We start from the raw sequence: 112,533 nt of genomic DNA on the forward strand, positions 1-112,533 counted from the left end.
GGCTTGCCGGCGAAGGCGTCCTTRMGAGCGCCTTCGCCGGCAAGCCTGGCTCCTACGAAAAGCTTGCATTGGGCGGCGAGGGGCACCCGCCGCCTCGACAACTATTGCTTGCCCACTGCGGCAGCGAGCAGCGGCGCCACCTGTTCATCGGTCAATGCGGCGTGGACTTCCATGTTCATGAGGTCGCTCCATTCCAGCACCCACTTCTGAATCGCCACTGGATCACTGGCCTCGGCAATGCCCACGCCGCTGGAGCCGCCGACGGCATGCCAGCGCCCCAGCATTTTGACGCCTGCGGGTGGGGCGCCACCGGTCTTGAGAAAACGTTCGATCGCGCTGTTACGTTGCTGCGGACTGATGGACCAACGGACCATGAATAACATCTGCCACCTCCTGCTACGGACTGGCACCTTTGATCTTCGCGTTCCTGGCTGGCGCCGGGGCCACGGTCACGCCTGAGTTTCCAGCGACGTCCTGGCTGGCCTGAAACCTGTTCTCCCATGAGAAGGCATAGCAGCGGACCGTGTCGCGTGTACGACCGCTGATCCTGTTTCAGGGCATTCGAACGAACGTATCGGGATAACGGTGCAAGTCATCAGGCATCACGCAACAAGTCGTTGGCATTGAGCAGCTCGTAGGCAACTTCCGGGTGCTTCTCCAGCCCTCGGCGAATGGCCGCCGGGATCGACTGACGGGTTTTGCGGCACAGGCCCGGCAGTTCGCCCAAGGTGATATTGATACCGCGCATGGTGCGCACTTCATTGAAGCCCGGAGCGATCTCCACGCGCAGACCCAACTGCTCATACATTCGCCGTTGCAGACGCTCCAGGTCGCTCAGGCTCTGGAGGTTTTCCAGGCGTTCGATCAGGCGTTTCTCTTCCGACTGGGTCAGGCTCAGGATGCGCAGGTCCGTGCCGGGAGTTTCCAACAGCTGCTCACGTTCGCAGATGCAAGCACCGGGAGGGCAGGGTTGGCGGATCGGAAGAGAGGTCGTCATGGGGTTCAATCATAGAGCGCTATGATCGGGTTTGCCCATGGGGTTGTTGTGGCGTTGAGAGTGGTGTTTTCCGTCGATGCAACACGCCGCCTGTTTACACAGTGTCTAGTGTGTTGCATCGACCGGTTGAATCTATTTTATCTGCACAATCACCGGACCTTCCGTCACGATCGGCGGTTTCACTTGAATATGCGAAGCATTTTTCTGAATCCAGTCGCGCGCCACTTTCAAGCTTGCATCGGTGCCGGTCTTGTCTTTGCAAACCGTCACTGCCGTGCCGCCATCACCCGTGTTGAGCAGTGTGTAGCTTTCGATGCCAGGCACTGTCCGCAGGGCCGCTTCGACATCGGCATTGCGCTTTTCCAGAAACTCGAAAAGCTCCTTTGCGCCAGCACCCAGGTAGGTTCTTATAACTGCATACATAGTCGTCTCCTTCGGGAGTACCGTCTTGATGCCAATCCAGACCCGCTGATGGCCGCCATCACTCCGATATCAGTTCACCCCCGATTTATTCAGCTTAGCCAAACGCCGGTGACAAGCGAAATGTAACGACCATCGGCGACATTTGACCGGATGGGCGACCGTCGTTAGGCGGATTTACCTCTCTGTCGGTTCTTAGGGGCTTAACTTCTAGTCAGGCCCTGTATGTACAGAGAGGAGAGCACAATGAGCAACGAACAGGCGGCACCCGAAACGCAAGGTGTTACGGTGAAGTTACTGGCAACGGTTGACCTTGGCCCCGAGATCGAAGGCATGGCAGGGCGCCAACTTAGAATGCGCATGGTGACCATCGAGCCTGGAGGCGTCTTCGGGCCGGTTCACAACCATAAAGACAGACCCGGTACCGTCTACATACTGCAAGGAACCATCACCGACCATCGAAATGGCGTCGCCACGGACTATGGGCCGGGCGTGGGTTGGCCCGAGGACAGGAACACCACGCACTGGCTTGAGAACCGGGGCACGATCGCTGCGGTGGAGATCTCGGTCGATATTGTCAGGCAGGAGTAAGTTCAGGTCCGACATCCAGCACGGTCGGAACTAGAGTCGATTCAATCCGCTAACGGGGCTCCATAATCCGTAGTACCGGGTGCCCGTCGATATCCTTGAGCGGAAAATACGAGCGGTGTGTCGCGGCATCCACGGCAACGACATGCGCACGCGGGCCTACGCTGCCATTGCCGATTTTCGTGACCACTGCCCCCTTGACGTGGAACATCGACACAATGCCAGCCTCTCCAGCGACATAAAGTGTGTTCAGCACTGGATCGAACGCAAGCACATCGGGGGCTCCCCCGGTATCGAACGCCTGGATAACCCGCATGGTGTGCATGTCCAGTACGAGGAGCTTGTCATTACCTTCGCACGCGATAAAGGCAAGCCGGTCACGTGGATTGATCAACAGGCCATGGTTGCCACGTGCCCCCGGCAGATCAATGCGCGCCACGATGTGGTCGGTCACGGGATCGATTTCGATAAGTTGCCGACGAGTCTGGATATTGACGAAGACGTGTCGTGATATGGGGTCATATTGTGTATTGCCGACTTCACCTCCCAGTGGAATTGTCGCAACACGAGTGTTCGTGTCCACGTCGATCACCGTTTCGGTCTCGCCGTTTTCGTTCGATACGTAAAGCTTGTGAAGGTCAGGCACATAAGCCATGCCGTCTGGATAGATGCCGCCCGGTATGCGACTGACAATTGCCAGGGTCGCTTCGTCTATCGCAACGATTTCGTTCGTACCCGTCGCCGAAGCGTAGACGCGTGACAACTCAGGAATAACGAGCACGCCGTGTACCGACGAGACGTTCGCAATGCGCCCGACAACGCGGGACTCGCGCATGTCAAAGGCGATAACTTCACCGTCACCAAGATGAGCGATGAACATCAGGTTGCGCTCTGGATCGTAGCTCTCGTAGTCGAGTCGAGTGGCGCCACCGGGCAATGGAATGTCGGCGACGTGCTTCAGAGGCAGGTCGTTAGCCGGCAACTCGTCGGCGGCCTGACAGTAGCGAAGGCTTGCGAAGTCCATGACGGCTAGCGCAGTCAGCAGGATCGCGAAGACTGGCAGAGTGAAACGTCGATTGTCTCGTATGTTCATGAGGTCTTCTTCTGCTCGGACAAGGCGGGTTCAACCGCCTCGCCCAAGTCTCAGCAATGCGCAGATCAGAATATGCAGTGTTTCACTGATCATGAGCCCAGTTCCGGGCTGGACCGCCGTGTGGACGCCTCTCACATCTGAGGAGGCCAATTATGCGACTCGCCCTGACATTCCTTGCACCAGGCATACAGGGCGTCATACAGGATCAAACCATGTGCCAGCATTTCGTGGTCATCGGCATAACTATGCGATAGTCCCAGCGAAATCGCATAGAGCCCGGCCGATTGCGGTGTCAGATCCAGGCGGGAGGTATCTGCTCCGCGCACGATTTTGGCCAACTGCTGCAAGGCAGGATCACTGAGGTGGTACTTGTTCAGGAACGCATCAAAGCTGCACAGCTCACCTACGTGGGTAAGCTCAACACCCGGAATGTCATAAGGCGTTGCGTCTTTCTCTGCGGCCACCGGCAAAACCTCTTTGCTGGGCACGTACAAGAACTCGGCCTCAGGGTCGATAAAACGGGTGATCAGCCAGGGACAGGCAATGCGATCAATTTTGGGTCGTTCACGGGTAATCCACCTCATGGAACACCTCCTGCCTAACTCAGTAGGCTGGGTAATCTGGCAGGCCCGGTGCCCGCCAGAAAATAGTTGATCATTGCGCGCTCTAGCGCAGTAAGTGCACAGTCAAACCAACGAGTGCGCAGGCCATCAATACTTGAATCACGCCGCGCTTGAAGCGGAACAAGGCAATCGCCGCCGCAATCGCGATCAGCGCGGAAGGCCAGTCCAGGTTGCCGCTGAACCCTTTGGGCCAAAGAACGTGATAGCCGAAGAAACACGCCAGATTGAGAATCACCCCAACCACTGCGGCAGTGATCCCGGTAAGCGGTGCGGTGAACTTGAGTTCATTGTGAGTCGACTCCACCAGCGGGCCACCTGCGAGGATGAACAGGAACGAAGGCAGGAAGGTGAACCAGGTCACCAGCGTGGCCGCGACGGCTCCGGCCAGAAACACCTGATCGGCGCCGAACACCTGCGAGACATAGGCGCCGACAAAGCCGACGAAAGCCACCACCATGATCAGCGGCCCCGGTGTGGTTTCCCCCAGCGCCAATCCGTCGATCATTTGTGTCGGTGTCAGCCAGCCATAATGACCGACTGCGCCTTGGTAGACGTAGGGAAGCACCGCATAGGCGCCGCCAAAGGTCAGCAATGCGGCCTTGGTAAAGAACCAGCCCATCTGAGTCAAGGTGCCTTCCCAGCCAAAGAGCACGGTCAAGACCCCCATCGGCAACGCCCACAACGCTGCGCCGATGAGTGCCAGCAGCGCCAGTTTCAACCAGCTGAACCGGGCATGCTCAGGGGACGGGGTGTCGTCATCGATCAATGCTGGGCCGAAGGACTTTTTGGCGGCGCTATGGCCCCCGGTCCTGAATTTCTCGGGCGCCAGGCGGCCTCCTGCATAACCGATTAACGCGGCTCCCAGCACGATCAGCGGGAACGGCACATTGAACGCGAAGATCGCGGTAAATGACGCCGCCGCCATAGCCCACAGCCAGTTGTTTTTCAGCGCGCGCGAGCCGATTCGATGGGCCGCCTGCACGACGATGGCCGTCACGGCGGGCTTGATGCCATAGAAAAGCCCGGCCACCACCGGGACTTCGCCGAAGGCGATATACATCCAGGACAGCGCGATCAGGATAAACAGTGAGGGCAGCACAAACAGCCCCCCGGCGATCACCCCACCCCAGGTTCGATGCATCAACCAACCGATATAGGTTGCTAGCTGCTGAGCCTCCGGCCCTGGCAACAGCATGCAATAGTTGAGGGCATGCAGAAACCGCCGCTCGGAAATCCAACGCCGCCGCTCTACCAACTCCTGGTGCATGATCGAGATCTGTCCTGCGGGCCCGCCAAAGCTAATGAATCCCAACTTCAGCCAGAACCAGAACGCCTCACGCAAACTGATCGGTTCAGGCCTCGACAGATCCTCTTCAACAGCTGATGGGGAAGCCTTAATCATTGGGATGTTCCTCTTTCACGAACTCGGCGAGCAGGCCGTCAAAGATGGCGCTGGCAGCAGCCAACAAGTGGTCGTCATGGGCAATGGTTTCGCGTAGCCCTGCCAGCACCCGTTCGATGCCGGCAGCCTCCACCGGCTGAATGCCACCGATATCGAGGTAATGCACCAGTGCAGCGATGCGGTTCAGGCCCGGCTCTTGAAGTTCAAAGCTGGCTTGCAGGGTTTCAAAGGTCACGCGATTGCCGACATGACTGAAAGTTGCGTCATCGAAGTCGAAACCCAATGCATCGGCAGGGCACTCCTGTGGAGTGTTCAGCCAAAGGATCTGAGCCTGCGGATCAATGAAGCGTCGAATCAACCAGGCGCAAGCCAGGCGGTCGATCCATGGGCGTTTACGCGTTGCCCAGACACGACATTGATAATCGCCAAGGCTCAGTGCCGTGATTGGCTGGTCGCGGCTATGCGGCTCATCCGCAGACAGCGCTCTGCTGACCGCTGTCTCAAGCTCCTGCAACGCCAAGTCGACCTGCTGCTTCGGCTTGCCTGAAAAGTAATCGATGCTGGTCAGCTGATCGTAGGCTTTACGCAGTTTGCGAATTTGCTTGGTGGTGACCAGCGCATTCTCGGCATTGAGCTGTGCCCGGCATGCTTCGATCTCGGCGCCTAGCTTGCCGTAATCATCGCTACGGTCGAACAGCTCAATAAAGCGTTCACCGTCAGGATCAACGACAGGCAGGACGTAGGCGGTGCCATTGATGGCCAGGATGTCGCGCTCGACAGACGTTAGCGCTTCTCGACAGGCAGCGGTATCCGGTAAGAGGTAGGCGCCATCGCGTAAGACCGCCGCTCCAGAGGCTTTTAGTGCGCGCCAGGCACGCATGCGTTCGGTGGCATTGGCAGTCGGCAGACCTAATATCAAAGCTAGCCAATTTTTCATGTAGCGTTTTCTACTATTTATGTAGGTCTTGCTACTTTATTCCTGATTCAGGCCATGGGGAAGCGCTCCTTCAGAAATAGGGCGGCAAACGACCCTGAACGGTCATTCATTTTTGTTTTTCACCGTGCGAGCTAACAGGACCTGCCCATCCCAATACGCATCCGCCATTCCTTCGGTCCGGGAAACGAGCCGCCCATCGTCCAGAACGGCCGCTAGCATTCTGCGCGGTGTATTCGCATCGGGTTGTGTTGACGTTAGCGTGACGAGGGCCAGGGGATGATAGAAACGCTCCTCGACAACCGAGCCAATCCACAGCGGCATAGTTCGCCCGTTTGTGAGCTCGATATCGACGATCCACAATCGAAGCACCAGGCGCGAACCGGCAGATCCATCATCGTTATACGTTCGAATGAGCGTCAGACTGGGAAGGCGACCACTGGCGAAAAGAGGGATGACCGGAAGATCGGCAGGGTCAGCCTGGACGGTAAACCAGTTCAGGGAATTCAACAGTGTCCATGCCGCTGAGGTGCGCCATCCGTTGCGCTGCAGGACATCTTGCAACTCCGGCAGACCACCGGCCCACTGAAACGTCAGTGGCTCATTCGTCTCGCCAGTGAGGTCGATACGCCGCACCGGCAGTTGCTGCCAATCCGACGTCCACCAATCGGTGGCAGCTAAGGTCAACGTTCCCACCTTGACGGCATAACGACTGCTGTCCGTCGTATGGTTACGATAGATATTGAAGCCGCCGGCGAGCAGAAGTGTCACACATCCGAGGGCGAGCAGCCCCGCTGAGCCAATGTGCTCGGCCTGCCGCCGCAGGTAGAAGAGGCTGAGTAGCGCCAGCCAAGCGGATCCGAATGCCAGCCCCCCGAGCACGTCGGAAAGCCAATGTGCCCCGAGGTAGAGGTGCGAGAATGCAATCAGAAATATCAGGGTGGCTGCGCCAGGAGCGACCACGAGGCGCCGTGCCGGGCGGGTATCACGCGCGATAAGGAAGGCGAGAAAACCGTATAGCACGACATTGATCGTGCTGTGGCCGCTGGGGAAGGAAAAGGCACTCCACCCGGAATAGAGAGGTTCCGCAGGGAGAGCTCGATACAGCGCTACCTTGATGACTATGGTGAGCCCCGAAGCGCCGGCGATTGCAATCAGCCAATAGGCAGCCGTACGCCAGGCGCGTTTCCACATGAGCCACAGCAAGACAACAATCGTGACCGCCAGCACGACCTTGGTGTCGCCGAGTTCCGTGATGGCGATCATCACCGCATCGCCCGGTGCAGTGCGAAGATCCTGGAGCGCGCGGTATATCGCGCTATCTGCAAGCAGCAACGGGTCACCGTTGATGATGTCCTCAAGGACACCGAAGAAAAGCCACGCGGCACCGACGAGCAGGACCGTCGACAGTGCGAGAGCCCGTGCTTCGGGCCGTGAAGGATCGAGAAAGTGAGTGAGACTGCGGCTCAGCCAGGTGTTGTGGGCGCCGGTCCAGCCCCGCAACCGCTGCACTGCGACGATGAAGTAGGGGATGCCGCGATGCAGTGCCCAGCGCACGATATGCAGGACCGCCCAGCCCACCGCGACTAGAACGGTCAGCAGGATCGCGAGCGGCTTTGCAGCTGCACCGAGAATGCTGAACGTCGCGCCGACGAGCACACCGGGCAGGATATGCGACGGAGCCCAGGCGAGCGCCGACACGACATTGACGGCATAGAACCGACTGACCGCCATTCCCAGCGTGCCGGCGAGGAGCGGAACGAAGGCGCGGACGCCCGGTGTGAAGCGCGCGAAAAAGATACTTTTATCGCGATGACGGTTGAAAAAGGCTTCGCTGCGCTGAATCAGTTCAGGATGCCGGTTCAGTGGCCAGAGGCCAAGAATCTCGCGGCGGTATCGGTGCCCGAGCCAGAACGAAAGACCATCCCCCGCAATGGCGCCTGACGTGGCGGCGATCAGCAACGGCCAGAGCAATAACACGCCGCTCGGCACCAGGGTGCTGAGCGCAAGAATCACGGCGGTGCCGGGAACGACGACACCGATGATCGGGATTGACTCGGAAAGTGCCAGGAGAAACACGGCCAGATACACGATATGCGGGTGCGCCGTGAGTAACTCGATGATCGATGAGACCAAGGACGTCATGTTTCGCGGCTGCCTATGGAGGACCAGTGGGGCGGCGATCGACACGGGTGTCTGCAATTCCCGTCTGCACAATCAGTTTGCACAACAGACTAAGCATAGCTACTCATTAACTATCGCTTCGCCCACCGGCTGTTTTTGGTCCAGCGTCGAGACTCTCGGGGTCTGTGATGGAGAGCAGCAGACGGCAGGATTGCCTGGCCCTTTGAACTCAAGGATGTCGAGGAGGTTCTGACTGGGCCACGCTGGCCCTTAGCGCTCTGGCTACCTTGGCTTGAATCTCGTAAGCAGGCGCCTCGACGGCTGTGTAATCACGGGTATAGCGAGTGGAAAACTCCCGAACTCCCCATTGCTGGTACTGCTGCACGTGCTTCAATTCATGGGCCCACAGCGCGACATTGTTAAGAGCATCATCGGCACTGCGAAAGACGATGATGTCTATCAGGGTGACCGCAGTGACATCGGGGTTCTGCAGCATGGTGTTTGCGGCGTTCAGCTCCTCATCATCGCCTACCTTGTAGCGGGCCGAATCAAGTACTTGAATGTCATAGTAGGGTTCGAGTTGGGCCCGGATATTCAGCGGGATTGTCCGAATATCGCCAGTTGCCGCGGTGTCGCGCGATTGCACGATCCAACTTTGTAATCCAGAGGACGCCATTTGGCTCATGCTTTCAAAGATCGGTCCCATTTCCTCTTTGGAGCCTGGAGCACAAAAACAAGTGACCACGCAGACTTCGTACTGCCCTGCTGGGCAGGCGTAAGCAGAAAACGAAGTGCCAACGGAAAAGAACAGTACCGATAACCGGAAAACTTGACGCAAAAAGACAGCTGACAATTGGCTCTCCCAGAGGTAGTGGCAGTCGGCAGGTGATGCTTCTGGTCGCTCGCACCTGGTGTTCAACCGCGCGTTGGACCGTTGCGGCCACCGTTTGTTGCCTTCACAGCCCACAGCTTTTTCAGGCCAGCACCGACCAAGTGCTGGCTGCAAGTACCGCACGCGCCACATCGCTTGGATCGGCCACTTGACGATATCCTGCTACGGGCGGCGTTACCCGACTCTGAGCCGGCGGATTCAAACGCCAGTTCGGCACGTCACCCGGCACTTGGCGCAGACAATCAGCATGAGAAGATCCGGAGCCGATGGAGACTCACTCAGCCGCATTCGGCATGCCATGATCTATACTCGCTCGTCAGTTGTATTCCTCATGCCTAGAAGTTTGCCGTTGGGCGGATTGATCTCTTCCTTCAGGAGAGTTTCGTATGCCAGATGACGCCAATTTTGAAGCGCCCGTCGCGCCCGATGTAAGCGGTGTAACGGACTTGCCCCCGGAAATGATTCAACAGTTGAAGGTGCGATTGACAGACGCGGCCAAGTTGCATGATGTCTTGGCCGATCCGATCATGTTTAACGGCGGCACTATCCTGGTGTTGCTGTTGACGACGCTGGCGACGCTGTTACCTGCTACAAACTTTACTTGGGTGGCACCTTTGTGTTCTGCGCTCGCCGGGTTGTTCGTCGCAATGGAGCGAGCCCTCGGATTCGGTGCCCGTTGGCGTTATCACCGTGAAATGCGTTTTGCCTATGAATCAATTATCGACATGCTGGATTTTCTTCCGGTAATTCCCGCCTCCGAGCGCCCGAAATATATCCGCGATATCTTTTCGGCATTGTATGCGGTTCGATCTCGGGAGTCGGCGATCCCGAATGCAGGGACTAATTCGGCACCTACTTGATTACGATTCCAAACTACCTGCTTCGCTGCGGCTCAACCGGGGGAGCTTCAGTCGGCTTCATATCTTTTAGGCGTCGGTTAGCCACGACGTTATAAATGGCTGCTTTGCGATTCACCGCACCAGTTGCTCCAGCAACTCAGGCGTCACGTAGTGCGGTCCGTCGAACAGGTAGAGCGGATAACCGTCATAGGCCGCGAGTTGCGGTTTGAGTTCGGCCGCGGTCGCGGAGCGGAATCCGCCGCCGAAGTTGGGGCGAAAGGCTTCGACGATGATTCGCACACGGTCCTTGCCCAGGCGCTGGCGCATGGCGTCGGCGTAGGTTCGGGCCACCGGTGCGGTGCGGGCGTAGACGCCGACGCCATCCTGGAAGAACACGCCGATGTCATCCGGCAGCCATTGCTTGAGCCAATCGGCGGTGGCGGCGGGGCCGATGTTGGCGCCGTCGTAAACACTGATCCATAACGGTCGCGGCAGCTTGGCCAGCAGGGCGGGCAGTTCTTTGGCGCGGGTCCAGCTGGGGTCGACTTCGGCCGGGAAATACCAGCCGGTGACGTGTAGCGGCGTAGGCAATTTGGCGATGCGTTCCGAGACAGCGGCCAGTTGCTCGATGTTGTCCCGTGAGCGGTTCTCGCTGAAGTAACCGGCCAGCCCGAGAATGACATCCTGCGCCCAGGGCGCCTTGGCGATACGGGTCCAGTCGGGCAACACCGGCACGGTGGGCAGGCCGGTACCGGGAGCGAATGCCTGATCGTCGACGACGGTCCATTGCACCAGCAGCTCATGGGCGCCGAGTTTTTCCCAGTGGCCGTTGATGCCGACGGTCTTGTTGTCCGGCTGCCAGACGATGCCGACAATCCCCGGGTCAAGAGCCTTGGTGTGTGTCACGTAGAGCATGCCGGAACCTGCGCCGAGGGTAGCGATAAGCAACAGGGCGACAACGGTCGCGCGACTGGCGGTATAGCCAAAGATTTTCACAGGGCTGCCTTTTTCAGGGGCGGGGGATATGCCCACGTCGAGGGCAGGTTAAACCCCAGGCACAAATAAACTCGAACGTTCATACCAGTCCTCAATAGGAATACGTCAGGCGAGCGAACACGCCTTGAGCGCGGTCATCGCCCAGCACCTTCACGCGGTACTGCAGAGAAAAATCCACATAGGAGCGTGGGGCGTTGTAGGCATCTTCGCGGAACCAGTAACGGACGTTGTTGCCGACGCCGATGCCTGCGGCCTTGCCGGATGATGAGCTCGTGCTGCCGTCGGTATCGGTCTCGCTGCTCATCTTTGAGTCATAGTCGAATGCGGCCACGACATGGGGGAAGCTCACCCAGTGTGAACCTGCGCCGCCGATGGCGTAACTGCGGCCGACCTGCCATTCGCTGTTGAAATAGTCACGCGAGTCATTGATGTAATGACCGCCTTCAGCAAACAGCTGCGAGGTCCACCAGCTGGAGGTATCGACCCGCAAATCGGTCCCGATACTTGAGCTATAGCCCAGGCGCACCAGCCAGTCACCGTTGACGTCTGACGACCCCAAGGGGAACGTGCGCTCAACGGCGGCCATCACGTTCAGCGCCGTGAACGGCTTGACCCGCACACCAACAGCGCCTTGCAGGGCATCGATACCGCTAGCCGAATCGCTGTTCTTGCTCCATAGCGTGTCGGTGACGCGGCCGTAGAGTTCGACAAAACGTGCATTGCGATAGCCCAACGGGCGCCAGGACAGTTCGGTGCTGTTTTGCAGGCTGTCGTTGCTGTTACTGCCGCTGCTGGGCGCTGAACTCAAACCGCTGCTGGAACTGTTGCCGCGATAACTGGTAGTGCTGATCAAGCCCCAGGTACGCGACACATCGGCCACCGCGCGACGGGTGTCGAAGAGCTGCTGCGGAGACATGTCGAGTTCACCGGCATTTTTTGCATCGATGACTCGCTTGAAATAGGTGACGGCTTGCTCATCGTCATTGACCCGCATGGCGTTGTAGGCGGCATCCTGCGTTGCCGTCGGTGAGAGCTGGCTGCCCGCATCGGCCTTGCGAAACGATTCACGGGCGCGGTCATCGTCGCCGGTCTGGACCGACAAGTAGGCGATCTGCAGGTCGCTCATCGCTTCCAGTTCGCCGGTGTCCCGCGCCTGTTGCAGCCGTTCGCGCGCAGTTCTTCTCTGGCCGATGGCGGCATACAGACTGGCCTCTTCGTAAGCCGGCAAGCTGCCCAGGGCCAAGGCCTGGGTAAAATCCTGGCGTGCCCCGGTATCGTCCCCCGATTGTTGACGCAAGAAGCCGCGCTGGCTCAGCAGCCGGGCGTCATCGCCATTGGCCTTGAGACCATCGCTGGCCGCCGCGATGGCTTCGGGCACATGCTTCTGGTCGGTCAGGGCTCCGACCAATAGGCGTCGATACGCCGGGTTGTGCGGCGCGCGGCCGACGGCTTGGTTCGCCTGGGCAACCGCCGTTTCGAAGTCCTTGCGGGCCAGGGCCGCATAGGCCTGGGCGGCGAGGTCGGTTCCGTCGTCGCGTTGGTTGCCAGGCCAGATATCACACACCAGGCCGAAGGCCGTTTCCTGACAGTTCAGGGCTGGAGCAGGGACGTGAGCGGCAGTGTTCAGATCCCCATTGTTTTTCTGCCGCAGCGCCACTCGTGCGGCGCTACGTCGGCGGGCTATTTCGCCACCTTCATCGTCGACCAGTGGCTGCAAATCATCGAGCGCCTGCTGAGGCTCGCCATGGGCCAGTGCGGCGTCGGCGGCGAAGAAGCGAATGTTGCGGACTTGCGCTTGCGGCAGGCCATCGATGGCGAGGGCCTGCTTCAGGTCAGTTTGAGCGGCTTGAGTCTTACCCTGCCGATCAAGGGCGTAGCTGCGCAGAATCCACGGTGCGATTTCCCCGTCATCCTGTGCCAATGCAGCGGACGCGGCTTGCTCGGCCCCAGGGTAATCGTTGGCGGCGAGCAGGGCGCTGATGAGCAGTTGCTGGTTGGCGCCGATTTCCGGGGCCCAGGCGACGGCTTTTCTGGCCTGGTCCACAGCCAGCGGCACATGGCCTTGCTGCAGGGCGCGATAGCCCTGAACCGCCAGCGGCACCGCCAGTTGACGACGAATCGCTGTGCGCCGCATCAGCAACGCGTCGTCGTCCGGGAACATCGCAAGCGCCTGGGTGGTGGCTTGATCCGCTTCCTGCAGATGCGGTTGGCGCTGCAAGGACTCGATCAGCAGCAGTCGATAGTCCATGCGTTTAGGCGCCTGAGCGATGGCCTTGCGTGCGGCCTGGGCAGCAGCGCCGAAGTCATCGCGGTCATAGGCTGCGAAGGCCTGGGCAGCGGCGCCGAAGCCCGGAGCCTGACGTGATTGCGGGTAGCGCCTGGGATGATCACGCAGGTCCTTGTCGCGCTGAGCCAGCACAATCAGCGTGTTCAAACGCTGGATATCGGCGCGCTGACGTAGCGCTTCGCGAGCCTTGGCGATGGCCAGGTCATAGTCTTTGCGCTCGTAAGCGCTGTACGCCTCGTTGGCGGTTACATAGGCCGGACCGGTCAATGGCAATGGCAGCGTCTGGGCATGAGCAAACGCAGGTATCAGGCTCAGCCCCGTGGCCATGAGGGTCAGTAAGGGGCGATTCATGCAGGAAGCTCCGCAGGGTAGTGGCTGTGCTGACGTGCCACGGCTTTTTCGATGGTGGCGCGAGGCAGCACGCCGCTGTCGACCAGATAGTCGCCAATGCGGCCATGATGCTGCGGGCGGTACTGCAACATCGCGCGGCTGAACACATCGCGATCCAGCAGGCCCATTTCGATCAACAGGTCGCCCAGCAATGGCGCTCGGGCATCCGGCACGGATTGGCCTTCGCGCACGTTCAGTTGACGCAATTGCGCGACGATTTCGCTCTCCCGGGCAATCAGCTGCACCGGTTCGCTGCCCAGTTCGTCGCTGACCTGTTGCAGGCCTTCGGCCGGCAGTGGGCTGGCCACGGCGACTTGCGCACGGCCGTCGGCATTCAAGCCAAGCGGCACCACGCGCCAGCGCAGGGCGAATTCATCGTCCAGCGTCTGGTTCGAATCCCGCGCCTTGGCGGCCACATCGAACACCCGGGGCAAGTCGTTCTGAAAGGCGATGGCTTCCGCGAGCGTTTCGTCGTCCAGCCAGCCGTTGCTGAGCAAAATCCGCCCCAATGGCATGTGCCGGGTTTTCTGTTCGACGAGAGCATTTTGCAGGTCGGTTTCGTTGATCGCCTGCCAGGACAGCAACACGCTGCCCAGCTTGCGCGGTGCGGCAGCGACCAGGTCGGTGGACGGGAAGTCGTGCATGGTCTTGTCCCACACCAGTTTGCGGTTCAGCGCCTTGCCAACCAGGAACATGCGCCAGGCCCGTGACGCGGCCATGAAGTTGACGAAGTTGCCCACCACCATGCGCGGGATCGACAGCAAACCATGCTGCCAGCCGTATAGCACGGTGGTGAAATAGCAGCGATGCGCGATGCGCCAGGCCAGCGCGAGACCGTTGGCCAGCAGCAGGTACTGGATAAAACCGTTGGTTTCAAACGGCGTCGGGAAACTCACGTCCCACAGTCCGCTCTGGCGCAAAACAATCAGGCCCAGCAACTGCATCAGAATCACGTAGGCGATGATGCTGACGAACGCCGTCACTACGCCTTTGCGGTCGCGAAACAGTAGATAACGGTTGGCCAGCGAGCCGCTCCAGCCCATTTGTTCCCAGCCTTGCAGCCCGATGCCCAATGTCCAGCGGGCCTTCTGGCGGAACGCGGTGCGGAAGGTGTCGGGAAAGAATTCGCGCACGCACAACGGCATCTTCAGGGTCGATTCGTAAGGCTTGCGAAACCATGATTTGCGCAGCACGCGAAACTGCACCGGGAAGCGCACGAAGATCGCATTCATACCGACCTTGGCCAGGCGTGCGCCGACGTCGTAGTCCTCGGTGAGGCTGTCGGTGTTGAACGGCTGGTTCTGGGTTTCCCCGGCCAATACTCGCAAGGCGCGATGCGAAAAACAGGTGCCGACCCCGGCAGATGGCACGGTATCGGTCATGCTTTCTCGCACCACCAGATCCTTGCCATGCCATTCGGCGAATTCGTCCATGTAGGTGCCGGCCACCCATTCGTACCAGTTGCGCTCCAGCGAAACCACGGGCAACTGGATCATGTCCTTGCGCGGCAGCAAGTAGTTGAACAGGCGCAATTCCAGCGGGTGCAGCACGTCTTCGCTGTCGTGCAGCACGACGCCGGCGAAGGTCATGCCGTGGGTTTTCTCGTGCAGGAAAATCGCCTGGATCACCCAGTTCAGGCAGTCGGCCTTGCAGGTCGGTCCGGCATGCGGGACTTCCACGCGATGCAGCTGCTTGTAGCGCCGACGCATGCGCTCCACTTCATCGATGGTGCGTTGGTCGTTGATGTAGGTGCCGACAAAGACCACATAGTTCTGGTAGTCCAGGGTCGACACCATGTTCTCGATCATCGGCGCGATGACGTCGTATTCCAGCCAGGCCGGAACCATGATTGCCAGCGGTTGTTCATCCCGGGCCATCAGTTGCTCGGCGGTCAGCGGCCGGTACTTGCGACCCACGGTGAATTTGCGAAACAGGCGACGAGACCAGTACCACAGGTCAATGAACAGATCGTCCAGGCTGGAAATCAGAATCAGCACCGCGACCACGATGGTCGAGGTCTCCAGGAAACTGTAGTAGTGGGCCAGCCAATAGGGCCAATAAAGCGACGTCATCGAGGGTTACCGTTACTGGCGATTGCGACGGGCGTTACGGCCGGCCAGCAACAGGATGAGGACCAACAGGATGCCACCGGGAATCAGCCACAACAGCGACGGTGTGCGCCAGGCGTCCAGCCCCTTGGGTTCTTCGTGGTCGATCAATTGGCTGCCACTGGGGTCCTGGGTGTCGAAGGTGGTCAGCGTGCCGTTGTCACCGAGGATGGCGATGTCGCCGCGACTCAGCAGAATCTGCCTGGCGAAGCGAGGGGCGTCGGCGCCCAGTGTGCGATAGACCAGACCGTGTTGGCCGCCGCTCTCCACGGCTTGCAACGAAGCCAGGTGGTTGAGGGGATGCACGTCGAGCAACACCTGATCCTTGTGATTGATGCGCAGGCGGCCCTGCTCGTCGACCTGCACCGACTCTTTACTGTCCTTGATCGGCAACTCGAAGGCCAGGAAGGCTTTGTCTGGCGTGACTGAGACTTTCGGGTCGGCGCTGATATTCAATTGCGCACGCAGCGGCGAAACACCGGCGGCGTCAGCCACCGAAATCACCTGCGGCAAACTGCTTGCCGGGTGTTCGAGGTAGGCCTGCGGCACGAGGATCTGCGCGTTCACGGCAAAGCGTGCAGCCATGCCGGAGAAGTCATCATCCAGCGCAGTCTTTTCCAACACGATATGGCTGGTCGGCAGCACCGAGACCGGGAAGGCTTGTGGCGTTTCGAGGCAGCGATCACTGACCGGCTGGCGCTGGAACGACACACGCAGCACGTTGGTCGAGCCCACGGCGTAACGTGGGATCCGCGCTTCAATGCGTTGCTTTTCTCCGTTGGCCATGAGCTGTTGTGCGCCAATCAGATAATCGTTGAGAAACAGCGAGGCCACCGGCGCGGTGTCCGAGGCGCCGGGTGCGGCGGACACATCGATCACCGCCTTCACCGGCAGACGTCCGTCGTAGGCCACGCTGCCCAGAGGGAACGAGGTGCTCCAGTCGGATTTGGCCAGCACGTCGATCGCACCGGGTTTGCCGCCCAGGCGCGACAAAGCCACACGGCCGTCGGCGCTCAATGGCAACTGTGCTTCGCTGACGGTCAATTGGCGGCTGCGTGCCAGTGTGTTCCAGGCGGAGCTGAACAAGGCCAAGGCCTTGCCGGTCGCTTGCGGTGCGATCGTCAGCACCGGGCGTGTCCCCAGCAATGCCAGGCGCACATTGTCCGTGCCGGTGGCGGCCAGGCCTGCATTGATATGCCGCACACGCCATTGCGCGAAGGCGCTGGCTGCGGTGGCGTCGAGACCTTGAATCTGACTTTGCAGTGCATCCAGAGACTCATTGACGGCCTTGAGCAGTTGCGGGTCGTTGATGGCCAGATCCGCCTGGACGTTCGGGGTTTGCCCCAACATCAGCAGCGCGCCGATTTGCGCCGGGTTCTCCAGGACGTGCGGGCCTTTGCCGTTGAGGCTGGCGAACGCTGGAATAGTTTGCAGCTCGGCCGGGATACGCAGGCCGGTCAGGTCAACGCTGTCCTGTACGGCAGGATAGGGCAGGATGTGGCTGTGCTTGCCGATCCGTTCCAGTGCCACGCCCAGACGCCAGGCGGCGTCGTAGCTTTCGGCGGATAAGGTGCCCGGCGCGACCATGATTCCCGGTTTGCCGGGCAATGCCGTCCAGGCCGCACCAACGTCCTGTAACTGGCTGGCGTCGTAGCTGTAGTTGAGGCGGGTGTCCGGTTCGATGCGCAATACGTTGCCGATGGCGCGTTCGTCTTCGCACAACACGCGGGACACGATCGACGACCAGGCAATACCCAGGCGCACCGAACCGCTGTCACGCGCGGTCTTGTCCACGCCCAGCGTGGCGCTGGCGTCACCTTGAGCTTCGCTGAGCCCTTCGGCTCGCACCGGATAACCGTCCAGCGACAGCAGCAAGGTGTTGCGGCCGCCTTCGCCGTTGAGGTAGCTGGCGTCGAAATTCAGCGTGGCATCGGTCAGCGGTACACCCGCCGGCACGGGTAAATACAATTCGCGCCGGGCATCGGTGGAACCCAGGATGATGGGGGCGTCGATCCCCAGATCGCTCAAGCGGATCTCACGCTCTTGCCGAGTGTCGGCGTTGAGTCGGTTGATCGCCTGGGTGAGCGGGCTGTCCGCGGCCAAGGCGAAGGTCGGCATGAGCGCGAGCAGGCTCACGCCACAGGCAAGGGCGCTGAGCGCACCCGTATGGATGGCAACGGAAGACTTCATTCAGGTAGATCTCGAGCTGATAAGGGGAGGAGCGGTTCGGTTTAGAGAGAGGTGAAAGCCGGGTAATTTTCCTCGGGCACAGGCACCGTTGTCGGGTAATGCAGGAACTTGGGCAAGGACTGCCGAGCGACGACGAACTCATCGACCGGACGACCCATCAGCGCGTCGACGATGCGCGCACTGGCGCAGCCATCGCCGTATGGGTTGGCCGCCTGGGAGCATCGACGCCATAGCAACTCGTCATCGAACAACGCGTTGACACCCGCGATGATCGAGTCCGGCGAGGTCCCGACCAGGCGCACAGTGCCCGCCGCGACCGCTTCGGGGCGCTCGGTAACGTCACGCATGACCAGCACGGGTTTACCCAGTGAGGGGGCTTCTTCCTGCACGCCACCGGAGTCGGTGAGGATCACGTGTGCCCGTTGCATCAGTCGCACGAAAGCCAGGTAGTCCAGTGGCTTGATCAGGTGCACATTGGGCAGGTCGCCCAACTGCTCGGTGACCGGGCCCATGACATTGGGGTTCAAGTGCACCGGATAGACGATCTGGATGTCGGCACGCCGGGCCAAATGGCTCAGGGCCTTGCAGATGTCGAGGAAGCCTTCGCCGAAGTTTTCCCGACGATGCCCGGTGACCAGCAATACCTTGCGGCCGGGTTGCAGGAACGAGAATTGCTCATCCAGGCCTGCACGCAGGTCAGCGTCCTGTTCGATGCGCTGCGCGGTCATCTGCAAAGCGTCGATCACCGTGTTGCCGGTCACGAAAGAGCGCCCCTGCAAACGCTCGTCGAGCAGGTTTTTTTGCGACTCGTGGGTCGGCGCAAACAGCATGTCCGCACCCAGGTCGATGCAGCGACGATTCATTTCTTCCGGCCACGGGCTGTAGATGTCACCGGTGCGCAGGCCGGCTTCCACATGGCCGACCGGAATGCGTCGATGGAACGCAGCCATCGCGGCCACCATGGCCGAAGTGGTGTCGCCATGTACCAGCACCCGGTCCGGCTGGGCCACTTCCAGCACCGGATCAATCGCCTCATAAAGCGCCGCGGTCAGCGAATTAAGCGTCTGGTGCGGCGTCATCACATCGAGGGTGTAATCGGCCTTGAGGTTGAACAGATCCAGCACCTGTTTAAGCATGCTTTGATGTTGGCCGGTGATGCATATCTGCGAATGAATGCCAGGTTCCGCAGCGAGGGCTTTGACTAAAGGCGCCATCTTGATGGCTTCAGGACGGGTACCGAAGATCGAAAGGACTTTAAGTCTTGAATGATGGCGGACGATGATGCCTTCCTCGCGCAGTTCTAGTGCGCAACACAAAAGCTGCCCCAAGTTATATTGAAACTTGAGCCACGCTAGCGTTATTTGAGTTTAGTAAAGGCCGGGATAGTCAACGTGAGCGCTGATGTTCACTTCATGTGAGAGGAGACGTCGCCTGGAAACCCGGAAGCTGCCGGATTATTAGCATCAAAGGTGAATATTTTAAAGCGTTATGTGTGGGTTTTTATTTAATTATAAAGTTTGAAACTTTTATATTTGTGGTTGGTCACTTATGGTTTTTAAATAATTTTAAGAGGTTTTTATTTGAGTGTTTTATAAGTTTTAAGTTATTGATTTTTATGGTTGTTTTATATTTTTGCTCCGTTCGTCAGTGCGCATGAATTATTCATGGGTTGCAAGGGTCGCGTTGGTGCGGTTAAGGGCTGTCTTTCTGAATAATGGTGGTTGCGGCGGTCACTTAAATGACGCCTGAATATTGTCGCGATGCAGTAGGGTAATAAGTTTTTGTGAAAGGGTAAATGACGTATTAATAGGAGTTGATGTTTGAATAAAGTGTTCGCCAGTGTACTCGGCCGTGTTTCAACAGAATCAGCCGATAGCAGTTCCTTTGCCATCAGCGTTTTCTGCGAGTCGAGCGCAAGTCCGCTCCAGGCCTATCGCAGCCTGCATAGCTGACCAAAATAGACCTTGGCGGACAGTCAGGACGCTAGCGTCAGGTTTCGGATTGATGAGCCGCCCAGTGTTTCATCTCTTCGGCAATGAAGTGGTTCACCAGGTCGCTGTACATCTTCTCGATGGCATCCGGGCTCAGGCCCTCGGCTTCGGCCCATTCGCGTCGTGTTGCCAGCATGGCCTTGAAACGCTCCGGAGCGCGCACCGAAGTCACCGAGGTCTTGAACTTCGAGGCGGCCAGCACGTAGTGAAAACGCTTGCCCAACAGCTTGATAACGGCCTGGTCCAGGGCGTCGATTTCGCGTCGGATATCTTCCATGCCTGCACACTCTGCGGGCTGCAACTGATTGATGACTTCCATGTAGGTGACTCCGTTTGTTGAAAAAAATCGTGGGATTCAAGTGCCGATTTTACGACGGCTACGCAGCCTCGCGAGCGCTGATAAATTCGATGAGTGCTTTCAAGGCGGGTGGCACATGCCGCCGGCTTGAGTAGTAAAGAAAGAACCGGCTGGGCGGTGCTTTCCACTCCTGGAGTATTTCTCTGAGATGCCCGTTCCGGAGATCGTCGCGCACCAGCTCCTCGTAGACATAGGCAATACCAGCGCCATCTTTCGCTGCCTGGATCATCAGCGCATCGTCTTCCAGAGTCAGCGGGCCGGTGACGGACAACCGTATCGGTTGACCGTCGGCTTGATACTCCCAAGCGTAAAGTTTGCCACTGGGAAAACGCCTGGCAATGCACGCATGGTCGAGCAAGTCGCGGGGGACATGCGCGGTTCCCTTCGCGGCCAGATAAGCATCCGCGGCAACGGTCACGAACGATTGAGGTGCGCCGACAGGGACTGCGATCATGTCACCGGCCAGGCTTTCACCAAAGCGGACTCCAGCGTCAAATCCCTCATTGACGATATCGGTCAATCCATCATCGGTGATCAGGTCCAACTGAATACGTGGATACCTGGCCACGAAGGGCGCCAGCACTTTCGCAAACACGATGCGAGCCGCCGGACGCGCCACGTTGAGGCGAAGTTTGCCAGTGGGCACTTCCTGCATCGAGGTCAATTGCGCCAATGCATCGTTAACCTGGTGCAGGCTCGGGAGCAGCGTCGCCAATAGCTGCTGGCCGGCCTCGGTCGGGGTCACGCTACGAGTGGTTCGGTTCAGCAGTCTGATGCCCAAACGTGCTTCCAGCGCTCGCATTGCGTGACTCAACGCGGAAGCCGAAACGCCACGTTCGTCGGCGGCCTTGCGAAAGCTGCGATGGCGAGCGACGGCGGCAAAGGCGTCGAGTTCAGAGAGATCGGGGTGATGACTCATGAGTTTTGTTCAGTAGTTCAAATACGATTACCTATCTTATCGTCATGAGACCTCTGCCGGATACTTCCTCCATCATTCGTGGAGAGCTCGCTATGCAAAACAATCGTCTTGGATCATCGGATTTTCTGATTTCACCGATTGGCCTGGGAACCTGGGCAATCGCCGGCACCGGCTGGGAGTACAGTTGGGGAGCGCAGGATGACAAGGACAGCCTGGGCGCACTTGAATATGCCGTCGAACGCGGCGTGAACTGGATTGACACCGCTGCGGTTTATGGCTTGGGCCATGCAGAGCAATTGGTGGGGCAATTGCTGCGGCGGGTGCCGGCGTCACGGCGTCCTTTGGTGTTCACCAAAGGCAGTTTGGTCTGGGACCCGGTCACGAAGAAGATTTCGCATTCGCTGGCCCCTCAATCCTTGCTCGCCGAGATCGACGCAAGCTTGCGCCGGCTTCAAGTCGAGACGATCGATCTTTATCAGATCCACTGGCCTGCTTTTCCTGCCGACGCCAGCAGTGAAGGCATTGAAATGGCGCTTTCGGCTTTGGCCGCCGCGCGCGATCAAGGAAAGATTCGCGCGATCGGTGTATCGAATTTCGATGTCGCTCAACTCAAGCGGGCGCAGGCGGTGACGGAGATCGTTTCGCTCCAGCCGCCGTACTCGGCCTTGATGCGGGACATCGAGAAGGACGTTCTGCCATTCTGCGAGCAGGCCGGGATGGGGGTCCTTGCCTATTCCACGCTTCAATCAGGGCTACTGTCCGGCAGCATGACGCGCGAACGCATCTCGCAACTGCCCGAAGACGATTGGCGCAAGGCTCGAAGTGCTGATTTCCAGGAGCCCCGTTTGAGTGCGAACCTGGCATTGGTTGACGTCATGGCACGTATTGGAGAAAGGCACGGGGTGAGCGCTGCTGCGGTCGCCATCGCCTGGGTACTTCGCAAACCGGTCGTGACGGGCGCCATTGTCGGAGCCCGCCATCGTGCGCAAGTAGACGGGCTGATTGCAGCCTTGGAGTTGCGCCTCAGCGCTGCGGAAATCGATGAAATTCGACCGTTCCTGCCGGCGGGCATGGGAACGAATGTCCCTGGTGCCGCCTGACACTATTGAGAAGAGGATGAGTGTTCAGTTTTGCATACTGAACGCAGGCGTTCGATGGGTAGCAGAGCGGTCGATCAAGATCGCAATGCTACTCATCACACGGTGGGGGACACTCATCACTCAGAAGCGAGCGTGGCGTTCCCCCGTGCCTGTGGGGTATCAGCGGCCGTCTGGCGACCCACCTTGAACCATGCGGCGTACAACGCCGGGACGAAGAAGATCGTCAGTAGCGTCGCCACGGTAAGACCGCCCATGATCGCAATTGCCATCGGCCCCCAGAACACACTGCGCGTTAGCGGGATCATTGCAAGCACGGTGGCCAGCGCCGTCAGCATCACCGGACGAGCCCTGTGAATGGCGGCATCCAGCACGGCATTCCACGGGTCGCGTCCTTCGGCGATCTCGGTTTGCACCTGGTCGATCAGGATGACCGAGTTGCGCATGATCATGCCACCCAGTGCAATGATGCCCAGGATCGCGACGAAGCCCAGCGGCGACTGGAACACCAGCAGCGCCGGCACCACACCGATCAAGCCCAGCGGTGCGGTCAGCACCACCATCCACATGCGAGAGAAGTTCTGCAGTTGCAGCATAAGCAGCAGCAGGATGCTGATCATCATCAGCGGAGCCACCGCCAGCAGCGCCTTGTTGGCCTTGTCGCTTTCCTCCACCGCGCCGCCCACGTCGATGCGGTAGCCCGACGGCAGTTTCGCTTCGATCTCCTTGAGCAACGGCCGGATCTGCTGCGTCACCGATACACCTTGCTCGCCATCCTTCACGTCGGCACGCACCGTGATCGCCATGTCGCGGTTGCGGCGCCACAGCACCGGCTCTTCCAGTTCCGAGCGCACCTGTGCGACTTGCGACAGTGGCACCACCGTGCCCTGGCGCGTATAGAGGTTGATGTCTTTGAGTGTGTCGAGGCTCAAGCGCTCCTCAGGCACGGCACGGGCCACGATGTCGATCAGGTCCTCGCGTTCACGCAGTTGCGACAGGGTTGCGCCGTTCATCACGGTCTGGGTCGCCAGCGACACGTCGGCCGGCGTAAGACCCAGCGCACTTGCCTTGTCCTGATCCAGCTGCACTTTCAGCGTGCGCACCGGGTCATTCCAGTCAAGCTGGAGGTCGCGCACCTTCGGGTTGGACGCCACCACCTTCTCTACATCGCGAGCGATCCGGCGCACCACCTGGGTATCGGGGCCTACGACGCGGAACTGCACCGGGTAGCCGACAGGCGGCCCCAACTCGAGCCGGGTCACCCGCACCCACGCCTGCGGGAATTGTTGGTCGGCCGAGGTCATCAGCCGTGCACGGACTCGCTCGCGTGCATCCAGGTCCTTGGTCATCACAACGAACTGGGCAAATCCGGGATTCGGCAGCTCGGGGTTGAGCGAGAGATAGAAGCGCGGAGCGCCGGCGCCGGTGTAGGCGGTATAGAAACGCACGTCCTCATCCTTCGCCAGGATCTCTTCCATGTGCTTGACCTGCTCGGTCGTCGCGGCGAACGAGGAGCCTTCCTTGACGCGCAGGTCAATGACCAGTTCAGGACGCGAACTGTTGGGGAAGAATTGCTGCGGCACTAGCTTGATACAGGCCAGCGCCAGCACCAGGGCGCCAAACGTCGCACCGATGACCGCCCAGCGGTGCTCGATGGCGGCGTCGATCAGGCGGCGCAGGCTGCGGTAGAACTTCGTGTCATACAGATCACCGTGCTGGTGCTTGCCCAATTCGTTGGGCAGCATCTTCACTGCCAAGTACGGTGTGAAGATGCCGGAGCAGATCCACGAGAACAGCACCGCGGCGCCGACGATCCAGAAAATGCCACCTGCGTACTCGCCGGTAGTGGACTTCGAGAGGCCGATCGGCAGGAAGCCCACGACGGTGATGAGTGCGCCGGTCAGGCGCGGCATGGCGGTGGATTGATAGGAGAAGGCGGCCGCCTTTACGCGGTCCATGCCGGTTTCCATCTTCGCCACCATCATCTCGATAGCGATGATGGCGTCATCCACCAGCAGTCCCAACGCGATAATCAGCGAGCCGAGCGAGATGCGTTCGAGGTTCCAGCCCATCGCCAGCATCACCAGCGCCACGCCACCCAGCACCAGCGGCACCGTGGTCGCGACCACGAGGCCGGCGCGCCAGCCCAGGCTGGCCAGGCTCACCGCGATCACGATGATCAGCGCCTCGGCCAGCGCATGACCGAAGTCCAGGATGGCGTCCTTCACCGTGGTTGGCTGGTCGGCCACCAGCTCCAGCTCCACGCCGTGTGGAAGTTCGGACTGGATCTTGGCGACTGCCGTATTCATCGCCTTGCCAAGGTCCACGATGTTGCCGTCGCTGGTCATCGTGATGCCGAGCATCAGCACTGGCTGGCCGTTGTGGCGTACCGTGTAGGTGGGCGGATCTTCGAAGCCACGGGTAACGGTCGCAATGTCGCCGAGTTTGATCAGCCGGCCGCCTGCGCTGATGGGCACGTTGCGGATAGCCTCTTCGCTGGCGAATTGGCCGCTCACGCGCACCATCACGCGGTCGCCGCGGGTGTCGATCTGGCCTGCGGGCAACAGTGCGTTCTGGCTCTTGAGGCTTTCGGCGATGGCCAGCGGTGTAATGCCCAACGCTGCCAGGCGCTCGTGCGAGAACTCGACGTAGACACGTTTGGCCTGTTTGCCGATGAGGTCGATCTTCTTGACCATCGGCACCTTCAGCATCTGGCGCTTGATGTCTTCGGCCGCGTCCGACAGGTCGGCGTGACCGATGCCGTCGCCCTTGACGGCGTACATCAGGCCATACACGTCGCCGTACTCGTCGTTTACGATCGGCCCGATCACGCCGTCAGGCAGCTCGAGGCTCAGGTCGTTGAGCTTTTTACGCGCCTGGTACCAGGCCTCGCGCTGGTCAGCCTTGGAGGTGCCGCCGCGCACGGTGAGCGTCATGCCCGCGTAGCCTTGGCGCGCGTAGGTGACCACCTTTTCGAAGTTGTCGATCTGCTCGAATTTCTTCTCCATGCGGTTGAGGACCTGGTCCTGCATCTGCTGGGCGGTAGCGCCCGGCCAGATGACCATGGTGGTCATGGAGGGCACGGAAAAATTCGGGTCCTCGAGCTGACCGAGCCGGGTGAAGCTGAAGGCACCGGCCACCGCGACGAGGATGAGCATGAACAGGACGATGGCGCGGTGGCGCAGCGCCCAGTCGGTGAGGTTGAAGTTGTTCATCGGGCGGCCTGCTGCGGGGTGTTCGCGTCAACAATCGACGCGCCGGGAAGCGCGACTTTCAGCCCGGATGACATCTTCTGCACCCCGGCGGTGACGATCAATGCACCAGCCTGTGGCCCGGAGACAAGCACTTCGTCATTGCGATAGCCCCACACCGCCACCTGCACCAGTTCGACGATGCCCGCCAGACCCTCGCCCTCGGGCGTGACCACCCACAGCGCTGGCTGGCCTCCGATTTGTGTCAGTGCCGTGGCTGGCACCGCCGCCACGGAGACATTTGTCATCATCCGCTCGGCGGTTACCGTGGCAGTGGCGCCCAGTGGCAGCGCCTGCACCGGTTTGAGTCGCGCGCGATAGGTGCGTGTCTGCGTCGCAGCCTGCGGTGACAGTTCACGCAGCGTGACATCGAAGACGTCGTTCGGCGCACTGGCCAGCGAAGCCTTGAAACGTGCCTCCTTGAAGACCGACAGCTGATCCTCGGGCACATCGATGACGATCTCGGACTCATCCGGATTCGCAACCGAGACGACCGGTTGGCCCTCGGCCACGACCTGTCCGGCCTCAAAGCGTACAGCCGTGACAACACCGCTACGCGAGGCGCGCAGCACGGTGTATTTGAGCCGGTTGCGCGCGAGCTCGAGCTTACGTGCCTCGGCCTCGGCGGTCGCATGCGCGGTTTGGGCGTTGGTCTGCGCGCGCTCGTCATCGGCCGCACTGACCGAGCCGTCAGCCTTCAGCGCGGTCAGGCGCTGGCGGTCCGAATCGGCCTGGCGCGTCTGCTCGACGGCAACCGTCCATTGTTGTCGTGACGCGTCTTCAGCGAGGCGGTAGTCGCTGTCATCCAGCACAGCCAGGATGTCGCCTTCGTGCACATACTGGCCGACATCGACCTTGCGCTGGGCGACCTTGCCGCCCACGCGGAAGGCCTGATCGACTTCGTGCCGCGACTGGACGGTGCCGACGTAACGACTGATGTCGCGGGCATTGTCGTAGCTGATTGCCGCGGTGCGAACCGGTCGTGGTGCCTGCACGGTGGGTTGTTCCGGGCTACAGGCGCAAAGCATGACGGCTACGGCCAGGGCGCCGGCCGCAGTAAGGGAGGTTTTCAAGGCGGTTCCTCTTTGGAAAACGACAGATTCTTAGGAAAGTGGTGGCCGGTCGGCTTCGATGGTTGCGGTGGGAGTGGCGGGGTGTTCGAACACCTGCCAGCCTCCGCCCAATGCCTTGTAGAGCTGCACGCTGTCGAGCAGCAGGCGGGTGTTGCTTTCATTGGCGTTCAGGCGTGCCGCCAGACGCGCTCGCTGTGAGTCCAGCAGCGGCAGCAGGTCGATCTGCCCTCTATCGTAGAGCGACTGCGCGTGGCTCAGTGCAGCCTCCGCGGACTCGGTGGCCGACTGCAACGATTGGGCACGCTGACGCTCCTGGGTCTGGGTGACGAGGGCGTTCTCCACGTCCTCGAGCGCGCGCACAATGCCGTCCTCGGCGCGCAGTAGCGCCTCACGTTGGCCGCTCTCGGCGACCTCGTTGATCGCGCGCGTGCGCCCGGCGTTGAAGATCGGCATCGTGAGCAGGGCGGCCACGTTGGTGAAGCGGGCGGCGCCCAGGTCCAGACCGTTCATCTCAAGGCCCTGGCGACCATAGGATGCCCCGAGGAACAGCCGCGGAAACCACTCGGCTGCGGCTTGTTTACGGCGCGCATTGGCGGCATCGAGTTGCGCCATCAACGCCAATACATCAGGCCGGCGCTGTAGCAGGGTGGCGGGCTGCCCTTGTCGGGCCTCGGGCGCCATCACGTTGCCAGGGGAGGGCTGGATGCTCGCGGCATTAAAGGCCTGGTCACCGACCAATACCGCGATGCGGTGCCGCGCCACAGCCGCCTGGGTTTCCAGCGCAGGGATCTGCGCGCGCGCCGAAGCGGCATCGGTCTGTGCGCGCTCGACGTCGAAGGCGGTGGCCAGCCCGACACGGTGGCGGGCATTGACCAGGCGCAGTGTCTCGTCCTGCGCGGTCGAGATCGCGCGTAGCGTTTCGGCCTGGCGCAGCGCACCGACCAGTGTGAAGTAGTTACTGGCAACGTCGCTCATCACCAACAGACGCACGCCACGCACGCCGTCCTCCGCGGCCAGTGCCTCGGCCTCGGCTGCTGCCGCGCCAGCGCGCAGGCGTCCGCTGAGGTCGAGTTCCCAAGAGACGTCCAGGCCTGCGCCGACGGTCTTGGTGTCCGGGACTCCCTGCTTCTTGGCCGTGCTGTAGCCGCTGCTACTGTCGGAGCCGAAGGCGGACATTCCGACGCTCGGAAAGAGCCAGGAGCGACTGATCGTCTCGCCGGCGCGAGCGGTGCGCACGCGCTCGGCCGCAATCTTGATATCACGGTTCTCGTGCATTGCGCGGCGCACCAGATCGGTCAACACCGGGTCGTTGAACGTTTCCCACCACGCGGCTTCGGGTTCCATCTCGGAGGCTGTGCTTGCAGCGAACTTGGCCGCCAGGGGCACCGACGGTTTGGCGGTCTCCGTAGAGCAACCGGTTAAGACCAGGGCGATAGACGCGGCGAGCGCCGCACCCACGACGACGCCGAGCAGGCGTTCGGCATATTGCAGGGGCGTCAGCCCGGCGTAGCGGGTCAGCGGATGGGAGGTTGGAAGTCGCGGCATCGGATTGGACTCGTGTAGATTCGAGGTGGCATCAGCGTAGGGCCCGGTGTGTGCGAAGTCGTCAGCGAAGCGTCGCCGTTCGGTCGCCATATCGAGCGTTGATTCAGGTTGGAGGTGTCACTCGCTGTCGGCATCTGCCGCGTGCTCGCCGGTCGCTGACGCGAGGTCGGAGTCAATCGACTCCAGCAATGCTTCGGCGGACGAAAACTCGCGTTGACGCCCGGTAACCAGGTTTTCGAGGCGGCCCACGAGCGCCCCGGGCATGGCGTCGCTACGCAGCTTCACGACATACGAGCGGCGGTTCGGGTACTTGGATTCAGGGTTCAGGCTCATTGCAGACCAGGGGATCAGAAAGTTCGACGACAGCGTAGGCCGTCCCCCTGGTCAAGTCGTAAGCGAAAGGTCGTACTTCGGTCGGGAATACTGCAGCCCTTGTGGGAGCCTGCCTCGGTGGCGAGGGGGCTTGCCCCCGTTCGACTGCGAAGCAGTCGTAAAACCGGTCGCCGCTTTCTAACTCAAAATCGCGGTGACTGGATTCGGGTGCGCTCCGCGCCCCAACGGGGGCAAGCCCCCTCGCCACAGAGGCTCGCTCCCACAGGTTTCGCGTCTTTAATTCACGGGCTTTGCAGCCTGAAGCAGCGAGCGCGCACGTTTCACCAGCTCGGTTCCATCGGTTTCGGGCAATTGCTCAACCAGCGCCGCCAGGGCCTGGCGGTCCTCGGTAGCCGCGTCGTGGTGCTCGCACAACTCGACCAGCGCGAGCAGCTCCAGCCACGGTGCCGCCTGGGCGCGCGACTCCTCAATTGCCCGCCGCGCTGCGGTGTTGCCGGCATCGAGCCGGCCTTGCATCCGCGCAATCGCTGCCCCCAGCAGCAACAGTTGCGGCAGGTAGACGCGCTCACCCAGTTCTTCCCCCACCCGTAGTGCTTCCTCCAGCTCAACTTGCGCGGCGTCGCAATCACCGGCCAGCAACAACGCCTCGGCGGCGTAGCCGAGCACTTCGCTGGCACCGGAGCGCATGCCGAGCCCGGTGTGTTCGTCGTAGGCCTCGCGGATGCTGCGGTAGCCGTCACGCGGTGCGCCATTGCGCGCCTCGGCCCAGCCTCGCCACCAGCGGCAAGCCGTGCGCCCCAGTGCCAGCGAGTACTCGTCGACCAGCGTCTGCATGTCGTCAGCCAGTGCTGCCACACGCACGGGGTTGCCCATCCGCACCTCGATCAACACCTCTTGCCAGGTGGCGACCAGCCAAGTCATGGGCTGGCGAAGCGCCTGAGCGCGGGTCCGCGCCCGCTGCATGTGGTCCCGGCCTTGCACAACAAGACCTGAGCGCACGAGTTCTATGGCCAACATACCGTGCAGCATGACCTGAGGATCGGCCGCAAAGATTTCGTTTGCCCCGATGTCCAGCGGCTCGGCGATTGCAAGCGCGCGCTCTAGCCATTGGCGGGTCTCTTGTGTACGCCCCTGAAGATGATGCACCTCGCCCTGTACGATGCATGCCACCAGCATGAGCGCTGGATCATTCGCCTCGCACGAGAGGGTTTCGGCGCGTTCTGCTACCGCCAGCGCCTGCGCATAGTCGCCGCGCAGCCCGAGCAGATAGCCGAAGCCGTGCAGCAGGCGCCCGCGCATCGGATGCTCGGGTAGCTCCGCTAGCCGCGTGTACGCGCGTTCGAATGCGTTCCTGGCTTCGTTGCCGACACCGAGCGTATGGAACGCCGATACGCCCTGCAGCGTCGCCAAGGTAATTTCGAGCGTATCGCGCTCGATCCCTTCCGGTGCTTGCCGCAGCAGGACCAGCGCGCGCTCGGTGAGACCGATGCACAACGCCGGGCTGAAGTGCAGCAGCGCGGCTTCCGCGGCTTCGGCGTAATAACGCAGCGCGATCATCGGCTGCCGAGCCCGGTCGAAGTGTGTCGCCAGTTCCGAGGCAGCAACCGGCACGCCGGCCATGCGTTCGTGTTCGAGCGCAGCGCCAACCTGGTGATGAAGGTGGGTGCGCAACGAGCGCGGCGTGCGGTCGTACAGTACCTGGCGGAAGAGGGCGTGGCGGAAAGAGTAGGGTAGCTCCGCCATTTCATCAGGTTCGGCGCCCCGCGACCGCGTGAGCCACATCTGCTCGCGTACCAGTTCCTCGCAGGTGTCGGCCACGCAAGCGAGATCGCGCTCGAGGGCCAGCGAAACCGTCTCGACCCGAAATTCGACTCCGCAGACTGCTGCCGCCGAGAGCAGCGCACGCTGCTCGTGCCCGAGCCTGGTGATGTAGTGATCAATGATGGCCGCGAGGTTTTCGGGAACCGCCATTCCCGCCAGCCGGGCTTCGATGGTGGTGTCGTCGTCCGCCGGATCCATCACTTCACTGATGACTGACGACACGAACAGCGGCACACCGTCGGTGCGCTCGTGCAGGGCGCGCACGAAGGCTTCATCGCGCGCCAGCGATGTCGAACGTAGCGCGATGTAGTCAGCGACTTCGGTTTCCGAGAACGGATCGAGCACCACTTCCTCGCACAGACGTTGTTGGCGCAGTTCGTGGCGCAACGAATTGAGCGGATGTTCGAGCGCTACCACCTCGGCGACGCGGAAGCTCGACAGCCACATAAGTCGTGTGCGGCCGCGCCGACGCGCCACATAGTCGATGAGCTGGACCGTCGCCCGATCGCTCCAGTGCAGGTCTTCAGTCACCAGCAACAGCGGTCGCTGCTCTGTGTAGCGGTCCAATAGCTCGCCCATTTCTCGCAGCATGCGATCCGGACCGATGCCCGCAAGTTCTCGCCGCAGCGCGTCTCGCTCTTGCGCTGTGCTCAGCCACGGCAGTTGCAGCAGCCAGGTCGGCGCCACGGTGCGCAGCAGTGCCGGCAGGGCAGGGTCGCTGCGGCACAGATCGGCCAAAGCCTCCAACACCGGCAGGTACGGTTCGCCGGTGCCGTAGTGCTCCACGCAGTGGCCGCGGGCACAGGCGATGCCGCCTAGGCTCGCGAGGAAATGCTCGATCAACGTGGTCTTGCCAATTCCCGGTTCTCCGGCCAGCCAAACCACCGCACGCTGCCCGCCGCAAGCCCGCTCCCATGCCCGTTGCAGTCTTGAGAGTTTGTCGGTGCGACCAATGAATGGTGTCGATGGATACGCGCCGACCACTGGCACCGTCGTGGATGCAGACGGTATCGAAAGGGCAGGGGATGGCCCGGCGATGAACCGATAGCCGCGCCGCGACACCGTCTCGATGAAGCGGGGCTGCCTGGGGTCGTCGCCCAGCACCTTGCGCAGATCGCTGATGGCCGTCTTCAACACTGAATCGCTGACAAACCGATGTCCCCATACTTCATCCAGCAAAGCATCCTTGGTCACCAGCGATCCCGGCTGGCGTGCAAGTGCACAAAGCAGCATGAAGGGCGTTGGTGCCAACGCCACGGCTTCTCCATTACGTGACAAGCAGGCGTTGGTTTCGTCGAGTTCGAACTCGACGAAGCACAGCTGGACCGGGTTTGGATGGGACTGCGGACGTGCCACGTTGGATTCCTGAAAACTGAAACAGAGTTATGCGCCGTGAGGCATGGCACGTGGTCACTCCAATAACAACGCTGATCGGCTCGGAAGCCAAGCCTCGTCGGTCGGAAACTGGTGTCGGAAAATTAATGACAAGAGTTTCAATATTGAAAAATGTTTCAATTTTACATACCTTCACCTTGCCTGACGATGAGACCTGCGTGTCTCACGACTTCAATCACAACAAGGGCTCGAGATGAACAACAACAAGAAAGGTTCCGAATTGCCTTCCACCGCTGTCGATGTGCTGGTCGTCGGTAACGGTCCGGTAGGGGTGACAATCGCGGCGTTGCTCGGCCGCTATGGTGTAAAGACGCTGGTATTGGACAAGTCCCATGAGGTCCTGCTGATGCCCCGCGCCATTGCTCTGGACAACGAGGCGCTTCGCATCCTGCAACTCGCCGGATTGTCGGAGGATGCTTTCGAGAAGATCGTTATCCCTGAAGTGAAGATGCATTCCCCGGTCCTCGGGCAATTCAGTCGGGCCAATACCGCGGGGTGCATCGACGGTCATCCCAAACTGGTGACGTTCTATCAACCCGACCTTGAACATGCGATGCGCAACCAGGTCTCCCGGCTGAAGTCGGTGACCAGCCTGGGTGGATTCGAGCTTGAGAGTCTGGTCGAGGAGTCGGAGGGTGTCGTGGCCTCCGTACGGGATCAGGATGGCCATGTGCATTCCGTTCGCGCCCGTTACCTGATAGGTGCCGATGGTGCAAGTTCCAGGGTCAGGGCCTTGATTGGCCAGGAATTCGAAGGACAAACCTATGCAGAGGATTGGCTGATTGTCGATACCAGGAACCGGCATCAATCAGCGATCGATCACGTTGAATTTATCTGTGATCCACGGCGCCCGACACCGCACATGCCAGCTCCTGGCGGAAGGGAACGTTGGGAGTTCATGCTGCACCCCGGCGAATCCCGGGAAGAGCTGGAAAGCCCGGAAAGTATCGCCCGGCTGATCGCGCCATGGATCAATCCGCAGGAGCTGGAAATCGAGCGCAAGGCGGTGTATCGATTCCACGCGCGCTGCTGCAACCGATTCAGCAAGGGGCGAGTCTTCCTTGCAGGGGATGCGGCCCACATCACCCCGCCCTTTGTCGGGCAAGGTCTCGTCGCAGGACTTCGAGATGGCGCCAACCTAGCCTGGAAACTGGCCTGGGTCCTTCACGGCCAAGCCGCGCCTTCAATACTCGATACCTATGACGTGGAGCGTCGTCCCCATGCCCAGGCGATGATCAATCTGGCGAAACTCATGGGCCGTTTGGTGATGCCGAGAAACAAGGTCGCCGCTTTTTTCATCCACGGCATGATGCGCACGCTGGCGTTGACGCCCGCGTCCAGAAAGTACTTCGAACAGTTGGACATCAAACCGAAGAACATCTTCAAGCAGGGTCTGTTCATGCAGCATCGTCGTGGCGACAAACTGGTTCGTGGCAGTCTGTTTCCCCAGGCCTGGGTTCGCAACTCACAACAGCAGATCCAGCTGAGCGATGAGGCGCTCGGACACAACCTGACCCTGGTCGGGTTCGGTGTTGACCCGTTATCACTGCTGAGCACTGCTCAAGTCTTTTCCTGGATAAAGATGGGCGGTCACTTCTTGCAGATCGGGCCCTGCGGTCAGCGCTCCGACAGCGGTTGCGACTTCATCGAAGACCTGAACCATGAGATCCTGCCGCTGGCCGGCAAAGGCACGCTCGTTGCGATTCGCCCCGACCGTATCATCATGCACCACGCTCCCGGCACAGAGGCAGACAGTCTGGTTCGAGAGTGCCAGATCCTGATGGCCAGCGTCGATTCCACTGCCGATAGCGTTTCCATTACCATCAACGAGCCCCCTCGATTAAGAGCGTGAAGATGCCATCCCCCACTTTTCCTTCAGAAGAAACTGCGCAAGAACCTCTCACTCGAGGTCACAAGAAGCGTGAACGCACCCGTCGCGGCCTGGTGGACGCGGCATTGCGTCTTGTTGCGCGCAAGGAGGTGGGGGAGATTGCACTGCTCGAGGTCGCCGCGGAGGCTGCGGTATCCAACGGCACCATCTACAACTATTTTCGAACGCGCGACGAAGTGCTCGAGGCGGTTGGCATCGCCATGGCGTCCGAGTTCTCAGATGCCATTTCCGCCTTGAGCTCGGACGTGCATTGCGGCGCACAGCGGCTTTCGATCGGCGTGCGCATGTTCGTCCGTCGGGCTGCCTACGACCATCAATGGGCTAACGCACTGCTGCGCATCATCCATTCCGATCAGGCCATGCGTTCGCGCTTGGCTGACCATGTGCTGGGCGACCTGCGTGACGGTCTGCGCGCGGGCACTTTCGCTTATGAGGACGAAGGGGTCGCCCTGGACATGGTCGTATCGTGCACAACCGGAGCCATGCGCTCGGTTGTCGAGGGGCGTGCGGCGGCAGAGCACGATCTGCTGGTCGCCGAGATGATTCTCAAGGCGCTGGGCGTAACACCGGCCAGAGCCAAGAAAATCGCCGGTAAGCCGCTACCTTAGCCCCCGATGTCATTCTCGATTCGCCAGGCCTTCTGCTGAACATTCATGTTCATTTTTGTTGGTGAATAGAACTCCAAATCTTTTCGTTGACCTTGAAAAAACATTCGAGGAATCCGTTTTTATACGGCATAGAACGGTTTTCCTGGATGGTTTCGTTCTTGATTCAAAAAACTTTGTTGACTGCCGATGAACACGAGTGTTCAATTGGCTCATAAGGTAATTTTGGAGAGATAACGTGGAATCCCTGAATCCGACACAGCGCCGCATTCATCAAGCCGCCTTCCGCCTGTTCGCGGAAAGAGGTACCTCCCAGGTGAACATCCTTGACCTCGCACAAGAGGCAGGAGTAGCGCGCGGAACGATCTACAGCAACATCGACAGCATGGAAAACCTGTTCGAGGCAGTTGCCAGCCATCTCGCCAGGGAGATGCATGAGCGCGTCAACAAGAGCTTCGACGCTCTCACCGATCCGGCTCAGCGTCTTGCCAATGGCATTCGACTCTTCATTCGTCGCGCTCATGAGGACTCCCATTGGGGAGCGTTCATCCATAAGTTCGCCATGAGCAATGCTTCGTTGCGCGAAATGTTCAGCAGCCAGGCGACGACCGATCTTCTGAGTGGACTTGCCAGTGGGCGGTACACGTTTGCGCAGGAGCAATTGCTCTCAGTCTTGACGCTGATATCGAGCAGTGTGCTGGGCTCGATTTTCCTGGTGCTGGAAGGGCATAGAACGTGGCGCGAATCGGGCTCTGACACGGCCGAGCTGGTGCTGCGGGCATTGGGTGTGGCACCAGAGGAGGCCCGTGAGCTGGCGACTACAGAGCTGCCAACACTTCCTTCTCTCGACTAGTTCGTAAGCCGATTCAACTAAACGCCTCTGGATTTTCAGGGGCGCGGGGACGGCTTTACCCTAAAAAACCGGAAAACAAGAACAATGAACAACAAAAACCAATTGCATCGGTTGGCAACGCAACAACCCGCCCGGCATCCGCAGCCGACGGTGAAGGCCCAGGGGCTGACTCACCTGATCTTTCAACGGCCGGACTTGAATGAGGCGGCGCGGTTTCTGACCGATTTCGGCCTGACAGTCAGTCAGCAGGACGCCGATACGCTTTATCTGCGCGCTATTGATCCCACTGCCTACTGCTACCGCGTCCATCGTGCGAAACAGGCACGTTTTGTCGGGTTCGGGTTGGCTGTCCAGTCGCTTGAGGAACTGCAAAAACTGATGGGAATTCCGGGCGCGTCAGCGGTCGAGAAATCGGAACATCCGGGTGGCGGGCATTGCGTCAGACTGACTGATCCTTCCGGTTTCATTGTGGAAGCTGTTTGCGAGCAGACTCCGAGCATAACGCTGGGACACCGAACGCCCCTTCCCTGGAATCTGGCGCATGAGCAACTGCGGATCAACGCCACACAGCGTCCGCCGATCGCTCCCCCTGAAGTATTCAGGCTCGGTCACATCGTCATCGAAGTGGCCGACTACCAGGCGACCTGTGCCTGGTACACCAAGCATTTCGGGTTCATTCCCAGCGATGTGCAGGTGCTCCCCGATGGCACACCTATCGTCACTTTCATGCGCCTTGACCTCGGTGAAGTTCCCGCCGCTCACCATACGCTCGCGATAGCGCAAGGGTTCATGGCCACCTATAGCCATAGCGCTTATGAGGTTGTCGATGCCGATGCGGTGGGAATGGGGCAGCGCGTCCTGCGCGAGCGCGGTTGGGAGCACTCATGGGGCATTGGCCGGCACATTCTGGGCAGTCAGATCTTCGATTACTGGCAAGACCCTTGGGGCGATAAGCACGAGCATTACTGCGACGGGGATGTGTTCACGGCCGCACAGCCTACGGGTATTCATCCCGTAAGCCCCGAGGCAATGGCGCAGTGGGGGCAGCGCATGCCCAAGAGCTTTACAAAACCCAGGATGAGTTTGAGCAAGCTGCGTGCGCTGATCCGGAACCTGCGACGCAGCCCCGACCTGACCCTTCGCAAGCTGGTAACACTCATGCGGATGTTCGGGTAGGGCTGCCAGCCTTTCCACAGAACAACACCACAGATCTCGCGCCGCCGTGGGCGGGACAAACGCTGCTCCAGGAGTACCTTCAATGTCTGCTGTACACGTAGTCCGCTTTGAATTTCAGAACGGTATCCACTGGGGCGTGCTACGCCAGGGCCGTATCACGGTTGTCCCCGGTGTTTTTGAAACCACCGGTGATTTCATTCGCCAGAACAGCCTCGGCGACCTCGCTCAAATAACAGGTACGGAGCTTGCGGAGGGCGAAGTGAAACTGCTGTCGCCGATCACCCGTAACCAGCAGTTCGTCTGCCAGGGCGCCAATTACCGTCAGCACATGATCGAGTCGGGCATGGACCCGGATGCGAAGAAATTCAACATGATCTTCACCAAGGCGACCAGTTGCCTGGTGGCAGCGGACAGCGACCTGATCAAGCCGCGCACCGTGCGCTTCCTTGATTACGAGATCGAACTGGGGCTGGTGATGAAACGCGCGATCACCGGCGCTGTGGCTGTTACCGACGCCAATCTGCATGAGTTCATCGCAGGCGTCGTCATCGTCAATGACTACTCGGCTCGTGACATTCAGATCCCTCAGATGCAGTTCTACAAGGGCAAGAGCTTCCGCACATTTGGCCCGGTCGGCCCGTACCTCTGCCTTCTGGATGCCAAGAGCATGCCTTACCTCAAGGCATTGCAGTTGCGCCTGACGGTTAACGATCAGGTGCGCCAGAACGACAGCACGGCCAACCTGGTTTACGGCCCGGCCGAAACCCTTACCGAACTCTCCGCCGTGCAAGATCTTGCCGTTGGAGACCTGATCGCCACCGGTACACCCGCCGGCTGTGCGCTGACCGTTCCTTCGCCTGCCAAACAGCGCATTGCGGCCCTGATGCCAGAAGCTACCAAGTGGAAGCTGTTCCTCAAGGCGCAGGAAAGCCGGACGCAGTATCTCAAGCCAGGTGACGTGGTCGAGGCGCGCATTCGCAGCGCCGATGGTGTGATCGACCTCGGCGTGCAACGTAACCGTGTCGTGGAGGAAGCCTGATGACGGTGCAGACCCTGAGTGACATCGAAAGTCTCGAACGAGTCCCCTTGTCGGAGCGTGGCCTGGCATCCAGCACTTATGAAGCGCTGCGGCAGGCCGCCAAGTGCACCCCCCGGGCGCCGGCGCTGAGCTTCTTCGCCAATGCCGCCGATTTCAAGCGCACCTGCGAGTGGAACTACTCCCAGCTCTTCGCGGATATCACCCGCGCGGCGAATGCTTTCCATGACCTGGGCATCAAACCGGGCGAGGTGCTTGCCTTCATCCTGCCCAACCTGCCGGAAACCCATTTCACCATATGGGGCGGGGAGGCGGCTGGCATCGTCATGGCGATCAATCCTCTGCTCGAAGCCAAGCAGATGGCTGGCTTGCTGAATGCCGCGAAGGCCTCCGTGGTGGTAACGCTCGCACCGACCCCGGGTAGCGATCTGTGGCCCAAACTGGCTTCGCAGCTGGATCAGTTACCTGCGCTCAGGTCTGTCGTTTGGGTCAGCATGGAGCCCTATGTCGCCGAACCGGTGTGCGGGATCCTGCAAGCCATGGCACTGAAGGAGCGAGACTTACACAACGGTATCGCGATCCACGATTGGCTATCGCTGATGAATACTCAGCCGCACACACACCTGATCAGCGGTCGACAAATCCGCCAGGATGAGTGCTCTTCCTATATCTGTACGGGCGGCACCACCGGGCTCCCCAAGATCGCCGCGCGAACCCATGGCTCGGAAGTATTCAATGCATGGGCCATGGCCGCTCACATGCAGCCACGCACGAGTGGCCAGGTTATCTTTTGTGGCCTGCCGCTGTTTCATGTCAATGGACAAATGGTGACTGGCCTGATGCCTTGGACTCAAGGCGACCATGTGATCCTCGGGACGCCTCAAGGGTATCGTGGCGAGGGGGTGATCCCGCGATTCTGGGAGATGGTCGAGCACTTCGGTATCAACTTCTTTTCCGGCGTGCCAACGGTCTATGCCGCACTTCTGCAAAATGAATGGCAGGGTCGCGACCTGTCCAGTCTTCGCTACGCAATGTGTGGCGCGGCGCCCATGCCGGCTGAGCTTCTGCGAGAGTTCGAGCGCCGGACCGGGTTAAAGATCCTTGAGGGTTACGGTCTTACCGAGGGCGCCTGCGTTTCCTCAATCAATCCGCCCCATGGCGAGCGCCGCATCGGCTCCATCGGGATACGGATCGCCTACCAGAATATGCGCGCGGTCGTGCTCAATGACGCGGGTGAATACCTGCGCGACGCCAACGTGGATGAAATCGGGCTCATCACGATCAGTGGTCCGAACCTCTTCGATGGCTATCTGGAGGAGCGTCATAACCAGGGCCTCTGGATCGATATCGACGGTCAGCGCTGGCTGAACACGGGTGATTTGGGTCGCCAGGATGCGCAGGGTTACTTCTGGCTGACCGGGCGCAAGAAGGAGTTGATCATCCGCGGCGGCCACAACATCGATCCGAAGCAAATCGAAGAGGTTCTGCAGGCGCATTCCGCCGTCGCCCTGGCCGCTGCAATCGGCAGCCCCGACGTCTACTCGGGGGAGGTGCCGGTGGCCTACGTTCAGTTGCGCCCCGGGCAAGTTAGCAATGCCAAAGAGCTGGAGGCGTTCGCCCATCTCCACATCAGTGAGCGGGCCGCCGTTCCCAAGCGCATTGAAATCCTCGAAGCATTGCCACTGACGGCCGTGGGCAAGATATTCAAACCTGCTTTGCAGCAGCGGGAGATTGCCAGAGTCGTCCAGCAGGAAGCGGGGCGCCTGGGGCTTTCGGATATTGCTGTCGAGGTCGTGCAGGACACTCGTCGTGGGCCTGTCGCCTGCATCCGGGCCGGAGCCGGCCAGGAAATCCTGGCGCCGCTCCTGGGACACTATAGCTTCCAGATCGAGTGGCTTGCTTGAGTCTCTGATTCGCATCTGTCAGTCCAGCAGCCATGCCCTGGCGCTGTTCCGCCAGGGTCTTTTACACAACTTCGATTCAACTCCAACCGGTGCTGAAAAGTTCACAGGAAGGCGAAGCCTTGCCTGCGTGCAATCAACAAAAACAATAAACAGAGGTGGAAAATGAAACTGAATAGCCGTGTGATCCCGTGTCTTTCTGTTCAGCGAAAGTGTGCTGTCTGGATTAAGTTCACCAGTGCCATGGCACTGCTCAGCGCCTCGACCATTGCCGGCGCCAATGGCATTGGTCTCAACGAACAAAGTGCAAGCAGCGCCGGAACTGCTTATGCGGGACGGTCGTCATCGGCGCTGGACGCCAGCACCATTTATGGAAACCCTGCAGGCCTGACCAAGTTGCAGCGCAGTGAGATTTCCGGTGGGGCCGCAATCGTCTCGGTGAGCAATGACATCAGTGATGCGCAGAGCAGTGCTACAGGAACGAACAAGGGTGATTCGGTTCCTTTGGGGGTCGTGCCCTTCGCCTATCTGTCGACACCGCTTGATGATCGTTTTTCGGCTGGCTTGGGCCTGTATGCGCCGAGTGGCCTGATCAATGACTACGAGAGCACTTTTCAGGGTCGTTATCATGGTTCCTACAGCACGACCAAGGAGATAACCCTGCAGCCCACACTGGCCTATCGGATCAATGATTACGTGTCCATTGGTGGCGGACCGACCCTGAACCGTTTCGATGCAAAGCTTCAGAATTACATGGCAACCGGCGCCCTGAACAACGGCCAGGACACTCTGGTCACCATCAAGGGCGATGACACGACCATTGGCTACAACGTCGGCCTCCTGGTTGACTTTAGCGAGGCCACCCGTTGGGGGGTGACTTATCACTCGAAGGTGAGCTATCACCTCAAAGGGCATACCGAGGTTTCCGGCTCCCCGAGCGTTATCCCGCTGGATGGAAACTATGACACCCGGATAGATCTGACGATGCCCGAAAAAGTGGACACGTCCATCACCCATCATTTCAATAGTCGCTGGACCGGATACCTGGGGACCACCTGGACACGCTGGAGCCGGATCCAGAAGGTCGAGGCAATCAACAGCGGTGTTTCCGCCATGGGCCAGGCTGCCGGCCTGGGGAATGTGGCCGAACAAATGAACTGGCACGACACATGGTCCACCGCGGTTGGCGCCTCCTATCAATTGAACCCGCAATGGCTGGTACGCGCAGGCTATGCCTATGACCCGGCGCCGGTTGGAAATGCCGATCGCAGCGTGCGCGTTCCGGTCGGCAATCGCCAGGCCGTGACCCTGGGCGGCGCATATTCGCCGAACGCCGATCTGACGATCGACTTTGCCTATGGTTATCTCTGGGATTCAAAAGCCTCCGTAAAACACTCGAACGACTCCGGTCTTCAACCGGAATACAGTGCCCATTACGAAAACAGTGCGAATGGAATTTCAGTGCAGGCAACGTATCGGTACTAATCGTCGCTCCTAAGCCCAATGAGGATCATTTAAGCAATTTCAGCCGCGACGCATTCTTTGTTGTAGCAGCTGCCGAGTTCACGAGGCTGCGTTCGGCTGCGTAGCAGTCGTAAAATCAGAACTTACGGTGCATCAGGCAGACCACGCCAGCTGGACTCACGACTGCTACGCAGCCGAACGCAGCCTCGCGAGCTCGGCAGCTGCTACAGATCGTATTACGGCTTAACTGATTGGCGTTCCCACAGGACCCGCTTCGCTACCGCTCCATCAGTTTTTGCACTCCGCCATCACCACATGACAGGTAGTCGGCGTGCCACCGGATTGGCCGGCATAGCGTATGCAATTATCCATGGACTTTTGGCGAGCCAGGTCCAGGGTGGAGCCCCAGGCCAGGCCACCTTCGCCGGCGGTGGGTAGCGCTTTTGCATAGCAACTTGAACCTGTGCTTGAGGCCGTATAGCGAGCGGTGGCTGCTTTGCCCGCACATCCGGCAGTCAATGCCAGGTTGATGGCGAGCAGGGAAGGGAGGATCCATGACGAACATTGGCGTGCTGTTTTGCCGATCATCCCATTTTCCCCTGTATCAAGAGGCTGGAGGCGTGTTTGTGGTCGTGTTCTATTTAGATTAGACGGTTGCGCCTGCCTTGGTTAAAACGGCTCGTTAAATAAACGAGCCGTTGTTGTGAGGGTGTTCAGCGGGGCAAGTGCATGGATGTCAGATCACCTCAAAGGTGATCCGCATCTATCACAGCCTTGGCAAACGCCTGCGGATCTTCCTGCGGCAGGTTGTGGCCGATGCCGCCGCTGATCAGCCGGAACTCGTATTTGCCGGTGAAGCGCTTGGCGTAATCCTCGGGGGCCGGGTGCGGCGCGCCGTTGGCATCGCCTTCAAGGGTGATGGTCGGCACGCTGATGGAAGGCGCCGTGGCCAGTTTCTGCTCCAGCGCTTCGTATCGGCTCTCGCCCTGGACCAGGCCCAGGCGCCAGCGGTAGTTGAACACGGTGATGTCGACATGGTCGGGGTTGTCCAGCGCCTTGGCGCTGCGGTCGAAAGTGGCGTCGTCGAACGCCCATTTCGGCGAAGCCAGTTGCCATATCAACTTGGCGAAGTCGTGGGTGTTTTTCTCGTACCCGGCGCGACCGCGATCGGTGGCGAAGTAAAACTGATACCACCACTGCAATTCAGCCTTGGGTGGCAGCGGGTTCTTGCCGGCCGCCTGATTGCCGATCAGATACCCGCTGACCGAGACCAGCGCCTTGACCCGTTCTGGCCACAGCGCCGAGACGATGTCGGCCGAGCGTGCGCCCCAATCGTAACCACCGAGCACGGCTTGTTTGATCTTCAGCGCATCCATGAAGTCGATGACGTCACTGGCCAGCGCAGCCGGTTGGCCATTGCGAACGGTTTTATCGGACAGAAAATGCGTATCGCCATAGCCACGCGCATACGGCATCAGCACTCGATAGCCCTTCGCGGCAAGCAACGGGGCGACCTCGTCATAGCTGTGAATGTCGTACGGCCAGCCGTGCAGAAGAATCACCACTGGCCCATTAGCCGGGCCTGTTTCGGCGTATGCCACGTCCAGCAGGCCGGCGTTGACATGCTTGAGCGGGCCGAACGGGGAGGGTGTTGCATGAGTGGCGCCAGCATTGACCGAGGTTGGCTGCGCCGCGGTGGTCGTTTGTGCGTGGGCCGCACCGAGAGCGCTGAAGAGGGTAAACGCGAGGATCGACGAGCCGACCAGGCGGTGGCGGTTTTTGCCGGTTTTGTTCTGCAGTGCCATCTTCATGTGATGTCTCCGTTGCAAGTCGTTGGCCAGGGGATCTGACTGAGCCCCTCGAAACCTTGTTTGCATTTGAACGCGGCGACGTATCTGGCCTGTGTCGAATCGCAGGCCAAGTGAAAAGCCATGTATCGAGAGGCTAATCAGACACACTGTGATACATAGGGAGAGATCTCGGTATCAAATCGCATATCTGAAGAAGGTGGGGCCATTGAAATTAAAGTTCAGCCACGTGGATGTTCTCGTCAAAGACCTTGAGGAAGCGTGCAGGTATTACGCCCGTGTCTTCAGCGCCAGAATTTCAAAGACACTTGATTGGCAGCGCGACGGTTTGCATGTGCGCTATGCGATCGTCATGTTTGGTACGGAGCGCCTTATGCTGGTGCAACCGTTTACCGGAAATCTCAAAGCTCTGATGGACGCCAACGGCGAAGGCACCATCTACCGGCACTGTTATTCCACACCGGACATCGAGGTAGCCTATGACGAATTGATCGACGCAGGCGTCCAGCCGGAAGATGAGAACGGCAAACCGCTGTCTCGCGATAACCTCCAGACGCCAAGTGGGACACGCATACTCTGGTTACCGAAACGCTTCGGGCATTTTTCTATTGAGTTGCTTGAAGAGAAAGAGCTGGAGGCGTTTATCAAGGAGGCATTTGCCGAGGAGGGCTGAGGGAGGGCGCTCGGCATTGCCACGCTGACTAGCCGATTGGTCCAGGCTCTACGTGGTCACTGCGAGCGGATGTCGAGACTGACCCCCATAAACCGTGGCGCTAAGGAAGAGCGTGGGCCATCGACTGTCGTAGAGTGAAATTTTGCTGGTTAGCGCCATGGTGCTTCTTCATTGTGTCCACTGGCAACAAACTATGGTCGCTTGCTCCCGACAAAATAAAAAACAGCGCTGGGCAGGAAAAACACTATGCCAGCGATGATCAAACCGTACAAAAAGTAATGCTCATGGGACGTTAGGTATACAACCGAACCGTGCGTATCCAGCGGGTAGTTTTTTTCACTTTGAAGATTCGGTGTTCTCAGTCCGTGAGCATCAAAGTATTTCCAGGCAAAAAATGAAGAAAACCAAAAGCCTAAGGCCAGTACTCCCGCGACGCGTTTAAGTGCATTCATTCTCTCACCTCCCAAATGTTGTATCGCCAGATTGCCTCTGATTACAGATTGATCTTGTGAGCCGCTATCGGTATATCCCTCTCCTTCGGTGGTTTCGTCTTTTAATTGCAGCGTAGAAGATAAAGAAGATGGACGCGGCGTGCTCGATGGAGAATGTAATAAAGAAAAAGTTGTCAGTCATTGGGTGCGGCATAGAAGTGATTATTGTGTAAGCTTCCATTTGTCCAAATGTCACTGCGAAAATGGTCGCAATAGATACGGCTCCTCCTATTAATCTTTTCAGAAAATTGTCACGTAATCGCCGCAATGAACTCAGGTACCAAAGCAAAACGCCCCACTGAACAAAGGCAAATGGCAGGATTGCCAGCCTTCCGATAAATAAATGTTCGCTTCCGTCGGTCATTTTTACACCCTGACTTTGATGGCTCACTTTCGCCCGCTAGCACCGCACCAATTGCGGGCAAGCCAATGGCCGGGCCGGACATGCTTTCTGATCTGGAAGCTCGCCGGGGTGGGGTATTTCCATGCAGATGCCAAGAGTGATCTCCATATGTGTGTATATTTTTTATAAGTTTTTTATCCATGCCCATATTAAGAAAAAAGATGTAAAGAGGGCTATCGCGCCCACCATCCTAAGCATGTTCAAGTAGTTGTTTGATCTAACCAGGGTCTTGAGTGGGTGGTTTTTTGATGCGTATGCCCAGTCAGCCACTTTTATTGCAATTTCTCGGGTTTGCTCGAGAAAAAACAAGCACATTACTCCTGCTGAGAACAGTATAATAATCAGTAATAACAATCCGACGCTTTTCATTCTCACCATCCTGATCCAGCCTTCCCAGCCTCTTGGGAGGAATAATTGTAACTAGCACCTAGTTGAGGCGAAATCAATCCAACCTCTGTTGCAAACCCATTACCTGGTGACCACGTCTCAGAAGTGGGGGGGGGGGGGGGGGGGGGGGGGGGGGGGGTGCAGTAATGCTTCCAGTTATAATGTTAGCAGACTTTCCAAGTTCTGCACCTAATACACTCCCGTACCAGTTCCCATATCGATCTAAACTAGCAGTTTCCGACCAGCCAAAATACGTGTCCGTTATTGGATTTGGAATTGCGACATTTATATTTACTGCGAGGAAGTCTGGAAGACGCCATAGCCCTAAAGGGTCAATGTAAGAAACCGGATTCCCGCCAACATAACCATACGTATTTATCCCTCCTGCAAGGCCAATCGGATCTCTCGAGATAAAACGCCCAAACCCCGGAGAGTAATACCGTGCCCGATAATAATAGAGGCCCGTGCCATCATTTTCCCGCCCGGCGTACTGCTGGCTGTTGGTACTGGCGGAGCCGCTGCTGCTGGTTTGGCCATAAGGCTCGTAGGTGTATTGCGTGGTGAACGCGCCAGTGCTGTCGGTAAGCGCTTGGGTTGAACCCAGCGCATCAGCCAGGTAGCTGTAGGTGCTGCCACTGGCCTCGGTGCGGCTGAATACTTCATTCAAGCCGCCCGTGAGGAGATTGGCCTGTACCGTGGGGGTGACAGTACCGGTCAGTTCTTGCACCAGGTTGGCACCGTCGAAGACATAACTGGTGGTCTGGCCGGAAATTGTCTTCTGGCTGCGCCTGTTGGCCGCGTCATAACTGAAACTCCCGGATACGGCGCCCGTGAGCGTGCTCAGGCGCTGGCGCGAATTCCAGGTGTAAGTGTTGCTGCCGTCACTGGTCATATTGCCGTTGGCGTCATACAGCAAGGAGGCACCGCTCCATGCCGTCAACTGGTTAGAGAAACGCCACCAAATCGGTTTTTTCCAGGGGCGTCAGAACCAGAGGGCGACTGGCTTGGATGAGCTGTTTTGTCGTGTCCATAGCGATAACGATCAAATGCAGAGTTACCAGCCACCAGGGTGCGTTCGTAGGCCGCGATGGCTTGTGCAACTTGCGTGGCCATTAACGTCTCAGGGGAGGCCGCATACACCTTCTCGAAAGCCGCAACATACTGAATGTCCTGCCGAATGGTATGGAGTAACTGCACCTCATCATTCACGGCGTGTTCGATCGGGTTAAAGAGGGGATCCGTAGCCTGCGACTCGATGCTGTCACGGCGCCCGTCCCAGAACTGAGTTCCGGCAAAAGCCGCATTGACTAGGGTAGGGGTGTTGCGTGTTCCAAGCTGGCGATGGATGCCCTGGGCGCGCGGCAAACCGTCGATGAAGCCTCGTTCGGGATTATGGCAAGAGGCACAGCTGATCGAGCCGTCAGCACTCAGACGCTTGTCAAAGAACAGCGTTTTGCCAAGCTGGATTTTTTCCACCAGATGCTCAGGTGACGAGGCATCTGGTATGGGCGGAAGCCCCAGCAGGTTATCTACGGCTTGCTCCGTACAAGACGCCGATAATCCGGGAAGAGAGTCAGCCATAACCGTGCCGGCAGGCAACAGCGCCAGGCACATGCTCAGGCAATGCATGCTGCGCATGTTCAGTTACTGGTACTTAGCGGGCTGAAATCGGGAGCCGGGATGCCAGGGGAGGGAAGCAGAGTGTTTCGTATCAATACAATGGCGAATGCTCAGCATTTGCTGCCGAGACTTTAGACCTGAAGCCACCATAAGCACCTCCCTGTGAACCGGAGCCACATTGGGCTCGTCGTACACGTCGTATGCACAGCGGTTGGAACACGTGCGTGTTCACGATGGGGTCTTCATTCCATGACCTTGGGGGAGATCGAACGTCCGCGATCCCGAGCATCCAGCACGAGATGACAGTAGTACAGGGTTTGAAAACTTGCCAATGGGACTGGAAAGCGACCGGTCAGGATGGCTTTCTGCAGTCGAGGATTTCGCGGGTTTGCGCTTTCCCCTCGTTGACTTTGTCGCGAAGCGTTAACAGGCACTGGGTTACGGGCAAAGAAGCTGTCGTCGTTGATGTGGATGCCAACCCTGAGCGGACACTCGTCAATGTCCGTCAGGGTCGAAAGCTGCTTGCTCCGCTATTGAAGCGGAACATACACGTCAGTTTGCCATTGATCCTGCGGCGTCTCGGGATAGACGCTCAGGTAATTGAAGAACAACGGGTGGTCACGGAGTTCCTCGCCACTGGCAGGAAGCCAATCGCGGTAAATCGGATAGATCGTTTCGCCGATGTGATCCGGTGACCCCGTATGTCGCACCACGACGCAGCGACCGCCAGGAATGACGATCTCGCGTACGCCGAACTCATTCGGCGCCACAGCCTCGTGAATCTCGCCGCAGATGGCGAAGCGGAATGCTTGTGCAGGTGTCGTGTCGGGGTTGCCATAGGGAATGCCAAAGCTGCGACTCGATGCCACCGGCGACTGTCCGCTCTGCATGCGCCACTCGATGAACTTGCGCACGCTCTCATTGACGAGCCCGGGTGGTCCGCAGTGCTCAAGCGCTGCGACCCTGACTTCTGGGAATTCCACGATTCGTACTTGCATGATGATAGTCCTGGAAAAATGAGGGATTGCGAATACCGCATTCCAGACCTGCCAGTTCGGTTCCTTCCTGAACGCACTCGGGGTCATACCGAACGCCCGCCTGAACGCCCTGCAAAATGCCTCGGGGCTTTCAAAGCCGGCACCGAGCGCCGCGTCCAGTACCGAGTGATCAGCGAGGGAGGCCAGGCGATGTGCCGCGCGTCGTAGCCGCATCAGTTGCACATAACGTGAGACCGGCACACCTGCGAACGCGCTGAATTGTCGATGGAAGTGAAACACCGAAAAGTTCGCCACATGACTCAACGTCTTCACCGACAAGTCACCTTCAAGATTGGCATCGATGTAGGCGAGTACGGCGTTGAAGCGTTTTGTGTAGGCGAAGTTGCTCGGCATGTCAGACACTGGGAAAAGGCTCCTGGAAGTACGGTCGGCAATAGAATCGACTATAGCGGTGTAAACGCGCCTAGCCGCGTTTGCTCAAGGTATGTTTTGGGTTGGCCAATGCGATCTCTTCCACCATGAGACACCGTATACCCAGTCCGATCACTTCTGATCGACTGTTGCTGTCGTTGTGAGGGCAGCAATTACCCCCAGGCAATCATCGAGAAGAGACCCGACAAGGGTGCGCTAAAGTTATGCGGGTCATCGATCAATTGTGATCCGCTGTTCGCGCTGCTTCCGTCTCTGGAGGGCCAAATGCCGCCCATCATTACATGCCTGGTGGCGCTGTCTGTTCTTGGCCTGACTCTTGTAGTACAAGCCCAGACTAACGCCTGCCCACCTGGCGAGAAACAAGTGTGCCTGAACGGCTGCATCTGCCTGCCAGATCTGGGGCAGGTGACTGATGGCGTCTACCAGGTCGCGGCACCTGCCCTGGCGCTGTGGCTGACCCAAGCCCGCGCTGAAGCAGCCAGCGCCGAGATCCAACCCATTCCACCGCACATCCGGGAGCAACTGCTGCGCTGGTACGACCCCAGCGTCCTCGATGCCGCGCACTACAAAGTGAGCGACAACGGCCAATTCAGCGCCGCCACTTCCATGCTGCAAAACCCCGACGTCGGTGCCGTGACGCTGATCGATATCATCCTCTTCCGGGACACTCGAACCGCAGAACAGGACATCGCGCTCTGGGCTCACGAACTGAAGCACGTGCAGCAGTTTCGGGAATGGGGGGTAGAAGGATTTGCCCAGCGCTATACACAAGATTTCAATGCTGTGGAGGCGCCGGCTTATGCCATACAGGCTGAAGTTCGACGGTCGGTGCGGGGAGGGACTCAATGAAGGGTAGCGAAGCCGCCTGACAATACAGGCATAAAGCAGTCATTATTGGCTGAAAGCAGCCTGTCAGTTAGGGAAGAGTTGAATGGTGTTCAGGGTGATGGTGGTCGGTGGCTACGGAAACTTTGGTAGCATCGTTTGCAGGCATTTGGCGGTGATGCCAGATGTGGAACTGGTGATCTCGGGCCGCGATCCACACAAGTTGCAGCGCAAAGTCGATGAGTTGAAAAGCCAATCGGGCGCTGTCGCCGAAAGTTGGCGCGGCAATGCCATGGGCACTGAGTTCAAATCCGTTTTGCGCTCGATGGACATCCAGTTGGTCATCCATACTGGCGGCCCGTTTCAGGGGCAATCCTATGCGGTCGCCGAGAGCTGCATCGAGGCTGGCGTGAACTACTGCGACCTGTCTGACTGCCGAACCTTCGTCAACGGCGTTGGCGTACTCGATGCCTTGGCGAAACAGGCAGGAGTGGCGATCCTCAGTGGCTGCAGTTCGGTGCCGACGCTATCGTCAGCCATCATCGATCAGCAGCGCTATCGCTTCAGTCGTATCGACTCGATCGAGCATGGCATTTCCTCTTCGGCGAAGATGCCGGGATTGTCGACCGTCGAAGGCGTACTCGCCTACGCGGGTAAACCGATCAGGCAACTCAAGAATGGCAAGGTGCATGAAGTGTCGGGTTGGCAGGATCTGACGCTGCGCAAGATGCCGCATCTGGGCACTCGCGTGCTGGCCAATGTCGATGTGCCGGACATGGATATTTTCGCCAGCCGCTATGGCGCGCAAACCCTGAGCTTCAAGGCCGGCGCGGGCTTGAAGCTTGGTGGTGTCGCCAACTATCTGCTGGCTCAGGCGTTGAAGATCGGGCTGGTTCGCGACCATGCCCTTTGGGCCGCCAGACTGCATCGGCTGGGGACCCGGTTTGAACGTTTCGGCGATGGTAAAAGCGCGATGTACATCGACGTTCAGGGCAGGGGAGTTGACGGGAAACCGCTGGCCATGACCGTGCAACTGACGGCCATGAATGACAAGGGGCCGCAAATCCCAAGCTGCGCATCCGTAGCCTTGGCCGCGAAAATGGCCCAGGGCTATGTGCCGCAACCCGGTGCCAGGGCTTGCGTGGGCGAAATTACCGTCGATGAATACATGGCAGCGATCAACGATCCGGAAAATTTGAGCCTGTCTGTGCAGTTCTCTGGCGAGCTGCGCTGACATGCTCTATCTATGTCTGAAGTACCTCCACATCATTGCCGCGATTTTCCTGTTCGGATTCGGCATGGGTTCCTACCTCTATCTGATCGCCGCCAGCCGCACGGCCAACCCTCAAGTGATCGCGCATGTGGCCCGGATGGTCGTGCGCTTCGACACCTGGATTACCACGCCGGCAGGCTTTGTTCAGATCATCACGGGCTACCTGCTGATGAGGCTCTCCGGACTACCCATAACCACGGAGTGGGTACTGACTTCGTTGATTATCTTCTTCTGCGTGGGTTCGCTTTGGCTGCCGGTGCTGGTGTTGCAGAAGCGGCTGTACCTGATGGCGTCGTGCGCAGTTGAGGCTGGCAACGGACTCGATGATGAATACCGATCCGTGTACAAAAAATGGTGGTGGATGGGGGTAGTCGGTTTTGTCGGGATGTTTGTGATTGTGCTGATGATGGTGACGAAGATGACGCCGGTGCAACTGGTTGGGCTATTGGGATAGCAGGATCGGCTGGCTCAAGTCTTGGTGTTCCAGGCCACTGCGCACAGGGTAAGTCCCGCCACATTCAACGAGACTGGATTGAAGGCCTCCTTGAGCATTGATGGATTGAAAATTGCTACATCCAGCAGCAGGCCAAACAGCGCCGTCGCGGCGACGGCAAGAGGCCAGGCACTGCGCGGTGCGATCAGTATCCATAAGGCCAGCGCAATTTCTGCGACCCCGGCAATATTGGCGAACAGCTCAACCTGAGTGATCCCGTGAGACTGGATCATTGTTCGCTCGCCAGGGCTTAGCCACAGCAACTTGGGAATCAGACCGTGGTAGCCAAACATGAACGCCAGCCCCCCACGGGCGATCCAGTTAATACGTGTGAGGGCGTTCATAGGGGCGCTTTCAAAAAGCGCTGTTCATGATCAGGATCCGGCAGCAGGCACGTGTCGTATTTCCCGAAGAGCCGATAACGATTAAGCGCAATGCGGTCGTATGCCCAATCTCGAAGCATGCGAGGGAAGATGCGCAACAGGTTCACTGGGCGCCAGAGTACGGGCAACTGGGCGATGACTTCGAAAAATGCATCCGAACGCTCCCAGAAGTGTCGGTCGCGGATCACCGCCATGGTGTCGAACTGATCCACGGGCAAACCTGCCCACGCGAGCAGGACTTGCCCCTCGGGTGACTGAACCGCCGCCAACCGCACGCGCAGCTGGCGGTCATGGCGAATCAAGAACCTCGCCCAGCCATTGCACAGCTTGCAGACACCGTCGAACAAGACCACCGTCTCTCCTGGTTTGAGCAGCGGCGCGGGTGAGGGGCGGATTTTCGAGGTGGGCATAAGCGTGGATCCAAGGGAACCTGATTATCCCGGATCATAACCGCGTGCCAGCGTTAAAGTCTGCATTTCGCCGAAGGGGGCTGCTCCTTGCCGACAGCTGCAATATCATTGTTCCTTTGAAATCAGCCAAGGAGGCATCCATGAGTGTGCGTGGTAAAGACCGGCAGATCGACAATATTGAATTTAATGTTGACGACATTGCCCGCAGCAAAGCTTTCTACGGCAGTGCGTTCGGCTGGACATTCGTCGACTACGGCCCGACCTATACGGAATTCAGTGATGGCCGCCTTACCGGTGGCTTCACTACGGGAGAGCCGGTTCGACCTGGTGGCCCTTTGATCATTTTGTACTCGGATGATCTCGATGAGGCGCAGCAACGGCTCAAAGCCTTGGGCGCTGTTATCACCCGCGAAACATTCCCGTTCCCTGGTGGAAGCAGGTTCCACTTCATTGATCCGGATGGCTATGAACTGGCCGTTTGGACAGCTCGGCAGTAGGGCTCAGGTCGGCCCAAAGCGGTCCATTACCAGGGTTCGCTTTGGGCCGATACTCAAGCGGTAGGTGCGGGGCGAGCCATGACCCTGGTCGCATAAATTTGAAATGCACAGCGTTGCTCGCCAGAATCGCGGGCCGATCCGGTCAAAGGTGCCGGACGTTCGTGGTGAAAAGGGGCAGCAGTTGAACCAACAGACATTGTCCATGCGCCTGGAACGCGTGGCGGCACATGTGCCAGCAGGTGCGCGCCTGGCCGATATCGGCTCGGATCACGGCTACCTGCCTGTGGCATTGATGCGCCGTGGCGCCATCGTGGCGGCGGTGGCCGGAGAGGTGGCATTGACGCCATTTCGCTCGGCCGAACGCACCGTGCGCGAGAACGACCTGGACCAGTGGATCACCGTGCGCCTGGCCGATGGCCTGACGGCAATCGAGCCGGGAGACGGGATCACGGCAATCAGCATCTGCGGCATGGGCGGCGAGACGATCCGCGACATCCTCGACTGCGGCAAGGCACGTCTGAGCGGCCAGGAGCGCCTGATCCTTCAACCCAACGGCGGCGAGCAGCCACTGCGCCAATGGCTGATGGAAAATGGTTACTGCATCCTCTGCGAGGAAGTGCTGCGGGAAAACCGCTTCGACTACGAAATCATCGTCGCCGAGCGCACCGGGCCGGTGATGTACACCGCCGAGGAGCTGTATTTCGGTCCGCTGCAGATGCAGGCACGCAGCTCGGCATTCCTGATCAAGTGGCAGCGCCTGTTGCGCGAGAAGCAGCGGACCCTGAGCAGCTTCGCCAAGGCGCGGCAGGCCGTGCCCGAGGAGAAGGTGCAGGATGTCGCCCGGCAGGCCCGGTGGATCGCCGACCTGCTGGCTTGAGCCCTTGACTAAGTAATTGCAGGGGCAAATTTCAACCTGACGGTTGCTGCTCTTATAGGGTTTGCGGTTAGCGGCAGCACAGGCAACCGCTGATCAGCGGTTGATCGGGGTCGCTTTCGAGAAATGTAACCATGACTTCCATACCCGTTCGGGGGGGCGTCATTCCACAACTCCAATTGGAGGTCCCCCTCAGCCAACAACAACTCTTGTCGTCAAATCTACCTTCGCGGTCCCAGGGGAACTTGACCTTGACCCTTCCGAGGCGCCTATCACCCTGGATCTCCTCGTCCTCCAGAGCGATGATCACAGCGGTGTGGTTACTTGGTACCTGAGGTTTCTTGTGAGCCAAAGGCGGACGATAGGACACGTCCCACGGAAGAACGATAAAGCGGTTGCGGTAACCCTGATGAAAGTCATCCTCGTTGTTTGTGTTGCCACTGGCGATGTTCTCGCTCAATACCTGTGGTTGCTTGCCTTCGTGGATGATCTGAGTCAGTAACCATCGGTCGTTCCATTCCTGGCGCGGGTGGCCAGAGATCTCCAGAACATGGCCACTGACTAACCGGGTCTGGTCACCTTGCCCTTCGGCTTGACGATAAGCCGCATGGCGGCGCTCCATAGCACGCAGACTTATCTGCTTGCCGTGCTCATGGCTTGTGAAAGGCTTCAGCTTGTCATCGTTTTCCATGCCTGGCTGTTGCTCGTTTCTCCCCAGACGTAGGTTGAAGCGCTTGATCAGTGGCTCGTTGGCCACTCTATCGCTCTCTTGTCCATAAGCAGTGGGTTGCCCAATCCTGGGAAAAGCCGCCTGGTCATCGCCAAAGACCAGTACGTGGCCTTGAGCGCTGTGTTGGAAGTGGAAGTGGATACCTTCTTCTTCGCACAAGCGCTGAATAAAGTGCAAATCCGTTTCATCGTACTGGGTACAGTAGTCACGCTCGGGGTAGGTCGACCCCAGATGAAACCGATAAGCCTCACCCACAATCCCGTGTTCTTCCAGTATCAAGGCGACGATTTTCGGCACCGAGAACTGTTGATAGATCCTCTGGTTGATGCGGTGGCGCAAGTAGGACAGGTGCGGTACGAGGGCCAGATTGTAGTGCGTCAAACGCTGATGATTACCGCTTTGGGCGATGTGATAGATCCGTCCATGGACGCCGTTGCCCTTCGCGTCGAAGGTCAGAAAAGCCTCTACGTCGAAGAGGCTTTCGAGATCCAGGTCAGACCGCTCGCTAACAAGCTCCACATTGAAGAGGTAAGGCCTGCTGATCGCCTCATCTCCGGTGAATGCGAGTACTTGAAAGTCGTGCGCAAAACCGTCGATGGTCAAACTGAAAGGTGTCTGATTGGCTGGGCTGAACATCCACTGTTCTCTTCTTGCATAAAGTGTTGAATCGGGGCTGTCGCAGATGTCAATGTCAGGAAGCCGGGCAAGTCCAGCTCAGGGCAAGAGCCTATAACAGGCACTAATCCACTAATCCACTAATTTGGCGCTCTTGTATATTGGCGTTTGCGTCTTACTTTCCGGACATAAATAGCCTCAACCTGCTGCTCAAGCACGTCCGCGTATATAATAAAGACATGCATAGAGCAACAGGCGACAAATCAAGTCAGATCACACACCACTCTTCACTTTGGTCCAGATCCGCGTGCGGATTCGCTCCAGCTTCAATGGCAGTGGCTCAAGTGGGATAAGTGTGGCAATGGTCTTTTTGTCTGGATAAATCCAGGGGTTGTCTCGCAACTTCTGTTCGACAAACTCAGCGGCATCTTTGTTAGCGTTAGGGTAGAGAGTGTGGTTTGAGGTCTTGGCAATAACTTCTGGTCGCAACATGTAATTAATAAACGCCATACCTTCCTTTGGGTGGGGCGCGTCTTTTAGAAGAACCAGATTTTCCGACCAGACCAGCGCTCCTTCGCGAGGAAGGCTGTAGGTAATCTTGCGTCCAGTGTTGGTCTTCTCGTTGATGGCCTGCGCAGCAAGGGCACCATTAGCCCATCCCACGACTGCACAAATATTGCCGTCAGCCAGGTCAGCGTCAATTCGGGAGGAGTCGAAATAGAGGACGTAGGGACGGATTTTTAACAGTAGGGCTTGAGCTTTCTGGTAATCATCCGGGTTCCTGCTGTTGCTGGGGAGCCCAAGGTAATGCAAAGCAATCGAAATGATCTCACTTGGAGAGTCAAGCATTGCCACGCCACACGACTGGAGCTTGCTGATGTTTTCTTCTTTGAAGATCAAATCCCAGCTATTCACCGGAGCATTATCACCCAATGCCGCTTTGACTTTGTCAACGTCATAGCCAATGCCGGTAGTACCCCATAGATAGGGCACAGCGTAGCGATTACCAGGATCATTGACCGCGACCTGGGACAAGATATCAGGATCGATATGGGACAAATTACTCAGTTGATTACGATCCAGCGGCTGAAGTACTCCCGCCTGGATCAGGCTTGGCAACACATTGGAGGTGGCCACAACCACGTCATACCCCGTGCGCCCAGCCATTACTTTGCTCTGCATGATTTCGGCGCTGTCGAAAGCATCCATATGCACTCTGGTGCCAGTTGCCTGCTCAAACTCCTTTGGGGTCTCCGGTGCGAGAAGCCCGAACCAGTTGTACAGATGCACCCCAGGCTCTACAGCTCCCACTGATGTGCTCATCCCAGCACAGAGAAGCGAGGCCGAAAAAATGGTTCGCAAACGTGATTTTCTCATGCAACATCCTTATCAAGACGATGTGCCCTCATGGCCATCGTAAGTCCTGCTAGCGAATATACCGGGCGTTACCGAATAGTAAATACCTACGAATACTTACCTCTGACCTACGAATCCCTAACCCAAAAGGGGTAGAAAATGCCGTTCGACCTTCATAGCCTGGCTTGGCACCGATCGATTGGGAAGCTGATCATGCAGTTGAACCGTCCAGAATTCTGGAGTTCGCTTGTTCGTATATTAAACGAATACGTGCAAATCGATAATTGGGTTGTATTGATCTTTAGCAATCAACAAGTGCAAGTCGTTAGTCTTCCTGAAGTCGCAGATGTTGAAGAGGTAGACGCGTTCATTCATCGCTATGTGAAGGGGCTTTACCTGCTGGATCCATTTTATATAGCTAATCGAGAAAATCCCCAGAGCGGTTTCTTTCATTTGCTGGATATTGCGCCGGAATACTTTCTTGAAACTGAGTATTATCATCAATATTTTGCACAATATATCTCTGTGGATGAGGCTCAGTACAATGTTCAGCTCGACGCCGATAGAACGTTATGTATTTCCGTTGGTAGCAAAGTCCGTTTTAATCAAGAACAAATAACAATGCTTGATATTATCAAGCCGTGGGTGACTGCATTAATGCATCAGCGCATGTGTTTTGAAATTGATGTAGAGAAAAATCTCGCTGAGCCACCTCTATGGCCAGAAACGATTACCCAGCTGGGCACGCAAATAACAGCGCGCGAAAGTGATGTGCTCAGATTGTTGCTCAGTGGCTTCTCTAATAAAGAGATAGCCGGAAAGCTTTCCCTCTCGGTGGAAACGATAAAGGTTCATCGGCGCAATATTTATGCCAAATTAAATATCAAGTCACAATCCGAGCTGTTTGCTCGATTTTTTATGCCCAAACAAGATGTTTTCTCTACAAGTTGAAGTCGGCGTTTTAGTCTGGATATTACCGTTAAATGGGTTCACGGCTTCGGGTGCGAACCTTGCCTGACCTCTAAATCCCGGTTCGGGACGAGGGCATCACGCTAATTCGCGCGGGTCATCGGAGTCATGTTCCAGCAAGCATCAAATCCAGATTCTGCACTGCTGCCCCAGCTGCTCCCTTCCCAAGATTGTCAAACACCGCAGCCAACAAAACCTGGCCCGTTTCGTCATTCTCAAACACAGACAGTCGCAGATCATCAGTCCCGTTAAGTGCCTGAGGATCAAGGGACGTCAGCCCTTTAGCCTCCAGCATCGACATCACCTGTACATGGCTCGCATCGGCGTAGTGCTGCATCAGACACGCATGCAACTGCACCGCACTCAAACCTGGCGCCAACAACCGGGTTTGCAAGGGGATGGTCAGCACGATCCCCTGCCGAAAAGCGCCATAGGCCGGCACAAACATCGGCCGCTCCGTCAGACCGCTTTGCTGCTGAATCTCCGGAATATGTTTGTGTGCCAACCCCAGCCCATAGACCTGAAACGCCGACGCCTGTGCTGCGCCTTCTCCCTCATGCTCTTCCACCCCGACACGTCCTTTCCCGGAATAACCCGACACGGCATGAATGTTCATCGGGTAATCCCTGGGCAGTAATTCGGCCTCCAGTAAAGGGCGCAGCAACCCTATTGCCCCCGTTGGATAGCAACCGGGATTGCTGACCCGTCGCGCGGCGGCGATGCGTTGGCTCTGCTGCGAATTCATCTCCGCGAAACCATAGGTCCAGTCTGGATGGGTGCGGTGCGCCGAACTCGCATCGATCACCCGCACGGCGGGGTTTTCGATGGTCGCTACAGCGTCGCGCGCGGCTTGGTCGGGCAAGCAGAGAATCGCGATGTCGCAGTTATTGATGGCTTCGGCGCGACGTTGCGGATCCTTGCGATATTCGGGGCTGAGAGTGATAAGCCGCAGATCGCTGCGGTCGCGTAGGCGTTGATGGATTTGCAACCCGGTGGTGCCTTGGTCGCCATCGATGAATACAAGGGGACTTGCCATGGAATGCTCTCGGACGTTGGAAATCAGGAGTTCCAATCTTCAGTGAGGCGCTAAGATAGGAAAAGTTGAATTTATAAACGATGAAATTCAGTTTTTCTGAACGAGGAGTCACTCATGCGCGAAATCAGCCTGGACCGTCTGCGCACTTTGGTGGCGATTGCCGACCTGGGTTCATTTGCCGAGGCGGCCCGCGTGCTGCACTTGGCGCCACCCACGGTCAGTTTGCATATCGCCGACCTGGAAGCGCGCGTGGGCGGCAAGCTGTTGTCGCGCACGCGTGGGCGCGTTCAGCCTTCGGCGATTGGGAACACACTGGTGGAACGTGCGCGGCGTCTGTTGGCGGATGCGGAGCAGGCGCTTGAGGACGTGGAACGTCAGGTACAGGGATTGGCCGGGCGTGTGCGGCTAGGCGCCTCCACGGGGGCCATCGCACAGTTGATGCCGCACGCTTTGGAGACGTTGAGCCAGCGCCATCCCGCTATCGATGTGCAGGTCGCGGTGCTCACGTCGCAGGAAACTCTGAAGAAGCTTGCCGAGGGCTCGTTGGAAATCGGTTTGGTCGCGCTGCCGCAGTCCCCGGTGAAGGGCTTGCGGATCGAGCCATGGCGACGGGACCCGGTCATGGCCTTCTTGCCAGCTCGCTGGGAATCCCCGGAGGTTGTGACCCCCGACTGGCTGTCCACTCAGCCATTGATTCTGAATGACAACACCACTCGTCTTTCGCGTTTGACTGCGGAGTGGTTCGCCAGTGGTGGGCCGCAGCCTGCGCCGCGTATTCAACTGAACTACAACGATGCGATCAAAAGCCTGGTGGCGGCTGGCTATGGTGCGACGTTGTTGCCGCATGAAGCCTCCACGCCATTGCCCGATACCAGGATCGTCATGCGGCCATTAAAGCCCTTATTGTGGCGGCAACTGGGTATTGCCCACCGTAGTCGAGACATCGAACGGCCTACGCAACATGTGCTGGATGTGCTGTGGGAATTGAGTGCGGGGTAGGGGATTTTGTTAGAGGAGGGACAGCTTCTGGCCGTCATCTACCTGATGCAAAAGCCAGTGATTCCTGGCAACGCACTGGTCCGATGCGCTCGACTATCGGTCCAGCAGAGGTGCCAACAGTGCACACATGCCGCGCCAGTGCGAACCCTCCCAGTAAATCCGTTGGCAGGCGTCACAGCGCAGGAAGTGCGAATAGAGGACGCCAACGCGTGGCGGCACTTGCGGCCGGGCCAGTTCCGGGCTGATCTCGTGTAGCGGCAGGTTGCAATGGAGGCACAGGCTGAAGGGGCGCGCGCTACGCGCCAGGTCGAGGCGCTCGTACAATTCGCGCAGCTGCAGCGACGGTTTCAGGGCATGCACGTAACAGCCGTGGCTGATGATCCGCCGCTTGAGCAGTTCGCGGTCGCGGGTTAGCACGATGCGTCCTTGCTGCGCGGCGATTTCGGCGATCTCGGCATCGTCGAAGCCATTGTCGTAGAGGGTGTCGAAGCCGCTCATGCGCAGCAGGCTGGCCAGCCCGCCAAGGTGCGCATCAGCCACGAAGCGCAGCACCCGTAAAGGTTGCGTACGAACCTTGAGCAACGGGCTGATGTCCAGCGCTTCGAACTTGGGATACACCGCCAGCCGGTCACCGTCGAAGATCACCCGCTCGAAGCCCACCGACTCGCCGTTGAGCAGCACCATCTCGACCTCGGTGTGCGGTATCCCGAGCGCCTCGATCATGTGCTTGACCGTCGCCCCTTGCGCGCACTCGCAAGTGAAGGACTGCCGCCGCCGTTCGGCCGGCAGGAAATCGTTGAGCTCCTCGTAGAAGCGGAAAGTTGCACGGGTCATGCTGAACAGTATGGCAGGGCTGCAGGAAGAATGAGTTCAGCTGCTCGGTAGAGGGCGGGAGGGATGGATTATCAGGTTGAGCCAGCGCCTTCGAGCAACCCTGCGGTCGCTCGAAGGCGCTCCGGTTACTTCAGGTTGCCGCTGAGGAATTGCTGCAGGCGCTCGCTCTTGGGGTTGCCCAATACGTCCTCGGGCGCACCTTGCTCTTCGACCCGCCCCTGGTGCAGGAACAGCACCTGGTTCGACACTTTGCGCGCAAAGCTCATTTCGTGGGTCACCATGATCATGGTGCGGCCTTCTTCGGCCAGCCCCTGGATCACCTTGAGCACTTCGCCCACCAGTTCCGGGTCCAGGGCTGACGTCGGCTCGTCGAACAGCATGATCTCCGGTTCCATGCTCAGGGCACGGGCAATGGCGACCCGTTGCTGCTGACCACCTGAGAGAAACGCCGGGTATTGATCAGCAACCCGTGCCGGCAAACCGACCTTGTCCAGGTAGCGCCGGGCGCGATCCTCTGCGTCCTTCTTGCTGATACCCAGCACCCGGCGTGGAGCCATGGTGATGTTTTCCAGCACCGTCATGTGGCTCCACAGGTTGAAATGCTGGAACACCATCGCCAGGCGAGTGCGGATGCGTTGCAGCTCATTGGCGTCGGCCACGCGCATGCCGTGGCGGTCATGGACCATTCGAATTGGCTGGTTGTCCAGGCTCATGGCGCCGTCGTTGGGCGTTTCCAGGAAGTTGATGCAACGTAGAAAGGTGCTCTTGCCCGAACCACTGGCGCCGATCAGGCTGATCACATCGCCGGTCCTGGCGTTCAGCGAAACGCCCTTGAGGACTTCATGGTTGCCGTAACTTTTGTGCAGGTTTTCAACGGTCAATTTGTACATGAACAAGCATCCTGAATTAGTGAGCCGGGCCGAGGAAAGACAACCAACGGCGTTCAGCCAGGCGGAACAGGCCGACCAGGGAGAACGTGACTGCCAGGTAGATCAACGCGGCGAGGCCGAACGATTGGAAGGTCAGGAAGGTCGCCGAGTTGGCGTCCCGCGCGACTTTCAGGATGTCCGGGATGGTCGCGGTGAAGGCCACGGTGGTCGAGTGCAGCATCAGAATCACTTCGTTGCTGTAGTAAGGCAGCGAGCGACGCAGGGCGGACGGCATGATCACGTAGGTGTACAGCTTCCAGCCGGTCAGCCCGTAGGCTTTGGCCGCTTCGACTTCACCATGGTTCATGCTGCGAATCGCCCCGGCGAAGATCTCCGTGGTGTAGGCGCAGGTGTTCAGGGCGAAGGCGAGGATGGTGCAGTTCATCGCGTCGCGAAAGAACGCATCCAGTACTGGCTGAGCCCGCACCGCGGCCAGGCTGTAAATGCCGGTGTAACAGATCAGCAGCTGAATATAGAGCGGCGTACCGCGAAACAGGTAGGTGTAGAACTGCACCGGCCAGCGCACCCAGACATTGCTCGAGACCCGGGCAATCGACAGCGGGATCGACATCACGAAGCCGAAGAAGATCGAAGCACTGAGCAGCCAAAGGGTCATGGCCAGCCCGGTGATGTGATTGCCGTCCTGGAACAGGAAAGGTTTCCAGTATTCCTGCAGTAGCTCGATCATCGCACGGCCTCCCGGGTGCCTGCGGCGTAGAAGATTTCCATCCGGCGCAAGACGTAGTTCGAAACGGTGGTGATCACCAGATAGATCAAGGCGGCCAGAATCAGGAAGAAGAACAGCTGATAGGTGCTCTTGCCCGCGTCCTGGGCCACCTTGACCAGATCGGCCAGGCCGATGATCGACACCAGCGCGGTGGCCTTGAGGATCACCATCCAGTTATTACCGATGCCCGGCAGGGCAAAACGCATCATTTGCGGGAACACCACCAGGCGGAAGCGCTGAGCGCGGGTCAGGCCGTAGGCGGTAGCCGCTTCCATCTGCCCTCGCGGTACGGCAAGGATGGCGCCACGGAAGGTTTCGGTGAAATAAGCCCCGTAGATGAAGCCCAGGGTAATGACCCCGGCGCTGAACGGGTTGATCTCGACGTATTCCCATTCCATGAAGTCGGTAAACGAGGACAGCCAGGTTTGCAGGCTGTAGAAGATCAGCAGCATCAGCACCAGGTCCGGCACCCCGCGAATCAGCGTGGTGTAGGCCTGCGCAGGGACACGCAGCAGTGCCGATTTCGAAAGCTTGGCGCTGGCGCCGATCAGGCCCAGGCCAACGCTCACCAGCAAGCACAGAAAGGATAATTTGACCGTCATCCAGGAGCCTTGCAGCAACAGCGGGCCGAAACCCTTGAGGCTAAAGTCTGACAGCCCAAGAATCTGCAATAGGTTTTCTAACATTGAGCAGCCCTACGTCAATCAAAGAAGAGCCCATCCGGAAATGGGCGCAGGGTCATTATTTGTCGCTGTAGAGATTCAGATCGCCAAAGTGCTTCTGCTGGACGGCCACATAGGTGCCATTGTCGTGCAGTGCCTTGATAGCTTTGTTCAGCAAGGCCTGGAGCTCGACGTTGCCTTTGGTGAGACCCACGGCGGTCTTGGCTGGAAGGAGGGGATTTTCGACCGGCTCGCTGACTTGGAAGTCGGCGCCTGGTGGCGACTTCAGGAAGCCCAGTTCGGCTTGCAGCATGTCCTGGATCGAGGCATCGAGGCGTCCGGAGATCAAGTCAGCGTACACCTGGTCCTGGTTGGCGTAGGCCTGGGTCTCTACCCCGGCCTTGTCCAGCACGGCCTTGGCGTAGGCTTCCTGGATGGAGCCTTGCTCGTAGCCGATTTTCTTGCCCTTGAGGGAGGCCGGATCGGTGCCGATGGCCGCGCCTTTCTTGAATACCAGCGCGGTCGGGCCAGAGAACAGCTCGTTCGAGAAATCGATGACTTTCTCACGCGCCGGCGTGACGGTCATGGAAGAGATCACGCCATCGAACTTGTTGGCCTTGAGGCCGGGAATCATGCCGTCGAAGTCGCTTTCAACCCACTTGCACTTGACCTTCAGCTCCGCGCAGATCGCGTTGCCCAGGTCGATGTCGAAGCCCACCAGGCCGCCGTCGGCGGCCTTGGATTCGAATGGCGCATAAGAGGGGTCGACGCCAAAGCGCAACTCCTTGTACTCCTTGGCCAGCGCAGAACCGGCAGCCACACACAAAGCCAATGCAGAAAGAGTGAGAAATGCTTTTTTCATTATTTTATTCCCAGGGACCATCGAAAGCGCTTGTGCCGCAAGAGCGCGTGTACTGCGTTGCGAAATGTCCTATGCACACGCAAGTACTTGTACAGACAAGCATATGCAATCACCCGGCCAATTCGCCGATCGGGCGTTTGAGAAAGCGCTTACGGCGCTCTGGGATGGGCTTGGCAGGCAGGTGAACGCTGGGGGGAGGCAGCCCGCGGGGCTGTTACCTAAGCAGGTTTTTACACCGGGCTGGGGTATGCGGTAACAAAGTGTGGGTTAAGGGCGCCGACTTTCCTGGCTCAAGCCTTGACCCAACGCTGACGGCTCCAGCTACTCAATGTATCGACGGCCAAGACCAATAACAGCATCGCCAGAATAACCGTGCTGGCTTGAGCTTCCTGGAACAGGCTGAGGCTGACATAGAGCATTTGCCCCAAACCACCGGCGCCGACGAAGCCGAGCACGCTGGCCATGCGGATGTTGTTTTCCCAGCGGTACAGGATGTAGGCCAGTAGCTGTGGCAACAGGTTGGGCAGCGTGCCGTAACAGAACGCCCATACGGTATTGGCGCCCTGCAAACGGATGGCGTCGGCCGGTTCTGGTGGGGTGTTTTCCAGTGCTTCGGCGAACAACCGGCCGAGCACGCCGGTGGTGTGCAGGGCCAAGGCCAGGGTGCCGGCGTTGGGGCCGAGCCCGGCGGCCAGGACCATCAGCGCGGCCCATACCAGTTCCGGCACCGCGCGCAAGGCGTTGAGCACCAGGCGTGACGCGCTCTGCAAAGGCCAGCCGTAGCGCCCGGCTGCGGGCAATGCCAGTAACAGGCCGAACACCGCCGCGAGCAGGGTGCCAAGGGCCGACATGGCCAGGGTTTCCAGGGCGCCGTGGCCGATGGCTTGCAGATGGCCCGGGCTCAGGTCCGGGCTGAGAAAACGCTGCGCATACGCGCCCATCTGCTTCAGGTTGCCGGCGCCGCCGAGCTCGCCGAGGTCGATGCCCAGGTAGTTGAACGAGGCGATGACCGCTGCGCCGATGCACAGGAGCAGTGCCAGGTTGAACAGGCGATTCATGTCAGCCTCCAGCGCAGCAGACGGCTGAGTTGATCGGCGAGCAGCACCAGGACGAGGAACGTCAATAACAGACTGGCCACTTCACCGCCGGCGAACATGCGCAACGACAAATCCATTTGCTGGCCCAGGCCGCCGGCACCGACGAAGCCCATCACCACTGAGGCGCGGATTGCGCATTCCCAGCGGTACACCGTGTACGACAGCAGTTCCGCAGCGACATTGGGCAGGATTCCGTAGCAAAAGGCGGCGAGCCGACCACTGCCGGACTGCAGTAGCGCGTGTACCGGGCGCTGGTCGACCGACTCGAAAATTTCCGCATAGACCTTGCCCAACATGCCGCTGTAGGTGATGGCAATGGCCAGTACCCCGGCTGTCGGGCCGAGGCCGACGGCGCGCACGAACAGCAGGGCCCAGACAATTTCTGGCACGCTGCGCAGGAAGATCAGCAAGCCGCGTATGGGCCAACGCAGCAGTTGGCCCCAATAGCTCGGGTGGCCAGCGCGGGAGGCAGCAGACAGCGACAGGGCACGACTGGCGAGCAGGCCGGCGGGAACAGCCAACAGCAACGCCAGGGCCATGCCGGCCGTGGCGATGGCCAGGGTCTGCAGGGTGGCTTGCAACAACAGCTGGATGAACTCGTCGCCATGGGCCGGTGGCCAGAAGGCGGACACGAACCGGCCCATCTCGCTCTGACTGTCACTCGCCACCAGCACACGGAGGTCCAACTCGCTGAAGCGGATGCCGGGCCACAGCAAGGCAAGGGCCAGCAGGGTGAGCAGCAGACGGGGCAGTGCGGCCGGATCGCGGGTGTCAGACGTCAGCATCGGGGGATCTGCACACTCAAGGGAGCCGGAGGAATCGGCGAGGACTGCAACTGCTCATTGGCGTAGAGCTTGTCGAGCAGCTCGCGGTCGACGGCGCTGGCCGCAAGGTCGAACAGGATCTGTCCATCACGCAAGCCGATGATGCGCGAAAAGTGCGCCAGGGCCAGCTCCACCGCGTGCAGGCTGGCGACCAGGGTGACGTTCTGCTCCCGGGCATGGCGGCACAGCACCGAAAGCGTGTGCTGGGCCAACACCGGGTCCATGGCCGATACCGGCTCATCGGCCAGCAACACCTCGGGCGCTTGATACAACACGCGGGCAATGCCCACGCGCTGTAGCTGTCCGCCGGACAGTTGCTGGCAATGCGCGAACAACTTGTCACTCAGGTCCAGCCTGGCCAATGCCGCGCGTGCGCCCGGAACATCCAGCGGATGCAGCAGGTTCAGCAGGCTCTTGCCCAGACCCCACTGACCCAGCTTGCCGGCCAGCACCGCGGTGACCACGCGCTGGCGCGGGGGCAGGGGAGGCGCCTGATGAATCAGACCGATACGCGCGCGCAGCCGCTGACGCTGACGGGCAGAAAGCTGCCAGACGCGCTCGCCGAGCACCTGCAGCTCGCCGTTGCCCGGTCGCAGGGCGGTGGCTAACAGGTTGAGCAGGCTCGACTTACCCGCGCCGGACGGGCCGATGATCGCGACCTGTTCGCGTGCACCGATGTGCAGATCCACGCCACGCAGCGCCTGGACACCGTTGGCGTGGGTAAGGCTGACCTGGGTCAGATGCAATGTCATTTGAGCAGTTCGGCGGCGCGTGCGGCTTCCTCGATGCCCTTGTAGTTCTCAGGCTTGGTTTCGATGAAGCGGCTGGCGGCCTGCAGGTCCAGAATCTCCTTGTCCCTCGGGTTCGCCGGATCGAGCGCCAGGAACGCAGCCTTTATCTTGGCCGCCAGCGCCGGGTCGAGGGTTCCGCGCACCGTCCAGTTGTAGTCGAAGTACGCAGGGGTGGTCGAAAACACTTTGACCTTGGTGGTATCGACCTTGCCGGCGGCGACCAGTTTTTCCCACACGCTGGCGTTGAGCACCCCGGCGTCGACCTTGCCAGCCTGGACCCAGGCAACGGTGGCGTCATGGGCACCGGAGTACCCCACGCGGCTAAAGTACGTTTCCGGCTTGATGCCCTCCTTGAGCATGAAATAGCGCGGCATCAGACTGCCGGAAGTGGAGGACACTGAGCCGAAGGCAAAGGTCTTGCCCTTGAGATCGGCTAGGGACTTGACGGCAGGGTCGGCGGTGATGAATTTGCTGGTGAATTGGGCGTCCTGTTCGCGCTGCACCAGCGGGATGGCATTGCCGGTTTTCAAGCGTGCCTGCACGAACGTGAAACCGCCCAGCCAGGCCAGATCGATGCGATCGGTAGCCAGTGCCTCGACCACCGCCGGATAGTCGCTTACAGGTACGAACTCGACCTTCATGCCCAATTGTTGTTCCAGATAGGCGCCAAGCGGCTTGAACTTGCGCAGCAGCTCGGTCGGGGCTTCATCGGGAATCGCGCTGACTTTCAGGGTCTCGGCGGCTTGCGCCAGCAGGGTGCAAAAAGACAAGGACAAGCCGACGGCCAGTGCCAGGGTACGCTTGAGCATGGAAGATCTCCGGTGCATTTACGGAAGAATGTCGAGGCGCCTGGCACAAGGTGATTGCTGCGTGGCGCTTTGTGAGGGTAGCCGAAATGGAGCGAAATTGACTGCTTTTGGGCTATTGCGGTTTATTGCGAAGGGCGGCATACGACCCGAAGCTGCCCGTTGAATCAGGCTGCAATCGGCCGCAGTCACCGGCAAGCAGCAGTTCGTAACTGTTATCCGATGCAAAGTTTGGCCATTGAATTTATAAAGGCGGCAAAGCACCGTATCAGGACGCCGTAAAGGTATTTTCCATCGGCCAGCGCATTTCCAGATGTTCAGTCAAATAATTCATAAAAGCTTTGACCTTGGGTGTGATGGCGGCGCGTTCCTGGACGCATACATAAATATCGAGCGGTTCAGCGTAGGCATAAGTTGAAGCGTGGCGATGTTCAAACAGAGGAACGAGTTGGCCACTTTCGATAAAGGGCGCCGCCACGAACTCCGCCAAACGGGTTATTCCCGCGCCACGGACGGCCATTTGGGCTAGAGCGTCAACATCGTCGCTGATTGCGGTCGCATTGAGAGTAGCGTCGTAACGTTGCCCATCCCGGATAAAACCCCAACGTAGAAAGCGTCCGTCTAGCGGGTAGCGAAACGGTAGACAGGCGTGGTGCTGGAGTTCTTCAGGATCGCGTGGCCAGCCGGCTCGTTCCAAATAGATGGGTGACGCGCAGATGATAAAAGGGACTGAAACGATCTTGCGAGCGACGATCCCCTCTTCTAGTTGTGGTTTTATCCGCAGGCTCAGATCAATGCCTTCTTGAATATGATTAATTTTGCGATCTGTGGTTGAGAGTTCAAGTATCAGGCGTGGGTAACGTGCAGCGAAGCCGGCGATTAGTGGCGCCAACACATGCCGCCCGAAAGCGGAGGTAGAAGCGATGCACAGTCGCCCTTGGAGTTGAGTCTGCGCGCTGGTGATCGCGCTTTGCGCCGATTCGAGATCACGCGCTATACGTTTCACTTTTTCGTAGTACACCATGCCGCTTTCGGTTAACGCCATGCTACGCGTGGTGCGCTGGAGAAGGCGCGTACCCAGGTGGGTTTCCAAGCGATTTAGGGTCTGGCTAATGGCTGCCGCACTGACGCCCAGGGTTTTGGCCGCGCCCACGATGGAGCCCGCTTCAACCACTTTGATAAAGCTAGCAATCGCCCCTAACAGGTTCATCTTTGTTCCAGCGAGAAGAGTCATTCATAAGATTTTGTTTATAAAGCAACCACTGCTAGCCGTCTAGTTGCTAATTTTTGATCTTGCTATGGTGTTCATCACCTACCAATCGAAGATCAAAAAGGTCTGATATGAATCCAAAAACATCCTCTAAAGCTCTATATTTCAACCAACGCAAGCTCTCGGTTCGCGCTACGCCTTATGTTTTCGCACTGTATATGGCCACCATCATGGCGCTCTTGATGTCATTCGTGATCACCGCGGCAAATTCCGGTATTGAGAATGATTACCTAAGTAATGCGCTGCACGCCTATAAATTGGCCATGCCAGTGGCATTCCTGTGCATACTCGTCGTTCGCCCCATTGTGCTCAAACTGGTGTCTTTGACTGTACACCCACATCGTTAAGGGCGGCCGCTTGCGGCCCAATTGACGGGGCGTTGTGGACAACCCTATTGGGTCGACTGTTGCCGGCCGCCATAGGTCGGAGTCGACCTAAAGCTGACACTGTCCGCAGTCAGCTTCGAGTCTTCTCTCGATCCAGCAGGTTGTGGGCTATTCAGCGACGCCACGATCCCTCGGGCAATTCGACCTGCCGATGGGCCGCAGCCAAGGCAACCTTCAACCCCTCTTTATCCAGCGGTATGCAGTAGGCGGGTTTAGCCCGTTCGAATCGCCAGCTTTCATCAAGACTGCCCGCATCTACCGCGTCGAATCCAATCTCGTCCAGTAACTTGATCACCAGCGCTTTCGCCGCCGGATCATCCGCCGCGATCGGCAGTGCGCGTCGGTCGGGCGCTGCTTTCGGGCGCGCGTCCTGCACCAGGTCCTGGGCGAGGATTGCATTGAACACCTTGACCACGCTGGAGTGGGGCAGGTGCTCGGCGAGCAAGCGGCTGGTGGTGGTTTCGAATCGGTCGAGAGCGGCAATGTGACCGTCGCGCTCCGGGTAGTAATTATTGGCATCCAGCACGGTTTTGCCCTCTAGCCACTTGGCTGGCACGCTTCGGTAATGCTCAAGAGGAATTGCCACGAGTACAACTTCGCCAAATTGTGCTGCGTCCTCGATAGTGCCGACCTGACTGCCAGGAATGCCACTGCGCACGCTGCTCATGGTCTGTGGCCCACGTGAATTGCTGAGCATCGCCTCGTGTCCCGCGGCGATGACCAATTGCGCCACTGCACGTCCGATGAAGCCTGCCCCAATAATGCCGATACGCATGTCCTTGCTCCGCTGGTTAAGTAAGAAGAAACCATGATGATTGCCAACCAACAGCAGATAAATAATCATCGGCTACTTAGTCTCGTTACCAGGAGTGTTGAATGATGGACCGTCTGACGAGCATGGGAGCGTTTGTGATGGCGGCGGAATCCGGCTCCTATGCCAGTGCTGCCGAGCGATTGGGCCTGTCGGCGCAGATGGTGGCCAAGCATGTTGCCGCGCTTGAGCAGCGGCTAGGTGCGCGGCTGCTGAACCGGACCACCCGACGCCAGAGCCTGACTGAGTTGGGCAGCGCTTACTACGAACGCTGTAAGCACATTTTGAGCGAGGCTCAGGCAGCCGACTCCCTGGCGCAGATCATGAACGACACCCCGCGCGGCAAACTGAAAATCAGCGCTCCCGTCACGTTCGGTTCCTATAGCCTCATGCCTTTTGTGACGGAGTTTTTGCGTCAACACCCGGAAGTCGAAATCGATCTGCATTTGACCGATCGCTTCGTCGATCTGGTGGAGGAGGGTTATGAAGTGATTTTCAGAATTGGCCCGTTGACCGCGTCCAGTTTGACCGCCAGGCCGTTGGCACCTTATCGGTTGGTAGCCTGTGCGGCACCGAGCTACTTGACCGACCGCGGAGTGCCGCAAATACCGGATGATCTGAAGAACCATGAGTGTCTGGGGTATGCCTATTGGTCCCGGCCGGCCGACCGCGAATGGGTATTCTGCAAAGGCTCCGCAGTTGAACGGGTACAAGTCGTCAGTCGATTGCAGGTCAACGAGAGCAAAGCACTGCTGTCGGCAGCGCTGGACGGGTTCGGGATCGTCCTTGGTCCCGAAGACTTTCTTGAGCCCGCGTTGCGCAGCGGTGAGTTGGTTCGACTGTTAGCTGATTACGAAGCACCGAGCCGACAAATGCATTTGCTCTACACGGCCAATCGTCAGAGAACTGCCAAACTCCGACGATTTATCGAGGCTGCGCTCGTCCGCTTTGGTGCTCCTTGAGCAAGCTTTTGAGTTGTCTCAGCCGCATTGAATTGTGATTGATCGCGGTCGCAGGCTACTGCTTCATTGACTGGCTGCTGTTGGGCCGATTGTTGCCTGTCGCCAAAGGCAGTGAACGACCGATTTTGTTGAAAAAGTCGGTCTGCCCAAACTGCCTGATCATTGACTGGTGAAAACACCTTTTTTGCACGCTGCTACGTGAAATCTGAGTCCGGAAGCCACTGCAAAAAGTAAAGATTTCAATCTCGGACGCGTACTTTTCTGATACGCAAACCATGGCCGACTTCTTCAACAGAATCGGCCAGAAGCAGTCAATCGCTAAAACTCCAGTGCCCCAAATGGGCCGCTTTTTCTGCATATCTGCACGACTGGATAGCTAAGCGGCGCGTACTCGCGCCGAATACCTAAAATCCTTTAATCGCCTCACATCATGAACAAGACACGGAGAGCCCTATGGAGCAGCGCAAACACATTTGCGGCACAGACGAGATCAGAGTTCACCTTAAGGACGGTAGCGAGCTTAAGTACTGGGCACAAAAAAATTGTGGATTCCAAGAATGAGATAAGATCAGCCGTCAAGGAGGCTGGCGAGTCGCTTACCGCAGTCCAGCGGCGGATCAAGCTAATCCAGCACGCATGAGAAAGCAGTCCGGCCCAGTGTCGGGATTCGCTACTTGAAGTCCTCTCGCCCATCACCATTCGCCTCCTGCTACGCTCTCACTTAGCGCCCCTAAGCAGCTCACGGCATTGTTGGGTCGCCAGGAGCCTAAAATGAAATGCGCATTTCTGACGTTCATAACCCTACTCACCTGCTCATCGGCAATAGCATCACCGCCAGATGGAGAAACACTTTTTCAAGATAACTGCGTTGTTTGTCACGGGCCTCGAGGCACGGGAGGATCGGCACCTAAGCTGGCCGGAGATGCCAGTGAGTGGAAATCAAAAGTATTTGAGCGAGCAGTGCTGAGCGGTATCGACGACCATGGGAAGCCTCTGAAGGCGCCAATGCCGCATTGGGCTAGCGCTAGCTTCAAATCTGACAGCGGTGTAAAGCCAAGCAAACTTGAAATTGATGCAATTCAGAAATACCTGCATCAGCAAAAGTAGTGTGTTTGCTTCGACCGAATGCTTTCGTTTCGGCGACATGCTTTTCACGCAGTGCTCACAGAATGGAGCGCAGATTACCCCTGCTCCTTTGAATAATCCCCATTTGGCCCGCCCGCATGCGGGCCATTTTTTTGGCTGCTACGCGTTCCTGGTTCAAAGGAGAAGTGGCCATACCTGACATCTATGTTTCGAATCTTCGGCAGCTTCATCGACGCTGAGCAGAAAGGTGGTTAGCATCCCACAAACCTAAACGCGCCAAAGGTATCTAGCAGTACGAATGGAGCTGGCGGCCAGATCTAGGCTGCGGGCTATCGTAAGAAGTCATTTAGCACTGTTAGCATTGGCGGCTACGTTAGGTCGGGAGGCTGTTATGGAGGGCTCCGGTGTGGGACAAAACCGAGCGCAAGAACGACAGCTTTTCGAGCAATGATTTCCACTGGAATGAGGAGGCCGAGGAATACCGCTGCCCAGCCGGCAACGCATTGCGCAGCGAATGGCGAGCCTTCAAGAACGAGCGCTCGCACGTTACCAAAGCCAACACCATCATCTTCCGATCCCGGCAAACCGACTGCGTGAACTGCCCGATGAAAGCCCGGTGCTGCCCGAACACTTCGTTTCGCAAGATCGCTCGCAGTGTCCATGAAGCCGCGCGGGATGTGGCTCGGCGCATTGCAGTGACACCGGAGTACGTGCGCTCTCGCCACGAACGCAAGAAGGTCGAAATGTTGTTTGCCCACCTCAAGTGCATCTTGAAACTGGATCGCTTGCGACTACGTGGTATGAGTGGCGCGTCCGATGAGTTCACGCTGGCGGCCGCGGTACAGAACCTGCGACGTCTGGCCAAACTTTTACCGCGGTTCTCTGGTGGTAGCCGTGCCTGCGTTCAGGCCAGTTGAAAATCCGACTTTTTCAACAGAATCGACCCATTGCAAGCGATCGCAGCCAATGCAGTTACGGTCAGTTTGCCCGCGCCGAGAGTCGCGTCGTGCAAGATCTACCCGGTTGCGCCGCACTGGAGCATCACGCTGCATCAATGCCTGTTGCAACCGCCGAGCCACTGCTACACCAGGACAATACGTTTGAGCTTGGCGTTCAGTGCGGCGAACGCCGCTTCGGTACTGGCCTTGTGGTTGGTGATGAGCACGTCGATGCGTTCTGGCGGGCAGAAAGCGACGCGGCTCTCCACGCCGATCTTGCTGTAGTCGGCGAGGATGACCACGCCTTCGGCATTGTCGGCCATGGCGCGCGCCACTTCGGCTTCGCGGTGGTCGTAGTTGCTGGCACCGCGCTGGGCGTCGATGCCGACGGGCGATAACAGCGCGAGGTCGGCCCGATAGCGGCCAATTTCCGCCACCGTGGTGCCGCCAACCGTAGCGGGAGCACGGTCGCCGAGCGAGCCGCCCAGTACGATCACCTCGTTGTGCTGGCCGCCTGGCACAGCGGGATTACGCAATTGCAGCGCCACGTTGAACGAGTTGGTGATCACGGTCAGCCCTCCCAGCTTGGCCAGCTCTTCGGCGAGGATGACGGTGGTGGTGCCCGCGTCGATAAACACAGTCTGTCCGTGCGACAGCAGACTGACCGCTGCGCGCGCGAGGTCACGCTTGAATTTGACGTTGATGTTCGCCCGCTCGGCGATGGGCGCTTCGTCCTCAACGCGGATGGCGCCGCCGTGTATCCGCTTCAACTCTCCCTGTTCCTCCAGAGCGACCAGGTCGCGTCGCACCGTCTCGCGTGAAACGTTCAGCTCCGTGACGATGCGGTCGGTGGTGACGCGCTGCAAAGTCGATAGTAGTGCGCGGATCCGCTGGTAACGCTCTTCTTGCCACATACCGGGTGTCCCTGCTGTTCGAGTCGCTGTCCGAGCACGCATTGTGGAGAGGCGTCAGTCGCTGTCAAGTTTGGCGCGGCCTCGTGATCATTGGGTTGGCGCAGCCTGCGCGTCATGTTTGTGTGATATTGAGGCATTATTGTTTTTTTGTGTATTTGGAGCTAGCCTCGTGGCCGGACGGTTTCTTCCCCTCGTCCGCATTTCGAAACACGCTTTCGCCATCGCCTCGGTTGTAACCTCTCATTTAGAAGTAGGAGCTATGCCATGCAGCGTCGCCAGTTTCTGAACACCCTCGCCACCGTTTCCGTTGTCAGTCCGCTGTTGTTGTCGTCCCGCATAACGCAAGCCGCCACGCCCCCGGCCACACCAAGTGCGCTGGACCCGGCGCGCTGGTCGCCGCTCAACCAAAAGCGTCTGCAGGCGGTGATCGATGAGCACGGCGTCAAGAGCGCGTCCTACCGCCCTGACCAGCGCCCGTACGCGGTGTTCGACTGGGACAACACCTGCATCATGAACGACTGCGAAGAAGCGCTGCTGGTCTACCAGATCAATCATCTGCAGTACAAGCTGACGCCCGATGAGTTCGCTGAGGTGGTGCGTCAGGACGTGCCGAACGGCGCGTTCATGAAGGACTACACCACGGTGGACGGCAAGCCGGTCAAGATGGAAGACATCGCCAGCGACGTAGAAGCGGATTACCGCTGGTTGCACGCCAACTACAAGGGGCTCGCCGGCGACAAGAGCCTGGAAGAGATTCAGGCCAGCGAGCAGTACAAGGATTTTCTCGCCAAGCTCTACTTTATGTACGACGCGATCTGCGACAGTTACCCGGTGGAGATCGGCTATAAGTGGATTCTGTATTTCTACAAGAACATGACCACGGCTGAGTTGCAGGCGATGGCCGAGGCTTCCAACAACTACGCCATCGGCGACGCACTGCGCAAGGTCAAGTACGAGAGCTCACGCACGTTGCCGGGCAAGGCCGGGGTGGTGGCGGATACGCACTTCCATGGCATCCGCATCCATGAGGAAATCCGCGGCCTGATGCACACGCTGCGTGCCAACGGCATCGACGTCTATGTCAGCACCGCCTCGATCGACGATGTGGTACGCGTGTTTGCGGGCAATCCTCATTACGGATACGACGTGCCGCCTGAGAACGTGATCGGCCTGCGCATGGCGATGGAAGGCGGCAAGTACACCACTCGCTATCAGCCGGACTGGCACTTCAACTACGGGCCGGGCAAGACCGTCGGCATCAAGAACGTGCTGGTTAAACAGAAGGGCTATGGCCCGGTGTTGGTGGCTGGCGACAGCGATGGCGATGCCTGGATGCTGCGCGACTTCAACGATACGGCGGTGGGGGTGATCGTCAACCGCATGAAGAAGGGTGAGATCGGCGCCGACAGCCAGCAGGCCGCTACCCAGTTGGGCACCCCGAACGCCCGCTTCATCCTGCAGGGGCGCAACGAGCACACTGGCCTGATGATTCCAGACGAGAAATCGCTCAAGTACGGTAAAGATGAGCTTAAGCTGCTGGCTTGATGGCACTGGCTCGCGGGTGGCCGGCGGCCATCCGCGAGCCGCAGTGCAACTCGCCTTGTACCTGCGGGAATGATGATTCTGCGTCGGAAAGTCGTTACCGCTACCGGCCCGAGTGAGTCAGTCGTATCGAGTCAAAATTGTGAGTGGCCCTGGAATTACGAGGCGCGCCCCACAGACCGTTTTTGGCCGATTTCTGCCTGTCACGACCCGCGGTAAATTTAGGTGTGAATAATTTTTTCGGGGCTCTTCAGGGCTGCAAGGAAGTCGTGTTCACCCTCAGCTCCCCACCATGGGATAGATATAACGCCGCCGAGGTCTCTTAGCTGCCGCAGTAGCTCCAACAATGAGTAGATCTGATCTTGTCCCCACTGAGCCCCCATCCGATAGTCCAATGTGAGGCTATTAGTGAAAACGTAAACACCAAGGTCTGGTATTTGACCCCGGGTGCCGTACAGCCCACCGAGAACGACGTGGAATGCCTCTGCTGCTCCTGAGCTTACAAGCAAAGCATCCTGAGGGCCGGAGAATGGCTTCCCACTTTGGGATGCTTTGATCCAAAGGTAGCCGCCGTCAACAGTGACATTTTTCGCGCCATGATCGAACAGATATTGAAATGCCTGCGGTACAAACGACGAATCTGAATACGTCACCACAACCTCAGGGAGCGATCCATCGTTAGTTGCAAAGTATTCGGAAAAATTCACGTGGCGTGCCTATCGTTTGCAAGGGACGGGGCATTTCCGATGAGCCGATGCCCCCTAGATGATTGTGAGGTGTTGGCCAAGGTTGAGCCAATCTGTCGTTATTAACCCAACTGAAAACTGATTGCGAGCGGATGGTCAATGCTTTGGGCGGGAAGGGATGGCTCTGAGGGGTAGCTTTCGATCCGAAACGGACACAGACGGGGCATTCCGATTAGCTGAATTGACGCTCATACAGAGTGACCTGCTGAGGAAACAGCTCACCATAGAGAGGATATGGAATACCGAAAATGTTCACTTCGATGCAAGGCGACGGGAACTCTTTGGAGTAATCCAGGATGGCCAGACCCTCACATGTAATTACCAGACCCGCTTCTGTCTGAACAGAAAGATCCAGAACGGTCTGATCGTGGTGGTTCGTTGAGCACTCGTTCTGGATAGCAGCGTACCCATCGGCAGGTTCGAATTGGCCTGAAGCAACGCCCATGGGGGGATCTCCGTAATCGAGCGCCGAGTAGCCCACCAAAACCAACCCGCTATAAATTGAGAATCGCGTCATACGACTGCCTGTTTTTGCCATGCATTAGACCCAACAGCGGTATATCACTCGGCTAGTACTTAAGCGAGGGCGGGCGGTTGAGCGACCGCAAATGGCCGTTTGCAGCCGGTCGTGAAGGGCAGAAATTCATCGCGTTCACTAAGATCTGAGGTGTTGGTAGTCAAACGGAGGCGCGCAATGAATCGGTCATCGCTATTTTTCGGATCGTTCAGCATCGCCTGTAGCGCGACAGCCGCTGTTCCACCGCCCATGGGCCCATTCGATGTGATCGAATGGCCGGCCACTCTGAAGGAGGCCCCTTCGCAAGGCGCTACGCTTGGGGCGTTCGTCATTCAATTCGAGAAAACAACGCTAGCGCAGGTGATGAGCGAAGCTTCCGTTGGCACCCTCGCACATCGAGGCGATGCAGGTGCAAGTGTGTATTGGTTGTGCTTCACCCAGCCAAGTGTCGGCGTGCGGATATGGATCATCTCGAATGCCGAGATGGGCGGGGACAGCCACTATGTGACCAGTGTTGTCGCCGAAAAACTCAAGACTGCACAGCCGAGCAGTGACTGTCCTGCGTTACCGGCACAGTTGCATCCTGTGTCATTTGCCAATCACCTATGGCCAGGTTCTACAGATATAGATATTCAAAGAGTGCTCGGGATGCCTTCACATCAGAATGGCGCATGGCGGACTTTCGACTTCCAGGGCAGAAAGCAAGGCAAGTGCGAAGGCGGATACGACGTGTATAACTGGCTGTGGACCCGGTCGGACAACGGGCGCATCAATAGGATTGATGCGGGTCAAACAACCAGCTGCTAGCCGCACTGTTGATATCGCTTCTGGCAAATAGCTGCTTCTGATCAGAGGCAGCTTCACGTACTGAGGCAGTCAGACAACGGATATGGCCACCTTGAACGGCTGCCTATGGGCTAGAGGCAGGATGAACAAGCCAGACATATTGCGCCAGCAGTGCCGCAATCAAACCGATTCCTCCTTGAATGCGTACCCATCGAACAGCCGTTTTACTACCAAGGGATTCGCTTGTAATACTGAATATGGTTTTCATGTACCACATCCAGATACGACTTCGTTGTACATAAGCGAGCACGCGTTCCGGTGCAAACGCCATTGCAGTCGATATGAATACACACCACAAAATAGTCAATAACAGGAACAGCCTGAGCATTTATGCCTCCCATTGCGCTTCCCCAATGCTTTGTTGGCTAGTGACCACCATATACCTCGCCCCGCTGCTGAAGGGCGACGAAAGCCGCTGCTGTTATCTGCTGATCTGTCCAGTTTCTGGTTAACCATATAGTCAGAGCCGCGCCGGACAGGTGCCACCACAGCATTCGCTGTGTTGAGTCCTGTTTGATCAAGTGTTCAGAGGCCACCCACCAGGCGACCTGCATTTTCCTATCGTTGTTACCTTTCAAAATGAAAAGGTCGTACAGATATGAGTACGGGCTCAACTGCACTATTACCGGCTCGCCTGAGCCTTTGGCCAGGCTCCATACCCACTCACGTTGCGCAGTGGATATAGCTTGAGAGGGGGGCGAAGGATACTGCGAAATTCTGCTCAGACCGACCCAATAGGCAGCCCAAGGCAGGATCAGTGCCAGTCCGAGAGTCCCGATGAGCAAAAAGCCGACACGACGCATCATGAGGCTGAGTCCCTTTGCCAGAAAGTAACCATCGCTGCCTTTTTCCTATTGTGGGGGACTTATGGAATAGTGCTTTGTAAAGGCGAGTCATGTGAGCCGCGCATGAGGCGGCTCTCAACCAAGAATGGATGCGACGGACACACAATGAACACTGCTCAACTATCGATTCGACAGTACATCAAAGCCAAGGACGGCAACCGTCCACATTTGTTAGACCAGGCCTTTACGCCAGACGCGATCCTGGACATGGTCGTGCGCACCGGATCCATCTCGTTTCCACCCCACGTCGAAGGCCTTGGGCCTATCGGTGATGTGCTGGTCAGGCGGTTCGGCCAGACCTTCGAAAACGTTTATACCTTCTGCCTGGGACACCCACCTGAACCGCAGGCCAAAACATTCCAGTGCAAATGGCTGGTCGGCATGTCCGACAAGCACTCTGGCGACGCTCGGGTCGGTTGCGGTCTGTATGAATGGCAGTTCAGCCCCGAGTCGGGGCTTGTCCAGAGGCTCACTATCACCATCGAGCACATGAAAACCCTGCCAGCGACTGATCTGCACTGCATCATGGAGTGGCTATCGCATCTGGATTACCCATGGTGCCGCCCGCAAGCGTTAGTGAGCAATGCTCCAGACATAGACACGCTTGAAGAGGTGATCCAGTACGTTACGGCCAATATTCCAACTTGCTCCTCGCCGGTGGACGGGTCGTCGCTATCTCAATAGTCGCTCAACCTGCGCCAACTCCCAGGTGCTCAGTAAACTGACCGGGTCAGTGCCGTAACGCCAGGCCTGGAGTGTTCCCTCGCGACCGTCCGGACTCCGGCAGTGTTGGCAGTGGTGCAAGCGGTTGCCGTCGAAGTCGAGGGTCAGACGCCAGCCTTCGATATCGACCTGTACCTGACCGGGTTCACACGGTTCGTGGAGGCGCCGCAACGGGAGGACTTCCAGGGCGGCGTCTCGCAGGCGTTGGCAGACTTCGCGGGCGGTGAGGGCGGGTGTCGGGGTTAGGCTCTGCAAGGTCATTCTCATTCTTGGGAGTAGCTTTTGGAGCATTGTAACGAGACACGCCGGCGTCATATCACCGGATACGGATTTTCGGCGTCACGGACATGCCGACTCGCAGCTTCGCCGCCGCGGGCTGATCGGGATCGATACGAATGCGTACAGGCAAGCGCTGGACGATCTTCGTGAAGTTGCCAGTGGCGTTGTGTGGCGCGACGGCGGAGTAGGTGACTCCGCTGGCCGGTCCCAGGCTGTCCACCGTTCCTTGCAGCGTCTCGCCCGGCAAGGCATCCACCTCGATATCCACGGCTTGACCCTTTTGTACGCGCGCCAGTTGCGTCTCCCTGTAGTTGGCCGTGACATAGACGGCATCGAGCGGAACAATCGCCAGCAAGGGTTTCCCTGCATTGACGAAGGCGCCGATACGTACCGATTTCTGCCCGATCGTGCCGCCGATCGGCGCAGTGATGCGGGTATAGGAAAGTTTCAGCTCTGCGGTGGCTTGTGCGGCTTGCGCGTGGGCAAGAGCCGCCCTGGCTTTCTCCAGATCAGCTTTCAGGATATCCACTTGCTGCCGAGCGGCCTGTAAACCCGCCTGGCTCGTTTCCCCACGGGCCTGTTGAATGCTCAATTGCGCTTCGGCCTGTTGCCGCGCTTGCACCGTTCCCGAGCCGTCGGTGGCCAGGTTGCGATAACGGGTCTGATTGACGCTGGCCAGCTTGAGCGCAGCGTCGTCTGCGGCAACGGCCGCTTGGGCCTGGCGGATGGCGGTTTCCTGCTGAATCAGGTGCGCTTGCAGGCTGGCGATGCCGGCCCGGGCACTGGCAACCTCGGCCTTCGCTGCGTTCAGGGCCGCAACGAAATCACGGTCGTCAATGATCGCAAGCAGATCGCCTTTCTTGACCAGCTGGTTGTCTTCGACCATCACTGAGTCGACCGTTCCCGACACCTGCGGTGCGACCGTGGTGAAGTCGGCGTGGACATAGGCATCGTCCGTGGACTGGGTCGATGCGCTGGATTCGGGGCGATTGAGATAGAGAACACCGCCGATCGCCACTGCAAGCAGTAGCACCGCGCTGATGATCCTGGCTTTCTTTGGCAAGGCCATGATGGGTTATCCGTGTGAGGAAGATGAAGGAGAGGTAGAGGGTGAGGCCGCGCGCACGTCGGGTGCGGGGATGTAGGTCAGCCGCAGCACCAGAGGAATCAACACCAGTGCCAGAATGCCCAGCACGCGATAGGCGTCGGCGATCGACAGCACCTGCGACTGCTGGCCGATGAGGTCCATCAGTTGCGAAGGCTCAAGCGCCAGGGCGTTATCTGCCAGGGCCGCATGGTCCAGCAGCATTTCCCCATGGAAACGACCGCGCACGGTCATCAGCTGTCCGACCACTGCCGCACCGGCCAGTGAACCGAAGGCGCGCAGGGTGTTGATGGTGCCGGACACATAAGGTCCTTCGGGGGGCTGCACAACGCTGGTGACCAGAAACAGCATCGATACCACCGCCATTGGCTGGCCGAAGGCTTGCAAAGTTTGCACCACGACGAACTGCTCGCGGTTCCAGTCGGAGGTCAATTGCGCGCCGTAGAAGCATGCCAGTGCGATCAACAACAACCCCAACGTGAACACGATGCGCGCATCGACCCGCTTCTGATACAGCAGCAGCGCCACGACAGGCCCCAGGACCAGTTGCGGTAAGGCGACGATCAAACCGATCGATGCCATTTGCAGGGGTCGGTAGTTCTGCAACGGGCCCAGATAGCTGGCCGGCAAGAGTGAGCTGGACATCAGCACCACCAACAGGCAGACAAACAGAATGCAGCCCAGCCCCAGGTTGCGGCGGCCGAGAATCTGCAATTTGATGAACGGTGAGGGGTGATACCACTCAGTCAGCAGGTAGACGGCCAGCAGTGCCAGTCCGGCCACCAGCGATAAGGTGATCAAGGGCGAATGAAACCAGTCCAGCCGTACGCCTTGATCCAGTGCGACGGTGATCAAGCCGAGCGCGGGCACACCGCAGGCCATGCCGGACCAATTGGCCTGCCCAAAGCGTGGGATCTGAATGGGCTCCCGAGGCAGTCCCCACCCGATCAACAATCCGGCGATGAGGGTCAGGGGAATGATCTGCCAGTACACCCAGCGCCAGTCGAACAGCCCATCCGTCCAGTACCCGGCCAGCCAGATCGAGAGATTGGGCGCGAAGGTCGCGGTCATCGCATACAGCGCCAGCCCATACAGCCGGATGGGCGCTGGCAGGAATTTCAGCGCCGCCATCATCAGCAACGGAATCGTCGTGCCGCAGGCAATGCCTTGCACAAAGCGCAAGGTCAGCAGCAGGTTCAGATCGTGGATGAAGGGCAGGATCACCGCCAGCAGTGCACAACTGCCGAGCATCCACAGTTCGAAGCGCCGCAGCGATAGCGTAATGGCAAACCACGCCGCAAAGGGCATGGCAATCAATTCCCCGGCGCTGTACGCGGTGGTTAGCCAGGAGGCGTCGTCGAGGCCAAAACCGAGTGCACCGCGTACATCGGCCAACGCCAATGCGCCGACGCGGGTGTTCAAACCCGCCATCATGGCCGCGAGAAAAATCCCGACGAGACCTGCCATTGGGCGTATCGAGGGCTTGGCCACGGGCGCTGCGGTAGCAGGGACGCCCGCTGGCGACAACGCGACGCCGTTCATTGGTCGGCCTTCGAGGGTGCAGCGACCGGAGACGCGAGGGCAACCGATGGAGGTGCCGTCGAATGATCGATGCCAACCTGTGGGTCCCAACCGCCACCCAGCGACTTGTAGAGGTTGACCACGGTGAGCGTGGCGTTGGTCGCGCTGTCGTTGAGACTGGTTTGGCTGGCAAGCACATTGAGCTGCGCCGGCAGTACGCTCAGATAGTCCGTAGCACCTTGCTGATAGCCGCGTTCGGCAGACTGCAGTGCTTGCTTGTTCTGTTCGTACGAATCCAGCAATTCAGCGTGCCGGCGTTGTTGTGCCGCCCAGGCATCCAGGGCGTTGTCCACTTCATGCCAGGCTCGCAATACCGTTTGCCGATAAGCCAGCGCGGCGGTTTTTTGCCGTGATTGGTTCAGGGCCAGGCGTTGCGTCAACCGTCCGCCCTGGAAGATCGGGAGGTAAACCGTCGGGCCGACGGAAAAGAAGCGCGAGTCCCAACTCGCGAGATCGCTGCTTTCGAAGGCTTCCACGCCGACTTTTCCTTTCAAACCGATGCGTGGGTAGAAATCAGCCTTGGCCACACCGATGGCTGCTGTCGCGGCATGCAGCTGGGCTTCGGCGCGCAGGATGTCGGGTCGCCGGTGAGCCAATTCAGAAGAGACGCCGACCGGCACGCGGGTCGGCAGCGAAGGCAAGGGCATGGCGTCACGCAGTTGCGCATCGAGCGCGCGTGGCTGTTCTCCCATCAACAACGCCAGCGCATTCATCAGGGCATTGCGACGCTGGATCAGTTCGGGAACCAAGGCTTTGATCGTCGCCAATTGCGCGCGAGCGGACGAGGTTTCGAAGCGCGTCGCGACGCCGTTACGCTCGCGGCTTTCGGCCAGGCCGAGGGTGCGTTCGGCAATCCTCAGATTTTGCTGCGCAATGTCCAGTTGTGCCTGCGTTCCGCGCAACTGCAAATAGGTGCGCGCCACTTCGGCGGACAAAGCCACCCGTGCCGCTTCGCGGTCATACACCGTGGCTTCCAGGGTCGCCGCAGCACCTTCGCGCGTGCGCTGGGTACGGCCCCACAGATCGAGCTCCCAACTGGCATCGAATCCAAGCTGCCAGAAATTATCGGGGGCAGTAGGCGCTCCCAGGGCGGCGAACTTGCCATGTTCGCTGAGCCCCTCACGCGTGTAGCTGGCATTGGCCGCCACGCTGGGCAGCAACTGCGAGGAGGCGATGCCCAGTTGCGCCCGGCTTTGTTCAATACGTTCGGAGGCTATGAGCAGATCAAGGTTGTCAGCCTGCGCACGTGATTGCAGCTCGGCGAGCACGGCGTCGTTGAACAACAACCACCACTGGGAGGGCACTGCGGCGTCGGAAGTCAGGGCGGCGCTTGGGTAGTCCTGTCTGGGCGCTAGCACCGTTTGGTGAAGACCGTTTTCAGGCTTCACGAAGTCGGGGCCGACCATGCAGCCGGCCAGCGAAACTGCGCCTAGGGTTGCGATTGCGCACTGCCGTAATTGTGAAAGCAGCCGTTGAGAAGTCATTGCAGCGTCCTGTCGAGGAAGGGAGCGCCCCAGGCCGATATCGTTGAACGGATGATGTCGGCCGAGCAGGGCGTCACCGAGCACGCAGCTGGCCGCGTGTGCGGGCGGTGCTGTCAGTGCACCGGAGTAAAAATGGGCTTGCTCTTGTCCTTCAACAGGACGACCAGAAACTTGGCGGGTTTGGTGAGGCTGGCGTTGCGCCCGACCGTGTGGACGTCGTCCGGGCCTTCGTAGAAGGTCTGGCCCGGTGTCAGCGTGACGGACTCGCCGCCGCGCACGCCCATCACAATCGAACCCTCCAGCACATAGATGAATCCGTGTGCATTGTGCCGATGCACGGGATCGCCTCCACCCGGTGGAAACTCCACCGTGATCATCACCGCCTCCTTATCGGGATAGTCCGCCAGTGCTTTGGTCATCAGCGGTGTTACCTGCGCCGGTGGCAATGCCTCCTGTGCGCCGGCGGTGCCGGTGGTCAACAGGAGCCCTATGGCGAAAGTTCTGAAAATGGACATGGCGTGTTCCTCGTTGTCGATCTGTCAGGGGTTAATGTCGGTCAGTCACTGTGGCGAGGGGGCTTGCCCCCGTTTGAGTGCGTAGCGCTCACAAGATCTTTGGTGTGTCAGAGATTTTGGGTCTGCTTCGCAGCCCAACGGGGGCAAGCCCCCTCGCCACAGGTCACTCCCACACTGTGCGCGGTCAGGACAGGCCGGACTTGTCTACGCCGAATGCCTTGTCGTACGAGCCGGGCACGACCTGGAAGCCCACGTTGATGCGATTCCAGGCATTGATCGACATGATCAGGAAGGTCAGGTCCGATATCTCCTTCTCGGACAGTTGTATACGAACACGCTCATAGAGCTCATCAGGCACGCCATGGGCGGGAATCTGGGTGAGGATTTCGGTCCATGCCAAGGCCGCGCGTTCGCGTGGGCTGAACAGCGTTGACTCACGCCAGATGGCGACATGGTGGATCCTGAGAGGCCGCTCGCCATGGATCGTGGCTTCCTTCACGTGCATGTCCACGCAGAAGGCGCAGCCGTTGAGTTGCGATGCCCTGATATCCACGAGATCGCGCAGCGACTCCTCGATGGCGCATTGCTTGAAGGCAAGGCTGAACTCGACGAACTTCTTGAACAACTCGGGGGATTGCTTCTGGTAATCGATGCGCTGGGTCATGGTGAATCCTCTGTGTGAGAAATACGTAGGTGGAGATTCGATAGCGTCCTGCCTGGCTGACTGGCGCGGTCCTTAAGCCGAGGTGCGGCTGAGCCAGTTCAGGAAGCGTGTCGGACCGATGTGCGCGTCGTCGCCCGCGACCAGGGATCGATCATTCAACTCATCGCCGAAGTAGCGCGCATGCACGTCGGCGATGACCTGCCGTTTGTCGTGGTGCGCGGCAAGAAACTTGCGCGCCAGTTCGTCGAGAGGGAAACGATCAGGTCCGCCCACTTCGACGATGCCATTGACCGGTGCCCCGACCGCAAGATCGGCCAGCACCGCCGAGACGTCATCCGATGCGATGGGCTGGATAAGGGCAGGCGAGAGGCGAATCGTGTCGCCGTCGGCACCCGAATTGACAATGCCTTCGATGAACTCGAAGAACTGCGTCGAACGCAGGATGGTGTAGGGGATCTTCGACGCCTTGATCAACGCTTCCTGGGCGACTTTTGCCCGGAAGTAACCGCTTTGCGGAAGACGATCAGGGCCTACGACAGAGAGCGCGACATGGTGCTCCACCCCAGCGGCCGCTTCGGCTGCAAGCAGGTTTCGACCGGACGTTTGAAAGAACTCCATGACGGCCCGGTCTTCAAATGAGGGGGAGTTCGCCACATCGACGACGACCTGGGCACCGGCAAGCGCTTCGGCCAGCCCCTCGCCAGTGAGGGTGTTCACACCCGTGCGTGGCGAGGCCGCCACCGTCTCGTGTCCATAGAGACGTAGCCTGCTGACAATGTTCGACCCGATCAGTCCGCTACCGCCAATAACGACAATTTTCATGTCCCGCTCCTCGGTTGGGTGTCGATCAAATTCGTTGCAGTGATCGATGTAGGGAGCATGCTCGCCAGCCGGGCGCGATACTTTGTCGAAGCCTTGGGTTTCCATTGAATTTGGCTTGGCTATTTGTCCAGGAACCCGTGTTATAAATCACGTCGCCTGGCCGCCAATCGTCGGCCGGTAACCACGGGCATGTGCCCGGCACGTGAGTACGGGACAGGAGCCCTGAATGCTATTGGTGTTTGATGACTGCGTGCTCGACCTGGACCGGCGAGAACTCCTTCGGGCCTCCCAGGTCGTTGCCACTGCGCCCCAGGTTTTCGACCTGCTGGTTTACCTGGCGCAGAACCGCGAGCACGTCGTCAGCAGGGACGATCTGATCAATGCGATATGGGTCGGACGTATAGTCTCCGAGTCGACCCTGGCCAGTCATATCAATGCGGTGCGCAAGGCGGTCGGTGACAACGGTCAGCAGCAGCGTGTGATTCGAACGGTGGCCCGCAAGGGATTCCGGTTCGTCGCCGAGGTCAAGTCGCTGGATTGCGTTGGCCTTCCAGGCACCGAATCCGCCCCCTCGGTTCAAGCCTCTGCATCCGAGCCGGCGCTGCCGGCCAAACCGTCCATCGCGGTCTTGCCGTTCGTGAACTTGAGCGGGGACGAAGAGCAGGATTACCTGGCCGACGGCGTGGTAGGGGACATCATCGCGGCGCTGTCGCAGTATCGCTGGCTGTTTGTCGTCGCGCGCAACTCGAGCTTTACCTACAAGACCCGTACGGTGGACGTGAAACAAGTCGGTCGCGAATTGGGCGTTCGCTATGTGCTGGAGGGCAGTTGGCGCAAAGCCAACAATCGCGTGCGCATCACGGCCCAGCTGATCGATGCGACAACCGGGGCTCACCATTGGGCGGGTCGTTTCGAAGGTGTGCTGGGGGACATTTTCGAACTGCAGGACCAGATCACCGAAAGCGTGGTTGGCGCGATCGCGCCACAGCTTGAGCGGGCGGAGATCGAGCGTGCGAGGCACACGCCCACCGAAAGTCTCGACGCCTACGATTACTATCTGCGCGCAATGGCCAAGCTTCATCATGGCACCCGGGAGGCCATCGACCAGGCGCTGCCGCTCTTCCATAGGGCCATAGAGTGCGACCCGGATTTTGCATCGGCCTATGCGATGGCGGCCTGGTGTCATAGTTGGCGCAAAGCCAATCGCTGGATGACTGATCACCCGCGGGAGGTCGCGGAGGGTATCCGACTCGCTCGCCGGGCAGTGGAGTTGGACAAGGGCGATGCGGTCGCTCTCACCCGAAGCGGCCATACGCTTGGCTATCTTGCCGGCGACCTGCGGGGTGGCATTGCATTGCTGGACAAGGCACTCGTGCTCAATCCGAACCTCGCCGCCGCATGGTTCCTCGGCGCGTTCCTCAGGCTCTGGCACGGCGAAACCGATGCAGCCATCGAGTACTTTACGCACGCCATGCGGTTCAGCCCCCTCGACCCGGAGCTGTATAGAATGCAAGCCGGAATGGCAGTCGCGAATCTCTTCGTGGGGCGCTTTGATACGGCGTCGTCATGGGCAGAGAAAGCACTTCGGGATTTGCCCGATTTTCTGTTGGCTGTCGCCATCCTTGCAGCGAGCCATGCGCTTGCCGGACGGATGGCCGAAGCGCAGCGTGCGATGGACCATTTGCGCAAGCTCGATCCTACGTTATGCCTCAGCACTATCTCTGATTGGCTACCGATCCACAGGCCGGAGAATCTCGCCACGCTGGTGGACGGTCTACGCAAAGCGGGACTGCCGGAATAAGGGGCACCGCCTGTTCATTGCGCGGGGAGAGGCGTCTGGAGCAGCCAGAATCGACATATCCAAACGCCCAGCCCCAAGCAGCGTTGGCTAACGCCCCAGCGCCGCTTCGATCGCTGCGATCTTGCTCATCCCCATCATGGTGTCGAACGCGCGCTTGGCCGCCGCTCGATCAGGAACAACTCTTTACGGGTCTGCTTGCGTTTTCCGGCGTACTCGGCATCGGCGAAAGTCATTTGCTTCATCGGAAAACTTGGCGGGTGGAGTCGGGGTATTTTCATTACGCACTCAACAACGGTGCCTGATCATAATTCTTGGCATAGGCATTCTCCACCCCCGGCAAAATCTCGACGATGGTGAAATACCGATCCCAGAACGGCGTCTCCCGCAGATCCTCCACCAGCAGTTCATACGCATGATGACTGTCGGTTTCCCACAACCACAGATCGGTGACCCGCGCCGAATAGAACTCGATGTCGAAAAACCGCATCGAGACCTGCGCCGCATGCTTTTGCAAAATCGGCTCCATCTGCGTGCGCATCAGCTCAAAGCGATGCTCGACTGAAAACCCCAGCCATTCCTGGGTGGTCTTGACCAACATGAAAACACTCAGTGATGTCGTAGCCATGATAATGATTCCTGGTAGTTGAAGAGTGGGGAAAGCCAATCCAGAATACGAGTCATAACTCATATTTAAAACTCGCATCCCGATCATGACCAAACACCGCGAAATACCGCCCTTAAACCCCCGCAAACTCCCGACCCAGCGCCGTTCGGCCAACACCGTCGACACCATTCTCGAAGCCGCTGCTCGCATTCTCGAAACCGACGGCCTCGCCGCCTGCTCCACCAACGCCGTGGCGCAGCGCGCTGGCGTAAGCATCGGCTCGCTGTACCAGTACTTCCCCAACCGCGACGCCCTGACCGTCGCCTTGATCGAACGCGAAACCACTCAGTTGCTCGATGACGTCCAGCACGTCCATCAACACGACGACGCCCTCGCACGCATCCGCGCACTGGTCCAGGCCTCCGTCGCCCACCAGCTACGGCGCCCGGAACTGGCCAGAATCATCGACTTCGAAGAGCGCCGCTTACCGCTGCAAGAGCGCCATGAGCGCGTGGCCAACGTCATTCTTACCGAACTGATAGCGGCGCTGACCCTTCCGTCAGCCCCGTGGGTCTGCGCCGATGTACTGCAGACCGCGCAAGACCTGCTGGCGATGGCCCACGGCATGATCGATGCGGCGGGGGAGCGGGGGGAGACGGATGCGGTGAGTTTGGAAGGACGGGTGATGCGAGCGTTGCTGGGGTTTTTGTGCGGGTAGTGGGCTGTCTGGGCCAGCTCTTGGCGGCCAGGAGACAAGACCGGATGGTGTAAGGGTGGTGATCGATTGTGCTCGGTGAACCTCTGACTGGAACGGTGGGCGAGAGGTAGCGCTATCGGAACTCTCTGGAAGCTCGGCGGGGGAAGTCCGGAAATTTTGCCAAAATCAGGAAGTCTTTTTCAGAATTTCCCTAGGGCCTGGCCACAAGGTTTTAGAACATGCGTAAGCGATGGGCTTGAAACGGTAAGCAGGCTACAGCTTCCGTTTCCCAGAAGCTGACAGTTCAGTTGGAAGCGTTGTTCCGCTGCTGAAGCTCAAGTTGCTTGGCAGCACTGGCTTCGAGGTTTGCACGCTCTTCATCCAGATATCGATAAATGCTTTGGAAGCTGGCGATTTTCTGTTTGATTTCTGCCATCTTTTTTTCAATTAGCTTAGCGCCGTCAGCACAATCGATCAGCTTGTTCCGCTGCGCATCCAGAATCTCGCCTATTTCCCCCAGGGAAAACCCCATGCTTTGCGCGCGCTGGATAAAGTCCAGATCCTGCAGAGTTTGCGCTGTGTAAACGCGATAGTTGTTAGTTTGCCGCAGCGATGAGATCAGGCCGATTTGCTCGTAGTAACGCAGCGTATGGCGGCTGGCGCCGCTGCGGGTTTCGAGTTCACCGATTTTCATGAAAACACCTCTTGACTGTAGAGTTGGGTCGATAGTTTACGCTTGATTTCTCACCTTAAACAAGGAACAGGGAAATGAGCGTGGAGTGCTTTGTCACGGGGGGTACCGGCTTCATCGGTCAACATTTGGTGGCGTACCTGAGTGCAAAAGGTCACACCATTCGGGTGTTGATGCGTCGCCCGGAGCGACTAGCTGCACTGCGGGAGCAAGTCGATAATTTGGGAGGGTGCGCAACCCGGGTATTTGCCGTAGCTGGCGATCTGGAACGGGACAACCTCGGGCTGAGTCTTGCTGACCGAGAAGTGCTAAGGCGTGCCAGAGTCATATTCCACCTGGGCGCCCACTTCGCATGGGGGCTTTCAGTGGAGCATTCTCGTGCGGTGAATGTGGAAGGGGCAAAGCGCGTGGCGCTGTTGGCGGCTGAGCAAAAAAGCCGGTTAGTGATGATCGGCGGCTACATGCTGAAAAATCATGAACATCTGCAGCGCATCGGAATTGATCCTCGTTATCCGGAGCTGACGAATTGGCCTGCCGTCTACCGACATGTCGGTGGTTACGAGGGGAGCAAGCTGGAGGCGCATTTTGCGACCCTGGAGGTCATGTCCGCCAAGGGCGGGGAGATGACCGTTGTCCACCCCGCGACGGTTTGTGGCCACAGCCGCACGGGGTATATCCTTGAAGGTCAGCCGCTGGTGGAGCTGATACGCAACCTTGTGCAGGGAAAGCTGACTGCAGTGCCCGGTACCGCCGAGCACTGGCTGCCACTGGTCACCGTGGATTACCTGGTTGAGCTGGTGGCGGTTTGTGCTTTTGATCCTGCCATGGTGGGCCAGGAACTGCTGGCGCTTGATGACCAAACTCCCAACTTGCGAGAACTCCTGGTACAGGTGGCACAACCTTTGGGCTTAAAGTCTCCCAAGCATTACATTCCACTCCGTTTGCTGAAGTTGCTACTGAGTATTCCTCCCGTGGCGCGGTTTTTGAATACAAAACCCGAAGCCTTGGACTTTATCCAGACCACTCGTTTTGATACAGCAGCGGTCGAGCAATTTGCCAACAGACATGGAATAGCCAAACCGGATATACGTCAGTCTTTGCAACACACTGCAACGTTCGTCAACTCATATTGCATAGCCAAGGGCGAGGCTCTCTGACTTCGCCCTTGGGGGCGACAAAATCGTTAGCCCCTTATGTCACAATAAATAGTGGGGTTGGCGGAATCTTCGTATCCTCAACCTTTGCGCCGTCGATGTAGGGCGGCATTCTATCGAACGACAATTCAGCGACAGGGATCGTCATCAATGCAATCTACTTTCAGCAAAGGCATCATATTTGCCCTCTCCGCCGCGGCACTGAACGCAACGATCGGTGTACTCAGCAAAGTACTCATGAGTAATGGCTTCACCGCCAGCAGTGTCGCTGTCATCAAGACCGTACTGGGTTGCATGCTTCTCTCGATCTTGCTGCTTTTCCTCAAGCGCCCGGCGTCGACGACCAAATGGACTCAGGCGGCTATTTGCGCATTCCTTGGCATCTTTGTGCTGTTCCACTTCGAAACGTCTGCCTATCGGCACTACGCTGCGGCAGGTGTGGTGGTTGTGCTGATGGCCAGTGCCTCAATTTCCTCGATCATTCTGGGGCGCATTTTCCTCAAGGATGCCATCACCGCGAACGCGACCGTGGGCGCCGCACTGGCTATCGCTGGGATTGCGGTGATCTTCGGCGCCGACCTGCAGCAGGGCTTTACCCTGCAAGGTGCTGCGCTAGCCTCCATGGCCGGCTGCGGCTATGGGGCCTTTTCGGTTGCCATGAAGCGGATGGGTGTGTCGGGGGGGCTGCACTTCACCCGGCAATTGTTGTTCTTTGGCAGCCTGTACCTGTTGATGCCGGCCGCGGCCGATGGTTTCGCGATCGGCGAGCTGTCGCCGCTGGCGATCGCCGCACTGCTGGCGCTGGCCGCGCTGCCGACAATCCTGGGCTTCTTCTGCACCACCAAGGCCATCGAGTATCTCAAGCCATCCCAAGTGCAGGCGCTGGAGCTGACCGAGCCGTTGTTCGCCGCGCTGCTGGCGTTTGTGGTGCTCAATGAAGTACCGCGCGAAAGCCTGTACGCAGGGGCAGTACTGATCATCGTCGGCCTGTGTTTTTCCAATGAGCTGATCCGCTTGGGCAGCAAAGCATCCGTCCCTTCGACTGAGTGAGCTATTTTCGGATCCTGATTGCTTTAGCAATCAGTGGTTTTTAAGTGTTTTGAGCGACTGACCGCTTCTGGCCTCATCCACAGCGGATCAGCGTCGTCCGGTCCGGGTGCTCACATCTACCCACACGGCCAACACCAGAATGCTGCCCTTGACGATCATCTGCCAATAACTGTCGACGTCGAGCATGGACATGCCGTTGTCCAGGCTGGTGATGACCAGCGCGCCGAGGAGGGCGCCGTAGACAGTGCCGGAGCCGCCGCGCATGGAGGTGCCGCCGATGAAGCAGGCGGCGATGGCGTCGAGTTCGCCCATGCTGCCGGCCGAGGGCGAACCGGCAGCCAGGCGCGCGGTGTTGACCACCCCGGCGAGGGCGCACATCACGCCCATGATCCCGAAAATCCAGAGTTTCACGGCCTGTACATTGATACCGGACAGGCGCGTCGCTTCCATGTTGCTGCCCACGGAATAGACGCGTCGGCCGAAGACGGTCTGACTGGTCACGTAGCTGAACCCGCCCAGCAGGATCAGCAGAAGCAGGACCGGCACGGGAATGCCGTCATAGCTGTTGAGGGTCTGGACGAAGCCGGCCAGTACCGCGCCGATCAACAGCACGCGTGCTACATCACGCACCAGTGAATGTGCCGCCAGGCCGTGAAGGGCGCGATTGCGCCGTTGTTTCCAGGTCAGGAACAACGTCAGTGCGAACAGCAGAACGCCCAGGCCTGTGCCGATCGTGTGTGGCAAATAACCCTGGCCAATGTAGACGAGCTCCGGCGACACCGGGGCGATGGTCGTGCCGTCGGTAATCCCCAGCAAAATGCCCCGGAAAGCCAGCATGCCCCCCAGCCCCACGATGAAAGACGGAATGCGCAGGTAGGCGGCCATGTAGCCGTTGGCGAGGCCGATCAGCAGTCCGCACAGGACGACAAGGCTCAGGTTCGCCAGCAGCGGTATGTGGTAGATAACGTCGAGAATGGCCGCGACGCCACCGAGCAGGCCCAGCAATGAGCCGACCGACAAATCGATCTCGCCGCTGATGATGACCAGCACCATGCCGCAGGCGAGAATCCCGGTAATGGACATCTGACGCAGCAAATTGGAGAGGTTGCGCGGTGTCAGGAATCCGCCCTCGGTCTGCCAGCTGAAGAACAGCCAGATAAACGCCACGGCAAACACCAGCGCGAGCATCTTGTAGCGGGTGAAGAGTTGTTTGACCTGATTCATTTACGCGGATTTCCGATCTTTATTGTTATGGCTGTCAGGCTGGCTGAGTGCGGCGGCGAGCACTTGTTCCTGAGTGAGTTCATGGTTGATGAAGTCGCCCTGCAACCGGCCTTCGCCGATCACCAGTACGCGGTCGGAAACGCCGAGCACTTCGGCCAGCTCCGAAGACACCATGATGATCGACACGCCTTCGGCCGCCAGCGCCCCCATCAGCTTGTAGATCTCGTACTTGGCGCCGACATCGACACCTCGGGTGGGCTCATCGAGAATCAGGACCCGGGGTTTGGTCAGCAGCATCTTCGCCAATACGGCTTTTTGTTGATTGCCGCCGGACAGACTGGTGATCGGCAGGAACGGGCTCGCGGTCTTGAGGTGCAGGCGCGAAATTTCCCGATCGATGCTGGCCAGTTCGGCTTCGGTATCGATGCGGGTCAGTTTCGAGTAACTGTCCAGCACGGCCAGGGTGATGTTCTGGCCGACTCCCAGGTCTGGAATGATGCCCTGGCGCTTGCGGTCCTCGGGCACCAGGCACAGGCCGGCACGGATTGACTTGAGCGGCGTGCGGGTGTCGATGAGTTGGCCATCCAGCCAGACTTCGCCTTCGTGACGACCGGGGTAGGCGCCGAACAGCGCGGTCACCAGTTCGGTGCGGCCTGCACCGACCAGCCCGGCGATGCCGAGGATTTCCCCGCGTTTGAGGGTGAACGAAATATCGTCGACCCGTTTGCGTCTGGGGTTGTCGACGTCGTAGCAGGTGATGTGGCGGGCTTCGAAAATCACCTCGCCAATGTCGTGTGGTTCGGTGGGGTAGAGGTTGCTCATTTCCCGTCCGACCATCTGGGTGATGATCTGTGGAATATCCATGTCCGCCATGGCGGTCGTGGCGATGTGTTTGCCGTCCCGGATTACCGAAATGGTGTCGCACACGGCGGCCACTTCATCGAGCTTGTGGGAGATGTAGACACAGGCAACACCCTTGGCCTTGAGGTCGCGGATGATGTCCAGCAACACCTCGATTTCCGAACGGGTCAGGGCCGATGAAGGCTCGTCGAGGATCAGCAGGCGTGCCTGCTTGTTCAGTGCCTTGGCGATTTCCACCAGTTGCTGATAGCCGCCGCCGTATTGCGAAACCGGCAGCGATACGTTCATGTCCGGCACTTTCAGTTCACGCATCAGGGCTTCGGCGCGGTGGATCATCGCCGGGTAATTCATCCGCCCACCAGGCAGCGTCAGTTCATGGCCCATGAAAATGTTCTCGGCCACCGACAGGTCGGGAACCAGCGTCAGTTCCTGGTGAATGATGACGATACCGGCGGCTTCCGTTTCGCTGATCGATTGCGCCTTGAGCGGTTGACCGTCCCAGAGGATCTCACCGTCCCAGGTGCCATGGGGGTACACCGCGGAAAGGATCTTCATCAGCGTGGACTTGCCGGCGCCATTCTCGCCGCACAGCCCGACGCACTCACCCGGCTTGACCTTAATGTCGATGCCATTGAGCGCTTTGACACCGCCGAAGGTTTTGACGATACCGTTCATTTGCAGCAGATAGTCGGACATGGCAGAGACTCATAAGCGGCAGGTACGGGGCTGGTCCCGCAGGAGCGAGCTCCTGCAGGGGGCATTACGGGGTGATGATCACTTTCCGGCAATCTGCGCCTTGGTGTAGAACCCGTCCTGTTCCAGCAGGTCGATGTTGTCCTTGGTCAACGGAGTCGGAGTGAGCAGGATGGTGTCGACTTTTTTGCTGCCGTTGTCGTACTGCGAGCTGTAGGCGGGTTTCTCGTTACGCGCCAGTTGCACCGAGAGCTTGGCGGCTTCGGAGGCGATGAGTTTCAGCGGCTTGTACACGGTCATGGTTTGAGTGCCGGCGATCACTCGCTTGACCGCTGCAAGGTCCGCATCCTGCCCCGAAATCGGCACCTTGCCGGCCAGTTGCTGAGCGGCCAGGGCCTGGATGGCGCCGCCTGCCGTGGCGTCGTTGGAGGCGACGATGCCGTCGATTTTGTTGGCGTTGCGGGTCAAGGCGTTTTCAACAATGCTCAGCGCTTCGGTAGGGTTCCATTCCTTCACCCATTGTTGGCCGACGATCTTGATATCACCCTTGTCGATGGCCGGTTGCAGCACTTTCATCTGCCCTTCGCGCAGGACTTTTGCATTGTTGTCGGTGGGCGCACCACCGAGCAGGAAGTAATTGCCCTTGGGCGCTGCGTGCAGCACGCCGCTGGCCTGCATCTCGCCGACCTTTTCGTTATCGAAGGAAATGTAGGCGTCGATATCCGCGTTGAGTATCAGACGGTCATAGGACACGACCTTGATTCCGGCTTTCTTCGCTTCGGCCACTGCGTTGGTCAGGACGGTAGCGTTGAACGGCACGATGACGATCACATCGACGCCACGAGAAATGAGATTTTCGATTTGCGAAATCTGCTTTTGCTCGTTGGCATCGGCCGACTGCACGAAGACCTTGGCGTCCATTTTCTCCGCCGCCGCAACGAAGTAATCGCGGTCACGTGACCAGCGTTCCAGCCGCAGATCATCAATGGAGAAACCGATTTTCGGGTGGGCGGCATCGGCCATCACCGGCAGCGACAGCAGAGCCAGGGCGCTGGCCAATAGCGCGCGTTTTACTTTCTTCATGGTGGTGCGTCCTTTTATTTTTGTTTGAAAGACACGGCCTGACGATGAGTATCGGGCTGGTAGAACTGTAGAGAATCTGCAGACGCAGCGGACACAGATTTGTCGTGCGAATGTCACAGCGTTGTTGCGCCCGCAGACCCGTTGGCGATCAGCGATAGATAAACCGGTTGACGAGATTTTCGAGCATCTCCTGCCTGCCGCTGACGGCCTGCGGATTCAGCTCGTTGGCGAATGCGTGTTCGGCCAATGACTGGAGGTTGAACTCACCCGCCAGCACCGCCTGCCCGAACGGCTGCTGCCAGCTGGCGTAGCGTTGATCCTTGAGCAGCTGGAGCTGGTCGTTCTGCACCATGGCGGCTGCCCGCTCCAAGGACAGGGCGAGGACGTCCATTGCGCCGACGTGACCATGGAACAGATCGATCTGATCGAGGCTCTGGCGGCGAACCTTGGAGTCGAAGTTGAACCCGCCATTCTTGAACCCGCCGGCCTTGAGAATTTCATAGGTGACCAGGGTCATTTCTTCGACGCTGTTGGGGAATTGATCGGTGTCCCAGCCGTTTTGCGGATCACCGCGGTTGGCGTCGATGCTGCCGAAAATCCCCAGCGAGACGGCCGTCGCAACCTCGTGATGAAAGCTATGACCGGCCAGGGTCGCGTGGTTGGCCTCGATGTTGACCTTGATTTCCTTTTCCAGGCCGAACTGCTGGAGAAAGCCAAACACGGTGGCGCTGTCGTAATCGTATTGGTGCTTGGTCGGCTCCTGCGGCTTGGGTTCGATCAGCAAGTCGCCTTTGAAACCGATCTTGTGCTTGTGCTCGACCACCATGCGCATGAAGCGGCCCAGTTGTTCGCGTTCACGTTTCAAGTCGGTGTTGAGCAGGGTTTCGTAGCCTTCGCGACCGCCCCACAACACGTAGTTGGACCCTTTCAGCCGTTGGGTCGCGTTCATGGCGCTGAATACCTGGGCAGCAGCGCAGGCGAACACTTCAGGATCAGGGTTGCTGGCGGCGCCTGCGGCAAAGCGCGGGTTGCTGAAGCAGTTGGCGGTTCCCCACAGCAGCTTGATCCCGCTTTCTTCCTGGTGTCGCTCCAGGTGATCAATCATTTGCGCGAAGTGGTTGCGGTACTCCTTCAGCGAATTGCCTTCCGGGGCGACATCCGTGTCGTGGAAGCAGTAATAGTCGATACCCAGTTTGGAGAAGAACTCGAACGCGGCTGCCGCCTTGCCAATGGCCAGCTCCATCGGGTCGCCGGCGTGTTGCCACGGGCGCTTGAAAGTACCTGCACCGAACACATCCGAACCCGGCCAGACGAAAGTGTGCCAATAACAGGCGGCCATGCGCAGGTGTTCGCGCATGGGTTTGCCGAGGATGATTTTGTCGGCGTCGTAGTGACGGAAGGCGAGGGGAGAATCACTGGCAGGGCCTTCGTAGCGGATCCGGTCGACATCGGGGAAGTACGGCATTGGCAATGTCCTTGTTGTTCTTGGGCGTGTCTCGATACTAACAACGGCCCCGTGCCTGCTGATTATGAAAATCACCAACAGCGGGTGCGATTTTGCGTATTGAGATTCGCCGTCTGCACGCCTAGTCTGTGCAAACCGCCTCCGTGACAAGGGGCTCGGAACAAGCATAAAAACAATGAAAACCGTACCGCCTGTTCACCGCATCGCACTGTTGTTCAACGGGAGCAAGATCTATGACCGCGGCATCATCAGCGGCATCGGCAACTACCTGAGCAGCACCCGCGCGTCCTGGGACCTGTTCCTGGAAGAGGATTTTCTCTGCCGGTTGAAAGGGATCGAGCGCTGGCAAGGTGACGGAATCATTGCCGACTTCGACGATCCGCTGATTGGCGAGGCGCTGGCCGATATCAAGTTGCCCGTGGTGGCGGTGGGTGGTTCTTATCAGGATGAGCGGGCCTATCCGAAAGGGATCCCGTACGTCGCTACCGACAATAACGCGCTGATAACGCTGGCTTACGCGCACTTGATCGAGGCAGGGCTGCAGCGTTTTGCCTGCTTCAGCCTGCCTGAAGCGCAGGCAAATCGTTGGGCTCAGGAGCGGGAAAAATCCTTTCGACGACTGATGCAACGTGACGGCTTGCACGCCGAGGTCTATCGCGGCATGGGCACCAGCGCACCGCTCTGGGACAGCGCCGTCGAACAACTGATCGCCTGGCTCCAGAGCCTGCCCAAGCCCATTGGCATCATCGCCGTCAGTGACGCCCGCGCCCGGCAGTTGCTGCAAGCCTGCCTGACCGCCGGAATCGCCGTACCGGAGCAGGTGGCGTTGATCGGCATCGACAACGACCCCCTGACACGCAGCCTGACCCGGGTCCCCCTGAGCTCGGTCATCCAGGGCACCGAAACCATGGGCCGCACCGCCGCGCAACTGCTGCACCAGATGCTGCACGGCAAGCCGTCCACGGGCACGCACATCCTGATCCCGCCTGATGCGATCAACGTGCAGGTGTCGAGTTTGCACCAACCTTTGGGCAACCCCTACGTCATGCAAGCGCTGCTGTTTATCCGCCAATATGCCTGCCAGGGCATCAAGACGGCGCAGGTAGCGGCTTATGTTGGCGTGTCGCGCTCATCGCTGGAGTCGCACTTTCGCACTGTGCGAGGCTGCAGCGTGCACGACGAGATTCTGCGCTTCAAACTGACGGCCGCCACCAGCGGGTTGGAAAATACCAACACAGCGATTGCGGACGTTGCCCGTAATTGCGGTTTCAAATCCGCTCAATATCTACACACGGTGTTCCGTCGCGAGTTTGGATGTACGCCCCGTGAATACCAGCAGGGCGTCAGATAGGGATGCTGGGTGCAGTTGGTCGATTGTTGTGTGGTGCGAAGGGCTGGTTTCGACTGTGGATTCAACTGGTCGATGCAACACGACTAAATTCTGTGTAAGCAGAAGGAGCGTGGCAAATGAGGAAAAAACCAAAGTACTTTCCGGATATTGTCAGAACATTAGTTTTGGTCGTCATTGGCTGTTTCGTGGCAGTGAAAGGCGGAGATTGGCTTTTTGAATGGTGGGGTATACGAATTTCGCCGGGGCTTTACTTTTGCATGGCTTATCTATTCGTAGCCTTCGTAGTGTGGATAGCGACAGCAAAGCTACTTAATGAACTGCGGGCTGAATCGATGGGGCAACAAGAGCGACTAGCATCTGTCGGTGATATGCCGGTTCGCGCCCCAAATGAAGGGAAGGCTGTTTACCGATATCCCTTCCATGTTGTATTTCTGGCAGTTGCCGTTTCTGTGATTTTCATAATCGTTCCAGCCATTTCAGATAATCCTGCGAAACCGATTTCGTCGGCCGGGTACCTGATGTGCTTTGGTTTTGCCACGATTGTAATCATATACGCCGCCTATCTTTTCAAGTTTTCAGTTCGCGTTGATGAGACACGTGTGGAGATTCACGGATTCACGAAAAAAACCTTCCTGTTGAGGGATGTTTTAGACGTTCAGTTACGCCGAGATAAAGGTAGCCCACGCGTGGTGGTAAAGCTTACGAATGGGGGGGTGTTTTCTTTTTCAGGGATGCTGAGAAACTTTTCCAGTTTGACAAAAACATTGCAAACGAAAATCAGATAGGACGGAATTGTACCGTCTCGGCTCTCTCCTGGTGGCTACTCTTGCGACGGTGTTCGCAGGATGATGTGGGAAGTCCTATTTCGGAATAGGGGACGGCATTGGGGTGAAACAGGTGTAAACCTATTTCATGACTAGACAACTTCAGTGTTCAGCTCCCCCGAGGTCCGGTGCGCAGTCCCGCCATGTCTTGCCACACCAATATTTGAGCGTCACAACCGTTGCCAGCACCGATGCCGACGGTAGGAATGGCAACGGCGGCGGTGATATGTGCAGAGACGCAAAGGCTTTTTGGAAAGCCCGATTACCTGCTCCACGTCGTCTCTCGGGATCTGCCGTCTTTCCAGCAGCTTTATGATGAGCGCCTCTCCACGCTGCCTAACGTCCAGCGCCTGGCAAAGACCCGCTTCGTCACGGCTTTCAACTGGCTTGATCGGTCGCATAATGGTGCTAGGGCTTTTTGCGCTTCTACAGTTAGCATTAGGCTTTATCTACGCAGTAACCGAGTGGGTCGAACATTGATCGAACGACGCCAATTCAGCGGAGGCATGAAGGGAAAAAATCTCCGCTATCTGAATGAAAACCCTGATGAGCCTGCTCGTATGACCCGGGCAGGCTTTGTGCTGCTCGAGCATTTCTCGCTGCCCGCGTTCACCCAGGCACTGGACACCATTGTCACCGCGAATCTTCTACGACCCAGGTTGTTCTCTTCGCGAACGTTCGGTTTGAACGACGGCGAGGTCATCAGCGATTTGGGGCTGGTCATTCGGCCGGATGCACGTCTGGATGCTTCAGCCATTCATGACCTGGATCTGCTGGTGATTTGTGGCGGCTACAGGACAGAGCTCAAGGCTGATGATGAGTTCATCAGCCTGTTGCGTATGGCGGCGAACCAGGGTGTCTGCCTGGCCGGGTTGTGGAATGGCGCATGGTTTCTGGGCAGCGCAGGTTTGCTCGATGGGTATCGTTGCGCCATTCACCCCGAACATCGCCCCGCACTCGCGGAAATCTCCAAGGCGACGCAAGTCACCAGTGAACCCTACGTCATTGATCGCGACCGCCTCACCGCGTCCAGCCCCTCGGGGGCATTTCATATGGCGCTGGACTGGATCAAGGGCCTGCACGATAAAGCCCTCGTCGAGGGGATCGAGGACATTCTGGCGTTCGAGGAGTCTCGCTATCGGCGCATCAAACCGGCTGAAAATATCTGTGTGAGCGCGCCCTTGCGCGAGGTGGTCAAGCTGATGGACGCCAACCTCGAAGAGCCTCTGGAGCTGGAGCAACTGGCGGCCTATGCCGGCCGTTCCCGGCGGCAACTGGAACGCTTGTTCAAGGAGCAACTCGGTACAACGCCGCAGCGGTATTACATGGAACTGCGGATCACCGAAGCGCGGCGACTGCTCCAGCACACAGAACTGTCCCAGGTCGACGTGTTGGTGGCCTGTGGTTTTGTGTCGCCGAGCCATTTCAGCAAGTGCTATAGCTCGTACTTCGGGTACAGACCTTCCAAGGAAAAGCGGCTCGTTAAATAAAGGCTTTCCTTCACCTCTGCGCACCTGACTTCCGGCCCGATTGCTGCCCCGTCCCGCAGGGCAGCCATCGATCGGCTTTTGACGCTATTTGTAATGCTGCTCAAACATCGCCACCTGATCCGGCGTGATCAGCTGAAAGGGTACCCAGACATCCGCTTCGACCGGCTCGCCCTTGATCATCTTGATGGCCGCTTGTACCGCGCTGGTCGCCTGGGCCTTGGGGTCTTGAAAGACGGAGGCGACCAACATCCCGCGCTTGATCGCCGCCAGGCCGTCGGGCAGGCCATCGATGCCGACAATCGCAATCTCGCCCTTGGCTTTGCCGGCTTGCTGCAGTGCCATGGCCGCGCCGATGGCCATCTCGTCGTTGTTGGCGACGATGGCATCGAAGCCAGTGCCAGCCAGCAGCCAATTGCTGGTCAAGTCCATCCCTTTGTTGCGCTGCCACTCGGCACTTTGTTGTTCGATGATCTTGATCCCGGGGTAGTCCTTGAGCACCTGTTTGACCCCTTCGGTGCGGTCGTGCGTGGAGTTCTGTGCCAGGTCGCCCATGATGATCGCGATGTTGCCTTTGCCCCCCAGCTTGTCGGCCAGGTAGCGCATTTGCAGTTGCCCGGCCTCGATGTCATTGGACGCCACCGTGACCACGCCTTTGGGCAGCACGCGCTCGTCCGGGTGACGGTTGACGTAGACCAGCGGAATCTTCGCCTCGACGGCGGCGCGGGTCATGTTGGCGGTGGCGGCGGTGTCCACGGGCAGGACGATGACGGCATCCACCTTTTGACCGAGAAAGCCCTGAATCTGATTGAGCTGGCGAACCACATCACCTTGGGCATCCTCGAACTGGATCTGGACGTTTTCCTTCCTGGCAGCATTTTCCAGGCCGCTGCGCACATAGGTCATGAAGTTGTCGTCAACCCTGGCAATGCTGACGCCGATGCGATAGCTGGCGGCGGCCCATTGGCTGGCGAGTAATAACAGCGTGGCAAATAGAAGTGTGCAGCGACGCATGATGGTTTTCCTTTTGTTGTTATGAGAGATCCAAAACGTAGGGGCTGGTTACGCTGTAGCAGCTGTCGAGCCCCAGCGAGGCTGCGTTCGGCTGCGCAGCAGTCGTCAAACCAGAAGTCGCGGTGCGTCAGGCAGACCGCGTCAGCCGGATTCACGACGGCTTCGCCGTCGAACGCAGCCTCGCAGGCTCGGCAGCGGCTACAAAGAGAGCGACATTTCAATCAAGCGTGAAGGCTTGCCGAAAACGCTCAAGTGCCACTTCGCTGTCACCGCTGGCCCAGCCCTCGAGCCCGACGACCCCGGTGTATCCCATGCGGAACAAGGCCTTGGCAATGGCCGGATAATGGATTTCACCGGTGCCGGGCTCCATGCGGCCGGGGACATCGGCCACCTGGATTTCGCCGATGGCGCTGCCGGCGCGTTGGATCAGTTCGATCAGGTTTCCTTCGCCGATCTGGGCGTGATAAAGGTCCAGGTTCATCTTCAAATGCGGGCTGCCCACGGCCTCGATCAGCGCCAGGGTATCGTCTGCGCGGGCGAAGGGTGTGCCGGGGTGGTCCACTTCGGTATTGAGGTTTTCCAGCAGGAATACCCGGCCGGCGTCTTCGCCCAGACGGGCGATTTTTTCCAGGGTCTTGCAGGCGCTCAGCCACATGCGTCCGGTGGTGTGGGCCACGGGTTTGACCGGCAAGCCTTTATCGCCCAGGCCGGTGCCATGCAGGTTGAGGCTCGGGCAATTCAGTTGGGCGGCGACGGCCAGCGATTCCCGTGCGCTGTCGAGCAGATGCTGGATGCCTTCGGCGTCGGTCAGGTTGCCTGAGATGTAGCCGGTCATGGAGGTGAAGTCAGCACCGGTGGCGACCAGGGCCGGAATGTCTTTCTGGGTCCAGTCCCAAATTTCGGCGCTGAAACCCAGCGCGTGAATCCGTTTGACGCGTTCGGTGAACGGCAGGTCGAGGAATACCATCTCGGCGCTGATCGCCAGTTTGAACGGGATAAAACTCATGAACGGGCTCCTTGCACGCGCACTGCTTTGCCCTGTTGGACGGACTCGATACACGCGCGGGCAATGGTCAGTGCCGCTCGGGCATCTTCACCGCTGGCCAGTGGTTTTTCACCGGTGCGCAGGCAGTCGACAAAGTGATTGAGCTCGGCCACATAGGCATCCCGCAACAGGTCGGTGTCCATGCGTTGGGTGTCGGCCTGGATGCCATTAGCCAAGTAGCGCACCAGGTCTGAGTCATTGACGCTGCCCATGGTCAGCATGCCGGCGCTGCCGAACACTTCCGCCCGAACATCGTAGCCATAAACGGCCTGGAAATTGGCCTCGGCGGTGGCGATGGCGCCGTTGTCGAAACGGATCGTGACCACGGCGGTGTCCAGAAACCCTTTGCTCTTGTAGTCCGGTGCAATCAGCGCATCGGCCATGACATAAACCTCGACCGCTTCGGCGCCGGGATTGAGGTAGCGCAGGGTATCGAAGTCATGGATCAGGGTTTCGAGAAAAATCACCCACTGCGGCGAAGCGGCCGGATTGTTCAGCGCCGGGTCGCGGGTGAGCGAGCGCAGCAGTTGCGGCGTACCGATACGGCCGGCGACCACGTCCAGATGGGCGGCGCGGAAGCTTTTGGCAAAACGACGATTGAAGCCAACCTGCAGCGGCACGCGGGCATCGGCGGCTGCGGCGATGGCGCGGTCGGCCTCGTCGAGGGTGATGGCCATGGGTTTTTCACAGAACACCCCTTTGCCGGCCCGGGCCGCACTGATCACCAGTTCGGCATGGCTGCGGGCGGGGGCGGCGATCAGGACGCCGTCAATTTCCGGGTCATCGAGCAGTTGCTGTGGATCGGTATAGACCTTCTGCACCCCCAACTCTGCCGCCAACCGAGCGGCCTGGCCGGGGGTAGGGTCGGCGATGGCGGCCAGGCAGGCGCCGGGGATGTGCCGGGCGGCCGTCTGGCCGTGAAAACTGCCCATGCGGCCGGCGCCGATAAGGCCCAGGCGGATGATCTTGGACGTACTCATGAATTGACTCCCTTTTATTGTTGTTCAGTGACTCGGCCGCAGGAATGTCCTCGGCTGGCATAACCTTTTGAGCAAGCGCTGTGCCAGTATTTAAGTCATTGATATTCAAAGGGTTAATCAATATTTTTTGAAAGAAGTGTTCATTCGCAGGACATGTCTACACTGACATGTCTAAAACATGAACATGGAAGCGGATGTCGATGATGGTCAACCCACAGGTAACAGCCTTCAGCGCGCAAGACCTCGATTACATCACCGCTCTCGGCCCCGCGTCGTTGAACGAAGGCTCGATCGCCGCGCTGGAACAGGCCTGGCTGGCGTGTCTGAACGGGCGCACCGATCGACCTGCCGGGGTCAGGCAGGTGATTTGGGATTCCTGGCGGCGCAGCGTCGGCACCGGCCTCGATCCTGAGGATGGCGAATATCGATTTGTTGCTCCTGCCGTTCTGGCCGCGACGCTGGCGGCCAATCGCACGTTGATTGCAGCGGCGGCGCAGGTCATGGGGGGATTGCTGGCCTACAACCCCAGGGGCCATATCAACCTGACCGATGCTCAAGGCACGACCCTGTATTTCTGTGGTCTGGACCTCACACCGGTGGGCAGCCGATTGCTGGAGTCGGTGCAGGGCACCAACTGCACGGGGCTGGCGCTTGCCGAAGATCGCTTGGTGTATGTGCTGGCCGAGGAAAACTTCGCCAGCGGCTTGCGTCGACGGCGCATGCACTGCGCCGCCGCGCCGATCAGGGATGCGCAGGGCAGGACGCTCGCCATGCTGACCCTGACCGCTGAGCCGGGCTGGTTTCATTTTCATACGCTGGGCACCGTCCAGGCCGCGGCCGAAGCGGTCTCGCGGCAGATGGCGCTGCAGAGCCTGCTGGAAGAACAACAAACCGTGCTTGAAGTGCTCAACGAGGGACTGGTGGTGCTGGATGAGCAGGGCTGCATCAAGGCGCTCAACCGTTATGCCCGGCAATTGTTCCGCGTGGGCCAGGATCTGCTCGGCAGCCCGTTCCGTCGTCTGGGGCAAAGCGAACTGACCGATAAGATTCTGCTGCATGGCGGGGAAGGGCTACGAGATCTGGATTGCACGTTTGAACTGCATGATCGCAGCCATTTGGCGTGTCTGGTGTCGGTGTGCCCGCTGGAGCAGGGTGGGCGGATTGTTTCGTTGCGTGAGAACCGGCGCATCCGCGAAATTACGCGCCGGGTCATCGGCACTCAAGCCAGCTACACCTTCGAGACCATTCAAGGTAATTCGCGAGCGATACAAGACGCCTTGCGCCTGGGACGGATCGCCAGTCGCAGTGAATCGACCACGCTGATTCTGGGTGAGAGCGGTACCGGCAAGGAGCTGTTCGCCCAGGCGATCCATAACGCCAGCGAGCGTTGCGACGGTCCTTTCGTGGCGGTCAATTGCGGAGCCATTCCGCGCGATCTGGTGCAAAGCGAACTGTTTGGTCATGTCGAGGGTGCCTTCACCGGGTCGGCCCGTGGCGGATCTGCCGGGAAGTTTGAGTTGGCCGATGGCGGAACGATCTTCCTCGACGAAATCGGCGACATGTCTTTCGATGCCCAGGTCAGTCTGCTACGGGTCTTGCAGGAAGGCGAGGTGACGCGCGTGGGGGCGAAAAAATCGCAGCAGGTGGATGTGCGCATCATCGCCGCCACCCACCGCAACCTGAGCCAGGCGGTGGCCAATGGCGCTTTCCGTGAGGATCTTTACTACCGGCTCAACGTCCTGAATCTGACGGTTCCGCCGCTGCGGATGCGCCGGGAAGATGTGCCCTTGCTGGCGCGACATTTTCTCGCTCGTTGCGCGCGGTCATTGCGCAAATCGGTGGAGGGCATCTCGCCAGAGGCGCTGGATATTCTTTCGGCCTACAGCTGGCCGGGTAATGTTCGGGAGCTTGAAAACACCATCGAGCGCGCAACCAATCTGGCGATGACCGAGATGATCCAGCCGGGTGATCTGCCACTTGAAATCAAGCAAAGGCTGCGGCCATCGGTGCCGGGAAGTGTGCCCGAGCCCCGGGCTGCGCTGGACCTTGGCACCCATGAAATGAACGCGATCATCGCCGCCCTCAGGGATGCCCGAGGCAACATCCGCCTGGCCGCCCGGCAACTGAACGTTTCTCGTGGCGGCTTGTACAACAAGATGAATCGGTTCGGGCTGAGCGCCGATGCTTTTCGTGCGAGCACCGACCTCTGATGGGTAATGCTGTTCACTTAAGCCGTAATGCGATCTGTAGCAGCTGCCGAGCTTGCGAGGCTGCGTTCGGCTGCGCAGCAGTCGTAAAACCAGAACTCGCGGTGTGTCAGGCATACCGCGTCAGCTGGATTCACGACTGCTGCGCAGCCGAACGCAGCCTCGCAGGCTCGACAGCTGCTACCAGCGAACGCAGCCTCGAGCGTTCTCTGAGGTAATGATCTGCAACGGAATATGCACCCGATGCCGGAGCGGATCGAAGTCCGGCGTGGTCTGCAACTCGACCAGCAAGTCGACCAGCGCGGCCGCCAGCAATCGCGGCTGGGAGTCGATGACCAGGTCGATCAACCCTTGATCCAGGGCTTGTCGAGACAGCTCGGTCGACTCCTGCAGGATGCAACACAGCGACGGCCGTTTCGGCAGCTGTGACAGGGCCCGGATGATGCCGTCGCCGCCACCGCCGACCACGCACAGCCCCCGCAAATCGGCATGGCGCGCGATGAGTTCCAGTGTCGCCTCTTCGGTGACATCGCAGTTGTCCAGGTTGATCACCGCTTCGAGTAGGCGCAACCCCGGTGCGCGCTCCGCCAGGTAACTGCGCAGCCCCTCGACCCGAGCCTGATGACCAAGAAAACGATGGCCGCCGAGCAATACGCCGACGCTGCCCTTGCGTGCGCCGCAGGTGTGAGCCAGCAGCCAACCCATGGTGCGCCCGACCTCATGATTATCCTGACCGATGTAAGGTTCTTCTGCCGCCTCATGGATGTCCGACAGCAGGGCGATCACCGGCACGCCTGCGGCTCTGATCTGCGCGATGGCGGCATTGATCAGCGGGTGAGCGAAGCTGACCACCGCCAGGCCATCACACTGCACGGCCAGTTGTTCGATCTGGGCAATGATCGCGCTGGGTGTGCGATCGAAGACGTATTCGAACTGGCAGCTCAGATTGGCGCCGGCCTGACGCTGCGCTGCCTCGGTGATGGCGGAGGCAACGTTGGCATAGAACGCCTGGGCGGTACCGAGTAACAGGATGCCGAATCGATAGCTGGGACGACGTTCGCGAATGCGCTGGCCGATCAGCCGGGCGGCGAAATAACCGACGGCTTCGGCGGCCTGGAACACCTGCTCGGCGGTGGCCGGGTTGACCGGAGCCCGGGCGTTGAGCACCCGGTCCACGGTGGCGACACTCAAGCGAGCGTGCTCGGCAACGGTGGCGATGGTGGGGCGTTTTTTGTTGTTCATGCTGGGCCCTTGAGTCGCTTTGATAGAAAACTATCAAGCTGCAATGGGCCTGGATGATAGCTTGATAGGGAATGTATTCAAGGGATTGAGGGTGGTTTGTGCGCTCTCTATATTTTCTCCAGCGATGCCATCCCGCATCGAAAGCAAGTGCTTAAACCATCAAGCTTGCGGAGAACAATAAAATGCCCGAACACAACGCAGCCTTTGAAAAAACCGATAAACCCGTGCCAAGGGATTATCGATTGACCGGTCCCGAAGCCGCCCGAGCGGCGCAAAAAGGTTTGGTATCGGCAACGTGGTACCAATCGCCCATCTCCCGCAAACGCATGAAAGAATTGATGCAGCGTCGCGATGGCCCGGCCCTGCGTGATACCGCCATCTGGCTGTCGGCGATGGCTGTGACCGGCTTCGGTGGCTACTGGTTCTGGGGCTCCTGGGCCTGCGTTCCGTTCTTCTTCGTCTATGGGCTGCTCTATGGCACCGCGTCCAATGCCCGTTGGCACGAAACGGGTCACGGTACGGCGTTCAAGACCCGCTGGATGAATGATGCGGTCTACCAGCTGTCGAGCTTCATGTTCATGTTTGAACCCCAGGTCTGGCGCTGGAGCCATGCGCGGCATCACACCGACACCATCATCGTTGGTCGCGATCCGGAAATCGTCGAGCCGCGTCCACCGAGTCTGATCATGATGGTGCTGAGTCTGTTCAGAATGCCTTACGCGTTGAAGACGATGGGGTCAGTTTGCCGGCATGCAGTCGGGCGGATGGGTGAAGAAGAGCAGACCTTCATCCCCGAATCCGAATGGCCCAAAGTGGCGCGAGACGCGCGCGTCTGGCTGGCTATCTATGGGCTTACCGTGGGCACGGCGCTTTTTCTGCAGAGCTGGTTGCCGCTGATGTTTATCGGTCTGCCGACCCTCTATGGCGGTTGGTTGTCCTACCTGTTCGGCCTTTCGCAGCACGTCGGCCTGGCGGAAGACGTACTCGATCACCGCAGCAACTGCCGCACGATTTACATGAACCGACTGCTGCGTTTCCTGTACCTCGACATGAACTATCACCTGGAACATCACATGTATCCGATGGTGCCTTTTCATGCGCTGGCGCAGCTTCACGAAGAGATCCGCCGCGACTGCCCGCCGCCTTACGGCAGCCTGTCCGAGGCCTTCAAGGAAATCATCCCGACTATCTGGAGGCAGCGCAAAGACCCGAGCCATTTCGTCTGTCGTCCTTTGCCACAACGCGCAGCATCGGCCGCCACCGTCCAGGCAGAGCCTGAAGTAACGCCGGCCTGACACCTTCCTGTCTGTACCACTACCAGAGAAAACGCCATGACCGATCAATGGATCGATGTATGTGCCGTGGGCGATATCAACGAAGAAGACGTCATTCGTTTCGACCATGGCCCGCACACCTATGCCGTCTACCGCTCTGCCAACAGCGAGTTTTTCGCCACGGCGGGCCTATGCACCCACGAGTCCATTCACCTCGCCGATGGCCTGGTGATGGAGCACGTCATCGAGTGCCCCAAACACAACGGGCGTTTCGACTACCGCTCCGGCAAAGCCCTCGGCGCACCGGTGTGCGTCAACCTCAAGACCTATGAAGTCCGGGTCGAGGCGGGGCGTGTGTTGCTCGCCATCACGGTTTAACTGCACGGAGTCTGTGCCATGAGTCCTGCCAATGCTCCACTGGTCATTGTTGGCGCCGGGCATGCCGGTGGCCGCGCGGCCCTGACCCTGCGCGACGAAGGTTATAGCGGTCGCCTGATCCTGATAGGCGACGAGTTTCACCCGCCTTATGAACGTCCGCCGCTGTCCAAAGGGTTGCTGCAGGGCACGGTCGATCTGGCGGGCTACAGCCTGTGCAATAGCGCTCGGCTCGCTGAGCTGGGTATCGAACACCTGGCCGGCAACCCGGTAAAAGGCCTGGACCCGCAACGGCATAGTCTGCAATTGGCCGACGGCAGCTGGCTGCATTACGCCCGGCTGTTGCTGGCGACGGGAGGGTGCTCGCGCAAGCTTGCCTGTGTGCCCGAGCATCTGCGCAATGTGCTTTATCTGCGTAGCCATGACGAGGCACTGGCACTGCGCGCTTCGTTGCGGCCCGACACCCGACTGGTGATCATCGGCGGCGGCTTCATCGGCCTCGAAGTCGCAGCCACCGCCCGAGCCTTGGGTTGTACGGTGACCTTGCTCGAAGCCGGGCCGCGTCTGGCGGGGCGGGTGTTGCCGGAACGGTTGTCCAGCGTTCTGTTGGAACTGCATCGCAGCCAGGGTGTGGATGTCCGACTCAACGTGGCGATCGAGGCGGTGCAGGGCACTACTCATGTTGAATCGGTGCAACTGGCCGATGGCCAACTGCTGCCCTGTGATCTGGTGGTGGTAGGCATCGGCATGCAACCCAACACCGAGTTGGCCATGGCTGCCGGGCTTGAGGTCGGCCAAGGCATTCGCGTCGATGCCCAATTGCGCACCAGCGCGCCGGACATCTTTGCGGCAGGGGATGTCTGTGAATTTCGGCTGCACCCGCAAGGCGGTTTCCAGCGTCAGGAAACCTGGCGCAACGCCGAAACCCAGGGCCGCCACGCCGCCCTGAATCTGCTGGGCGGCGAGCTGCCTTTCGAAATCATTCCCGGTTTCTGGTCCGACCAGTACGACTGGGGATTGCAGACCGTGGGTGTGATCGCAAACACAGAACCCACGGCGAGCCGGACAACCCCGGGCGGCGGTTTCCTGCTGTTCTACCTCGATGCTGAGCAGCGTTTGCAAGGTGCTTGCGGCTGGGGCCGGGGCAATAGCGTCGCCAAGGACATCAAGTTGTGCGAACGACTGATCGCTTCGCATAACCCCCTCTCGGTAGAGGCTCTGGCCGACGCCGAAGTATCGCTCAAACAACTGCTGAGGAACTGACATGCGTGAATTCCTGGTCTTCCAGTCCCTTTGGGCCATGCAAGATCACCATGGCCAATGCGAACTTGCGTTGGAAGCGCAACTGGAGAAAATCGCTGCCGCCGGTTTCGACGGAATCACTGACCATTTCTGGGTGGCGAACCATGCCGCACGCTTGCATGCCGCCGCCAAGGCGCAGGGCCTGCAAATCGAAGGTCAGGTGTTCCCCCGCACCGTGGATGATCTGGCGGCAGCGATCGACGTCGCGTCCCGCTACGGCTGCCACCATCTCACGCTGCAAGCCGACGTCCGGCCACGCACGCTGGCGCAAGCCATCCAGTTGATCGAGGGGTGGCAGCGACTGGCCGAGCAGGTGGACTTTCCGATCCTGCTGGAAACCCACCGTTATCGCCTCACCAGTGACCTGTTGTTCACCCTCGACATTCTCGCGCAAATGCCCGATCTCAAACTGTTGGCCGACTTGTCCCACTATGTCGTGGGCCGCGAACTGCCGGAGCCGGCCGCGGCCGAAGACGACGAACAGATCCAGACCATTCTGCGCAATAGTTGGGGGTTTCACGGCCGTGTCGCCAACAGCGAACAGGTCCAGGTGCCTTTGAGTTTCGCCCAGCATCGACCTTGGCTGGAGCGTTTCCTGGGCTGGTGGCGCTATGGGATCGAGAACTGGCTGGCCCGACCGGACACGCCCAGCAGCCTGTCCTTCACCTGTGAACTCGGCCCGCCACCCTATGCCATCACCGGGGCCGACGGACGCGACATCACCGACCGCTGGGCCGAGGCGTTGATGCTTAAGGAATTGATGCGTGAGGTCTGGGATGAGTGTCGGGAACGGTCTTGCTGAGCGACGAAAACCCTGTAGGAGCGAGCGGTGCTCGCTCCTACAGCCTTATCCGGCCTCGATCAAAGACAAGCAGGCAGTCTGATTCCGGCCTGAGCGTTTCGCCCGGTACAGTGCCGAGTCCGCCTGTGTCAGCAGGTGCTTATATTCGGCAGCCTCCGGCACGCAGGTATAAACCCCTAAACTGACGGTCACACTCTTGGCCAGGTTGCCATCGTGTGCAATAGCAAGGTTCAGCACCGCGAGCCTGATGTCTTCGGCAATGGAGTAGGCACCTTCGGCATCTGTATCGGGTAGTAATACCGCAAACTCTTCGCCACCGTACCGCGCGGCTAAATCCGATGGCCTGTGAATGCATTGCGCGATTGCCTGCGCTACGGAAGCGATGCAATGGTCGCCGGCAATGTGCCCGTATTGATCATTGAAACTTTTGAAATAATCAATATCGAGCATTATCAAACTGATCCGAGAGTGATGTCTTACCGCGCGAAGCCATTCCTGTTGCAAGCTGTTTTCGAGGTGGCGTCGGTTTGCAAGTCCGGTGAGGGCATCTTGCAATACCAGTTTTTCCAGGGCTGCCCGGGTCTGCTTCAAATGATTTTCTACCGAGACGCCGTAACGTATTTTCTTGATGAGCAAGAGGCCGACAAGAAGGTTGACCAGCAGCACTGCGCCAATCATCAATGCCATCTTGATTGTTCCGGTTTTCCACTCGGCAAAAATGGCTTCCCGTGAATTGGCGGCAGCGACGACCAGCGGATATTTTTGAAGCAACCTGTAGCCGAAGAGTCGATCAACGCCGTCGATAATCGATTTGATCATGACGGTATCAGCCGGAGACTTGGGTAAATAGATGGAAAATATTTCCCCTTTGGCTAGCGACGCACCGATGAACTCTTCAGCAAATGGCCGCCTGGCGATTATCGTTCCGTCGGGAAGGGCCAGGAAAATGGCGCCTTTGCGGTCAATGGAGAACGTTGAGAAGAACTTGTCAAAGTAGGCCATTTTGATCGTGGCCAGCACGACACCCTTAAAATGGCCCTCGCTATCGTTGATTCGTCGGGAAAGAGGAATAATCCATTCGCCGGTCGTGCGGCTGCGGATGGCCCGGCCGATGCGAGGCGACAGGGTTACGTTGTTTTTGTGAAAGATGAAGTAATCACGATCGGCATTGTTGGGCGCTTCAGGTTTCGAATCGAACGAAGTCAGGATCCAGTTGCCGTTTTCATCATAGTAAAAAAGGCCGTGCAACTGTTCGGTGGTAAAGACTCTGCGCTTAAGCAGTTTTTGCGTTTTATCGAGCTGTTGGGCACTTGGGTTGTCTTTTATTCTGTCGATCAGTTCATCCAGGATCAGGTTGGCTTCATCAAACGTGTCAGTCGCTTGTTGGGCCATCGACCACGTCAAATTGCCTGATACCAGTTTTGCTTGTGAGAGTTCATAGGCTTTACTTTGGGCGGCTTGAAGCCAGTAAATACTCAGTATCGAGAGGGTGACTAAAGCCATGAACACGACGGAGATCGCTGTTGCCGGCAGTCTTCTCGGCTGCAAAGGGGAGTGGCGGGTATTGTCTTCGGAGCGGTTTTCCACAAAACCCCCTGGGATGAATTTCGACTACATTATCTGCTGATCTCCATCGGTGCCAACAGTTCATGTCATTCTCGAACTTGGGCAATTCAAGATCCATATGGTTTTTCGCGTTTTGTTTCAAACGACTAGATCAGCGTTTTCAGGTCGATATTCTCGGCCATCGCCTTGTTGCCGGTATCGCCGGGATGCAAGTGGTCGCCGGAGTCGATAGTCGGCAGTAAGCGACTTGGGTGTTCAGGGTCGCGGGTCATTAGATCGAAGTCGATCACGGAATCGAATGCGTGGCTGCTACGTATCCAGTCATTAATGGCCTGGCGCAGTTGTTCTTTCTCGGCGCTGTGATAGTTCTTCACGATCGTTCCATTCAGGGCGCCTTCGACCGGCATCAGGGTTGTTCCAATGATGCGAATGTTGTTCAGGCGCGCTTGATCGATCAGTTGCCGATAGCCCGCGATCAACTGTTCCTTGGCTGGCAGGCGTTCGTTCGGAGCGAAGGAGGAGCCCGGCCAACTGATGTCATTGATGCCGAGCATCACAATCACCGTTTTTACTCCGGGCTTGCCCAGCACATCGCGCTTGAAACGCGCCAGTGCACTGACACCCATGCCATCTTCGAGCAGGCGAGCCCCGGATATCCCAGCGTTGAGCACCGCGAGCCTCTGCGCGGCCAAGCGTTGAGCGAGGAAGTCCGGCCAGCGTCGATTGCTGTCCAGGGTCGAGCCATTGCCATCGGTAATCGAGTCGCCGAGCACCACAAGGGCACGGGTGTCGAGCGGTGCATCCACCAGGATGTCGCTGAGAAACAGCCGCGCCTCCACCTGCTCGCTGCCTTCCAGTCGCTGAGCATCGACGTGTTTTCCGGGGGCGATAAATGCGGTTTGTTTGCCATCCCAGTGAAAGGTCGTCAACGGCGTGTGCTGCGGCAGATAAAGAGCGATCGCAAGCTCACTGAGCGCCGGCACTGCCAGTTCTATCGGATCACTGATCCGCGTTTCACCCGCAGCGAGGGTGACCTGTTCCTGATCACTGAACTTCAGCGTGTGCCCGGAGCCTGGGCGAATCTGATCGACGCCCTCAGTGAAGGCGATACGCGCGGCACCGATGACCAGCGGTTGCTTGCCATATTCGTTGGAAACCACCACCCGTAACCGGCTTCCGCCGCTGCTGATGCGCACCCTCTGGTGAAGGGTGCTATCGGTCAGCGCTTCCGGAATTCGCGTGGGCAGTGGCAGTTCGTTGCCCCAGGTGGGTTGAGGGCTGGCCATCCAGGTGGTGACCCAGTTTTCCGCCGCCATGACAGGGCTTGCGGCAAGCAGGGCAGTCAAGGCAAGAGGTAACGGTATTCTCGAGTGAAAGGCTTTCATCCAGGTATCTCCTTGGGCGGTAATGATTCAAGAAGGCCAGATTGGTCTATTCAAAATACGTGTGGTAGAAGGGGAAGCTGCATACAGCCCATTCCAGAATCGAATGCCCATGGACAGTCTTAAAGCGATGCACTGTTTTGTCCGTGCCATTGAGCTCGGAAGCCTGTCATCTGCCGCGCGTGAGTTGGGCAGCACTCAGCCCACCGTCAGCAAACTGGTCGCGGCGCTGGAAAAGCAATTGGGAGCCCGTTTGTTGATTCGTGGCACCACCGGGTTGACGCCTACCGAACAGGGAAAGCGTTTCTACGAGCGTGCCAAAGGCGTGCTGGAAGAGTACGGCGAGGCCGTTGCGGATGTGCGTGGTCTGACCGAACGCCCCGAAGGTTTTCTGCGCGTCAACGCTCCGGTCAGCCTCGGTGTGTTGCGGTTGAATGTGTTGCTGTTGTCGTTCATGGAGCAGTACCCGGCTATTGAAGTGGAGCTGATCCTCAATGATCGTTTCGTCGATCTCACTGAGGAAAACGTCGACCTGGCCCTGCGCCTGGGGGGCAGCCTGCCGCCGAACGCCGTTGCCCGACGCATAGCGACTTCACCGCGCTATCTGGTGGCCGCACCGGAATACCTGCGCAACCATTCCCCATTGAACAGCCCGGCGGACTTGAGCGAGCACAACTTCCTGCGTTTTGCGTGGTTGACCGCGGGCGACCGTCTGGAGCTCAACGGCCCCCATGGTGAGCAAATCAGTGTCACGACTCAGGGGCGCTATCGAACCAACAGCTCATTGGCCATTCGCGACGGTCTTCTGCAGGGTGCGGGGCTGTGTATCACGCCGGCCTGGCTGGTCAGCGACCTGCTTGAAAACGGGCAGTTGGTCCGGGTGCTGCCCGACTGGAGCGGCCCACCGAACGACGCTTTTCTGATCTA

The 112,533-nt window shown here is 58.8% G+C and carries 104 protein-coding genes and 4 pseudogenes (1 of these 108 only partly in view); 39 read left to right on the top strand and 69 right to left on the bottom strand.

The features are described 5' to 3' along the window. Positions 1-101 precede the first annotated feature (101 nt). From AC1DQM_RS28245 to AC1DQM_RS28255, 3 genes are all read right to left on the bottom strand, one after another. Positions 102-383: a DUF3303 domain-containing protein gene (locus tag AC1DQM_RS28245; protein ID WP_018925598.1), complete on the bottom strand. Its 282-nt coding sequence runs from the start codon at positions 381-383 to the stop codon at positions 102-104. A 212-nt stretch (positions 384-595) separates the two neighbouring features. Next, positions 596-997 carry a hypothetical protein gene (locus AC1DQM_RS28250; protein WP_007937009.1) on the bottom strand — a complete coding sequence of 134 codons (402 nt, stop codon included), beginning with the start codon at positions 995-997 and terminating at the stop codon, positions 596-598. A 132-nt stretch (positions 998-1,129) separates the two neighbouring features. After that, positions 1,130-1,420: a hypothetical protein gene (locus AC1DQM_RS28255; RefSeq protein WP_018925600.1), complete on the bottom strand. Its 291-nt coding sequence runs from the start codon at positions 1,418-1,420 to the stop codon at positions 1,130-1,132. Positions 1,421-1,663: 243 nt separating this feature from the next. Here AC1DQM_RS28255 and AC1DQM_RS28260 point away from each other — a divergent pair, with 243 nt between their 5' ends. Continuing rightward, on the top strand, positions 1,664-2,008 hold the full coding sequence (locus AC1DQM_RS28260) for a cupin domain-containing protein (RefSeq protein WP_064618713.1): 345 nt from the start codon (positions 1,664-1,666) through the stop codon (positions 2,006-2,008). A 49-nt stretch (positions 2,009-2,057) separates the two neighbouring features. Here AC1DQM_RS28260 and AC1DQM_RS28265 read toward each other — a convergent pair whose 3' ends face one another. The 6 genes from AC1DQM_RS28265 to AC1DQM_RS28290 all read right to left on the bottom strand — a co-directional run bounded on the left by AC1DQM_RS28265 (position 2,058) and on the right by AC1DQM_RS28290 (position 9,034). Beyond that, positions 2,058-3,098 (bottom strand): YncE family protein, encoded by a 1,041-nt coding sequence (locus AC1DQM_RS28265; RefSeq protein WP_064618711.1) that lies wholly within the window; start codon positions 3,096-3,098, stop codon positions 2,058-2,060. A 131-nt stretch (positions 3,099-3,229) separates the two neighbouring features. Continuing rightward, on the bottom strand, positions 3,230-3,682 hold the full coding sequence (locus AC1DQM_RS28270; protein WP_477747135.1) for a chromate resistance protein ChrB domain-containing protein: 453 nt from the start codon (positions 3,680-3,682) through the stop codon (positions 3,230-3,232). Between the two features lie 82 nt (positions 3,683-3,764). Continuing rightward, a complete protein-coding gene (gene chrA / locus AC1DQM_RS28275) occupies positions 3,765-5,123 on the bottom strand; it encodes a chromate efflux transporter (RefSeq protein WP_018925604.1) in 1,359 nt (452 codons plus the stop codon). After that, positions 5,116-6,060, bottom strand: coding sequence for a chromate resistance protein ChrB domain-containing protein (locus AC1DQM_RS28280; protein ID WP_477747136.1), 945 nt, complete (start codon positions 6,058-6,060; stop codon positions 5,116-5,118). The genes chrA and AC1DQM_RS28280 overlap by 8 nt, the downstream gene beginning before the upstream one ends. A 102-nt stretch (positions 6,061-6,162) precedes the next feature. Next, positions 6,163-8,202, bottom strand: coding sequence for a bifunctional DedA family/phosphatase PAP2 family protein (locus tag AC1DQM_RS28285; protein WP_477747137.1), 2,040 nt, complete (start codon positions 8,200-8,202; stop codon positions 6,163-6,165). 208 nt (positions 8,203-8,410) lie between these two features. Next, on the bottom strand, positions 8,411-9,034 hold the full coding sequence (locus AC1DQM_RS28290; protein ID WP_477747138.1) for an eCIS core domain-containing protein: 624 nt from the start codon (positions 9,032-9,034) through the stop codon (positions 8,411-8,413). A gap of 425 nt (positions 9,035-9,459) precedes the next feature. Here AC1DQM_RS28290 and AC1DQM_RS28295 point away from each other — a divergent pair, with 425 nt between their 5' ends. After that, entirely contained in the window at positions 9,460-9,933 is a 474-nt protein-coding gene (locus AC1DQM_RS28295; protein ID WP_064618699.1) for a hypothetical protein, read from the top strand. Between the two features lie 111 nt (positions 9,934-10,044). Here AC1DQM_RS28295 and AC1DQM_RS28300 read toward each other — a convergent pair whose 3' ends face one another. The 7 genes from AC1DQM_RS28300 to AC1DQM_RS28330 form a co-directional block, all read right to left on the bottom strand. Then, positions 10,045-10,827, bottom strand: a complete 783-nt coding sequence (locus tag AC1DQM_RS28300; RefSeq protein WP_477743820.1) for an alpha-amylase family protein — start codon at positions 10,825-10,827, stop codon at positions 10,045-10,047. Between the two features lie 172 nt (positions 10,828-10,999). Beyond that, entirely contained in the window at positions 11,000-13,546 is a 2,547-nt protein-coding gene (locus AC1DQM_RS28305; protein WP_477747139.1) for an NfrA family protein, read from the bottom strand. Beyond that, complete coding sequence (locus tag AC1DQM_RS28310) at positions 13,543-15,657, bottom strand: glycosyl transferase family protein (protein WP_477747140.1); 2,115 nt, start codon at positions 15,655-15,657, stop codon at positions 13,543-13,545. Before AC1DQM_RS28310 ends, AC1DQM_RS28305 begins: the two co-directional genes overlap by 4 nt. 12 nt (positions 15,658-15,669) lie before the next feature. Beyond that, positions 15,670-17,883: a hypothetical protein gene (locus tag AC1DQM_RS28315; protein ID WP_477747141.1), complete on the bottom strand. Its 2,214-nt coding sequence runs from the start codon at positions 17,881-17,883 to the stop codon at positions 15,670-15,672. Positions 17,884-17,924: 41 nt separating this feature from the next. Then, a complete protein-coding gene (gene wecB / locus AC1DQM_RS28320) occupies positions 17,925-19,163 on the bottom strand; it encodes a non-hydrolyzing UDP-N-acetylglucosamine 2-epimerase (RefSeq protein ID WP_477747205.1) in 1,239 nt (412 codons plus the stop codon). A gap of 709 nt (positions 19,164-19,872) precedes the next feature. Beyond that, positions 19,873-20,193, bottom strand: a complete 321-nt coding sequence (locus tag AC1DQM_RS28325; protein ID WP_064618687.1) for an isochorismate lyase — start codon at positions 20,191-20,193, stop codon at positions 19,873-19,875. Between the two features lie 58 nt (positions 20,194-20,251). Continuing rightward, positions 20,252-21,151 (bottom strand): LysR family transcriptional regulator, encoded by a 900-nt coding sequence (locus tag AC1DQM_RS28330; protein ID WP_477747142.1) that lies wholly within the window; start codon positions 21,149-21,151, stop codon positions 20,252-20,254. A gap of 92 nt (positions 21,152-21,243) precedes the next feature. On the opposite strand from AC1DQM_RS28330, the gene AC1DQM_RS28335 reads away from it, so the two are divergent. Continuing rightward, positions 21,244-22,251 carry an aldo/keto reductase gene (locus AC1DQM_RS28335; protein ID WP_349746515.1) on the top strand — a complete coding sequence of 336 codons (1,008 nt, stop codon included), beginning with the start codon at positions 21,244-21,246 and terminating at the stop codon, positions 22,249-22,251. A 116-nt stretch (positions 22,252-22,367) separates the two neighbouring features. Here AC1DQM_RS28335 and AC1DQM_RS28340 read toward each other — a convergent pair whose 3' ends face one another. From AC1DQM_RS28340 to AC1DQM_RS28360, 5 genes are all read right to left on the bottom strand, one after another. Continuing rightward, positions 22,368-25,463, bottom strand: coding sequence for an efflux RND transporter permease subunit (locus AC1DQM_RS28340; RefSeq protein ID WP_477747143.1), 3,096 nt, complete (start codon positions 25,461-25,463; stop codon positions 22,368-22,370). Next, positions 25,460-26,572 carry an efflux RND transporter periplasmic adaptor subunit gene (locus AC1DQM_RS28345; RefSeq protein WP_477747144.1) on the bottom strand — a complete coding sequence of 371 codons (1,113 nt, stop codon included), beginning with the start codon at positions 26,570-26,572 and terminating at the stop codon, positions 25,460-25,462. The genes AC1DQM_RS28340 and AC1DQM_RS28345 overlap by 4 nt, the downstream gene beginning before the upstream one ends. 30 nt (positions 26,573-26,602) lie before the next feature. Continuing rightward, entirely contained in the window at positions 26,603-28,117 is a 1,515-nt protein-coding gene (locus tag AC1DQM_RS28350) for an efflux transporter outer membrane subunit (RefSeq protein ID WP_477747145.1), read from the bottom strand. Between the two features lie 117 nt (positions 28,118-28,234). After that, the gene (locus tag AC1DQM_RS28355) at positions 28,235-28,450 is read right to left on the bottom strand and encodes a hypothetical protein (protein WP_477747146.1); all 216 of its coding nucleotides are present in this window, start codon (positions 28,448-28,450) and stop codon (positions 28,235-28,237) included. Between the two features lie 276 nt (positions 28,451-28,726). Further along, on the bottom strand, positions 28,727-31,627 hold the full coding sequence (locus tag AC1DQM_RS28360) for an AAA family ATPase (protein ID WP_477747147.1): 2,901 nt from the start codon (positions 31,625-31,627) through the stop codon (positions 28,727-28,729). A gap of 232 nt (positions 31,628-31,859) precedes the next feature. Between AC1DQM_RS28360 and mhpA the strand changes: the two genes are divergently transcribed. From mhpA to AC1DQM_RS28395, 7 genes are all read left to right on the top strand, one after another. Further along, a complete protein-coding gene (mhpA, locus tag AC1DQM_RS28365) occupies positions 31,860-33,518 on the top strand; it encodes a bifunctional 3-(3-hydroxy-phenyl)propionate/3-hydroxycinnamic acid hydroxylase MhpA (protein WP_477747148.1) in 1,659 nt (552 codons plus the stop codon). A gap of 2 nt (positions 33,519-33,520) precedes the next feature. After that, complete coding sequence (locus AC1DQM_RS28370; protein WP_413695301.1) at positions 33,521-34,165, top strand: TetR/AcrR family transcriptional regulator; 645 nt, start codon at positions 33,521-33,523, stop codon at positions 34,163-34,165. Between the two features lie 235 nt (positions 34,166-34,400). Continuing rightward, positions 34,401-35,015 carry a TetR/AcrR family transcriptional regulator gene (locus tag AC1DQM_RS28375; protein WP_477747149.1) on the top strand — a complete coding sequence of 205 codons (615 nt, stop codon included), beginning with the start codon at positions 34,401-34,403 and terminating at the stop codon, positions 35,013-35,015. 84 nt (positions 35,016-35,099) lie between these two features. After that, entirely contained in the window at positions 35,100-36,191 is a 1,092-nt protein-coding gene (locus AC1DQM_RS28380) for a VOC family protein (protein ID WP_477747150.1), read from the top strand. Positions 36,192-36,273: 82 nt separating this feature from the next. Further along, positions 36,274-37,230, top strand: coding sequence for a fumarylacetoacetate hydrolase family protein (locus AC1DQM_RS28385; protein ID WP_477747151.1), 957 nt, complete (start codon positions 36,274-36,276; stop codon positions 37,228-37,230). Next, complete coding sequence (locus AC1DQM_RS28390) at positions 37,230-39,131, top strand: acyl-CoA synthetase (protein ID WP_477747152.1); 1,902 nt, start codon at positions 37,230-37,232, stop codon at positions 39,129-39,131. Before AC1DQM_RS28385 ends, AC1DQM_RS28390 begins: the two co-directional genes overlap by 1 nt. 162 nt (positions 39,132-39,293) lie before the next feature. Next, positions 39,294-40,613: an outer membrane protein transport protein gene (locus AC1DQM_RS28395; protein ID WP_477747153.1), complete on the top strand. Its 1,320-nt coding sequence runs from the start codon at positions 39,294-39,296 to the stop codon at positions 40,611-40,613. A gap of 267 nt (positions 40,614-40,880) precedes the next feature. Here the strand turns inward: AC1DQM_RS28395 and AC1DQM_RS28400 are convergent, their stop codons facing one another. Both AC1DQM_RS28400 and AC1DQM_RS28405 read right to left on the bottom strand, forming a co-directional pair. After that, positions 40,881-41,180, bottom strand: a complete 300-nt coding sequence (locus tag AC1DQM_RS28400) for a hypothetical protein (RefSeq protein ID WP_477747154.1) — start codon at positions 41,178-41,180, stop codon at positions 40,881-40,883. A 158-nt stretch (positions 41,181-41,338) separates the two neighbouring features. After that, entirely contained in the window at positions 41,339-42,403 is a 1,065-nt protein-coding gene (locus AC1DQM_RS28405; RefSeq protein WP_477747155.1) for an alpha/beta fold hydrolase, read from the bottom strand. A 205-nt stretch (positions 42,404-42,608) separates the two neighbouring features. Between AC1DQM_RS28405 and AC1DQM_RS28410 the strand changes: the two genes are divergently transcribed. Further along, on the top strand, positions 42,609-43,073 hold the full coding sequence (locus tag AC1DQM_RS28410; protein ID WP_477747156.1) for a VOC family protein: 465 nt from the start codon (positions 42,609-42,611) through the stop codon (positions 43,071-43,073). 191 nt (positions 43,074-43,264) lie between these two features. Here AC1DQM_RS28410 and AC1DQM_RS28415 read toward each other — a convergent pair whose 3' ends face one another. The 4 genes from AC1DQM_RS28415 to AC1DQM_RS28430 all read right to left on the bottom strand — a co-directional run bounded on the left by AC1DQM_RS28415 (position 43,265) and on the right by AC1DQM_RS28430 (position 47,374). After that, positions 43,265-43,525: a hypothetical protein gene (locus AC1DQM_RS28415; RefSeq protein ID WP_477747157.1), complete on the bottom strand. Its 261-nt coding sequence runs from the start codon at positions 43,523-43,525 to the stop codon at positions 43,265-43,267. Between the two features lie 884 nt (positions 43,526-44,409). Beyond that, positions 44,410-45,270 (bottom strand): RHS repeat-associated core domain-containing protein, encoded by an 861-nt coding sequence (locus AC1DQM_RS28420; RefSeq protein WP_477747158.1) that lies wholly within the window; start codon positions 45,268-45,270, stop codon positions 44,410-44,412. A 20-nt stretch (positions 45,271-45,290) separates the two neighbouring features. Then, positions 45,291-45,992, bottom strand: coding sequence for a cytochrome-c peroxidase (locus tag AC1DQM_RS28425; RefSeq protein WP_477747159.1), 702 nt, complete (start codon positions 45,990-45,992; stop codon positions 45,291-45,293). 512 nt (positions 45,993-46,504) lie between these two features. Beyond that, entirely contained in the window at positions 46,505-47,374 is an 870-nt protein-coding gene (locus AC1DQM_RS28430) for an AraC family transcriptional regulator (RefSeq protein WP_026286372.1), read from the bottom strand. Between the two features lie 294 nt (positions 47,375-47,668). Between AC1DQM_RS28430 and AC1DQM_RS28435 the strand changes: the two genes are divergently transcribed. From AC1DQM_RS28435 to AC1DQM_RS28445, 3 genes are all read left to right on the top strand, one after another. Next, a complete protein-coding gene (locus tag AC1DQM_RS28435; RefSeq protein ID WP_477747160.1) occupies positions 47,669-48,253 on the top strand; it encodes an eCIS core domain-containing protein in 585 nt (194 codons plus the stop codon). An 82-nt stretch (positions 48,254-48,335) separates the two neighbouring features. After that, complete coding sequence (locus AC1DQM_RS28440) at positions 48,336-49,463, top strand: saccharopine dehydrogenase family protein (protein WP_477747161.1); 1,128 nt, start codon at positions 48,336-48,338, stop codon at positions 49,461-49,463. Position 49,464: 1 nt separating this feature from the next. Continuing rightward, entirely contained in the window at positions 49,465-49,956 is a 492-nt protein-coding gene (locus tag AC1DQM_RS28445) for a DUF2269 family protein (RefSeq protein ID WP_477747162.1), read from the top strand. A 14-nt stretch (positions 49,957-49,970) separates the two neighbouring features. Here AC1DQM_RS28445 and AC1DQM_RS28450 read toward each other — a convergent pair whose 3' ends face one another. Together AC1DQM_RS28450 and AC1DQM_RS28455 are read right to left on the bottom strand one after the other, a co-directional pair. After that, on the bottom strand, positions 49,971-50,339 hold the full coding sequence (locus AC1DQM_RS28450; protein ID WP_111455138.1) for a DoxX-like family protein: 369 nt from the start codon (positions 50,337-50,339) through the stop codon (positions 49,971-49,973). Beyond that, positions 50,336-50,788: a thiol-disulfide oxidoreductase DCC family protein gene (locus tag AC1DQM_RS28455; RefSeq protein WP_477747163.1), complete on the bottom strand. Its 453-nt coding sequence runs from the start codon at positions 50,786-50,788 to the stop codon at positions 50,336-50,338. The genes AC1DQM_RS28450 and AC1DQM_RS28455 overlap by 4 nt, the downstream gene beginning before the upstream one ends. Before the next feature lie 140 nt (positions 50,789-50,928). Here AC1DQM_RS28455 and AC1DQM_RS28460 point away from each other — a divergent pair, with 140 nt between their 5' ends. Continuing rightward, complete coding sequence (locus AC1DQM_RS28460; RefSeq protein WP_477744669.1) at positions 50,929-51,285, top strand: VOC family protein; 357 nt, start codon at positions 50,929-50,931, stop codon at positions 51,283-51,285. Between the two features lie 181 nt (positions 51,286-51,466). Beyond that, complete coding sequence (locus tag AC1DQM_RS28465) at positions 51,467-52,162, top strand: tRNA (adenine(22)-N(1))-methyltransferase (RefSeq protein WP_026286374.1); 696 nt, start codon at positions 51,467-51,469, stop codon at positions 52,160-52,162. Between the two features lie 67 nt (positions 52,163-52,229). On the opposite strand, the gene tssI is transcribed toward AC1DQM_RS28465, so the two are convergent. Together tssI and AC1DQM_RS28475 are read right to left on the bottom strand one after the other, a co-directional pair. Continuing rightward, positions 52,230-53,525: a type VI secretion system tip protein TssI/VgrG gene (gene tssI, locus AC1DQM_RS28470; protein WP_477747164.1), complete on the bottom strand. Its 1,296-nt coding sequence runs from the start codon at positions 53,523-53,525 to the stop codon at positions 52,230-52,232. A 252-nt stretch (positions 53,526-53,777) separates the two neighbouring features. Further along, a complete protein-coding gene (locus tag AC1DQM_RS28475) occupies positions 53,778-54,881 on the bottom strand; it encodes a polyamine ABC transporter substrate-binding protein (RefSeq protein WP_018925631.1) in 1,104 nt (367 codons plus the stop codon). 138 nt (positions 54,882-55,019) lie between these two features. Between AC1DQM_RS28475 and AC1DQM_RS28480 the strand changes: the two genes are divergently transcribed. Beyond that, positions 55,020-55,811, top strand: a complete 792-nt coding sequence (locus tag AC1DQM_RS28480) for a helix-turn-helix transcriptional regulator (protein ID WP_018925632.1) — start codon at positions 55,020-55,022, stop codon at positions 55,809-55,811. Between the two features lie 124 nt (positions 55,812-55,935). On the opposite strand, the gene argC is transcribed toward AC1DQM_RS28480, so the two are convergent. Further along, positions 55,936-56,865 (bottom strand): N-acetyl-gamma-glutamyl-phosphate reductase, encoded by a 930-nt coding sequence (gene argC / locus AC1DQM_RS28485; RefSeq protein ID WP_477747165.1) that lies wholly within the window; start codon positions 56,863-56,865, stop codon positions 55,936-55,938. 114 nt (positions 56,866-56,979) lie between these two features. On the opposite strand from argC, the gene AC1DQM_RS28490 reads away from it, so the two are divergent. Beyond that, the gene (locus tag AC1DQM_RS28490) at positions 56,980-57,864 is read left to right on the top strand and encodes a LysR family transcriptional regulator (RefSeq protein ID WP_064618643.1); all 885 of its coding nucleotides are present in this window, start codon (positions 56,980-56,982) and stop codon (positions 57,862-57,864) included. 93 nt (positions 57,865-57,957) lie between these two features. Here AC1DQM_RS28490 and AC1DQM_RS28495 read toward each other — a convergent pair whose 3' ends face one another. The 10 genes from AC1DQM_RS28495 to AC1DQM_RS28540 all read right to left on the bottom strand — a co-directional run bounded on the left by AC1DQM_RS28495 (position 57,958) and on the right by AC1DQM_RS28540 (position 66,606). Beyond that, positions 57,958-58,698: a Mut7-C RNAse domain-containing protein gene (locus tag AC1DQM_RS28495; protein ID WP_477747166.1), complete on the bottom strand. Its 741-nt coding sequence runs from the start codon at positions 58,696-58,698 to the stop codon at positions 57,958-57,960. Between the two features lie 125 nt (positions 58,699-58,823). Continuing rightward, a complete protein-coding gene (locus tag AC1DQM_RS28500; protein WP_477747167.1) occupies positions 58,824-59,588 on the bottom strand; it encodes an ABC transporter ATP-binding protein in 765 nt (254 codons plus the stop codon). Between the two features lie 16 nt (positions 59,589-59,604). Continuing rightward, entirely contained in the window at positions 59,605-60,315 is a 711-nt protein-coding gene (locus tag AC1DQM_RS28505) for an ABC transporter permease (protein WP_064618600.1), read from the bottom strand. Further along, the gene (locus AC1DQM_RS28510) at positions 60,312-61,040 is read right to left on the bottom strand and encodes an ABC transporter permease (RefSeq protein ID WP_018925638.1); all 729 of its coding nucleotides are present in this window, start codon (positions 61,038-61,040) and stop codon (positions 60,312-60,314) included. The genes AC1DQM_RS28505 and AC1DQM_RS28510 overlap by 4 nt, the downstream gene beginning before the upstream one ends. 55 nt (positions 61,041-61,095) lie before the next feature. Then, a complete protein-coding gene (locus AC1DQM_RS28515) occupies positions 61,096-61,878 on the bottom strand; it encodes a transporter substrate-binding domain-containing protein (RefSeq protein ID WP_086944919.1) in 783 nt (260 codons plus the stop codon). Positions 61,879-62,168: 290 nt separating this feature from the next. Beyond that, positions 62,169-62,936, bottom strand: coding sequence for a phosphonate ABC transporter, permease protein PhnE (gene phnE / locus AC1DQM_RS28520; RefSeq protein ID WP_086944918.1), 768 nt, complete (start codon positions 62,934-62,936; stop codon positions 62,169-62,171). Continuing rightward, positions 62,933-63,760 carry a phosphonate ABC transporter, permease protein PhnE gene (phnE, locus tag AC1DQM_RS28525; protein ID WP_018925641.1) on the bottom strand — a complete coding sequence of 276 codons (828 nt, stop codon included), beginning with the start codon at positions 63,758-63,760 and terminating at the stop codon, positions 62,933-62,935. The genes phnE (AC1DQM_RS28520) and phnE (AC1DQM_RS28525) overlap by 4 nt, the downstream gene beginning before the upstream one ends. After that, positions 63,754-64,551, bottom strand: a complete 798-nt coding sequence (locus AC1DQM_RS28530; RefSeq protein ID WP_019648578.1) for a phosphonate ABC transporter ATP-binding protein — start codon at positions 64,549-64,551, stop codon at positions 63,754-63,756. The genes phnE (AC1DQM_RS28525) and AC1DQM_RS28530 overlap by 7 nt, the downstream gene beginning before the upstream one ends. Further along, positions 64,548-65,399, bottom strand: coding sequence for a putative selenate ABC transporter substrate-binding protein (locus tag AC1DQM_RS28535; RefSeq protein WP_018925643.1), 852 nt, complete (start codon positions 65,397-65,399; stop codon positions 64,548-64,550). Before AC1DQM_RS28535 ends, AC1DQM_RS28530 begins: the two co-directional genes overlap by 4 nt. A 265-nt stretch (positions 65,400-65,664) precedes the next feature. Beyond that, positions 65,665-66,606, bottom strand: coding sequence for a LysR family transcriptional regulator (locus AC1DQM_RS28540; RefSeq protein ID WP_018925644.1), 942 nt, complete (start codon positions 66,604-66,606; stop codon positions 65,665-65,667). A gap of 131 nt (positions 66,607-66,737) precedes the next feature. Between AC1DQM_RS28540 and AC1DQM_RS28545 the strand changes: the two genes are divergently transcribed. Then, positions 66,738-67,013: a DUF2798 domain-containing protein gene (locus AC1DQM_RS28545; RefSeq protein ID WP_477747168.1), complete on the top strand. Its 276-nt coding sequence runs from the start codon at positions 66,738-66,740 to the stop codon at positions 67,011-67,013. A 151-nt stretch (positions 67,014-67,164) separates the two neighbouring features. Here the strand turns inward: AC1DQM_RS28545 and AC1DQM_RS28550 are convergent, their stop codons facing one another. After that, a complete protein-coding gene (locus tag AC1DQM_RS28550) occupies positions 67,165-67,827 on the bottom strand; it encodes an NADPH-dependent F420 reductase (protein WP_086945143.1) in 663 nt (220 codons plus the stop codon). Between the two features lie 101 nt (positions 67,828-67,928). On the opposite strand from AC1DQM_RS28550, the gene AC1DQM_RS28555 reads away from it, so the two are divergent. From AC1DQM_RS28555 to AC1DQM_RS28565, 3 genes and pseudogenes are all read left to right on the top strand, one after another. Then, a complete protein-coding gene (locus AC1DQM_RS28555; RefSeq protein ID WP_477747169.1) occupies positions 67,929-68,825 on the top strand; it encodes a LysR family transcriptional regulator in 897 nt (298 codons plus the stop codon). A gap of 771 nt (positions 68,826-69,596) precedes the next feature. Beyond that, positions 69,597-69,932 carry a c-type cytochrome gene (locus tag AC1DQM_RS28560; protein WP_477744485.1) on the top strand — a complete coding sequence of 112 codons (336 nt, stop codon included), beginning with the start codon at positions 69,597-69,599 and terminating at the stop codon, positions 69,930-69,932. A 380-nt stretch (positions 69,933-70,312) separates the two neighbouring features. After that, positions 70,313-70,828: pseudogene (locus AC1DQM_RS28565) on the top strand (transposase); the annotation flags it as partial. A 164-nt stretch (positions 70,829-70,992) separates the two neighbouring features. Here the strand turns inward: AC1DQM_RS28565 and AC1DQM_RS28570 are convergent. Next, on the bottom strand, positions 70,993-71,763 hold the full coding sequence (locus AC1DQM_RS28570; protein ID WP_085717995.1) for a DeoR/GlpR family DNA-binding transcription regulator: 771 nt from the start codon (positions 71,761-71,763) through the stop codon (positions 70,993-70,995). A gap of 264 nt (positions 71,764-72,027) precedes the next feature. On the opposite strand from AC1DQM_RS28570, the gene AC1DQM_RS28575 reads away from it, so the two are divergent. After that, the gene (locus tag AC1DQM_RS28575; protein ID WP_018925648.1) at positions 72,028-73,308 is read left to right on the top strand and encodes a haloacid dehalogenase-like hydrolase; all 1,281 of its coding nucleotides are present in this window, start codon (positions 72,028-72,030) and stop codon (positions 73,306-73,308) included. Positions 73,309-73,526: 218 nt separating this feature from the next. Here the strand turns inward: AC1DQM_RS28575 and AC1DQM_RS28580 are convergent, their stop codons facing one another. Both AC1DQM_RS28580 and AC1DQM_RS28585 read right to left on the bottom strand, forming a co-directional pair. Beyond that, the gene (locus tag AC1DQM_RS28580) at positions 73,527-74,012 is read right to left on the bottom strand and encodes a hypothetical protein (RefSeq protein ID WP_477747170.1); all 486 of its coding nucleotides are present in this window, start codon (positions 74,010-74,012) and stop codon (positions 73,527-73,529) included. A 211-nt stretch (positions 74,013-74,223) separates the two neighbouring features. Then, complete coding sequence (locus AC1DQM_RS28585) at positions 74,224-74,496, bottom strand: hypothetical protein (RefSeq protein WP_064618589.1); 273 nt, start codon at positions 74,494-74,496, stop codon at positions 74,224-74,226. Between the two features lie 249 nt (positions 74,497-74,745). Between AC1DQM_RS28585 and AC1DQM_RS28590 the strand changes: the two genes are divergently transcribed. Then, positions 74,746-75,375 carry a hypothetical protein gene (locus tag AC1DQM_RS28590; RefSeq protein ID WP_477747171.1) on the top strand — a complete coding sequence of 210 codons (630 nt, stop codon included), beginning with the start codon at positions 74,746-74,748 and terminating at the stop codon, positions 75,373-75,375. Positions 75,376-75,478: 103 nt separating this feature from the next. Here AC1DQM_RS28590 and AC1DQM_RS28595 read toward each other — a convergent pair whose 3' ends face one another. Both AC1DQM_RS28595 and AC1DQM_RS28600 read right to left on the bottom strand, forming a co-directional pair. Beyond that, a complete protein-coding gene (locus AC1DQM_RS28595; protein WP_140393623.1) occupies positions 75,479-75,742 on the bottom strand; it encodes a hypothetical protein in 264 nt (87 codons plus the stop codon). Positions 75,743-75,779: 37 nt separating this feature from the next. Next, on the bottom strand, positions 75,780-76,220 hold the full coding sequence (locus AC1DQM_RS28600; RefSeq protein WP_086944913.1) for a hypothetical protein: 441 nt from the start codon (positions 76,218-76,220) through the stop codon (positions 75,780-75,782). A gap of 144 nt (positions 76,221-76,364) precedes the next feature. Here AC1DQM_RS28600 and AC1DQM_RS28605 point away from each other — a divergent pair, with 144 nt between their 5' ends. Continuing rightward, entirely contained in the window at positions 76,365-76,943 is a 579-nt protein-coding gene (locus AC1DQM_RS28605) for a hypothetical protein (RefSeq protein ID WP_477747172.1), read from the top strand. Here the strand turns inward: AC1DQM_RS28605 and AC1DQM_RS28610 are convergent. The 7 genes from AC1DQM_RS28610 to AC1DQM_RS28640 all read right to left on the bottom strand — a co-directional run bounded on the left by AC1DQM_RS28610 (position 76,932) and on the right by AC1DQM_RS28640 (position 83,432). Continuing rightward, positions 76,932-77,243, bottom strand: a complete 312-nt coding sequence (locus tag AC1DQM_RS28610; RefSeq protein WP_086944911.1) for a DUF7693 family protein — start codon at positions 77,241-77,243, stop codon at positions 76,932-76,934. The genes AC1DQM_RS28605 and AC1DQM_RS28610 overlap by 12 nt on opposite strands. Before the next feature lie 55 nt (positions 77,244-77,298). Next, a complete protein-coding gene (locus tag AC1DQM_RS28615; RefSeq protein ID WP_018930039.1) occupies positions 77,299-78,330 on the bottom strand; it encodes an HlyD family secretion protein in 1,032 nt (343 codons plus the stop codon). A gap of 6 nt (positions 78,331-78,336) precedes the next feature. Beyond that, positions 78,337-79,833 (bottom strand): MFS transporter, encoded by a 1,497-nt coding sequence (locus tag AC1DQM_RS28620; RefSeq protein ID WP_477747173.1) that lies wholly within the window; start codon positions 79,831-79,833, stop codon positions 78,337-78,339. A gap of 71 nt (positions 79,834-79,904) precedes the next feature. Beyond that, positions 79,905-81,431: an efflux transporter outer membrane subunit gene (locus tag AC1DQM_RS28625; RefSeq protein WP_477747174.1), complete on the bottom strand. Its 1,527-nt coding sequence runs from the start codon at positions 81,429-81,431 to the stop codon at positions 79,905-79,907. Positions 81,432-81,544: 113 nt separating this feature from the next. Next, positions 81,545-81,946, bottom strand: coding sequence for a cupin domain-containing protein (locus AC1DQM_RS28630; RefSeq protein ID WP_018930042.1), 402 nt, complete (start codon positions 81,944-81,946; stop codon positions 81,545-81,547). 184 nt (positions 81,947-82,130) lie between these two features. After that, complete coding sequence (locus AC1DQM_RS28635) at positions 82,131-82,610, bottom strand: carboxymuconolactone decarboxylase family protein (protein ID WP_019648590.1); 480 nt, start codon at positions 82,608-82,610, stop codon at positions 82,131-82,133. Between the two features lie 72 nt (positions 82,611-82,682). Next, the gene (locus tag AC1DQM_RS28640) at positions 82,683-83,432 is read right to left on the bottom strand and encodes an SDR family oxidoreductase (protein WP_111455145.1); all 750 of its coding nucleotides are present in this window, start codon (positions 83,430-83,432) and stop codon (positions 82,683-82,685) included. Between the two features lie 226 nt (positions 83,433-83,658). Between AC1DQM_RS28640 and AC1DQM_RS28645 the strand changes: the two genes are divergently transcribed. Then, positions 83,659-85,233 carry a winged helix-turn-helix domain-containing tetratricopeptide repeat protein gene (locus AC1DQM_RS28645; RefSeq protein ID WP_477747175.1) on the top strand — a complete coding sequence of 525 codons (1,575 nt, stop codon included), beginning with the start codon at positions 83,659-83,661 and terminating at the stop codon, positions 85,231-85,233. Positions 85,234-85,320: 87 nt separating this feature from the next. On the opposite strand, the pseudogene AC1DQM_RS28650 reads toward AC1DQM_RS28645, so the two are convergent. Further along, a pseudogene (locus AC1DQM_RS28650) lies at positions 85,321-85,407 on the bottom strand (VOC family protein); the annotation flags it as partial. Positions 85,408-85,510: 103 nt separating this feature from the next. Further along, the gene (locus AC1DQM_RS28655) at positions 85,511-85,858 is read right to left on the bottom strand and encodes a darcynin family protein (protein WP_026286721.1); all 348 of its coding nucleotides are present in this window, start codon (positions 85,856-85,858) and stop codon (positions 85,511-85,513) included. Positions 85,859-85,943: 85 nt separating this feature from the next. Here AC1DQM_RS28655 and AC1DQM_RS28660 point away from each other — a divergent pair, with 85 nt between their 5' ends. Beyond that, complete coding sequence (locus tag AC1DQM_RS28660) at positions 85,944-86,555, top strand: TetR/AcrR family transcriptional regulator (RefSeq protein ID WP_064618570.1); 612 nt, start codon at positions 85,944-85,946, stop codon at positions 86,553-86,555. Positions 86,556-86,838: 283 nt separating this feature from the next. On the opposite strand, the gene AC1DQM_RS28665 is transcribed toward AC1DQM_RS28660, so the two are convergent. Then, positions 86,839-87,228 carry a MerR family transcriptional regulator gene (locus AC1DQM_RS28665; RefSeq protein ID WP_018930049.1) on the bottom strand — a complete coding sequence of 130 codons (390 nt, stop codon included), beginning with the start codon at positions 87,226-87,228 and terminating at the stop codon, positions 86,839-86,841. A gap of 74 nt (positions 87,229-87,302) precedes the next feature. Between AC1DQM_RS28665 and AC1DQM_RS28670 the strand changes: the two genes are divergently transcribed. Both AC1DQM_RS28670 and AC1DQM_RS28675 read left to right on the top strand, forming a co-directional pair. Next, positions 87,303-88,382 carry an SDR family oxidoreductase gene (locus tag AC1DQM_RS28670; protein ID WP_436275557.1) on the top strand — a complete coding sequence of 360 codons (1,080 nt, stop codon included), beginning with the start codon at positions 87,303-87,305 and terminating at the stop codon, positions 88,380-88,382. 147 nt (positions 88,383-88,529) lie between these two features. Further along, positions 88,530-89,429: a DMT family transporter gene (locus AC1DQM_RS28675; protein ID WP_018930051.1), complete on the top strand. Its 900-nt coding sequence runs from the start codon at positions 88,530-88,532 to the stop codon at positions 89,427-89,429. Positions 89,430-89,516: 87 nt separating this feature from the next. Here the strand turns inward: AC1DQM_RS28675 and AC1DQM_RS28680 are convergent, their stop codons facing one another. The 4 genes from AC1DQM_RS28680 to xylA all read right to left on the bottom strand — a co-directional run bounded on the left by AC1DQM_RS28680 (position 89,517) and on the right by xylA (position 94,755). Further along, entirely contained in the window at positions 89,517-90,653 is a 1,137-nt protein-coding gene (locus tag AC1DQM_RS28680; protein WP_477747176.1) for a sugar ABC transporter permease, read from the bottom strand. Then, on the bottom strand, positions 90,654-92,210 hold the full coding sequence (xylG, locus tag AC1DQM_RS28685; RefSeq protein ID WP_086944905.1) for a D-xylose ABC transporter ATP-binding protein: 1,557 nt from the start codon (positions 92,208-92,210) through the stop codon (positions 90,654-90,656). Between the two features lie 78 nt (positions 92,211-92,288). Then, positions 92,289-93,290: a D-xylose ABC transporter substrate-binding protein gene (gene xylF, locus AC1DQM_RS28690; protein WP_018930054.1), complete on the bottom strand. Its 1,002-nt coding sequence runs from the start codon at positions 93,288-93,290 to the stop codon at positions 92,289-92,291. 148 nt (positions 93,291-93,438) lie between these two features. Continuing rightward, entirely contained in the window at positions 93,439-94,755 is a 1,317-nt protein-coding gene (gene xylA / locus AC1DQM_RS28695) for a xylose isomerase (RefSeq protein WP_477747177.1), read from the bottom strand. Positions 94,756-94,930: 175 nt separating this feature from the next. On the opposite strand from xylA, the gene AC1DQM_RS28700 reads away from it, so the two are divergent. Both AC1DQM_RS28700 and AC1DQM_RS28705 read left to right on the top strand, forming a co-directional pair. Continuing rightward, entirely contained in the window at positions 94,931-96,106 is a 1,176-nt protein-coding gene (locus AC1DQM_RS28700) for a XylR family transcriptional regulator (protein WP_477747178.1), read from the top strand. A gap of 116 nt (positions 96,107-96,222) precedes the next feature. Beyond that, positions 96,223-96,891: a hypothetical protein gene (locus AC1DQM_RS28705; protein WP_477747179.1), complete on the top strand. Its 669-nt coding sequence runs from the start codon at positions 96,223-96,225 to the stop codon at positions 96,889-96,891. A 163-nt stretch (positions 96,892-97,054) separates the two neighbouring features. Here AC1DQM_RS28705 and AC1DQM_RS28710 read toward each other — a convergent pair. After that, positions 97,055-97,168, bottom strand: a pseudogene (locus AC1DQM_RS28710) (3-methyl-2-oxobutanoate hydroxymethyltransferase); the annotation flags it as partial. Between AC1DQM_RS28710 and AC1DQM_RS28715 the strand changes: the two are divergent. After that, positions 97,137-97,229, top strand: a pseudogene (locus AC1DQM_RS28715) (hypothetical protein); the annotation flags it as partial. The pseudogenes AC1DQM_RS28710 and AC1DQM_RS28715 sit on opposite strands and share 32 nt — an antisense overlap. Positions 97,230-97,436: 207 nt before the next feature. After that, complete coding sequence (locus AC1DQM_RS28720) at positions 97,437-98,420, top strand: GlxA family transcriptional regulator (protein ID WP_026331794.1); 984 nt, start codon at positions 97,437-97,439, stop codon at positions 98,418-98,420. 84 nt (positions 98,421-98,504) lie between these two features. Here the strand turns inward: AC1DQM_RS28720 and AC1DQM_RS28725 are convergent, their stop codons facing one another. The 3 genes from AC1DQM_RS28725 to AC1DQM_RS28735 all read right to left on the bottom strand — a co-directional run bounded on the left by AC1DQM_RS28725 (position 98,505) and on the right by AC1DQM_RS28735 (position 101,456). Continuing rightward, entirely contained in the window at positions 98,505-99,431 is a 927-nt protein-coding gene (locus tag AC1DQM_RS28725; protein ID WP_064618544.1) for a sugar ABC transporter substrate-binding protein, read from the bottom strand. A 217-nt stretch (positions 99,432-99,648) separates the two neighbouring features. Further along, entirely contained in the window at positions 99,649-100,437 is a 789-nt protein-coding gene (locus tag AC1DQM_RS28730) for a TIM barrel protein (protein ID WP_018930060.1), read from the bottom strand. Next, the gene (locus tag AC1DQM_RS28735; RefSeq protein WP_477747180.1) at positions 100,434-101,456 is read right to left on the bottom strand and encodes a Gfo/Idh/MocA family oxidoreductase; all 1,023 of its coding nucleotides are present in this window, start codon (positions 101,454-101,456) and stop codon (positions 100,434-100,436) included. Before AC1DQM_RS28735 ends, AC1DQM_RS28730 begins: the two co-directional genes overlap by 4 nt. Before the next feature lie 194 nt (positions 101,457-101,650). Here AC1DQM_RS28735 and AC1DQM_RS28740 point away from each other — a divergent pair, with 194 nt between their 5' ends. Further along, entirely contained in the window at positions 101,651-103,666 is a 2,016-nt protein-coding gene (locus AC1DQM_RS28740) for a sigma-54 interaction domain-containing protein (protein ID WP_477747181.1), read from the top strand. Positions 103,667-103,843: 177 nt separating this feature from the next. On the opposite strand, the gene AC1DQM_RS28745 is transcribed toward AC1DQM_RS28740, so the two are convergent. After that, on the bottom strand, positions 103,844-104,905 hold the full coding sequence (locus AC1DQM_RS28745) for a substrate-binding domain-containing protein (RefSeq protein WP_064618538.1): 1,062 nt from the start codon (positions 104,903-104,905) through the stop codon (positions 103,844-103,846). Between the two features lie 182 nt (positions 104,906-105,087). On the opposite strand from AC1DQM_RS28745, the gene AC1DQM_RS28750 reads away from it, so the two are divergent. Genes AC1DQM_RS28750 through AC1DQM_RS28765 form a run of 4 tightly spaced genes read left to right on the top strand, consistent with a single transcriptional unit; the run spans position 105,088 to position 108,658 of the window. Continuing rightward, positions 105,088-106,200: a fatty acid desaturase family protein gene (locus AC1DQM_RS28750; RefSeq protein ID WP_138867841.1), complete on the top strand. Its 1,113-nt coding sequence runs from the start codon at positions 105,088-105,090 to the stop codon at positions 106,198-106,200. A 36-nt stretch (positions 106,201-106,236) separates the two neighbouring features. After that, positions 106,237-106,557 (top strand): MocE family 2Fe-2S type ferredoxin, encoded by a 321-nt coding sequence (locus AC1DQM_RS28755; RefSeq protein ID WP_018930065.1) that lies wholly within the window; start codon positions 106,237-106,239, stop codon positions 106,555-106,557. 18 nt (positions 106,558-106,575) lie between these two features. Further along, a complete protein-coding gene (locus AC1DQM_RS28760) occupies positions 106,576-107,817 on the top strand; it encodes an NAD(P)/FAD-dependent oxidoreductase (protein ID WP_477747182.1) in 1,242 nt (413 codons plus the stop codon). A 1-nt stretch (position 107,818) separates the two neighbouring features. Further along, on the top strand, positions 107,819-108,658 hold the full coding sequence (locus AC1DQM_RS28765) for a sugar phosphate isomerase/epimerase family protein (RefSeq protein WP_018930067.1): 840 nt from the start codon (positions 107,819-107,821) through the stop codon (positions 108,656-108,658). 45 nt (positions 108,659-108,703) lie between these two features. On the opposite strand, the gene AC1DQM_RS28770 is transcribed toward AC1DQM_RS28765, so the two are convergent. Both AC1DQM_RS28770 and AC1DQM_RS28775 read right to left on the bottom strand, forming a co-directional pair. Beyond that, on the bottom strand, positions 108,704-110,245 hold the full coding sequence (locus AC1DQM_RS28770; protein WP_477747183.1) for a sensor domain-containing diguanylate cyclase: 1,542 nt from the start codon (positions 110,243-110,245) through the stop codon (positions 108,704-108,706). A 125-nt stretch (positions 110,246-110,370) separates the two neighbouring features. Next, a complete protein-coding gene (locus AC1DQM_RS28775) occupies positions 110,371-111,609 on the bottom strand; it encodes an SGNH/GDSL hydrolase family protein (RefSeq protein ID WP_477747184.1) in 1,239 nt (412 codons plus the stop codon). 109 nt (positions 111,610-111,718) lie between these two features. On the opposite strand from AC1DQM_RS28775, the gene AC1DQM_RS28780 reads away from it, so the two are divergent. After that, positions 111,719-112,533, top strand: the 5' portion of a protein-coding gene (locus tag AC1DQM_RS28780) for a LysR family transcriptional regulator (protein ID WP_477747185.1). Its footprint extends 91 nt past the window's final position; only the first 815 of its 906 coding nucleotides appear in the window; its start codon is at positions 111,719-111,721; its stop codon lies beyond the right edge, outside the window.

The sequence above is a fragment of the Pseudomonas sp. 01L34 genome, from assembly GCF_056400265.1.

What these genes read in the sequence shown, in the direction of transcription:
- AC1DQM_RS28245 (WP_018925598.1), bottom strand. Translation starts at nt 383, where the DNA reads ATGTTATTCATGGTCCGTTGGTCCATCAGTCCGCAGCAACGTAACAGC.
- AC1DQM_RS28250 (WP_007937009.1), bottom strand. Translation starts at nt 997, where the DNA reads ATGACGACCTCTCTTCCGATCCGCCAACCCTGCCCTCCCGGTGCTTGC.
- AC1DQM_RS28255 (WP_018925600.1), bottom strand. Translation starts at nt 1,420, where the DNA reads ATGTATGCAGTTATAAGAACCTACCTGGGTGCTGGCGCAAAGGAGCTT.
- AC1DQM_RS28260 (WP_064618713.1), top strand. Translation starts at nt 1,664, where the DNA reads ATGAGCAACGAACAGGCGGCACCCGAAACGCAAGGTGTTACGGTGAAG.
- AC1DQM_RS28265 (WP_064618711.1), bottom strand. Translation starts at nt 3,098, where the DNA reads ATGAACATACGAGACAATCGACGTTTCACTCTGCCAGTCTTCGCGATC.
- AC1DQM_RS28270 (WP_477747135.1), bottom strand. Translation starts at nt 3,682, where the DNA reads ATGAGGTGGATTACCCGTGAACGACCCAAAATTGATCGCATTGCCTGT.
- chrA (WP_018925604.1), bottom strand. Translation starts at nt 5,123, where the DNA reads ATGATTAAGGCTTCCCCATCAGCTGTTGAAGAGGATCTGTCGAGGCCT.
- AC1DQM_RS28280 (WP_477747136.1), bottom strand. Translation starts at nt 6,060, where the DNA reads ATGAAAAATTGGCTAGCTTTGATATTAGGTCTGCCGACTGCCAATGCC.
- AC1DQM_RS28285 (WP_477747137.1), bottom strand. Translation starts at nt 8,202, where the DNA reads ATGACGTCCTTGGTCTCATCGATCATCGAGTTACTCACGGCGCACCCG.
- AC1DQM_RS28295 (WP_064618699.1), top strand. Translation starts at nt 9,460, where the DNA reads ATGCCAGATGACGCCAATTTTGAAGCGCCCGTCGCGCCCGATGTAAGC.
- AC1DQM_RS28300 (WP_477743820.1), bottom strand. Translation starts at nt 10,827, where the DNA reads ATGCTCTACGTGACACACACCAAGGCTCTTGACCCGGGGATTGTCGGC.
- AC1DQM_RS28305 (WP_477747139.1), bottom strand. Translation starts at nt 13,546, where the DNA reads ATGAATCGCCCCTTACTGACCCTCATGGCCACGGGGCTGAGCCTGATA.
- AC1DQM_RS28310 (WP_477747140.1), bottom strand. Translation starts at nt 15,657, where the DNA reads ATGACGTCGCTTTATTGGCCCTATTGGCTGGCCCACTACTACAGTTTC.
- AC1DQM_RS28315 (WP_477747141.1), bottom strand. Translation starts at nt 17,883, where the DNA reads ATGAAGTCTTCCGTTGCCATCCATACGGGTGCGCTCAGCGCCCTTGCC.
- AC1DQM_RS28325 (WP_064618687.1), bottom strand. Translation starts at nt 20,193, where the DNA reads ATGGAAGTCATCAATCAGTTGCAGCCCGCAGAGTGTGCAGGCATGGAA.
- AC1DQM_RS28330 (WP_477747142.1), bottom strand. Translation starts at nt 21,151, where the DNA reads ATGAGTCATCACCCCGATCTCTCTGAACTCGACGCCTTTGCCGCCGTC.
- AC1DQM_RS28335 (WP_349746515.1), top strand. Translation starts at nt 21,244, where the DNA reads ATGCAAAACAATCGTCTTGGATCATCGGATTTTCTGATTTCACCGATT.
- AC1DQM_RS28340 (WP_477747143.1), bottom strand. Translation starts at nt 25,463, where the DNA reads ATGAACAACTTCAACCTCACCGACTGGGCGCTGCGCCACCGCGCCATC.
- AC1DQM_RS28350 (WP_477747145.1), bottom strand. Translation starts at nt 28,117, where the DNA reads ATGCCGCGACTTCCAACCTCCCATCCGCTGACCCGCTACGCCGGGCTG.
- AC1DQM_RS28355 (WP_477747146.1), bottom strand. Translation starts at nt 28,450, where the DNA reads ATGAGCCTGAACCCTGAATCCAAGTACCCGAACCGCCGCTCGTATGTC.
- mhpA (WP_477747148.1), top strand. Translation starts at nt 31,860, where the DNA reads ATGAACAACAACAAGAAAGGTTCCGAATTGCCTTCCACCGCTGTCGAT.
- AC1DQM_RS28370 (WP_413695301.1), top strand. Translation starts at nt 33,521, where the DNA reads ATGCCATCCCCCACTTTTCCTTCAGAAGAAACTGCGCAAGAACCTCTC.
- AC1DQM_RS28380 (WP_477747150.1), top strand. Translation starts at nt 35,100, where the DNA reads ATGAACAACAAAAACCAATTGCATCGGTTGGCAACGCAACAACCCGCC.
- AC1DQM_RS28385 (WP_477747151.1), top strand. Translation starts at nt 36,274, where the DNA reads ATGTCTGCTGTACACGTAGTCCGCTTTGAATTTCAGAACGGTATCCAC.
- AC1DQM_RS28390 (WP_477747152.1), top strand. Translation starts at nt 37,230, where the DNA reads ATGACGGTGCAGACCCTGAGTGACATCGAAAGTCTCGAACGAGTCCCC.
- AC1DQM_RS28395 (WP_477747153.1), top strand. Translation starts at nt 39,294, where the DNA reads ATGAAACTGAATAGCCGTGTGATCCCGTGTCTTTCTGTTCAGCGAAAG.
- AC1DQM_RS28400 (WP_477747154.1), bottom strand. Translation starts at nt 41,180, where the DNA reads ATGATCGGCAAAACAGCACGCCAATGTTCGTCATGGATCCTCCCTTCC.
- AC1DQM_RS28405 (WP_477747155.1), bottom strand. Translation starts at nt 42,403, where the DNA reads ATGAAGATGGCACTGCAGAACAAAACCGGCAAAAACCGCCACCGCCTG.
- AC1DQM_RS28415 (WP_477747157.1), bottom strand. Translation starts at nt 43,525, where the DNA reads ATGAATGCACTTAAACGCGTCGCGGGAGTACTGGCCTTAGGCTTTTGG.
- AC1DQM_RS28425 (WP_477747159.1), bottom strand. Translation starts at nt 45,992, where the DNA reads ATGCGCAGCATGCATTGCCTGAGCATGTGCCTGGCGCTGTTGCCTGCC.
- AC1DQM_RS28435 (WP_477747160.1), top strand. Translation starts at nt 47,669, where the DNA reads ATGCCGCCCATCATTACATGCCTGGTGGCGCTGTCTGTTCTTGGCCTG.
- AC1DQM_RS28440 (WP_477747161.1), top strand. Translation starts at nt 48,336, where the DNA reads ATGGTGTTCAGGGTGATGGTGGTCGGTGGCTACGGAAACTTTGGTAGC.
- AC1DQM_RS28445 (WP_477747162.1), top strand. Translation starts at nt 49,465, where the DNA reads ATGCTCTATCTATGTCTGAAGTACCTCCACATCATTGCCGCGATTTTC.
- AC1DQM_RS28450 (WP_111455138.1), bottom strand. Translation starts at nt 50,339, where the DNA reads ATGAACGCCCTCACACGTATTAACTGGATCGCCCGTGGGGGGCTGGCG.
- AC1DQM_RS28455 (WP_477747163.1), bottom strand. Translation starts at nt 50,788, where the DNA reads ATGCCCACCTCGAAAATCCGCCCCTCACCCGCGCCGCTGCTCAAACCA.
- AC1DQM_RS28460 (WP_477744669.1), top strand. Translation starts at nt 50,929, where the DNA reads ATGAGTGTGCGTGGTAAAGACCGGCAGATCGACAATATTGAATTTAAT.
- tssI (WP_477747164.1), bottom strand. Translation starts at nt 53,525, where the DNA reads ATGTTCAGCCCAGCCAATCAGACACCTTTCAGTTTGACCATCGACGGT.
- AC1DQM_RS28475 (WP_018925631.1), bottom strand. Translation starts at nt 54,881, where the DNA reads ATGAGAAAATCACGTTTGCGAACCATTTTTTCGGCCTCGCTTCTCTGT.
- AC1DQM_RS28480 (WP_018925632.1), top strand. Translation starts at nt 55,020, where the DNA reads ATGCCGTTCGACCTTCATAGCCTGGCTTGGCACCGATCGATTGGGAAG.
- argC (WP_477747165.1), bottom strand. Translation starts at nt 56,865, where the DNA reads ATGGCAAGTCCCCTTGTATTCATCGATGGCGACCAAGGCACCACCGGG.
- AC1DQM_RS28490 (WP_064618643.1), top strand. Translation starts at nt 56,980, where the DNA reads ATGCGCGAAATCAGCCTGGACCGTCTGCGCACTTTGGTGGCGATTGCC.
- AC1DQM_RS28495 (WP_477747166.1), bottom strand. Translation starts at nt 58,698, where the DNA reads ATGACCCGTGCAACTTTCCGCTTCTACGAGGAGCTCAACGATTTCCTG.
- AC1DQM_RS28500 (WP_477747167.1), bottom strand. Translation starts at nt 59,588, where the DNA reads ATGTACAAATTGACCGTTGAAAACCTGCACAAAAGTTACGGCAACCAT.
- AC1DQM_RS28505 (WP_064618600.1), bottom strand. Translation starts at nt 60,315, where the DNA reads ATGATCGAGCTACTGCAGGAATACTGGAAACCTTTCCTGTTCCAGGAC.
- AC1DQM_RS28510 (WP_018925638.1), bottom strand. Translation starts at nt 61,040, where the DNA reads ATGTTAGAAAACCTATTGCAGATTCTTGGGCTGTCAGACTTTAGCCTC.
- AC1DQM_RS28515 (WP_086944919.1), bottom strand. Translation starts at nt 61,878, where the DNA reads ATGAAAAAAGCATTTCTCACTCTTTCTGCATTGGCTTTGTGTGTGGCT.
- phnE (WP_086944918.1), bottom strand. Translation starts at nt 62,936, where the DNA reads ATGAATCGCCTGTTCAACCTGGCACTGCTCCTGTGCATCGGCGCAGCG.
- phnE (WP_018925641.1), bottom strand. Translation starts at nt 63,760, where the DNA reads ATGCTGACGTCTGACACCCGCGATCCGGCCGCACTGCCCCGTCTGCTG.
- AC1DQM_RS28530 (WP_019648578.1), bottom strand. Translation starts at nt 64,551, where the DNA reads ATGACATTGCATCTGACCCAGGTCAGCCTTACCCACGCCAACGGTGTC.
- AC1DQM_RS28535 (WP_018925643.1), bottom strand. Translation starts at nt 65,399, where the DNA reads ATGCTCAAGCGTACCCTGGCACTGGCCGTCGGCTTGTCCTTGTCTTTT.
- AC1DQM_RS28540 (WP_018925644.1), bottom strand. Translation starts at nt 66,606, where the DNA reads ATGAACCTGTTAGGGGCGATTGCTAGCTTTATCAAAGTGGTTGAAGCG.
- AC1DQM_RS28545 (WP_477747168.1), top strand. Translation starts at nt 66,738, where the DNA reads ATGAATCCAAAAACATCCTCTAAAGCTCTATATTTCAACCAACGCAAG.
- AC1DQM_RS28550 (WP_086945143.1), bottom strand. Translation starts at nt 67,827, where the DNA reads ATGCGTATCGGCATTATTGGGGCAGGCTTCATCGGACGTGCAGTGGCG.
- AC1DQM_RS28555 (WP_477747169.1), top strand. Translation starts at nt 67,929, where the DNA reads ATGATGGACCGTCTGACGAGCATGGGAGCGTTTGTGATGGCGGCGGAA.
- AC1DQM_RS28560 (WP_477744485.1), top strand. Translation starts at nt 69,597, where the DNA reads ATGAAATGCGCATTTCTGACGTTCATAACCCTACTCACCTGCTCATCG.
- AC1DQM_RS28570 (WP_085717995.1), bottom strand. Translation starts at nt 71,763, where the DNA reads ATGTGGCAAGAAGAGCGTTACCAGCGGATCCGCGCACTACTATCGACT.
- AC1DQM_RS28575 (WP_018925648.1), top strand. Translation starts at nt 72,028, where the DNA reads ATGCAGCGTCGCCAGTTTCTGAACACCCTCGCCACCGTTTCCGTTGTC.
- AC1DQM_RS28585 (WP_064618589.1), bottom strand. Translation starts at nt 74,496, where the DNA reads ATGGGCGTTGCTTCAGGCCAATTCGAACCTGCCGATGGGTACGCTGCT.
- AC1DQM_RS28590 (WP_477747171.1), top strand. Translation starts at nt 74,746, where the DNA reads ATGAATCGGTCATCGCTATTTTTCGGATCGTTCAGCATCGCCTGTAGC.
- AC1DQM_RS28595 (WP_140393623.1), bottom strand. Translation starts at nt 75,742, where the DNA reads ATGCTCAGGCTGTTCCTGTTATTGACTATTTTGTGGTGTGTATTCATA.
- AC1DQM_RS28600 (WP_086944913.1), bottom strand. Translation starts at nt 76,220, where the DNA reads ATGATGCGTCGTGTCGGCTTTTTGCTCATCGGGACTCTCGGACTGGCA.
- AC1DQM_RS28605 (WP_477747172.1), top strand. Translation starts at nt 76,365, where the DNA reads ATGAACACTGCTCAACTATCGATTCGACAGTACATCAAAGCCAAGGAC.
- AC1DQM_RS28610 (WP_086944911.1), bottom strand. Translation starts at nt 77,243, where the DNA reads ATGACCTTGCAGAGCCTAACCCCGACACCCGCCCTCACCGCCCGCGAA.
- AC1DQM_RS28615 (WP_018930039.1), bottom strand. Translation starts at nt 78,330, where the DNA reads ATGGCCTTGCCAAAGAAAGCCAGGATCATCAGCGCGGTGCTACTGCTT.
- AC1DQM_RS28620 (WP_477747173.1), bottom strand. Translation starts at nt 79,833, where the DNA reads ATGGCAGGTCTCGTCGGGATTTTTCTCGCGGCCATGATGGCGGGTTTG.
- AC1DQM_RS28625 (WP_477747174.1), bottom strand. Translation starts at nt 81,431, where the DNA reads ATGACTTCTCAACGGCTGCTTTCACAATTACGGCAGTGCGCAATCGCA.
- AC1DQM_RS28630 (WP_018930042.1), bottom strand. Translation starts at nt 81,946, where the DNA reads ATGTCCATTTTCAGAACTTTCGCCATAGGGCTCCTGTTGACCACCGGC.
- AC1DQM_RS28635 (WP_019648590.1), bottom strand. Translation starts at nt 82,610, where the DNA reads ATGACCCAGCGCATCGATTACCAGAAGCAATCCCCCGAGTTGTTCAAG.
- AC1DQM_RS28640 (WP_111455145.1), bottom strand. Translation starts at nt 83,432, where the DNA reads ATGAAAATTGTCGTTATTGGCGGTAGCGGACTGATCGGGTCGAACATT.
- AC1DQM_RS28645 (WP_477747175.1), top strand. Translation starts at nt 83,659, where the DNA reads ATGCTATTGGTGTTTGATGACTGCGTGCTCGACCTGGACCGGCGAGAA.
- AC1DQM_RS28655 (WP_026286721.1), bottom strand. Translation starts at nt 85,858, where the DNA reads ATGGCTACGACATCACTGAGTGTTTTCATGTTGGTCAAGACCACCCAG.
- AC1DQM_RS28660 (WP_064618570.1), top strand. Translation starts at nt 85,944, where the DNA reads ATGACCAAACACCGCGAAATACCGCCCTTAAACCCCCGCAAACTCCCG.
- AC1DQM_RS28665 (WP_018930049.1), bottom strand. Translation starts at nt 87,228, where the DNA reads ATGAAAATCGGTGAACTCGAAACCCGCAGCGGCGCCAGCCGCCATACG.
- AC1DQM_RS28670 (WP_436275557.1), top strand. Translation starts at nt 87,303, where the DNA reads ATGAGCGTGGAGTGCTTTGTCACGGGGGGTACCGGCTTCATCGGTCAA.
- AC1DQM_RS28675 (WP_018930051.1), top strand. Translation starts at nt 88,530, where the DNA reads ATGCAATCTACTTTCAGCAAAGGCATCATATTTGCCCTCTCCGCCGCG.
- AC1DQM_RS28680 (WP_477747176.1), bottom strand. Translation starts at nt 90,653, where the DNA reads ATGAATCAGGTCAAACAACTCTTCACCCGCTACAAGATGCTCGCGCTG.
- xylG (WP_086944905.1), bottom strand. Translation starts at nt 92,210, where the DNA reads ATGTCCGACTATCTGCTGCAAATGAACGGTATCGTCAAAACCTTCGGC.
- xylF (WP_018930054.1), bottom strand. Translation starts at nt 93,290, where the DNA reads ATGAAGAAAGTAAAACGCGCGCTATTGGCCAGCGCCCTGGCTCTGCTG.
- xylA (WP_477747177.1), bottom strand. Translation starts at nt 94,755, where the DNA reads ATGCCGTACTTCCCCGATGTCGACCGGATCCGCTACGAAGGCCCTGCC.
- AC1DQM_RS28700 (WP_477747178.1), top strand. Translation starts at nt 94,931, where the DNA reads ATGAAAACCGTACCGCCTGTTCACCGCATCGCACTGTTGTTCAACGGG.
- AC1DQM_RS28705 (WP_477747179.1), top strand. Translation starts at nt 96,223, where the DNA reads ATGAGGAAAAAACCAAAGTACTTTCCGGATATTGTCAGAACATTAGTT.
- AC1DQM_RS28720 (WP_026331794.1), top strand. Translation starts at nt 97,437, where the DNA reads ATGAAGGGAAAAAATCTCCGCTATCTGAATGAAAACCCTGATGAGCCT.
- AC1DQM_RS28725 (WP_064618544.1), bottom strand. Translation starts at nt 99,431, where the DNA reads ATGCGTCGCTGCACACTTCTATTTGCCACGCTGTTATTACTCGCCAGC.
- AC1DQM_RS28730 (WP_018930060.1), bottom strand. Translation starts at nt 100,437, where the DNA reads ATGAGTTTTATCCCGTTCAAACTGGCGATCAGCGCCGAGATGGTATTC.
- AC1DQM_RS28735 (WP_477747180.1), bottom strand. Translation starts at nt 101,456, where the DNA reads ATGAGTACGTCCAAGATCATCCGCCTGGGCCTTATCGGCGCCGGCCGC.
- AC1DQM_RS28740 (WP_477747181.1), top strand. Translation starts at nt 101,651, where the DNA reads ATGTCGATGATGGTCAACCCACAGGTAACAGCCTTCAGCGCGCAAGAC.
- AC1DQM_RS28745 (WP_064618538.1), bottom strand. Translation starts at nt 104,905, where the DNA reads ATGAACAACAAAAAACGCCCCACCATCGCCACCGTTGCCGAGCACGCT.
- AC1DQM_RS28750 (WP_138867841.1), top strand. Translation starts at nt 105,088, where the DNA reads ATGCCCGAACACAACGCAGCCTTTGAAAAAACCGATAAACCCGTGCCA.
- AC1DQM_RS28755 (WP_018930065.1), top strand. Translation starts at nt 106,237, where the DNA reads ATGACCGATCAATGGATCGATGTATGTGCCGTGGGCGATATCAACGAA.
- AC1DQM_RS28760 (WP_477747182.1), top strand. Translation starts at nt 106,576, where the DNA reads ATGAGTCCTGCCAATGCTCCACTGGTCATTGTTGGCGCCGGGCATGCC.
- AC1DQM_RS28765 (WP_018930067.1), top strand. Translation starts at nt 107,819, where the DNA reads ATGCGTGAATTCCTGGTCTTCCAGTCCCTTTGGGCCATGCAAGATCAC.
- AC1DQM_RS28775 (WP_477747184.1), bottom strand. Translation starts at nt 111,609, where the DNA reads ATGAAAGCCTTTCACTCGAGAATACCGTTACCTCTTGCCTTGACTGCC.